Origin of the sequence: Cognatishimia coralii (assembly GCF_037478305.1) — a bacterium.
GTDB classification, from domain to species: Bacteria; Pseudomonadota; Alphaproteobacteria; order Rhodobacterales; family Rhodobacteraceae; genus Cognatishimia; species Cognatishimia coralii.
On the sequence record NZ_JBBGAZ010000001.1, the window covers coordinates 962,576 to 1,074,981 of the forward strand.

Here is a 112,406-nt window from a genome sequence, read left to right on the forward strand (position 1 = left end):
GATCAGGCCCAGAAACGGTAGAATACGGATAGCGTCCACCAACCGATGACGCCGGTACATCTGGCGTTCAAGAAAGACGATCCGCCGCTCAGACATTGGCCGTCAATGAACGCACCGCGTCCAAGACCTCGGAATTGGCGAAAGGCTTGGTCATGAACATGCTGACACCCAACTTTTCCGCCAACTCGCGATCGCGCGTTTGACCACGCGCAGTCAGCATTAGAACAGGCGTTTCAGCATAAGCCGCGTCCGCGCGCAGATCTTCGAGAATCTCGAAACCGCTTCGACCCGGCAGCATCACATCCAGAATGATCATATCGGGCGAACGCTCTCGTACAGCGTCCATCGCGTCATGCCCGTTTGCATGGGTGACGACGTCATATCCTTCGCGAGACAGGATAAAATTGATGGCCTCAATGATGTTGGGCTCATCTTCAATCAGCAATACACGCATGCGTCACTTCCTCCCGTCGTAAGCAACCGCGTTCGGCTATTTGTAGCGACACCTACGCAAAATCCAAGCTAAATGCCATCGACAAGGATCGAGGGTTCTCGGCGGGCGTTGCATTTTTCCACGGAGCAGATACGGCAAGCGGCCCCAACTTGCCCTTCTGGCGGCAGTCTTTCGCGGTTTGGCGTTATCAACATGGTGGCTGTGAACGTCGTGTTCTGACCAAATTGTGGACGGCCCTGCGGCTCTGAAACTGCGAAGCATTTGAACTGCTCCATTTCGCGCGCCGCAAATTCCACGACCTGCATCAAAGGTTGTCCCGGTTGCTGTAATGCGCGGAACAGAGGCCAGCGAGGACAGGCGGAACTATAGCGCGGCAAGCTAAAGCCCTTGATCTCTTTGCGATAGATCATCGTGCCCGCCATGTCGCATTTCACCAGACCATAGTCCTGATCCAAAACGCCTTTGGGCAGAAACGCAATGCGCCGCATGGTAGCCCCGAGCGAGACTTTAAACCGTTCGGCCAAAGCTGCGACGTCGCCGTCACACTCGCGATGTGCAACCTCAAAATCATCGAGAGGCATGGCGCGGGCGTTTGCCGCATAGTCTTCAAGCAATTCCCGCGCGAGGAATTTTGCGCCCTTACTTCGTAGAAGCTCTGACTGATGTATGACCGCCTCTACCTCCGCGCCGTCTTCTATCTCGGGAAAGAAATACGCGGCCTGCCCCAAAAAGCTGTGCAGCTCATCCCTTGGCGAAGCCAGTCGGGTCTCGGCTTCTTTGGCGCCATCCAGATAATTTACAAGAAGCTGCGAACTTTCGGCCAATCGTTGACTGTCCTCAGAGAGGTTGCGGTGAAACCGCGCGCGCCACTCCGGTTCGAGTTCGCGGTTTTCGTGCAGAATGCCAGCGGTTGCATGAACCGCTGTAACCATCGAGAGCACCTCGTGCATCGCTGCCGCAAGTTCGGGGTCATGCGCCAGCCGGTCACTCAGCGTTTCAACCGTGCGTTCCAGCTTGAGACCCAGCTGATGTTGAGACCGGATGATATTCGCCCAACCAGGGAAGCGCGCGGCGAATTCATCAATCCGTTCCAGCTCTGGATCCGCCTCTGTCGTAACGTTTGCGGCCTCTCGAAGGGCTGAAATCAGGGTGGCTTCTGCACCTTCGCTCAGCAACGTTGCCTCGACACCAAGAACATTTGCGATATCGACTACGAGTTTGCCGCCGATTCTGCGCTTGTCATGTTCGATTAAATTCAAATAAGAGGCAGAAATTCCGACGCGGGACGCAAGGTCAGCCTGCCGCATTTTCATAGCCATACGTCGTTCGCGAACACGGCTTCCGATAGAGCGATCTTTCATCTCGGCATATCCTTGCTTTTTCAACGACTTGCTCAGCCGTGAAAATTTTCTTTACAAAACCTGCTAGCACACCGTGATTTTCTTTACAAAATTTTTATTACGACAAAGGCGCTTGTTGCGAAATTTTCAACTTCCCACTGATACTCGAAGGGCACGTAAAGTGTAATGTGTGTGCCGCGGAGGAGGCGGTCATGCACAATAATCTGTTTAAACGGGAGGAATATAATGTCCAAATCGACATTGACTCGTCGCGGCGTCCTGAAATCCGGTGCAGTTGCCGGTGCAGGTCTCGCGCTGCCAACATATCTGGCCGCTGGTAGCCATGCTGGTTACACCAACGCGCCAACTGGCAGCACTGTGACGCTTGGCTTCAACGTACCACAAACTGGTCCTTACGCGGACGAGGGTGCGGACGAACTGCGCGCGTTCCAGCTTGCGGTCGAGCACCTGAATGGCGGCGGCGACGGCGGCATGATCAACACCTTTAGCTCCAAGACGCTGGACGGTACCGGCATCCTGGGCAAAAAGGTTGAGTTCGTCACCGGCGACACCCAAACCAAATCTGACGCGGCACGCGCATCTGCACGTTCCATGATCGAAAAAGACGGCGCAGTTATGATCTCTGGGGGCTCGTCCTCTGGTGTGGCTGTTGCGGTTCAAGCGCTCTGCCAAGAAGCAGGCGTTATCTTCATGGCGGGTCTGACCCACTCCAACGACACCACCGGTAAGGACAAGAAGGCCAACGGTTTCCGTCACTTCTTCAACTCCTACATGTCCGGTGCGGCGCTGGCGCCAATCTTGGCCAACAATTACGGCACCGACCGTAAGGCGTATCACCTAACCGCGGACTACAACTGGGGCTACACCACCGAAGAAGCGGTGCGTACCTCGACTGAAGCAATGGGTTGGGAAACAGTTGCAGCGGTGAAAACACCACTGACACAAACTGACTTCTCTTCCTACATCGCGCCTGTTCTGCAGTCCGGTGCTGACGTTCTGGTTCTGAACCACTACGGCGGCAACATGGTGAACTCGCTGACCAACGCGGTTCAGTTCGGCCTGCGCGACAAGCTGGTGAACAACAAGAACTTTGAAATCGTTGTTCCTCTGTACTCCCGCCTGATGGCGAAGGGTGCGGGTGCCAACGTTAAAGGCATCTACGGTTCCACCAACTGGCACTGGTCCCTGCAGGACGAAGGTTCCAAAGCGTTCGTTCGTTCCTTCGGTGAGAAGTATGGCTTCCCACCATCCCAGGCGGCACACACCTGCTACGTACAGACCCTTCTGTATGCAGACGCGTGTAACCGCGCAGGCACCTTTAACCCATGTGGCGTTGCAGAAGCTCTTGAAGGCTTTGAGTTCGACGGCATGGGCAACGGTAAAACTCTGTACCGTGCCGAAGACCACCAGTGCTTCAAAGACGTTCTGGTTGTGCGTGGTAAAGAGAACCCAACTTCCGAATTCGACCTTCTCGAAATCGTTGAAGTTACTCCTGTCGATCAGGTTACCTACGACGCTTCCATCTTTGGTGGCGAACTGGGTTCCTGTAACCCAGGCGCGTAAGCGAACCTCCCAGAATGGGGCGCTGATCGCCCCATTCCCTTTAAAGTATCACGCAGCCCTCCCGAGGGTTGCGTGACCTAATACGGTGGGACCAATGGAAGCAATTATCCTACAAATTCTCAATGGCTTAGATAAGGGATCCGCCTATGCGTTGATCGCTCTGGGCCTTACGCTGATCTTCGGCACACTTGGGGTTGTGAACTTTGCACACGGCGCGCTCTTTATGATCGGCGCTTTCTGTGCGGTGACCCTCAGCCGGATCTTGACCCTGTCACATACAGTCATCGATGAAACCCGCACGGACTTTCTCGGCAACCCGTTGAAGGTCGATGTGCCCTATGTTCACGACATCTTCGGAGTCGCGACGGGGGATGCTATCATCGATTGGGCGGTCCCTCTGTCCATCCTTTTCGCGATCCCAGTGATGATCGGTATCGGCATCATTATGGAGCGCGGCCTTATCAAGCACTTCTACAAGCGCCCGCATGCGGACCAGATCCTCGTGACCTTTGGTCTTGCGATCGTTTTGCAGGAGATCATCAAATACTACTTTGGTGCGAACCCTATCCCAACCCCTGCGCCTGACGCCTTCAAAGGCTCTTTCGACTTTGGTCAAGCGCTTGGATTTGATCCGAACCTGATCATCTACCCCTACTGGCGGATCGTCTACTTTGCCTTTGCAATCGTGATCATCGGTGCTGTCTTTGCCTTCTTGCAGTTCACCACCTTCGGGATGGTTGTGCGGGCCGGCATGGCAGACCGTGAAACCGTGCAGCTCCTGGGCATCAACATCGACCGTCGCTTCACGCTGATGTTCGGCATGGCCGCCGCCGTCGCGGGGCTCGCGGGTGTCATGTACACACCTATTAACTCGCCAAACTATCACATGGGTATGGACTTCCTTGTTCTCAGCTTTGTTGTGGTTGTTGTGGGCGGCATGGGCTCCTTGCCTGGCGCGGTTCTTGCAGGCTTCCTGCTCGGCGTTCTGGAAAGCTTTGCCTCCATGCGCGAAGTCCTCGCAGTCCTGCCCGGCCTTAACCAAATTATCATCTACCTCGTCGCCATCGTGATCCTTCTGACCCGTCCACGCGGTCTGATGGGACGCAAAGGCGTGATGGAGGAGTAAGACTATGTTCGGACTTGAAAAGAAAGACTGGAACCTCTTGCTGTTCGTAGCAGCACTGGTGGCCCTCGCGCCGTTTATCCTGAACCCCTTCCCGGAAAACTCTGCGATGGCTCAGTTCAACGCAGGCTATCCGGACCTGATGCAGCGCTTTGTGATCTTTGGCATCTTTGCCATTGGCTTTAACATCCTCTTTGGCCTCACAGGCTACCTCTCCTTCGGCCACGCGGCCTTCCTCGGAGTGGGGTCATACGCGGCGATCTGGATGATGAAGCTGCTGACCATGAATGTGATCCCTGCGATCATCCTGTCGGTCATCGTTGCGGGTATCTTCAGTGTGCTGGTGGGCTATGTGACCCTGCGCCGCTCGGGCATCTACTTCTCGATCCTGACGTTGGCTTTCGCGCAGATGTCTTACTCCCTGGCCTACTCGGTTCTGACGCCGATCACCGGTGGTGAAACCGGCCTGCAGCCAAAAGTCAGCGATCCCCGCATTCTGGACGGAGCCATCGCGGATGGGACAATCCCAAAAGCCAACCTCTTTGGTCTGGAGATGGGCGCAAGCTTTGATCTGAGCATCGCGGGCTGGGTCTTTACCTTCAACGCAGGCTACTACATCGCAGCCATCGTCATGTTGGCGAGCTTCTATCTGGCGATCCGTATCTTCCGCAGCCCCTTCGGTCTGATGATGCGCGCCGTGAAGTCCAACCAGCAGCGGATGAACTACACCGGTTTGAACACCAAGCCTTACACCCTCGCAGCCTTTGTGATCTCTGGCATGTATGCGGGTCTGGCCGGTGGTCTGATGGTGGCCATGGACACCCAAGCGGGTCCCGAGCGGATGTTCTGGACAGCCTCTGGTGAGGTGGTTCTCATGACCATCCTTGGTGGCGCGGGCACGCTGATCGGTCCGGTTCTGGGCGCAGGTGTGATCAAATACATGGAAAACATCCTGTCCAAGATCAACTCTGACATCCTGCACGGCTGGTTCGCCTTTATGCCAGACGGCATGGAAGACTTCACAGTCGCGATCCTTTACCCCTTCATCGGTAAAGGCTGGCACCTGACCCTGGGCATTCTGTTCATGCTCGTGGTGATCTTCCTTCCGGGTGGTCTTGTCGAAGGTGGCCAACGTATCCGAGCGATGTTCGGACGCGGCAAAGCCGAAGACAAACCCTCAACCGAACCTGCAGAATAAGGAGACTGACCTATGGGAATTCTCGAAGTCAAAGACGTCGGCAAACGGTTCGGTGGCCTGCAGGCCCTCGGCGATGTGAACCTCAGCGTCAAAGAAAACTCTGTTCACGCCATCATCGGCCCGAACGGAGCTGGCAAATCCACCCTGCTGAACTGCTTTGTGGGAAAACTGATCCCGGACACAGGCTCTGTCACCTTTGACGGCCAGTCCGTGCTGGGACGCACGCCCTATGAAATCAACCAGATGGGCATCAGCCGCGTGTTCCAGACCCCCGAGATCTTTGGCGATCTCTCGGTGATGGAAAACATGATGATCCCGATCTTTGCCAAGCGTGATGGTGCTTTCCGTCTGCAGGCCATCCCACACATGATGGAAGAAAAAGACATCGTGGAAGCCGCAGAAAAGCAGCTGGTTGATATGAATATGGCTGACAAACGTAACATGCACGCCGCAGCCATGTCCCGCGGGGACAAGCGGCGTCTCGAGATCGGCATGTGCCTCGCTCAGGAACCTCGTCTCTTGCTTCTTGACGAACCCACCGCTGGCATGGCGCGTGCCGATACCAACAACACGATCGACCTGCTTAAACAGATCAAGGAAGAGCGTGACATCACCATCGCCATCATCGAACACGACATGCACGTGGTGTTCTCGCTGGCAGAGCGTATCACCGTGCTGGCCCAGGGCACCCCTCTTGTTGAGGACACGCCTGACAATATCAAAGGCCATCCAAAAGTGCGCGAAGCCTACCTCGGCGAAGCGGCGTAAGGAGAAATCACAATGAATGATAAACCCGATTTTTCCAAAGGCGTGAACCGCGCGGAAACAGCCCCTGCCTATCTCTCGGTGTGGAACCTCGAGAGTTACTATGGCGAAAGCTACATCGTGCAAAACATCAGCTTCAACGTGCACGAAGGCGAAATTCTGGCTCTGCTCGGCCGGAACGGCGCTGGCAAAACCTCGACCCTGCGTTCGATCGCGCGGATGGATGAGCCACAGGTGCAAGGGGGCGAGATCTGGCTGGATCACAAACCCCTGCACTCTTGCGCAAGCCATGAGGCCAGCCAGATGGGCATCGGCCTTGTGCCAGAAGACCGCTCGATCATCCCCGGCCTGACTGTGGAAGAGAACCTGAAACTGGCCCAGATTGCGCCGCCGATTGGCTGGTCGCTGGAACGTCTCTACTCGCTTTTCCCGCGTCTGGGCGAGCGTCGCACCCAAGAAGGCGTGACCCTCTCGGGTGGTGAGCAGCAGATGCTGGCGATTGCGCGCGCCTTGGCACGGGACATCAAAGTTCTGCTGCTGGACGAGCCTTACGAGGGTCTGGCCCCTGTGATCGTGGATGAGATCGAAAAGACTCTGCGCATCATCAAGGAACAGGGCATCACCACGATTATCGTGGAACAAAACGCGGTGCGGGCGCTGGAATTGGCGGATCGCGCGGTGATCTTGGATACCGGTGGCATCGTCTTTGACGGCACCGCGCAGGAAGTGCTTGAAAACGAGCAGCTCCGCGCTGAATATCTGGCTATCTAAGTCGCAACTGGCGCGCCCTACCCTTCGGTGGGGCGCTGCTTTGCAAAATAGGATTACAACATGACTTCACCTACATATGCGCCGTCTGCGGAACTGGCGTCCAAAGCACACGTGGACGCAGCCAAATATGAGGAAATGTATGCCGCCTCGATCAAAGACCCTGACGGGTTCTGGCGCGAGCAAGGCGCGCGGATCGATTGGATCAAACCTTTTACCCAAGTCAAAAACGTCAGCTATGATTTCGGCAATGTGAATATCAACTGGTATGCGGATGGCACGCTGAACGTATCCGCCAACTGCATCGACCGTCATCTGGCGACGCGCGGCGATCAAACCGCAATCATCTGGGAACCTGACAGCCCTGATGAGGCCGCGCAGCACATCACCTACCAAGAGCTGCATGACAACACCTGCCGTATGGCGAATGTCCTCAAAGACATGGGCGTCGGCAAAGGCGACCGCGTCGTCCTTTATATCCCGATGATCCCTGAGGCCGCCTATGCGATGCTGGCCTGTACCCGCATCGGCGCGATCCATTCGATTGTTTTCGCTGGGTTCTCGCCTGACGCTTTGGCGGCACGGGTGAATGGCTCTGAGGCGAAAGTCGTGATCACTGCGGACGAAGCGCCGCGTGGCGGCCGCAATACGCCTTTGAAAACCAATGCCGACAAGGCGCTGGAGGCCTGTTCCGATAGCGTGAAGTCCTTGGTTGTTCGTCGCACCGGCAGCGACGTGCCTTGGAATGACGCGCGGGATTACGACTATAACGCTTTGGCGGCTCAGGCCGCGACCACCTGTGCTCCGGAAGAGATGGGCGCGGAAGATCCGCTGTTCATTCTCTATACCTCGGGCTCTACGGGTCAGCCAAAGGGCGTTGTCCACACCACCGGCGGCTATATCGTTTACGCGAGCCTCACCCACCAGATGACCTTTGACTACCACGAGGGCGATATCTTCTGGTGTACGGCGGATGTGGGCTGGGTCACGGGCCACAGCTATATCGTCTATGGTCCGCTCGCGAATGGCGCGACGACCGTCATGTTCGAAGGCACTCCGACCTATCCAGACGCCTCCCGCTTCTGGCAAGTCTGTGAAAAGCACAAGGTCAATCAGTTCTATACCGCACCAACCGCGATCCGCGCGCTGATGGGGCAAGGTGATGAGTTCGTGAAGAAAGCTGACCTGTCCTCGCTGCGCATCCTTGGCACCGTGGGCGAGCCGATCAACCCAGAGGCCTGGAACTGGTACAACGACGTTGTCGGCGGCGGCAATTGCCCCATCGTGGACACTTGGTGGCAGACTGAAACAGGCGGTCACCTGATGACCCCCCTGCCTGGCGCGCATGCGACCAAACCGGGCTCTGCGATGAAACCGTTCTTTGGCATTGAACCTGTGGTTCTGGAACCTGCCTCTGGCGAGATCATCGAAGGCAATGGCGTCGAAGGCGTGCTTTGCATCCGCGACAGCTGGCCCGGCCAAATGCGCACGGTTTGGGGCGACCATGAGCGGTTCGAGAAGACCTACTTCTCTGACTACAAAGGCTATTACTTCACCGGTGACGGCTGTCGCCGCGATGAAGACGGCGATTACTGGATCACAGGCCGCGTTGACGATGTGATCAACGTTTCCGGTCACCGTATGGGGACCGCCGAAGTTGAAAGCGCGCTTGTAGCGCATGAGAAGGTCGCTGAGGCCGCCGTCGTGGGCTATCCGCATGATATCAAAGGTCAGGGCATTTATTGCTATGTCACTCTGATGTCCGGCGAAGAACCAACGGAAGAGCTGCGCAAAGAGCTGCGCACTTGGGTGCGCACAGAAATCGGCCCTATTGCCAGCCCGGATCTGATCCAATGGGCGCCGGGCCTGCCGAAAACCCGCTCTGGTAAGATCATGCGCCGTATCCTGCGCAAGATCGCGGAAAACGACTATGGGTCTCTTGGAGACACCTCCACACTCGCGGAACCTGCAGTCGTTGATGACCTCATCGAAAATCGTATGAATCGATGAGGTCAGACTGAGGGGCTTTGCCTTTTGGTTGAAATGCAAAGGCTGGGAGGGTCCCAACTCCCGGCCTTTGTTCTGTCTGGCGATGATTGATTGACGCGTGGGGCCATCGCGCCTAGCGTCGCCGCATGGCAGGTGATCGTCCGTTCCTTGGTATTCTTTTGATGTTGGGCTTTTGCCTGATCGTCCCTTTGGGCGATTCATTGGCGAAACTGATTGGCCCTGTGTCGACCCTGGCCACGCTCATCGTCGCGCGGTTTGTGTTTCAGCTCGTGATCCTAACGCCAATGGCGCTTGCCATGAAACAGAAGATCTTTCTGTCAGGCCGCCTCTTTTGGCTGGCCTATGCGCGCACGCTTTTGCAGATCGCAGGGCTTGGATGCATGTTCACCGCCCTGCTCTATTTGCCGCTGGCTGATGCGGTGGCGATTGCCTTTGTGATGCCCTTCATCATGCTCCTGCTTGGGTGGTTTTTCTTGAACGAGACGGTTGGCACGCGTCGGATCATTGCCTGCTCTGTTGGCTTTGTTGGGACGTTGATGGTAATCCAACCAAACTTCCTTAGCGTCGGCTGGTCGGTGCTTTACCCTCTCGCTGTCGCCGTGATCTTTGCCTTTTATATGCTGGTCACACGCCAGATCGCCAAAGACACCGAGGCCATCGCCTTACAAGCACAGAACGGAATAACGGGCTGTCTGACCCTTATCCCGATCCTTGTTGTGTCGCATTGGCTGGAGTTCCGCCCATTTACATTTGAATGGCCAAGCTCGGACCTCTACTTCGCATTCATCATCATGGGGGTTGGCGGCACCGTCGCGCATCTTTTGATGACGCTGTCCCTCAGGTTCGCCCCCTCAGCCACGCTTGCGCCGATGCAATACCTCGAGATCCCTGTGGCGACGCTCTATGGCTATCTGATGTTTGACGAACTGCCCAACGGACTCGCCGCGGCTGGGATCGTCGTCACCATCGCTGCTGGGCTCTATATTATCTATCGAGAGCAGGCCAGCGCGAGGAACACGCAAGCAGCGCCTCAGTAGCAGCCTCAAGCTCGGCTTCCGGTAGGACCATCAAAAGCTTGGGCGCAGTTACCGAGATCTCTATGTCGCCTTCTGCCTCATTGGACGTTCCGACCATCCCGTCAGGCGCGAAACTTAGACCGGATATGGGCCACTTCAAACCGTCTGAAGTGCCTTCGACCAAACCCATGGGAAACAATGACACCCGCGTCCCTGCCGCAAGCTCCATTTGGAAGTGTGGTGGAAGCAAAAAGGCAATATCGGTATCACCCAACAGTATGCAGCGCCGATCAGGCCGTCGCACCAATGTGTTCAGACAGGCAAGGTAGTGATCCACCCGCAATCCGGTGAAACCAGCGCCCAAAACCAAAGGCGCGTCGATAGACCGAAGGGCTTTGTCAAAGTCGGTGGACTCTTGTTCTTCGATCCGGTGAACAACCTCAGCAGGCAACGCGGAAATATTTGCAAGACTGTCCAAATCGCCAAACACCGCCTCGGGCATGACACCCGCGTCCAGACAGTGCTGCGCACCGCCATCGGCCGCAATCAACTTAGGTGCGATTTTCAAACAACGCAGGATTGCGTCAGACGTCGCCAATCCAGCGCCCACAAGCGTCACTGTTTCGCTGCTGTGAACAATGGCTGTCATACGCCTATATCACCTATCCTTATTAACCAATTGCCCCATTTTAGCCTCAAAATGATACGCTGAAAGGCACAGAATCGATCACGTTTGGCCACCCTCCATGTGGTAAACAAGTTTCTGAGTAGTGCAAAGGAACCGGGAACATGGTTACCAATAATAAAGTACTGACAGTATCGTATGGGACATTCTCCTGCACGCTTGAGGGTTTCGAAGACAACTTCGAGACCATGAAAGCGATTGCGGAATACTTCCGGGACTTGGCCGCGGACGACCGTTATTTCGGTGCAGAGCCCCCAACCCCAGATGCTGAAATGCTGGCGCGGATCGCAGAACGCGAGATCGAACGCCGTGTGCAAGCCCGTACTGATCAAGGCACTTTGGTTTTGACCGCTGGCGACGCGATTGCGGAGCCTCAGGAAGACATCGAAGAAGGGATCACCGAGGCCCCTGAGGCCGAGCTTGAAGATCACACCCCTGAGGGTGAAGAAACCGTCGCAATCGACGAGGACCAGCTGGCGCAAGAACGTGAAGCCTTCTTCGCGGAAGTTGACACGGTCGCTGAGGAACACGCAGCCGAGGTTGCAGATGATGTCGCGGCCCATGAAGCCGAGGCTGAAGAGGCTGCAGAGATCGAAGAGGCTCCTTTTGAGGAAACTCCAGAAGTCGCTCAAGAGCTTGTCGAAGACGAAATGATCGAAACGGCAGAGGCCGAAGAGAGCGTCGAAGAGATCGATGAGGCTCCTGAAGCTGAAATGCTTACCGACGCTCACGAGGAAGCAGCATTTGATGACGAAGCAGAGGATGTCGACGACGCCGACAACTTCTTTGCTGACAGCAAGGCACAAAAGGACGCGGGCGTCAGCAGCATCGCTGCAAAACTGAGCCGCATTCGTGCCGTAGTTTCCAAAGCGGAACAGGAAGAGGACAGCTCGCCCTACACCGAAGACGAACACGCTGAAAACCCAGCCGCCGATTTCCTGCGTAAATCTGCAAGCGACATCGAAGGGTCTCTAGAAGACGAAGACGATATCGAAGCCGCACCCGCTCCGGCAAAAGGCCGCGTGATCCGCATGCGTCGCTCCGAAAAGCAGGTCGAAGCAGAAGCGGAGCCAGTGGCGGAAACCCCAATTCAAGAGCCAATTCCGGAACCCACACCAGAACCCGAAGTATTCGCCGAGGAAGAGGTCGCCGAGTTTGAAAACGGCTATGCTCACACCGAGCTCGACGAAGAGGAATACGACGAGGAGATCCTTGAAGAGACCCCTCCTGCCCCGCGTCAGCGCGCCAATCTGACCGAAGACGCGCCACAACAGGATTCTGTTGATCGTCTGCTGGACGAGGCAAACACCAAACTGGAGGACCCTGACACCAGCCGCCGCCGCACTACTCTGGCGCATCTGCGTGCTGCCGTCGCTGCGACCCGTGCCGAGAAGAGCGCTGGCACATATGAGGGCAACAAGGATCAATCCGGTGCCTACCGTGAAGATCTGGCGGATGTCATGCGCCCACGTCGCCGCGCAAGCTCTGCCGTTGCCGCCGAGGCTCCGATCGAAGATACCGATAGCGCAGCGCCATTGCGTCTGGTTGCGTCACAGCGCGTCGATGCCGTACCCGCCCGCGAAGAGGCCGTACGCCCGCGTCGCGTGTCTCCGGCGGATATCCAGTCCTTTGAACCAAAAGAAGAAGGCGATTTCGTAGCATATGCAGAAGAAGTTGGTGCAACTGAGCTGCCAGACATTCTAGAGGCCGCCGCATCCTATCTGACCTATGTCGAAGGCCGCCGTCGCTTCTCGCGACCGATGCTGATGCGTCTGGCTTATCAACTTGGCCCAGACCGGTTCCAACGCGAAGCGGGCTTGCGGTCCTTTGGCCAATTGCTGCGTGACAAAAAGATCGAAAAGATCGCAGGTGGCCGGTTCACCGCCGCAGAGACCATCGGGTTCAAACCGGCAACTGCTGTAGGCTAACGTCGACATCAACAACAAAAGAGCCGCCCCACAGGGCGGCTTTTTTGTTTTCAGTCCTCGGGATCTGCATCGGGATCCGCTTGTCCTATCCCAAGAAATATGGATTTGAACGGCAGGATCCAAGCAACCCCTAGCCCGATATAGACCAAGAGTTGTAGAATAAAGGTCAAAGCGCTGTCGCCAAAAAAGCCCACCAGAGTCGTCGCCAGCACGGTGGCTAGGATGATATAGATCGGCAGGCCTACCACCAGAATGAGGATAGACCAGCGCCGACGGGCTTTGTAGCTGAGCGCCATCAGTCCGCGAACGGGTCGGTCACCAGAATGGTGTCGTCCCGCTCCGGGCTGGTGGACAAAAGAGCAACCGGGCAGTCGATCAGCTCTTCGACGCGTTTGACGTATTTGATCGCATTGGCAGGCAGGTCGTTCCAACTGCGCGCGCCTTCTGTGGACTCAGACCAACCGGGCATCTCTTCATAGATCGGGGTGCAACGCGCCTGTTGATCGGCGGCAGTTGGCAGGTAGTCCAGAGTTTCGCCGTCCAGCTCATAGCCGACGCAGATCTTCAGCGTCTCAAACCCGTCCAGAACGTCGAGTTTGGTCAGAGAAATCCCGGTCACGCCCGAGGTCGCACAGGTCTGGCGCACCAGAGCGGCGTCAAACCAGCCACAGCGGCGTTTACGACCTGTCGTGGTGCCAAATTCATGACCGCGCTCGCCGAGGCGTTGGCCGTCAGCGTCTTCCAGCTCGGTTGGGAACGGGCCTTCGCCGACGCGGGTGGTGTAGGCTTTGACGATGCCCAGAACATATTCGATAGAGCCCGGGCCGACACCGACGCCAGTCGCTGCCTGCCCTGCGATGACGTTTGACGATGTCACAAATGGATACGTGCCGAAATCGATGTCCAGCAAAGCGCCTTGCGCCCCTTCAAACAGGATCCGCTTACCGGCTTTGCGCTTTTCGTTCAGCACCTTCCAGACTGGGGCCGCGAAAGGCAGAATTTCAGCGGCGATCTCTTTGAGTTGCGCGATCAATGCGTCGCGGTCCACAGGTTCGATACCCAGACCTTTACGCAGCGGATCGTGGTGTTGCAGCGCACGGTCAACACGCGCTTCCAAGGTGGCTTCGTCCGCCAGGTCGGCAACGCGTACAGAACGGCGGCCAACTTTGTCTTCATAAGCCGGGCCGATGCCGCGACCAGTGGTGCCGATTTTGGTTCCCTTAGAGGCCGCTTCCTCGCGGGCACGATCCAACTCGCCATGGATCGGCAGGATCAGCGGCGTGTTTTCCGCGATCATCAGCGTCTCTGGCGTGATCTCGACGCCTTGCTCACGCACGGTCGCGATCTCTTTGACCAGATGCCACGGGTCCAGCACCACGCCATTGCCGATGACAGACAGCTTGCCACCGCGCACAACACCAGACGGCAGCGCGTGCAGCTTATAGACCTTGCCGTCGATCACGAGGGTATGGCCCGCGTTATGGCCCCCTTGGAATCGCGCGATGACATCAGCGCGCTCGCTGAGCCAATCGACGATCTTGCCTTTTCCCTCATCGCCCCATTGGGCGCCGACGACGACGACGTTTGCCATATCTGGTCCTTTTCAGAGATCAAACCCGCGCCCTTTTAGCGATAGTCTTTGCGCAGTGAAACCGGAAAGTGCGTGAATTTGGGGGATGCGTCGAAAAACCCACTTTTGCTGTTTGCTCGCCTCGCAAACCAAGAATTTAAATTAATTTGGTTAGCGATACTGGACAGCCCGCACCATTTTGAGCATTTTTTACGGCAAACAAGCCCGAATGGGACGAGATATGGGTTTTTTCCTCCGCTGGCTCTTTGCCTTTTTGCTGCTTACGGCAACCTACAACCCCACTGGATTTAACTATCTGGAATGGGCGGCGGTGAACTATGTCGAAGAGCTGCCGATGACGGTCTTTCTGGGACTGCTTTTGGCAATTGGCTATCTGATCTATCTGCGCGCTACGTTGCGCTCGATCGGAGCAGGCGGGATGTTCCTGATCCTGATCGTACTCAGCGCCTTGATGTGGGTACTTTATGATTGGGGCCTGCTCGCGCCGACTGGTGAGGTTGCTTACACGTGGCTTGGGATTTTCGCGCTGTCGATTGTGCTGGGCATTGGCCTCAGTTGGAGCATCGTGCGCCGGAACCTCTCTGGCCAAGTCGATATGGACGACGTCGAAGAGGACTAAGCGGTCGATTTGATCCGAACAGGCTGCCCATGCGGCGTGGCAAGATAGGCCTCGGTCCATGATTGTTTTAGGTCGGCAAGCAAAGAAGCCTCGGAGATCCCCTGCCCGGTTAACAGCGTTTCCAATGCGGTCAGCCAAGCATTGAAATAATCGTCCCCACCATTCAACTCCCGGCTCAACCCGTCGTGCTTAAGCTGTTTGGAAAACACCTCGACCCACTCAGCCCAGGCAAAATGCCCAGCTTCATTCATCGCAACAGTCAAAGCAAAGAGCTCAGCATGCCAAGGGGCCTCAAAGACGGGCTCTGGGCGGTTCATGCTGGCTCCAGATAGCTTTGCCAGAGATCGAGGATCACCTCGTCATTGGGGTTCTCAGGATGCTCCCAAAGCTCTGTGGATTTGACCGCAACTGCGAATAAGGGCTCAGGCGCTTCGCCCAAACCATGCGCGCTGGAGTCTGGCAGGATATGCGTGCCGTGATAGATCACCACCTCTCCGATGGCCCCGGCCGCATAAGCGGGCAATCGTGTGTGGCCACCATTCACCAAAGCATTGCCCGACCGCGCACGCAGCCTGACTTTATCCCCACGTTTGAAAGCGGGCGCGATGTCGCTGGGTCGATCTGCTGGTCCTCCGGCCGCCAAAGCGGCGGCGACTTTTTCGGCCAGCAACTTTCGATCTGCCAAGGGCGAGATCCCGTCGGCCTTGCCCGACTGCAACTCTTCGCGGGTCACAACACCTGCTTCGATCAGCAGTTCGGCCAAGCCTCCCATCCATTTCTCGTAATAGGAAAACCGCGTGTAATCCTTCGGCGATAACCGCTCCCGCGCATGGCGCGAGATATCAATATTCCACTGCCCCAAAGCGCCCGCCGCCAGCGTCAGCGCAAGGGCACGCGCGTGCCAATCCTGCGCAAATGTGGCGTCATCAGACGCATTGACCGCACCGTCTCCAAAGCGCCCGCCCATGTCATGCACGCGGCTCATGAGTTTGGCTCCAAGGCCAGCCCCGTGCCGATCATCGCATCACGTGTGATCAAAGCCGCCAGCTCCTCTTCGCTCATGCCGTCGGTCCCCTCGGGGCGCTCTGGCACCACCAGGTACCTCGTCTCGGCGGTCGAATCCCAAACCCGCACGGCTTTCCCTTCTGGCAAGGTCACGCCAAAATCCGCCAAGACCGCACGAGGCTCTCGCACCACCCGCGCGCGATAGGCATCGGACTTGTACCACCCCGGAGGAATGCCCAGCAAAGGCCAAGGATAACAAGAACATAGGGTGCAAACGACGACGTTATGAACCTCGGGCGTGTTCTCGACAAAAATCATATGCTCGCCCTGCCGCCCATAGAGATCCATCTCGCGCAACAGAGGCATGGGATCACTCAGCATCGCCGCGCGGAATTCAGGATCCACCCACATCTTGGCGACCACCTTTGCGCCATTCTGAGGGCCCACCTTATGGGCATAGGTCTCGATGATTTCATCAAGCGCGGCGGGATCGACAAGGCCTTTGTCGACCAAAAGCGTCTCAAGTGCTTTGACGCGCAGGGCGGGATCGGACGGCAGGTCCGTATGAGGATGGGAATGATCATGTGGCATGGGCCCAAGCCATCACCAAAGTCCCCGCATGTCCAGAGTTTCTTAATTTTTCGCGACGGAAAATCGTGCGCGCACCGTTACACTCTCACCAACCGGAGGACGCAATGCGCAAAACCCTACTCGCCGCCGCCCTAAGCCTGACCCCATTGGCCGCAACAGCCAGCCCCAATGTGCTCTTGGTGATCGCCGATGACATGGGCGTGGACGCAAGCCCCTGCCACGCCCAAGGATCAAGCGTGGTACGCATGCCCACACTTGAAGCGCTCTGTGACACAGGTCGCGTCTATGACAACGCCCATGCCTACCCGACTTGCTCTCCAACCCGCGCCTCAATCCTAACCGGCCTTTACGCCAGCCGCACCGGCGTCGGCAGCGCGGGCGCAGGGCTTGCGACCAACACCCCGAGCCTCTTTGATCGCCTCAACCAGCAAGGCAAATATGCCTCTGCCGTCGTCGGCAAATGGCACCTCTCTGAATCCCGCCGAGACCTCACCCACCCCGCGAAACTCGGCGTGCCAACCTACTACGGCATCCCATCCGGCGGCGTGCAGGATTACGAAGACTGGCGCGTCGTGGAAAATGGCCGCACCTCAACCTCCTCGACCTATGTGACCACAGCCATCACCGACTACGCCATCAACTGGATCGACGACCAAAACAAACCCTGGTTCCTCTGGCTCGCCTACACCGCACCGCATACGCCCTTTCACGCGCCGCCCAGCGATCTACACAGCTTTGGCACCCTCTCTGAAAACGCATCGGCAATCCGCAAAGACCCCCGCAAACACTACTTTGCCGCCCTAGAGGCGCTGGACACAGAACTCGGCCGCCTCCTGGACAGCCTCTCCCCTGCCGAGCGGCGCGACACCGTCGTCATATTCACCGGAGACAATGGCACCACCCGCCAAGTCACCCGCCGCCTGAATACGCAACGCGACGCCAAAGGCACGATCTACAACGGCGGCACCCATGTGCCGATGGTGATCACGGGCCCCGGCGTCTCCAAAGGCCGCACCGAAGACCCAGTCCAAGTCACAGACATCTTTGACACAATCCTCGCGTTGACCGGTGCGCGTGGACAAACGGCCGACAGCCACGACCTAGCGCCGACCTTCACAGGTCAGTCCACAACCCGAGACGCCGCCTACATCGAACATTTCTCTTCCCGGTCAGGCCGCGGCAAACCGGTCTATGGCTGGTCAATCATCAGCGAAGACTACAGCCTCATCGCCCCAGAAGACGCGCCAATGGAGCTCTATGCAAGCTCGGACCAAAAACAGCGCAAGAACCTGATCAGCAAAGCCAAATCAGAGGCCGAGAAACTGGTCGCACTCCGCCAAGACTACCTGAACTGATCCGCCTTCATCTTGCTATAAATACTCCGGGGGTTTGGGGGCTGGCCCCCAATTCCCTCACATTTTCGCGCAAAGGCCTGTGCCTGCCGCCCAAGCCCCTTGCCTCGCACCCAAAAACTGCATAGATAGCCCGCTGTAATCGCACACTACAGCCACGCAAAGGCCACCATGGAAAACGTTGTCCTCATCATCCACCTTCTTCTGGCGCTTGGCCTGATCGGCATCGTTCTGATGCAACGTTCCGAAGGCGGAGGCTTGGGCATCGGTGGCGGTGGCGGCGGTGGCGCCGTTGCGGGCCGCTCAGCAGCGACCGCTCTGGGCAAAATCACCTGGGTCCTGGCGATTGCCTTCATCTGCACATCCATCACGCTGACCATTCTGGCCGCACGCAACGCGGCTGGCACCTCGGTCATCGATCAATTGGGCGTAGACGTTCCTGCAAGCGAAGCCACCGTGCCGACCGCACCAACAGCCGAGGGCAGCCTGCTGCCACCTGCTGAGGGCGACGACGCGCCGCTGGTTCCAATCGCAGAGTAACGACTCGGGTCGATTTCGGCCCCACCACCAGTACTTGAGTATCTAACGGATGCCGCAACTGTATCTTGCGGTCATCTTGCCAAGCTATTGCGAATCCTTTATATGTGAACCCCCGTGATACATCGGCAGAATCGCTGCCGAGGGTGTTCATTTTGAATGCAAGTCGCGCCCGAATTGCGCGCATCAACTCACGGGGGTCGCCAACTCTATGGCACGATTTATCTTCATCACCGGCGGCGTGGTTTCTTCCCTTGGCAAAGGTCTGGCCTCCGCGGCTTTGGGCTCTTTGTTGCAGGCCCGCGGCTATTCGGTGCGCCTGCGGAAGCTCGACCCCTATCTGAACGTCGACCCCGGCACGATGAGCCCTTTTGAGCACGGCGAAGTCTTTGTCACCGACGATGGCGCGGAAACCGACCTCGACCTCGGACACTATGAACGCTTCACAGGCGTGCCTGCGCGGATGACCGATTCCGTCTCCTCTGGCCGGATCTATTCCAACGTTTTGGAAAAAGAACGCCGCGGCGACTATCTCGGCAAAACCATTCAGGTCGTCCCCCATGTGACCAATGCCATCAAAGAGTTCATCTCAATTGGCGAAGACGAAGTGGATTTCATGCTCTGTGAAATCGGCGGCACGGTGGGCGACATCGAAGGCCTGCCGTTTTTCGAAGCCATCCGCCAGTTCAGCCATGACAAGCCCCGGGGCGAATGCATCTTTATGCACCTGACTTTGCTGCCGTATCTGGCGGCCTCGGGTGAGCTGAAGACCAAACCGACACAGCACTCTGTGAAAGAACTGCAATCCATCGGCATCGCGCCCGACGTTCTGGTCTGTCGTTCTGAACAGCCAATCCCAGAAAAAGAACGCGAGAAAATCGCGCTGTTCTGTAACGTGCGCAAAGAGGCGGTGGTTGCGGCCTACGACCTCAAATCCATTTACGAAGCCCCACTGGCCTACCATCGTGAAGGCCTCGACCAAGCGGTGCTGGATGCATTCCAGATCGCCCCTGCGCCGAAACCGAACCTTGACCGCTGGAACGACGTCTACGACCGGATCCACAACACCGACGGCGAAGTCTCTGTGGCTATCGTTGGCAAATACACCCAGCTTGAGGACGCCTATAAGTCCATCAAAGAGGCCCTGATCCACGGCGGCATGCACAACCGCTGCAAGGTCAATGTGAACTGGGTCGATGCCGAGGTTTTTGACAAGGGCGATGCCGCCCCACATCTGGAAGGCTATGATGCGATCCTCGTGCCAGGTGGCTTTGGCGAGCGCGGCACCGAAGGCAAAATCAAAGCAGCCCAATTCGCGCGTGAACACAAAGTCCCCTACCTCGGCATCTGTCTAGGCATGCAAATGGCCGTCATCGAAGCCGCGCGCAACACCGCTGGCGTCGAAGGTGCAGGGTCTGAGGAATTCGACCACGAAGCAGGCAAAAAACGTTTTGAACCCGTGGTTTACCACCTGAAAGAATGGGTCCAAGGCAACGCCAAAGTCACCCGCAAAGCCGATGACGACAAAGGCGGCACCATGCGGCTGGGCGCCTATAACGCGACGCTGGCTGAAGGCTCCAAAGTCGCCGAAGTCTATGGCACCACCGCCATCGACGAACGCCACCGTCACCGCTATGAGGTCGACATCAAATACCGCGAACAACTGGAAAAAGCTGGCCTCAAATTCACCGGCATGAGCCCGGATGGCCGCCTGCCAGAGATCGTCGAATGGCAAGATCACCCTTGGTTTATCGGCGTACAGTTCCACCCGGAACTCAAATCCAAGCCCTTCGATCCGCACCCGCTTTTCCGCGATTTCGTGAAAGCTGCCTTGGAAAATTCGCGCCTAGTCTAACGACCCCGAATTAACCATCTGGCACTTTTTCGCGCAGATCGTTTCGCGAAATCCGAAACCTCGTGTTAGCCTCCTCTTGCGCGGTCCCCGACTGACGCAAGGGAGGCTATATGTCATTGTTAACCATTCGCCGGGCGCGTGCGTCCGACGCCAAGTCGCTTGCAAAGATCGGTCATCAGGCCTGGCAACGCGGCATTGCAGCCCATCTGCCCGCGAACGCCCGTGACAAGATCGGCCCGCAAGTCTTTGAAGATTTTGTAAATTCCTTTCCAGACGAAATCCTGATTGCCGAAGACGAGGACGGCATTCTTGGCTTTGCCGCCACAGAAAACGGCGACAATCACGTGACAGATCTTTGGGTCGCGCCCGCCAATCAAGGCAAAGGCATCGGCTCGCAACTCATGAAACGCATGGAAGATCGCGCCCGCAAACGCGGCTTTGATTCCGTCGAACTTGAGGTGCTTACATCCAACACCCGCGCCCTCAGCCTCTACAAATACCTTGGCTACCGCGTCACCAAACGCGGCATGAAAATGGACCGCGTGCTGGAACTCCCGCTGCATAAAACCAAACTCAAGAAATCCCTCTTCTTCTAAGTTTCATCTTGCCTGAAAAACTCTGGGGTGAGGCCGCAAGGCCGAGGGGCAAAGCCCCTATTGCGCCATGACCTCCTGCGTCCCATAGTGAACAAAAAACAGGGACATTTTCATGTGGGACGACTTTCTAGCGCGCCTGCGCGGCACATCAAAAGCACAAGAGCTTCCTGAGCCTGACGAAAGGCTTGCCCTCGGCGCACTTCTCGTCCGCGTCGCGAAATCGGACAGTTTTTACCACGTCAACGAGATCGTCGAGATTGACTATATCCTCGCGCAAAGTTTCGGCCTGAACGCGGTCGAGGCCGCCAAGCTTCGCGCCACCTCGGAAAAGCTGGAATCCCATGCACCAGACACCACGAACTTCGCGGCACTGATCCGTGAAACGGTGGACTACGCCCATCGCTTGGAAATCACAGAGCAACTCTGGAAAGTCATCCTGGCCGACGGGCGCGACCTGCCCGAAGAACACAGCGCATTGCACGAGATCGAAAGCCACCTTGGGATCAATCCTGCCGACAGCCCGGCGCGATAGCTCTCAAGCCTTGACGCCCGAACAAAAAATACCAATCTAGCGCTCATGTTTGCTGATTTTCTAAAGCGTCTCACCGCCCCCGATCCCGAACCCCTCAATGATGGCGACGCACGCCTTGCCCTGACCGCCCTCCTGGTGCGCATTGCGCGCGCCGATGGCGACTATGCGCAAGCCGAGATTGACCGGATCGACCGGATCACAGCCGCCCGCTATGGGCTTTCTGCGTTCGAGGCCAGTGCCCTGCGCAAAGAGGCCGAGACCTTGGAAACCGAGGCCCCCGACACCGTCCGCTTTACCCGCGCCATCAAAGACGCCGTGCCTTTTGAAGGGCGCATCGCTGTGATTGAAAGCCTGTGGCAAGTGGTTCTGGCCGATGGAGAACGCGATGCCGAAGAAGACTCTCTGGTGCGGCTGGCGGCCAACCTCTTGGGGATCAACGACCGCGATAGCGCCCTGGCGCGTCAAAGGGTCTCTGAATGATCGCGGCTTTAGGCATGTATGACCGGCCGGAAACAGCGGCTGCAAATGATGCTCTCTGGTCCGAAATCCAACAGAATTTGGGATATGGCCCAGATGGCCTGACACGGGATCAGGATTTTTGGGATATCTGGCAGTCTCCGGACCTGCTCCTAGCCCAGACCTGTGGCTTGCCTTATCGCGCGAAGCTGCATGACAAGGTTACCTTGTTCGGAACGCCAATCTACGACATTCCGGACTGTCCAGCCGGCCACTATTATTCGGTTCTGGTCGCGCACCGGACTGGTGCAGACAAGCTCTCAGATTTCGACGGCTGCACCTTTGCCTATAACGAAGCGCTCAGCCAATCCGGTTGGGCCGCGCCGACAAAGGCTTTACTAGAAAGCGGCATAAAACCCGGCAACCTCTTGGAAACAGGCGCCCATCGCGCCTCAGCCATTGCCGTAGCAGAAGGTCGCGCGGATCTTGCGGGCCTGGATGTTGTGACATGGCAGCTCATCCAGCGTCACGACGCGTTTGCGAATGATCTCAAAGTGATTGCAAAGACCGAACCAACCCCGGTCCTGCCGTTGATCACGGCCCAAGACCGCGATCCCGCCCCTCTGTTTGACGCGATTGAAGCCGCGATTGCAGCGCTTCCTGCTGCTGCCCTCGACGCGCTTTTCCTGCGCGGTGTGACCCATGTGCCCAAAGCCGACTACCTGGCCCAGCCCATTCCGATCCCACCGGAAAGCTTTGACCTCCGCCAGCCTGCGCGCTAACCATTTCCGGCCCCTAGCCTAAGGATCTTCACAGATGAAAATCGGCTTTCTTCTTTGCGGAACCATGCCGCAACCCGCCATCGATGCGCATGGCGACTACACCGAGCTCTATGCAGAGCTATTGGGGGGTCAGGGATTCACTTTTGACTCTTGGAATGTGCACGAAGGCGACTTCCCTGAGTCTCCGCAGGATGCGGACGGTTGGCTGATCAGCGGGTCACGACATGGCGCCTATGAGGACCATGATTGGATCCCTCCGCTTGAGGATTTCATCCGCGCAAGCGTCGAAGCAGCGCGTCCCATTGTGGGCATCTGTTTCGGCCATCAGATCATTGCACAAGCCCTTGGTGGCAAAGTAGAAAAATACGAGGGCGGCTGGACATTGGGCCGCCAGACCTATGACTTTGCGGGGCTGGATTTGCCGCTTATGGCCTGGCATCAGGATCAAGTCACAGAGATCTCCGAGGGCGTGCAGATCATCGCCAGCACCGACAGGTGCAAACATGCGGCCCTCTTATACGGAGACCGCGCTTTCACGCTGCAGCCACATCCGGAATTTGACGCCGAAACCGTTGAAATCTTGGCTGAGGTGAACAAAGCAAACGTGCCGGATGACCTCCTGAAAGCCATCCCAAACGGCCTCTACGAACCGATTGCAGACGAGATTCTCGCCGATCAGATTTCGGATTTTTTCAGGCTGTCCCGCAACCCGTGACCCGCTTGCAATAGCGGCTCGAATTCACACTCTCCTCAGAGTTTAGCCTCGTTTTCTCACCGCCACTGTTTTATTATTTCCAAAGCATAACTTAAGAAAAGTGAAAACTATGGCCCTGCCAGACGTCTATTCCTCCGAGCCGATCCCAGAGTCTGTCCGCCCGGAAATCGAACGCCTTCTGCAAACTGCTGACCTCTTCCGCTATACCGCGCCTCAGGATGCGCCGGTGGCACTGTTAGAGCAGGAATTTGCAGAGATGCTGGGCACGAAATACGCGCTTGCGGTCTCCTCTTGTTCGGCCGCTTTGTTTCTTTCACTGAAGGCGCTCGGCTTGCCCAAAAACGCTCGGGTGCTGATCCCAGGCTTTACCTTCGCTGCTGTGCCCTCCTCTGTCGTGCATGCGGATTATCAGCCTGTGCTGTGCGAAGTCGGCGAGAACTATCGCATCGATCTCGCGGATTTTGAGGCCAAGCTGGGCGACGTAGACGCGGTCATTATCAGCCACATGCGGGGTCATACCTCTGATATGGACGCGATTATGGCGCTCTGTGACGCGCGGGACATTCCGGTGATAGAGGACGCCGCCCATTCGCTGGGCACCACCTGGAATGGACAGAACATCGGCACGATTGGCAAGGTCGGCTGTTTCTCGTTCCAATCCTACAAGCTGATCAACGCGGGCGAAGGCGGCATCATGGTCACCGATGACGCGGATCTGGTCGCGCGTGCTGTAATCATGTCAGGCGCTTATGAGCACAATTGGCAGAAACATAAATCCCGCACGGGCGACAACAGCGCCGAGCTCGAAGAAGCCTTTGCGCGCTGGCAGAACAAACTGCCGCTGTACAATCTGCGCCTTGGCAATATGTCGGCCGCTTTGGTGCGTCCCCAACTGGCCGAAGTGCCGCGTCGCGTGCGTGACGGTCGCGCGAACCACGATTATGTGGCTGCGAAATTGAACGAAAACGCCTGGATGCAGGTGCCTGAGAAACTCGCACCAGAGGAACGTGCGCCGGATAGCATTCAGTTTAACCTTGAAGGAATGGACGACGCTCAGATCGCGGCGTTTCAAACTGCGGCGCAATCCCGTGGCATCAAGGTTCAGGTCTTTGGGGCCTCACAGGACAATGCCCGCGCCTTCTGGAACTGGCAGTTTATCGAGGATCTGCCAGAGCTGCCACGAACCCGCGCCATGCTGATGCGGGCCTGTGACGTCCGCCTGCCCGCGCGTCTGAAACAAGACGAACTAGACGTGATCGCAGGTATCTTGATCGCAGCGGTCAATGACGTGATGGAACCAACCCAGCTTGCCACCGCAAGCTAGGGGCAAAGAAAAACGCGGCCTCGGGGGGCCGCGTTTTCGTTTATGACAGCTTGGACAGCTTGGCCTGAAGATCGGCGAGTTGTTTCTTTATGTCAGCGAGATCCTCGCCCTCTTCTTCCTTTGCTGGCTCTGGTTCCGGCGCAGAGGTGCCACCAGTCCAACCGGAGAACCCACCGCTCATCGCCTTCATAAAGGCCTCTTGCTGCGCCATTAGCGCTTGCATAGGGCTATTTTCGGGCATTTGCTCCATCATCTTATTCTGACCTTCCCGCAGCATTTCAAAGCTGGTGGCCAGGAACTGCGGCACCATCGAGGTTGCCTGAGATGTATAGGAGCGCACGAGGTCGTTCAGAACATTCACCGGCAGCATATTTTCGCCGCGGCTTTCGTGTTCTGCGATGATTTGCAAAAGATACTGACGGGTCAGGTCATCGCCAGATTTCAGGTCTACGATCTGAACCTCTCGGCCAGAGCGGATCACAGCAGCAATATCGTCCAGGGTCACATAGTCGCTGGTTTCGGTATTATAGAGCCGGCGGCTCGCGTAACGCTTGATCAGAAGCGGGTTGTCACTCTCTGCCAAAATTGTCTCCCCAGATTTTCAGCACTGCAGCAGACTTTTGCGCGTGCAGCAAAAAAAAGCAAGGGCGCGCCGCATTGGCACGCCCTTAAACCATCCGATGGGGGGAGGTAAATCGGTAGGTAATTACTTAGCAGTCGCTTTTTTAGCTGCTGCAGTTACGTCTGCAGTTGCCTTTTTGACAGCTGCTTGCGCGCCGTCAGTTGCTTCTTTGGAAGCAGACATGAACAGTTCGAAAGAGTCTGCCTGAACTTTTTTCGCAACTTCTGCGAATGCTGCCAGGTTTTCTGCAGCAACTTCAGCTTGAGCAGACGCGAAGTCGGTCATTGCTTTTGCGTAGTCTGCTGGCTCTGCTTTGGCCTTAGACATGTCGGACAGTTTTGCCAGAGTGTCTTTGGTCCATTTGTTGGAGATCTCAGAGGATTTCTCTGCTGCGGTCAGGGCAACGCCTGCCAGCTTTTCGTTCAGGGACGCGGTGTTTTTGAAAGCATCTTCGAACGCTGCGGTGTCTACCGGAAACGCGCCCATCATATCCTTCAGAACGGCGGTCATGTCTTGTGTCTTAGCCATAGTCCTAATTCCTTGTGTGATGTCGCGGGACAACCCCGCTGTTTTCTGCATCTGCATTGTAAGTACATTCTGCATCGCAGCATTGCAAGGGTATTTTGCTGCACTGCAGCAAAAAATTTATAAGACGTTCTATTTATAGGCTTTTTTCTTCACATATTCGCCCGGAGCGGCACAAAGGACGGGGTGATCCGAGTCGCCAGGCGCTCTTGCAGGCACCTTTTTACCCGATTTCGGAGACAACCACGCATCCCAAGTCGGCCACCAGGACCCCTCATTATAGGTCGCACCGTCCATCCATTCCTCGGCGCTGCCCTTCATGTCTGCATTGGTATAGTGACCGTATTTCTTTTTGCTGGGCGGGTTCACGATCCCAGCGATATGGCCCGACTCAGATACCACAAAGTTTTTGGAGCGGCTGCCAGACTGCTGGTAACCACGATAACAGTCTTTCCAAGCCGCAATGTGATCGGTTTCGCAGGTGATCGACATCGTCGGGATCGTCACATCTTTGATCGAGAGTTTCTCTCCAAAAAGGTCAAAGCCCTCGCCAACGAATTCATTGCGCTGACACAGCCCCCGCAAATATTCGACCGCCATCTTGCCCGGCAGACCAGAGCCATCGCCATTCCAGAACAAAAGATCGAAGGTGGCTGGCGCCTCGCCCATCATATAGCTCTTGATGGCGGGGCCGTAGATCAGATCGTTTGAGCGCAAAAAGCTGAACGTCCGCTGCATGATCAAAGACCGCAGCACGCCTTGCTGCTCACATTCGCGTTCGATCCCGTCGATGAAGTCGTTCTGCAGGAAGGGCGTGAATTCGCCTTGATCCGAGAAATCGGTGAGCGTGGTAAAGAAAGTCGCCGACTTCACCGATTTATCGCCGCGCTTCTTCATCAGAGACAGGGTAAGGTTCAACGTGGTGCCCGCGATGCAATAGCCAACCGCATTGACTTGCTTTTGATCCGTGATGGACTTCACTTCTTCGATCGCACGCAAATAGCCATCCTGGATATAATCCTCCATACCGATCTCGGCATGGCTTGGGTCCGGGTTCAGCCAACTGACAATAAAGACGGTATAGCCCTGATCCACGACCCATTTGATCAGGCTGTTCTTCTCTTTCAGATCGAGAATGTAGTATTTGTTGATCCACGGCGGGAAAATCACCAGAGGTATTTCATGCACCTCATCGGTGCTTGGTGAGAACTGGATGAGCTCCATCATCTCATTGCGATAGACAACGGCCCCTTCGGTGGTGGCGACGTTGCCGCCCAGCTCAAACGCTTTTTCATCCGCGAGCTTCACAATCAGCTCGCCATTGTTCTCTTCCAGATCGCGGATGAGATTTTCCAGACCATCGACAAGCGACTGACCTTCGGTCTCCACGGCCTTTTCCAAAGCATCTGGGTTGGTGGAGAGAAAATTCGTCGGGCACATCATTTCGACGATCTGGTCGGCGAAATAGTTGATCCGACGCTTTTGGGTTTCGTCCAGATCTTCCATTGCGGCCACAGAATCGCGCACCGCTTGGGAGTTCAGCATGTACTGCTGTTTTACGAAATTGAAGTACGGGTTGGACTGCCACAACGGATTTGAAAAGCGACGATCCTGCGGCGTGCTGTCCGCCGGAGGCTCGAATTTACCCTGTGCGAACATGTGCTGCGCTTCGATAAAATGCTTCACAGATTTGCCCCAGAAGGCCATCTGCTGTTCAAAAATCGCACCCGGATTTTCCATCGCTTTTGCCCAATATGCCGTTGCAGCATTGGAGAACACATCTTCATTGGGGCCGGTCAAAGATTTGCGCATGGGCTGGTGGTGCGCCATGACTTCTATCAATCTTTGAGACAATTCTTCTACGCGCTTAAGATTGTCGGACATTTTGTCCAATTTCGCGACTGCAGCATCTTCGCTAGTTGTCATATTAAGATCCAACCCCTATGGTCGCTGCTACGCAGCAAAAATACGCGCTCGGTAATACGTTAAACGCCTTTAATTGGTATCATAGCCGTGCAAACAAGGAGAAGCCAATGCGTTATATGGCCACCTATGATTTGATGGAAACGATCCGCAATACCAATGAATGGTACGGTGCGACCGCGCGGGCGATGGCGTCCTACCCGATGTTTGCGCTCTTCCCTTCCCCTGCTCTTAAGTGGATGGAAGCCTGGGGCGAAGTCACCGAACGCACCTTCCAGCGTATGGTCGTGAAGCCTGACTGGGACATCCAATCCTTTACCTGCGAAGATGGTAAGGACCACGTGGTTCAGGTGAAATCCGTGGTCGAAAAGCCTTTCGGCGATCTCATCCATTTCTCCGTCGCAGGGCGCAAACGTCGCAAACGTCAGGTGCTTTTGGTAGCGCCGATGTCTGGCCACTATGCGACACTGCTGCGCTCGACCGTGAAATCTCTGCTGCCTGACTGCGAAGTCTATATCACCGATTGGCACAACGCCCGCGACATACCTGTCAGCGAAGGCAAGTTCGATGTCGAGGATTACACGCTTTATCTGGTCGACTTCATGAAAGAACTCGGCCCGGACACCCATGTCATTGCTGTCTGCCAGCCAGCCCCGCTGACTTTGGCTGCAACCGCCTATCTGGCCGAAGAAGACCCCAAGGCGCAGCCACGCTCGCTCACGCTGATCGGCGGCCCGATCGATCCAAACGCAGCCCCAACGGATGTGACCGACTTTGGCCATTCCGTCACCATGGGCCAGCTAGAGGAAATGATGATCCAGCGTGTTGGCTTTAAATACGACGGCGTGGGCCGCAAAGTTTACCCGGGCCTGCTGCAGCTCGCGTCCTTCATGTCTATGAACGCGGACACGCATGGCAAGGCCTTCATGGATCAGATCACCCGCGTCATGAAGGGCGAGGCCTCGGATCACGACAAGCATAACCGTTTCTATGATGAATATCTCGCGGTAATGGATATGCCTGCCGAATTCTACCTGTCCACCGTCGATCGCATCTTCAAAAAGGGTGAGATCGCGGCGAATGAATTCACCGTTGCGGGTCGCAGAGTCGACATCGGCGCGATTACGACCGTAGCGGTTAAGACCGTTGAAGGCTCCAAGGACGATATCTCAGCGCCGGGCCAATGCGTGGCGGCTCTGGATCTGCTGACCGGCTTGCCAGACGAGAAAAAGGCCCACCACCTTGAAGAAGGCGCGGGCCATTACGGGATCTTTGCTGGCAAAAGCTGGCGGAACAACATTCGCCCGCTGGTTCTGGATTTCATCAACGCCAATAGTGGCGACGCGAAAAAGCCAAAAGCAGCAAACAAAAACGCGGCGGCCTAGTCAGGCCGCACGCGCATCGTGAACCCCTTTGGCACGTGGCCGATAGGCCAGTGCCAAAAGGGCGATCCCTCCCCACATAATGATTGCAGGCAACAGCGTCACGGCCCAGCGCAAGGCTTCTAGCGCGCTGTCGCTTTGGGCCACAACGCCCTCAGAGCTTTCCTGAAAGCCATAAATGCTCAGGACAAGGCCAAGCACCAAGGGCGCAAAGGCATTCGCCACTTTCTGACCAAAGAGCCAAAGCGCCGCGAAAGCGCCCTCTACGGCCTCGCCGCTTTCGTCGCGTGTCACGTCCATCAGGTCGGGGTACATCGCCCAGGGCAGCTGCTGATACGCGCCATTACAAAAACCCGCGAAGATGAACAGGATCGCCATGAGGCTGATGCTGTCCGCAGGAAGCTGCATGTAAATCGCCGCCAGTACCACGGTATAGATCACCATGCCAAATATCAGCGCCGAGAGCTTGCCCATACGCGCCGCCGCAAAAACCCAAAAGGCCTGCGACAGTACCGAGCCGACGATGAACATGGCAAAAAGCGCTGCAAAGACACCCAAAGCGGCCGCCAACCCTGCCAGCGGGCCGCCCGTTGCGACCATCAAATAAAGCGCCGAAATCTGCAGCCCAGCCGCGATCAAAGCAACGCCCAGCGTCAAGACGCCATAAATCACGACCAGCAAAGTGAACCGACGATTAGAGAGCACCAGACGCAACATGTCGCCCAGACCCAACCCTGTCGGCGTCGCAATCCTCGGCGCGCGGCGTGTGGCGGCAATCGACAGCCAGATCGCAAGCACCATGATGGGCGACACATAAAGTACCGCCATCCCGAAACCCGCCTTCGTGTCTCCGGCCAAAGCGGGCACCACCGCCCCTGCCATCAACAGCCCCAAAGAGGCAAACCCCATGCGCCAGGCCATCATCACCGAGCGCTCCTGCGGGTCCTGCGTCATCTCTCCGGCCATCGCGCCATAGGGAATGGTCACCGCCGTAAAACCCAACGTCGCCAAAGCAAAGAAGGCCATGACCCAGGCGGCATTGGCCTGCCAACTCATACCATCGGGCACCATAAAGATCCCAACGATCCCAACGGCCTGCACAACAGCCCCGATAAACATCCACGGATACCGCCGCCCAAAGCGGCTGTGGGTCTTGTCTGACAGATAGCCGATCAAGGGATCCGTGATGACATCAAAGGCCAAAACCGAGAAGGTCAGCACCCCCGCAACAGCAGGTGGCACCCCCAAATAAGTGGTCATAAAGGCAAAGACCAAAAGCTGCTTTACCACCACGAAAACATTGATACCCAGATCGGCCAGTCCCCAGCCCGCCTTCTGCCCTACAGATAACGCCATAAATCCCTCCCTTTCGGTCGGATCAGGCTAAGCGGTTTCGCCGCTGTGACAAAGATTCACCTAACGTCAGCCGAAGGCTTAAAGAACCTCGGTGATCGCCTGCGTAATCAGATCAAGGCTGCGCGGATCAGACAGGCTGTGATCGCCCCCCTTCACCAATGTCAGTCGCATGTTCTCGCAATCGGCATGATCCAACAAGCGCAAAGCCGTTTCCCGTGTCACCGCCGTGTCTTCTGTGCCCTGCAAAAACCGCACCGGAAAAGGCAATGGCAACGCCTCACGCAAAACCAGATGATCCCGCCCATCCTCGATCATGCGCTTGGTGATGATGTAAGGCTCCATATAGTCCGACGGTAATTCAACATGCCCAACGGCCTCTAATGCTTCCTTCTGCGCATTCGTAAAGTTGGCCCAATAACCATCCTCTGTAAAATCCGGAGCCGCCGCAATCGTGACCATGCCCTTAATCCGATCCGCGCGCGCTTTGGCCAGCAGCAACGCCTGCCAGCCACCCATCGAAGAGCCAACGACAACAAGCCCCCCCTCCGTCAACGCATCAACCGCCGCCAGAGTATCTTCGTGCCAATCCCCAATGCAGCCATCTTCAAACCGTTCAGAACTCTGCCCATGGCCAGAATAGTCAAACCGCAAGAAAGCCTGCCCGCGCGCCTGGCACCAATCTTCCAAGTGGATCGCTTTGGTGCCTTCCATGTCAGACTTTAGCCCGCCCAGAAACACCACAGTCGGCCCCGCGCCTTCGGTCTTGTGATAGGCCAGCCGCCGCCCCTGCTCGGTTTCTAGAAAATCCACCATGACATCCTCCGTTTTCCACTGCTTAACGTGGCAGCCCTAAAACCAAAACACATTTCATCTTGCCCCAAATACTCAAATCCCACAGCGCCACAAAAGCTGTGGTTGACAGGGCGCGTGCCTGGCCTCAAAAGGACAACGAACCAAATAACCCGCAACCGGGCGTTCCGTGGGCGCCAAACTGACGAGGAGAGCCAAACTATGGCCCAGATTTCCCTCACTTTTCCCGATGGCAATGCACGTGACTATGACGCAGGCGTCACCCCTGCCGAGGTCGCTGCCTCAATCTCTACTTCTCTCGCAAAAAAAGCGATCTCGGCGACCGTCGACGGCGTGCATTGGGATATGCAGTGGCCGATTGAAGCCGACGCGCATATTGCTATCAACACAATCAAAGACAACGACGCCGAGGCGCTCGAACTGATCCGCCACGACTGCGCCCATATCATGGCGCGCGCGGTCCAAGAGATCTGGCCAGATGTCAAAGTCACCATCGGCCCGGTCATCGAAAACGGCTGGTACTATGACTTTGACCGTGCCGAGCCGTTTACCCCTGATGACCTAGGCGTCATCGAGAAAAAGATGAAAGAGATCATCAACAAGCGCGATGCGGTCCGCACCGAGGTCTGGGAGCGTAATGTTGCGATCCAATACTATAAAGACCGCGGCGAACCCTACAAAGTCGAGCTGATCGAAAGCATCCCGGGTGATGAGCCTCTGCGGATGTATTGGCATGGCGACTGGCAAGACCTGTGTCGCGGTCCACACCTGCAACACACTGGTCAGGTTCCGGCGGACGCCTTCAAACTGATGAAGGTTGCTGGCGCCTATTGGCGGGGCGATTCTGATCGTCCTATGCTGCAACGGATCTACGGCGTGGCGTTTAAGAACAAAGAAGACCTGCGCGCGCATTTGAACTTCCTCGAAGAAGCCGAAAAGCGCGACCACCGCAAGCTGGGCCGCGAAATGAACCTGTTTCATTTCGAAGAGGTCGCACCGGGCTCGATCTTCTGGCACCCATCTGGCTGGCGCCTGTTCCAATCGCTGATCGCTTATATGCGCCGCCGCCAAGAGGCCGTGGGCTATGTCGAGGTGAACTCGCCTGACATTATGGACAAAGCCCTCTGGGAGACCTCGGGCCACTGGCAGAACTATCGCGAAAACATGTTCCTGGCCGAAACCCAGGATGACCGCGAATATGCGCTCAAGCCGATGAACTGCCCTGGTCACATGATGATCTACAACCAAGGCATCAAAAGCTATCGCGACCTGCCCGTGAAAATCGCCGAATTCGGCAAGGTGCATCGTTACGAGCCATCCGGCGCGCTGCACGGCCTCTTGCGGGTCCGCAGCTTTACCCAGGACGACGCGCATATTTACTGCACGCCGGAACAGCTTACCGAGGAATGCCTCAAGGTGAACGAGCTGATCCTGTCGATCTACAAAGACTTTGGCTTTGAGGACGTGCACGTCAAACTCTCGACCCGCCCAGAAAACCGGATCGGCAGCGATGAAAGCTGGGACCTGTCCGAAAACGCCCTGCGCACGGCACTGGATCAGGCAGGGATGGACTATACCATCTTTGAGGGCGAAGGCGCGTTTTACGGTCCGAAACTGGAATATGTTCTGCGCGACGCGATTGGCCGGGATTGGCAATGTGGTACGCTACAGGTGGACTACAACCTGCCAGAACGGTTCAACACGACCTATATTGCCTCTTCGGGTGAAAAGATGGTGCCAGTTATGCTGCACCGTGCGCTCTTTGGGTCGCTGGAACGTTTCACCGGCATTCTGATCGAACAACACGCAGGCAAGTTGCCCTTCTGGCTGGCCCCGCGTCAGGTGGTTGTGGCGGCGATTGTGTCGGATGCGGATGACTATTGCCTTGAGGTGGTCGAAAAATTGCGCGCCGCGGGCATTCAGGCCGAGGCCGATCTGCGCAACGAAAAGATCAACTATAAGGTCCGCGAGCACTCGCTGGCGAAAGTTCCGGTCATTCTGGCCTGTGGCATGAAAGAGGTCGAAGAGAAAACCGTCTCGACCCGCCGCCTAGGTGAGAAGCAGACCAAGGTCCAGAGCCTGGAAGAGATTGTTACAATCCTCGCAGCCGAGGCAACGCCACCGGATCTGGCACGGTAAGCCTGTAACATTTGGCGTAACATTTTACGAAAAGCCGGTCACATTGGGCCGGCTTTTTCTTTTTTTACTGGGAAAATTGCTGCATTCCCTCTCACAGGAGATAACACAGCCGTGACACACGTTTCCGTTATTGGAATTTGGGCGGTGGCCCCGACTAATGTTCACTCAAGCCGTCGAGCGCGGCTGGAATTAACCTTTTATCCATGAGGACTTAACCAAATGTCTACTCCACTGAAATCCCTGGCCGTGGCCGCATCCGTCGCAGCAGCAGTCACCGCAGCAACCGCACCAGCAGCTTCCGCAATGGGCAAAGAAAAATGCTACGGCGTTTCCCTCGCAGGCGAAAACGATTGCGCAGCCGGTGCAGGCACCACATGCAAAGGCACCTCCACCGTTGACTATCAAGGCAACGCATGGACTCTGGTAGACGCAGGCACTTGCGCAGAGATCGAACTGCCAGCAATGGCAGACGGCACCGCACGCATGGGTTCCCTGGAAGAGCTGGACCGCGACCTGCCAGCATAAGCTTTCCCGAGCTGGACCTGACCGTCGGGTCCAGCTCACCCCAACTGCACTTGGTAAAGAGGTTCGCCATGTTTGACAAAAGTTTTGAACACCTCCCACAGGGGTGCGGCGTCGGATACAAACCTCAGCATTTCGCAGACATCATGGAAAACGCCGGCGCAGTCAGCTGGTTTGAGATCCATGCAGAGAATTACATGGGCGACGGCGGCCGCCCCTTGGCGCAACTTCGGCATCTGGCCGAGCGCTATGCCATGTCCGTCCACGGTGTGGGTCTTTCGATCGGTGGCGAAGGCGACCTTGATCAAGACCACCTCAATCGCCTGAAGCATCTTGTGGGCTGGCTAAACCCTGCCAGCTTTTCCGAGCATCTTGCTTGGTCCACCCACGAGACACATTTCCTGAACGACCTGCTGCCCCTGCCCTATAACGCAAAGACCGTTCATCGCGTCAGCAGCCATATCACGCAGGTCCAAGAGACCGTCGGTCGCCAGATGCTGCTTGAAAACCCCTCGAACTATCTGGCCTTTTCCGACAGCGACATGAGCGAGATTGATTTCCTGAAAGAGGTCGCGAAACGCTCCGGCTGTGGGCTGTTGTTGGACGTGAACAACGTCTTTGTCTCGGCAACCAACCAGAAAATGAACGCTGTTGAATATATCGACGCCTTCCCGCTGGAACTGGTCGGAGAAATCCACCTCGGCGGTCACGACGAGGACGTGGACGACCACGGTGACCCTCTGTTGATCGACAGCCATGACCAGCCGGTGGTCAATCAGGTCTGGTCGCTCTTTGCCCATACGATCCTGCGCGGCGGCAAGAAGCCCGTGCTGATCGAACGCGACGGCAATATCCCTCCGTGGGACGAACTTGAAGGCGAAGCCGCCCAAGCCCTTGATATCATGACAAACGTCAAGGCCGCGGCATGACACCGGATCAAACAGATTTCACCGAGGCGCTGCTGCGCCCCGATTTACCGCACCCGGAAAACCTGATCGACCATGCGGGGCGTCCGGCGGGCAAACGCTTTGACGTCTACCGCAACAACGTTGTGCTCAGCCTGAGCGAAGCTTTGGAAACCAGCTTTCCGGTGCTGCAGAAACTGCTCGGCGAGCAATTCTTTGGCGCGATGGCGGGTCTGTTCGTGCGGCAGCATCCGCCAACAACGCCGATGATGATGTATTACGGCGAAGAGATGCCGGCGTTTCTGAGCGGGTTCGAGCCGGTTCAGAAATACCCATATCTCCCCGATATCGCCCGTCTGGAACTGGCCATGCGCCAAAGCTATCACGCCGCAGATGCCACAGCGATTGATCCGCAAATCATCGCCACCCTGCCCGCGGATCAACTGATGGCCGCGCGTCTAGACATTGCGCCCTCGCTGAAACTCTTGCGCTCCCGCTGGCCGATCTTTTCGATCTGGTCTGCCCAAACCCACGGCACCCCAATGCCCGAGGCCCCGAGCGGAGAGGCCCTGATCATCACCCGCGCCGAATTTGACCCCGCGCCCCAGCTTTTGCCCGCAGGCGGCGCGACCTTTGTCATGGCCCTGCAAGCGGGCGAAGCCTTTGGTCAGGCGCTCGACAAAGCCACCACCGCCATTCCCGATTTTGACCTGCAAACAACCTTGGGACTCTTGATTGCCGGGAATGCCATAACCGCCATAAAAACCGGAGATGCGTAATGATTAACCAACTGATGTCACTCTATAAAAGCATCTTCTCGGGCGTCGAACGCCTTGCAGAACCTTGGCTTTTGCCAACCCTCTCACGCTTTGTTTTCGCAGCCGTGCTGTTTTACTATTTCTATCAGTCGGGCGTGTCCAAAGTCGATTTTGGCAACGGAATCTTTGGGTTCCTGAAGCCGACAGACGGCGGCTTTGTCCAGATCTTCCCGAAAGCGGCTGAGGCTGTGTTTTACGACATCACGCAAGCGTCCTTCTTTCAGAAGCTTGTGATCGTGGGCGGCGGCTGGGCCGAAATCCTTTTGCCCATCATGGTCGTCATCGGCCTTCTGACGCGCCTTGCAGGCGTTGGCATGATCGGCTTTGTCGTGGTCCAAAGCCTCACCGACCTTTACGGTCACGGCGGCATCGCCCACAAAGAGACACTCGGCGTCTGGTTCGATCAGTTCTCAAACTCGGCGATCCTGGATCAACGCGCCTTCTGGATGCTGCTTTTCGTGGTGCTGATCGTGCGCGGCGCCGGCCCTATTTCGGTCGACGCCCTGCTCGGCCTGAACAAAAAACCAGTCGCCGCTTAGAAATGCGCCTTTTCCTCGTCGGGCTTGCCGGCTGCAACGGCCAGCACCCCGGCGAGACCCGCAAAGGCGATCGGGAACATCGTAAAGACGTTGAACCCAAAGCCCGCATACATCCAAGCCGCTGAGATCAAAAGCAAAACGCCACCCCACAGCGCCCGTGCGCGCGCCATTGCGCCCCCCGCAATGGCCAAAATAGGTGCCATCAGGGCCGTAGAGCGCACCAAACCGACGTTCTCGACCTGTGTCGCCCAGTCTCCGACTTCACCATAGCGGTCAATGACTTCGGTGTAGCCCCAGCCAAAAAAGCCAACGATCATGCCGAAAAGTCCGGCGATGATCCCTAAAACCAGTGCTGCATTCCGCATCTGTCTCTCCTTAAGCTGCCCACTTTACTTGGGCACGCCCCTTTATAATCCAAGTGCAGCCTGTACTTTAGGGGTCCATCCCAAAAGAAATTCCCCGTCGCGTTCAATCAAGGGCCGTTTCATCACAGTCGGCTCCTGCGCAAGCAGATCAAGCACCGGCATCGCGCGCGTCGCCTCGTCCATGCCACGCCATGTGGTAGAGCGTGTATTAACCAAAGCCTCCCCCAAAACCTCATAGGCCTGCGCCAATACCTCTGGCGAAATCCCATCCGCGCGTACGTCTACGAACTCTGCCTCTGGCAGAGCCTTTATCGCCTTACGACAGGTATCACAGTTCTTTAGGCCATATATTTTCATCGCTTTTCCTGTATTTTTTTCCCGCTGGACGCTTCGTGAAGGAAATACGTCCTGTTTCGCTTGCTTTTTACAATAGGCGTGCAATCATCCCAACCGTAGCATTCGTTTTATGTGACCGGCTCTGTACTTTATGAAAAGGGATCCTAGATCAGATGTTGCACCCTGCGAAAACAGGGTGACTGACTAATGGAAGGAGACACGGTATGCCAAGTGGCACCGTTAAATGGTTCAACACCACAAAAGGCTACGGCTTTATTGCACCTGACGAAGGTGGCAAAGACGTTTTTGTCCATATTTCGGCGGTAGAACGCTCTGGTCTGACAGGTTTGGCGGACAATCAGAAAGTCGAATATGAGCTGTCCGAAGGCCGCGATGGCCGTCAAATGGCAGGCGACTTGAAACTGGTCCAATAATCCTAGGGATACGGGAGCACCCCCAGGACATGATATAAGACAATCACATCACCAACATCAGTTGGTGGTGTAACATCCCTTTACGCCTTCTGGGCAGACCATACGTTTGTGAACCTTCGGCTTCACGCGCGGCTCGTGACAGACTTCGCCCGCGACCGGCACACCACAGCTGACCATTCCACCAACTTGAACAGGCTGCAGACCAGTTGGGCAAATGCCACCGGCATTGGCGTTGGCCGCGGCGGCCATGCGATAGGCGCAGCCCATTGGCACTTGGGGCGGCGTTTTTGGTGTGAAAGTGATTTCGGGATCCGGCTTGATCTTGCACGGAAAGATAATGCAGGTTGCATGCGCAGGCACCGCGATGACGGCAAGACAACTTGCGAACAGGATATTCTTAAACATCTAGGCCCCTTTTCTTTGCTTCTGCTCAATTATCAGGTGGGTCACTGGCCCATAGACTACTATATTTTGTGGGTCAGTCAATTTCTGATAGCGGGGAACCGCTGGAAAAACGGTTAACGGATGCGGCGAATGTATTCATCCACGCGGCAAGCCGGTGTTGCGCCTTCCAAAGGCACTTCTGAGATGCGGTGGAAGTCATCGGTTGAGAAGTCTGGGAAGTAGACATCGGCATCCGGGATCTCTGTGTCGACCTCGGTGATCAGGAGCCGATCCGCAATCGGCAGCATGGCCTTATAGATCCCTGCCCCGCCGATCCCATAGATCCGCATATAGCCCTCGGCGCGCGCCAGAGCTATGGCCTTGTCAATCGAGCTCACCACATGTTCAGCCAGATCTTTTTGCGAGGACACCACGATATTCAAACGGTTCTTCAGCGGTTTGAACGGCAGGCTATCCCAGGTGTTGCGCCCCATAATGATCGCGCCGCCCAGCGTTTCGCGTTTGAACATCGCGAGGTCTTCGGGAACGTGCCAAGGGATATCATTGTCTTTGCCAATCGCGCCATTTCGCGCGCGCGCCACGATCAGGGAAATCATACGGCCACCGGCGCTTTGATATTGGGATCGGCTTCATAGTTCAGGATCTCGAAGTCCTCGAATTTGAAGTCAAAGATGGACTTTACGTCGCGCTTGATCCGGATCTGCGGCAAAGGTTTGGGCGTACGCGCCAGTTGCGTGGCGACCTGCTCCATATGGTTGGAATAGATATGCGCGTCGCCAATCGTATGCACGAAATCGCCCGGCTCATAACCCGTCACATGTGCCAGCATCACCAGCAACAGCGCATAGGAGGCAATATTGAAAGGCACGCCAAGGAACATGTCAGCGGAGCGTTGATAGAGCTGCAGATGCAGTTTCCCGCCAATGATCCGCACCTGCCAAAGCGTATGGCACGGCGGCAGCGCCATGTCGGGCACGTCTGCGGGGTTCCAGGCAGACACAATCATGCGGCGGCTGTCGGGCGAGGTCTTGATCAGCTTGATCAACTCTTCGACCTGATCCACACTTCCGCGACTTAGGATCCCGTCGTCGTTTTGAAGCGCCGGGAAGTTACGCCATTGATATCCATAGACCGGACCCAGATCCCCGTTTTCATCTGCCCATTCGTCCCAGATCGAGACGCCATTGTCCTTGAGATATTTGATATTCGTGTCGCCGCTCAAAAACCAAAGCAGCTCATGGATGATCGAGCGCAGATGTAGTTTTTTCGTCGTCACCAGTGGAAAACCATCGCTCAGAGGATAGCGTGCCTGCATCCCAAAGTAGGACGTCGTGCCAGTTCCCGTGCGATCACTCGAGGGCGTCCCTTGATCCAAAATCAAACGCAGTTGGTCGTGATATTGCTGCATGTCGCCCTCCTTTGTCGCCAATTCACGCCGCGACTCATGAGCAAGCATACCCCCCAGATCTAGACGCCACCACCCAAAACACCGCTAAATGCTGTCAATTTATGCGCTTCCTGACAGAAGCCTCTCGACAGCCGACCTGAAACATCTAGCTTTAGCGCAACCATGATCTTTACCGGAGCTGACACATGAAGATTCGCTACCTGCACACGATGGTTCGTGTGGCCGACCTAGACGCCTCTATCGCCTTTTATGAGCTGCTCGGTCTGGAAGAAACCCGCCGTTATGAGAACGAAGGCGGTCGGTTCACTTTGGTGTTCATGACGCCTCCGGGCCAAGAAGATGCGCACGTCGAGCTGACCTACAATTGGGACGGAGACGACGGACTGCCCAGCGACAGCCGCCACTTTGGCCACCTCGCCTATAGTGTCGAGAACATCTACGACATGTGCCAGCATCTGATGGACAATGGTGTCACCATCAATCGCCCGCCGCGCGATGGGCGCATGGCCTTTGTGCGTAGCCCGGACAATGTATCAATCGAACTATTGCAGGATGGTGATGCACTGCCATCGGCGGAACCCTGGGCCTCGATGGAAAACACCGGTCACTGGTAAATCAATAGATATAGCGGATTTGGTCCGTCCAATACCGCTCCACTCGTTTGAGGGCCTGCGTGATATCCAGCAGGCCTTCAATTCCCAACACGCCTTTGGATTGCAACCCCTCGGCGTGACGTTCAAATAAAGTCGCGACAAGGTCGCGAATATTGCGCCCCTTAGGCGTCAACCGTACCCGAACAGAGCGGCGATCAATCTCGCAACGCTGGTGGTGCATATAGCCCATTTCCACCAGTTTTTTCAGGTTGTAGCTGACATTGCTGCCCTGATAATACCCGCGCGATTTCAACTCACCCGCCGTGACCTCATTGTCGCCAATATTGAACAACAGCAGCGCCTGCACCGCGTTGATTTCCAACACGCCCACGCGCTCAAATTCATCTTTGATCACATCCAACAACAGACGATGCAGCCGTTCCACCAACGCGAGCGCGTCCAAATAGTTCGAGATATAGCCCGCGTCTGTGGGCAGACGCGTGGGTGAATGAATGCTCATCCCTGCCTCCGAGGTTTGTCAGAGGTCAGGTTGATACAAAAGTGCCAAAAATCCGTTAAATCCGACGCAGTCGATTAAAATTCAAATTAATCAGCGCCTTGGACATGAGCTGAAATCTCAGAAATCAATGCCCCAAGCTCTTGTGGAGCCTCGGCCTGTCCGCTCACCCATTGATAAAGGTCCTGATCATTCTCGTTCAACAGGGCTTCATAAAGGTCCAATGCAGGCGCATCCATGCCCGCAAGATGCGCATCGGCATAGCGGCTGAGAATGATGTCCATTTCCTTGATACCACGGCGCATGGATCGCATTTGCAGTCGCTTTAGGCGGTTTTCATGGGTCTCAGACACAGATCAGGCCCCTTTGCGCAGACGCTTTTCAAGCACGGCCAAGCGCTTGGTCGCATTCTGCAACTGCGTGTGAATTTCGCGAATTTCGGACAAGATCGCCTGATCAGCCGAGGCCGTGGACTCTTCGACGTCCACGTCATCGCCTTCACCTGTCAGCAGCCATTTCAGCGAGACGCCCAGCAGCCCAGACACCATCTGCAGCCGGTTGGCGCGCGGCTCGTTCAGATCGTCTTCCCAACTGACCAAGGTGACTTTCTTGACGCCCAGTTTTCGCGCCAAATCCGACTGGGACAGGCCCGCCTGTTCACGTGCCGCCGTCAGACGATCTCCGAAGGTTGCGACCTCGGGCACATACCAGTCTTCGGTATCCATGACCTCTTCGCCGGTCCATTCGTCCTGATCGCTCATCGCCGTCGCCCTTAACTTTGCTTGCCCATCAATGGGGCGCACATTATGACAAGCATGACCGGATTACAAACGAGGCATTATGTCCATTCTTGCAGATTCCCTGAGCCGCGTGAAACCTTCTCCGACTATGGCGATGACCGGCAAAGCCGCAGAGCTGAAGGCGGCCGGACGCGATATCATTGGCCTCTCTGCCGGAGAGCCTGATTTCGACACGCCAGAAAACATTCGCAAGGCGGGCCAAGAGGCCATCGAGACGGGCAAGACCCGCTATACGGCTGTTGACGGCATCCCAGAACTGAAACAAGCGATCTGCGAAAAGCTGAAGCGTGACAATGGGTTGAGCTACACACCTCAACAGATCTCGGTTGGCACTGGCGGCAAGCAGACGCTGTATAATGCGCTGATGGCGACGATCAATCCGGGCGACGAGGTCGTGATCCCTGCGCCCTATTGGGTCAGCTATCCGGATATGGTTTTACTGGCTGGCGGCACCCCGGTGATTGCCGAGGCCACGCTAGAGAATGACTTCAAGCTGACCCCAGAGCAGCTCGAAGCAGCAATCACGCCGAAAACGAAATGGTTCATCTTTAACAGCCCGTCTAATCCAACGGGTGCAGGCTATAACCACGATGAGCTCAAGGCGCTGACAGATGTTTTGCTGCGCCACCCGCATGTCTGGGTGATGTCTGATGATATGTATGAACATCTGGCCTACGGCGATTTCAAATTCTGCACGCCTGCAGAGGTCGAACCGGCGCTCTATGACCGCACGCTCACCTGCAACGGCGTTTCCAAAGCCTATGCCATGACAGGATGGCGCCTTGGCTATGCCGCGGGTCCAGTCGAATTGATCGGCGGGATGCGCAAGATCCAGAGCCAATCGACGTCAAACCCCTGCTCCATCAGCCAATATGCGGCGATTGAGGCTTTGAATGGCCCACAGGACTATCTTGCCAAGCACAACGAGATGTTCGTGCGCCGCCGCGATTTGGTTGTCTCGATGCTTAACGAGATTGACGGCGTGGTGTGCCCGACGCCTGAAGGTGCCTTTTATGTTTATCCGTCCATCGCGGGGCTGATTGGCAAGACCACGCCCAATGGGACCGTCATCGAAAATGACGAGGCCTTTGCCACCGCTTTGCTAGAGGAAAAAGATGTGGCCATCGTTTTTGGCGCAGCCTTTGGCCTCTCGCCGAATTTCCGCGTAAGCTATGCGACCTCAGATGAGGCTTTGAAAGAGGCCTGTACGCGTATTCAGGATTTCTGTGCCGCCCTGACTTAAGGAGCCCCCATGATCAGCGCCCTGCCCGAGCTTTACTTTCGCCTGCGCGACAATGGCGCGACCGTTTTTCGTATGGCGGATGATGCGCGCAATGGGCGGCTGGACATGACGCAAATCGCGACGGTGAACCTGCGCAGTGGCGAGTACAAAACGACTGGCGACAAGGCCTTGTCCGAGGCGGATCAGGACGCGATTAAGGCTTGGATCGCCGACCGTCAGGAAAGCCTGCCGTGGCGGCGCCTCGATCGCGCCATGCAAGTGATTGAGGACATCAACCAAACGGCGCATTGGGTGCAAACTGAAGCCAGCGACAAGGACCTCGAGGGCGTCACGGATGCCTTGTTTCTGGCCATGCACGATCTGCGTCAGGTTCTAGTTCGCAAAACGGCAGATCGGGTGCGCAAAGAGGCCAAAGCCGCCAAAGACTAGTTTTGGCCAGAGGCCCTTAGATCCACCATAATCTGTCGCCAAAACCGCCACATCAGCAACACCGCTGCGCAAGCCAGCCCCGCAACCAACCCAAACCAGACGCCAACGCCTTCAAGGCCAAGCGGGAAGCCCAACGCATAGCCAATGTTGACGCCCACCAGCCAATAGCTGACCGCGGCGAGGATCATTGGCCATTTCGTGTCCAGCACCCCGCGCAAAAGCCCCAAAGCCATGGCCTGCGCACCGTCCACAAATTGGAATAGAGCAGCTAGCAACATGAGCTTGGCGCCCAAAACTACAACGGCTTCATAGTTTGGATCATCCGAAGTCAGGAACAACCCAATGAGGGTCTGTGGAATGGTCACCATGACCGTCACCGCAACGACCGAAAACCCAAGGCTCATCCAAATCGCCATCCGAGCGCCCCGCGCAAGGTGGTCATAGTCTTTGCGTCCCAGGGCATTACCCGCCCGCACCGTTGCCGCGCTCGACAGGCCAAGGTGCATCATAAAGGCAAGCCCTGCGATATTAATCGCAATGCCATGGGCCACCAATGGGACAGTCCCCAGCCAGCCCATCATTGTCGTGCTGAAGGCAAAGAGCGTCACTTCGGACAAAGCCGTCAACCCAATCGGAAGCCCGACACGGAACACCTTGGCCAGGACTTCGCCATCAGCTTTCCAGATCCGCTGGAACATTGCATGTTCTGGCAGCACTCTAAGCGCATAGATCACAACGCCCGCAATCGACACCACCTGCACCACTAAAGACGCAATTGCCGCGCCGACGATCCCAAGCTCTGGCGCTCCCAATTTGCCGAAGATCAGCACGTAGTTTACGGCCGCATTCACCAAGGCGGCCAGAACGGTGATCCAAAACACCACACGCGTGCGTTCCAGGGCGGCGAGGTAGCTTTTCAGAACATTGGTCAAAAGCGCGGGCAGCAAACCAAAGACGACGATCCGCAAATAAAGCTGCGCCTGATCCGCGAGATCCGGTTGTTGGCCTATGGCTTTAAGCACCGGAGCGGACCACCAGAACAGAGGAAAAATCAGCAACGCATAGCCAACAGACAGCCACATCCCCATCCGAGTGATCCGCCGGATCTGAACCTCGTCGCCCGTCGCATCGGCCTCGGCCACCATCGGCATCACGGCAATCGCAAAGCCTGACCCCAAAATGAATGTCACGAAAAACAATGTGCTTCCTAGAACAGCCGCCGCCAAAGCCTCTGCCGAATAGCGGCCCAACATCGCCGTATCAGTCATGCCAATCGCAAACTGCGCCAGATGACCACCGATCAACGGCAGCCCCAGCACCAAAAGGGCCCGAAAATGGCCCCTGTAACTCATAACCTTGTGTTCCATGCCACAACCCTTAGGAGTCACGCGCAATCTTGGCAAGTACAGGAACGACGAAGACACTGTCGTGTTTTGACAGCAGATCGCGGGCGGCGAAACTTATCCACAGACGGCCGCCCTGCCCTTGCTCAAAGCGGGCTTGGGTGAAATAGTGGAGCCAATCAAAGACAGATCAGAGCAGCAGATCCATATGGCCAACGACCTTCTTGCGGAAACCGAAACTGAGTCCACCTATGACGCGTCCTCCATTGACGTGCTCGACGGCCTTGAAGCGGTCCGCAAACGCCCCGGCATGTATATCGGCGGCACCGACGAGCGCGCGTTGCACCATATGGCGGCTGAAATCATCGACAACTCGATGGACGAAGCGGTCGCGGGGTTTGCGACACGGATCGAGGTTACTCTGCTGGCGGATCACTCCCTTAAGGTCGTAGACAACGGGCGCGGCATTCCAATTGATCCGCATCCCAAGTTCCCCGACAAATCAGCACTTGAGGTGATCTTCACCGAGCTCCACGCGGGGGGCAAATTCTCGGGCAAAGCCTATGAGACCTCGGGCGGCTTGCATGGGGTTGGCTCTACGGTGGTGAATGCTCTGTCCGACAGCCTCATTGTCGAGGTCGCCAAGAACAAAGAGGTCTATCAGCAAAGCTTTGTGCGGGGCGTGCCGCAAGGCAAGCTGGAAAAGATCGGCGCGGCCCCCAATCGGCGCGGCACCACAGTGACCTTTCACGCTGACGATCAGATCTTTGGCAGCCACCGGTTCAAGCCCAAGCGGCTGTTCACCTTGGTGCGCTCTAAGGCCTACCTCTTCTCCGGCGTCGAGATCCGCTGGAAGAGCGAAATCGACGATGGGGAAACGCCTGTTGAGGCCACCTTCCACTTCCCCGGAGGCCTGTCGGACTATCTGACCGAGACACTTGGGACCGCGACCTCTTATGCGGATGCGCCTTTTGCCGGCAAAGTGCAGTTCAAAGAGAAGTTCAACGAAGCAGGCTACGTGGAATGGGCGATCAACTGGACGCCTTCACGAGACGGCTTCATCCAGTCCTATTGTAACACCGTCCCCACACCCGAAGGCGGCACCCATGTGACCGGATTCTGGGCCGCGATCCTTAAGGGCATCAAAGCCTATGGCGAGCTCGTTGGCAACAAAAAGGCCGCGCAGATCACGCGGGACGACTTGCTGACAGGCGGCTGTGCTTTGGTCAGCTGTTTCATCGCCGACCCGGCCTTTGTGGGGCAAACCAAAGACCGGCTCAGCACTGAGGCCGCCAATAAGATGGTGGAAAACTCGGTCCGCGACCATTTTGACAACTGGCTGGCGGCGGATACGAAATCGGCGGGCGCGATCCTTGATTTCCTCGTTCTGCGCGCCGAAGAACGCCTGCGCCGCCGCCAGGAAAAAGAGACCCAACGCAAAAGCGCCACCAAGAAACTGCGCCTGCCCGGCAAGCTGGTGGATTGTTCCGCCAGCAACCGCGAGGGCACCGAGCTGTTTATCGTCGAGGGTGACTCCGCGGGCGGCTCGGCCAAAATGGCCAGGAACCGCAAGACGCAGGCGCTTTTGCCACTGCGCGGTAAGATCCTGAACGTGCTGGGCGCGGCGAGCTCAAAGCTCGGGTCCAATGCCGAAATCAACGACCTGAGCCAAGCGCTTGGGGTCGGGCTGGGCAGCCGCTTTAACGTCGATGACCTGCGCTATGACAAGATCATCATTATGACCGATGCGGATGTGGACGGCGCCCACATCGCCTCGCTTCTGATGACGTTTTTCTTCACCCAAATGCGCCCGATGATTGATCAGGGGCATCTGTATCTGGCCTGCCCGCCCCTCTTCCGCCTGACCCAAGGCGCGCGGCGCGTCTATTGCATTGATGAGGCCGAACGCGACGCCTATCTCGAGAAAGGCCTTGGCGGCAAAGGCAAAATCGACGTCTCGCGCTTTAAAGGTCTGGGCGAGATGGACGCGAAGGATTTGAAAGAGACCACCATGGACCCGGCGTCACGCAAATTGATCCGCGTGACGATTGACGAGGACAACCCGGGCGAAACCGGAGACCTTGTCGAGCGTTTGATGGGTAAGAAACCGGAGAAGCGGTTTGAGTATATCCAAGAGAACGCGCGGTTTGTGGAGGAGTTGGATGTTTGAATGAAGCATCAACTCGAGTCTTAAACACGCTAGTTCACGATCTTTTTTGGAAGTCAGCAGTCGATGACTATATGACTGCTCGCTGGGCGTGGTTTTCGGAACAACCCGGTATTTTTCTCTGGTCTGCACTGCAGACTTTGGAAAAACTCATGAAGTGTTCTCTTCTTTTGAATGGCCAAAACGTTAAAAAAGATGGCCATAAATTGACGACTCTTTGGGCTAAACTGAATTCAATCTGTGAAGGTATACTTGGACTAGTTTTTTGTCCCCCGAATGAGATTACCACACCACGCAGCGGTTTTTTTGGCAGGTTCGAAGCATACGAGAGTTTTGTTGAGCGCATTGAGCAAAACGGAAAACCTGCAAACAGATACAACACATACTCTACACTTATTGATGATTGGGATTTGCACAAACTAGATGAGTTGACGTTTCAGCTTTGCAGGGTTTGCGTACCTTTAGGTGCGGAGGTCTATCGAGAGTTGGGAAGCTACAGGGAGTACCTGAAAGTAGACCCAAACTTTCAGCCCAACCGAATATCGCCAAGAAGAGCTTCGCCACAAAACCCGACAATTGAACAGAACAACAATCTTCTGAAAATGCACAATTTTTCATTTTTTCGTAGCGAAGCACAACAACAAGGCCGCTTGACCTTTAGATCTAGCGCACGAAATTCACCATTGTGGATGGCAAGAAAATCTGAAGGGTTTTCCGAGGCAGTGACTTGGTTGAAAGAAAACGCTTCGTTCGACAAATCTGATCAACGATTTTTGAATGAATTGCTGGCCGATAACACCCTCTAGAAAAATGAGTGTCCATTCATCCGATGCACTAAACGCCAGCAGTTACTACAGGTATTAAGAATGAAACTAACTTCTGTCCCAGCTTTAACCAAAGCAATAGCGCTCAAATGCGTTGTCTCTTCGATCCATCCAAATTCATGAAGGGACACGGCGAGGATCGAACCGGCCTAAACTCTGGGCAACAACAAACCCCACCCCAAACTTGAGCTTCCCCTCCATTCACACTAAGTCTATGTTGCTCCTACGAAATCAACTGGACGGACCCATGACGCGCATTCTTATCATCACCGCTCTCTTTGCTCTGACAGCCTGCGAGACCATCGAAGGTGCTGGCCGCGACATCTCTGCTGCGGGCAATGCGATTTCCAACGCGGCAAAGTAGGGTGGGTTTTTAACCCACCACTCGAGCGTTTGCGTCTATCAACATCGTTGCATTGGTGGGGTGGAACCCCACCCTACGAGCCGGCGTTAAACCAAGCCACAACCTTCGCGCGCTCGGCCTCTTCCATCCAGCTTACATTCGCAGGCGGCATGGCGTGGGTCACGCCTGACTGCACATAAATCGCCTGCGCGTGGGCGGCGATCTCTCCGGGGGTTTCCAAAATAACCCCCTTGGGCGCGCGGTGGATGCCGTCGTAGAACGGCTCGCGCGCGTGGCACATCGAGCAGCGGCCCAGCACGATATCGGTGACCTCATCAAACCCCTCGGCCTGCGCGAACCGCTGGCCCTCCGGTGGGATCACGGCCTCGGCCTCTTCCAACGTGCGTCCCGACATCCCCGCCGTGCTCAGCCACATGATCAGAATGAACAGGATCGCGGTCACACACCACGTCCACCATTTCATCCCGCCCCGCGCGTGCATGGTGTTAAAGAAATGCCGGATCGTGACGCCCATCAGGAAGACCAAAGCCGCAATCACCCAGTTGTATTCCGTCGCAAAGGCCAGCGGGTAGTGGTTTGACAACATGAGGAAAATCACCGGCAGCGTCAGGTAATTGTTATGCGTGCTGCGCAGTTTCGCGATCTTGCCGTATTTGGGATCAGGCGCGCGTCCTGCCTTCAAATCCGCCACCACGATCCGCTGGTTCGGCATGATGATAAAGAACACATTGGCCGTCATAATCGTCGCCGTAAACGCCCCCAGATGCAGCATCATGGCGCGGCCGGTAAAGACTTGGTTAAGGCCCCAGCCCATGACCACCAAGAGACAGAACAAGAGGAACATCAGAAGCGTCGGGTATCCCTTCATGCCTGAGCGGCAGAGGAAGTTATAGATCAGCCAGCCGATCGACAGAGACCCCGCCGAGATCAGGATGCCTTGGAACAGGGTGATGTCGCTTTTGTGGCTGTCGACTAGATAGAGCTCGCCGCCGACCCAATAGATGACCATGAGCAGGGCAAAGCCTGAGAGCCAGGTCGAATAGCTCTCCCATTTGAACCAGGTGAGGTGGTCGGGCATCTCATCGGGCGCGACGAGGTATTTGCGGACGTGGTAAAAGCCGCCGCCATGCACCTGCCATTCTTCGCCATCCGCGCCACCGAGGTCTCCGCCCCTGCGCAGACCTAGGTCTAGGGCGATGAAATAGAAAGAAGATCCGATCCAGGCGATGGCGGTGATCACATGCACCCAGCGCACGGCAAAGCCGATCCATTCCCAGATGATTGGCAGTTCAAACATGGCGCGACTCCTTCATGTGCAACCTACCGAGCTTGCGGATTATCTTCCATTGCCATAGAAAGGCGAGAAGTTTCAAAAATAGCAAGTAAATCATGTCCTATATCGACAATATCCGCACCTTTGTCCGTGTCTATGAGCTTGGCAATATGTCCGCAGCCGCGCGGGATCAGAGGATCTCGGCGGCGGTGGCATCCTCGCGGATTTCGCAGTTGGAGGACTACCTGAACGTGCGCCTATTTCAACGCACCACGCGGCAGTTGAATGCGACCGAACAGGGGCATATTTTTTATAGCGGGGCCGTGAAGGTTTTAGAGGCGATTGACGAGGCCGAGGCTGCGGTCAATTCCGTCACGGATAACCCGCGTGGGTCTTTGTTTGTGGCGGCGCCTTTGGGGATTGGACGACGGTTGATTGCGCCGCAAATCCCTGCGTTTAAAGAAGAATATCCGCTGATCAATGTGCGCCTGCGCCTGTCAGACCGCAAGCTTGATCTGACCGCAGAAGGCCTCGACATCGCCTTTTACCTCGGCCTGCCCGAGGACAGCGCCCTGCGTGTGCGCAAGATCGCGGACTGCCCGCGTTTGCTTTGTGCCGCGCCTGACTATCTGAAACGCAAAGGACAGCCGAAATCGCCGGACGAGCTGACTGACGGCACCCATGACTGCTTGAATTTGCGCTACCCAGGGGCACCGGAATTTCAGTGGCCGCTGCAGGTTGATGGTGAAACGCAGCGGTTCGCGGTTGCGGGCCCGTTTGAGACGGATGACGGCGATGTGCTGACGCAATGGGCGCTTGAGGGCCATGGGATTATCATGAAGCCCACCTTTGAGATCGCCGATCATTTGGCGTCGGGTGCTTTGGTGCCGGTGCTTACGGAAACCCCACCCGTGCCGATTCAGCTGGGGTGTCTTTATACCCATCGCCGCCACCAAGATCCCAAGACGCGGCTTTTCATCGACCACATGGCGCAGCATGTGGCGCAAAGCTTGCCGAAAGCAGGTTAACTGCCGCGATAGGTGGAATAGCCGTAGGGCGACAGCAAAAGCGGCACGTGGTAATGCGCGGCGTCGCTCATGCCAAAGCGGATGGGCACGGCGTCCAGAAACAAGGGATCCTCGAGACCGGTTTGCGTGGCGCGCAGGTAATCTCCGCAAAAGAAGATCAACTCATACGTCCCGGTTTTGAATTTTTCGGCAGGAAGGATCGGTGCGTCGGTGCGACCGTCTTCATTCGTTACGGTTTCCGCGATCTTAAGGTGAGAATTGCCTGAAACGCTGTAAAGAGCGATTTTGATGCCTTCCGCCGGGCAGCCCTTGGCCGTGTCCAAGACATGTGTCGTAAGATATCCGCTCATATTTTCATCCTTTTCACCCACCTCGGGTCTATCCTGATCCGATCCGACAAACCTACTGTACAGACGCGAATGTCTCTTTCAAAATACTCCTGAAAATAAATCCTTTCGACCTGCGCTAGAAGGGAAGAAACAAGAGGGACATTGGGCGTGACACGATATCCACGAGATATGCGCGGCTATGGGGCGACGCCTCCGGACGCGGCTTGGCCGAATGGCGCGCGCGTGGCGGTTCAGTTTGTGCTGAACTACGAGGAAGGCGGCGAGAACTGTGTTCTGCATGGGGATGCGGCCTCTGAAGCGTTTTTGTCCGATATTCCTGGGGCGGCTCAGTGGCCCGGGCAACGCCATTGGAACATGGAGTCGATCTATGAGTATGGCGCACGGGCGGGGTTTTGGCGTCTGCATAAGCTCTTCTCCAGCGTAAAAATCCCTGTCACGATTTACGGCGTCGCGACGGCCTTGGCGCGTGCACCAGAACAGGTCCGCGCCATGCAAGAGGCTGGTTGGGAAATCGCCTCGCATGGTTTGAAATGGGTTGAGCACAAGGATATGCCTGAGGCCGAAGAGCGTGCGGCGATAGCCGAAGCAATGAGGCTCCACGAAGAGGTCACAGGTGAGGTACCGCGCGGTTGGTACACGGGACGTTGCTCGGAAAACACCGTACGACTGGTCGCGGAAACAGGCGGTTTTGATTATATTTCAGACACCTATGACGACGACCTCCCCTACTGGCGCGAATATGGCGACCGCGATCAGTTGATCATCCCCTACACGCTTGAAGCCAACGACATGCGTTTCGCGACGGCACCGGGTTGGGTGACGGGGCAGGATTTCTTTACATATCTGAAAGACGCCTTTGACGTGCTCTATGAAGAAGGCCGCGCTGGCGCGCCCAAGATGATGAGCATCGGACTGCATTGCCGCCTCATCGGACGGCCCGGCAAGATCAAAGGCCTCATGCAGTTCATCGACTATATCCAAGGCTTTGAAGGCGTCTGGACCCCGCGTAGGATCGACATCGCGAAACATTGGGCCGAACACCACGCACATCAACGCTACGCGCGCCCGTCTCAGATGGATCGCGAGACGTTTGTGGCCACCTATGGCGGTATTTTTGAACATGCCGCATGGATCGCGGAACGCGCCTTTGATCGCGAACTTGGCCCTGCCCATGACACGGCCATCGGCCTGCACTCCGCCCTCGCCCGCGTGTTTCGGATCGCATCAGAGGACGAACGTCGTGGCGTTCTGCTTGCCCACCCGGATCTGGCGGGCAAGCTTGCCGCCGCGGGCCGTTTGACCGATGAGTCGACCTCTGAACAGGCTTCGGCGGGTCTCGATATGCTGACCGAAGCAGAACGCGCGCGCTTTACCCAGCTCAACACCGACTATGTCGCCAAACACGGCTTCCCCTTCATCATCGCCGTGCGGGATCACAACAAACAAGGCATCCTGAACGCCTTTGAGCGTCGTATCAACAATGACAGCGCCACCGAATTCGCCGAGGCCTGCAAACAGGTCGAACGCATCGCCGAGCTGCGCCTTGCAGATCTTTTGCCATGATCGAGATCATCGCCCACCCCCTGACCAAAGAGGCCCTCGCCCCTTTCGGAGACGTCCTGGATCTGCGCGACACACCTGACAAGATGATCAATCAGGATATGTGCGGTCGTCACCACGACCTCGCAGACCTCGATTTCACAGACGGGCGCGCGGGAATCAGCCTGTTTGACGCGATCCCCCGCGAGCTGCCCTATCACTTCAATCTGGTAGAGCGGCACCCCTTAGGGTCACAAGCCTTTATACCAATGAGCATGTCGCCGTTTTTGGTCATCGTTGCCGAAGATCTGGATGGCACGCCCGGCACGCCGCGCGCCTTTATTACGCGCGCGGGCCAAGGCATTAATTTTCATCGAAATACTTGGCACGGCGTTCTGACACCGCTGCATGCCCCCGGACTATTCGCCGTCATCGACCGCATTGGCGATGGCGCAAACCTACAAGAATTCACCTATGAAACCGGTTTCATGGTAACCAATCAACAAGAATAGGCGCTGAGACAACAGTGCCACTCATTGCCAACAGAAAGAGGGACATTTCATGGCAGACGCACAGACTTACTCAGATCCAAATGCAACACCGCCGTTAAACCAAGCGATCCCGCTTGGGTTTCAGCACGTGCTGGCGATGTTTGCATCCAACGTAACGCCGTCCATCATCGTGGCTGGCGCTGCCGGGCTGGCCTTTGGGGGACCAGAGCAGATCTATCTGATCCAGATGGCGATGCTTTTCGCCGGGGTCGCGACGCTGTTTCAAACCGTGGGTATCGGCCCTGTCGGTGCGCGGCTTCCGATTATGCAGGGCACAAGCTTTGCCTTTGTGGGCGTGCTTGCCGGGATTGCGGCTACTCAGGGCCTCGGTGTGGCGCTGACTGCCTGTATCATTGGCGGTATCGTGCACTTCCTATTGGGCTCGGTGATCGGCAACCTGCGCTGGCTTTTCCCGCCGCTTGTGACCGGGCTCGTGATCTTGGCGATTGGTCTTTACCTGATCCCTGTCGCCATTAAATACGCCGCTGGTGGGGCAGCTCAGTTCCAAATGGAAGCGGAGAGCTTCGGCTCGCTGATGCATTGGTCTGTTGCCTTGACAGTGGTGATCGTTGCCTTGGTGCTCAAGTTCTTCACCAAAGGCATCCTCTCCAGCGCAGCCATCCTTGTGGGCCTGCTTGCAGGCTACGCTCTGGCCTTTGCTCTGGGCATGGTAAACTTTGGCGCGGTTGCCAAAGCCTCCTGGATCACCGGCATTCAGCCACTGCCTTACGGGTTTGAATTCAGCCTCGGTGCCGTGATTGCCGTGACATTGGTGTCGATCGTTTCGGCGATTGAGACCGTGGGCGATGCCTCAGCCACCGCCAAAGCAGGCGCAGGGCGCGACGCAACAGATGCCGAGATCCAGGGCGCGACCTATGCGGACGGTCTGGGCACCGCAGTCGCGGGCGTCTTTGGCGGCCTGCCAAACACATCCTTCAGCCAAAACGTCGGCATCGTCGGCATGACCGGCATCATGAGCCGCCATGTTGTGACCATTGCTGGTACCATCATGGTGATCTGTGGCCTGCTGCCAAAGATCGGCGCGGTCATCGCCTCTATGCCTCTGCCAGTGCTTGGCGGCGGTGTGATCGTGATGTTCGGCATGGTGGCTGCGGCTGGCCTGAACGTGCTGTCTGAGGTCAAGATGAACCGCCGCAATATGGTGATCATCGCGATTTCGCTGGCAGTTGGCCTTGGCCTCAACCTTGTGCCAACAGCCGTGCAGTACCTGCCAGGCGTGGTGAAAACGTTGATGACATCGGCGGTCGCACCGACAGCGCTCTGCGCGATTGTGCTGAACCTGGTTTTGCCACAAGAAGACTAAGACTTCACGGCGGGCCTCGCTCGCCGCCATTATAGTTCAACACTAGACGCACTCTTTGAGAGTGCGTCTTTTTTAACGCCAAAAAGAATTAAACTATATTAATTACAAATACTTAATCCAAACCACCCACAAGAAACAACGCCTCCACATTCGCTTATACTTATGGAAGTCGGCTTTGAATTGAGTTGCCCGACTTATGCATGGCTGCTATGCGCGTAGCCAGCTACCAAAGTAGTTCAGCATTAAACTATAATGCTGCTATAGCATTTTGGAGGAGGTCTCTACATGGCGACACCATTGGACGATATTGATCCGGTCGAATCCCGAGAATGGCAAGATGCCGTTGAGGATGTGATCGCGCGCGATGGCGCGGACCGGGCGCATTACCTATTAGACAAAGCGGTGCAACAAGCGCGCGCCGCCGGGGCAAACCTGCCGTTTTCGGCGACAACCCCATATCAGAACACGATCCCAGTGGATCAGCAGGAAGCCTTCCCCGGCGATCTGGATATGGAATGGCGCATCCGCACGATCAACCGCTGGAACGCGATGGCGACGGTTGTCCGCCGCAACAAAGTCAGCAGCGAATACGGCGGCCACATCGCTTCCTTCGCCTCCTCGGCTGTCATGTATGACATCGGCTTGAACCACTTCTGGCGCTCTAAGTCTGCGATCCATGGTGGCGATCTGGTATTCTTCCAGGGACACGTGATCCCAGGCATCTATGCACGCTCCTTTATGGAAGGCCGCCTGACGGAAGAGCAGATGGAAAACTTCCGCTCTGAAGTAGATGGCAATGGGTTGTCTTCCTACCCGCACCCATGGCTGATGCCGGACTACTGGCAGTTCCCAACCGTTTCCATGGGGCTTGGCCCGCTGATGGCGATCTACCAAGCGCGGTTCATGAAATACATGCACAACCGTGGCCACATCGATATGGCGGACCGTAAGGTCTGGTGTTTCCTTGGCGACGGCGAGATGGACGAGCCGGAAAGCCGTGGCGCGATCGACTTGGCTGCACGCGAAGGCCTCGACAACCTGATCTTTGTTGTGAACTGCAACCTGCAGCGTCTGGATGGCCCTGTGCGCGGCAACCACAAGATCGTTCAGGAACTTGAGGGCGACTTCCGTGGCGCAGGCTGGAATGTCATCAAACTGCTTTGGGGAAAGGGCTGGGACGAGCTCTTGGAAAAAGACACCTCGGGCAAGCTGCGCCAGTTGATGGATGAAACCGTCGACGGTGACTACCAAACGTTTAAGTCCAAAGACGGTGCCTATATCCGCGAGCATTTCTTTGGCAAATACCCAGAGACCGCGAAACTGGTCGAAGACTGGAGCGACGAGCAGATATTTGCCCTGCGTCGTGGCGGCCATGATCCGCAAAAAGTCTACACTGCCTTTAAACGCGCGACAGACACCAAAGGCACCCCAACCTGCCTCTTGATCAAAACGGTTAAGGGTTACGGCATGGGTTCTGCGGGTGAAGGTCAGAACACGACTCACCAGCAAAAGAAAATGGCCGAGGATCAACTGCGCGCGTTCCGGGATCGCTTTGAGATCCCAGTGAGCGACGAAGACCTGCCAAAGGCACCATTTGTTAAGCTGAACAACGCGCAGAAAGCCTATCTGGCAGATCGTCGTAAAGCTTTGGGTGGCGAATTCCCGAAACGGGAAACCAAATCCGACAAACTGGAAATCCCGCCGCTGTCGAAGTTTGACGCACAGCTCAAAGGTACGGGCGAGCGTGAGATTTCCACCACCATGGCCTTTGTCCGTATCCTGACCACGCTGTTGCGTGACAAGCAGATCGGCAAAAACGTGGTACCGATTGTGCCGGATGAAAGCCGCACCTTTGGTATGGAAGGCCTGTTCCGCTCTGTAGGGATCTACAACCCGCTGGGCCAGAATTATACGCCCGAAGATGCAGACCAGATGATGTACTACAAAGAGTCCATCAACGGTCAGGTTCTGCAAGAAGGCATCAACGAAGCCGGTGCAATGGCCGACTGGATTGCGGCGGCGACGTCCTATTCCAACCACGGCGTGCCGATGATCCCTTTCTTCATCTACTATTCCATGTTTGGCTTCCAGCGGATTGGCGATCTGGCCTGGGCCGCAGGCGACAGCCGGGCCCGTGGCTTTATGCTGGGCGGCACCGCGGGTCGGACCACGCTGAACGGTGAAGGTCTGCAACACGAAGACGGCCACAGCCATATCCTCGCAGGTACCATCCCGAACTGCATCAGCTATGACCCAACCTTCCAGTTTGAGGTTGCCACTATCGTGCAACATGGCCTCAAGCGGATGTATGAGGACCAAGAAGACGTGTTCTTCTATCTCACGCTGATGAACGAGAACTACAGCCACCCGGATATGCCAGCCGGTGTTGAGGGCGACATCATCAAAGGCCTCTATCGTTTCAAAGAGGTGAAACGTCCGGGCAAAAAGCACGTCACGCTGATGGGCTCTGGCACCATTCTGGTGCAGGCGATGAAGGCGGCTGAGATGCTAGAAGAAGACTTTGGTGTCTCTTCCGAGATCTGGTCTGCTCCAAGCTTTAACGAGCTGGCCCGCGATGTTCAGGATGTGGATCGTCACAACCGCCTGAACCCGCTTGCGGATCCGAAAGTGCCATTTGTCACCGAGCAACTGAGCAAAGCCAAAGGCCCGATCATCGTCGCGACCGACTATATGAAGAACTACGCCGAGCAGATCCGCTCTGCGGTTCCCGGTCGCTACACGGTTCTGGGCACGGATGGGTTTGGGCGCTCTGACAGCCGCGTGAACCTGCGTCGCTTCTTTGAAGTGGATGCAAACCACATCGCCGCGGCGGCCATGGTTGACCTCTATCGTGAGGGCAATGTGACCAAGGCGCAGCTCGAAAAAGCACTTAAGAAATATGACATCGACGGCAACAAGCCGAACCCCCGTCTGGTGTGATCGGGAGAGGAGACAAGATTATGACAATAGACGTTAAAGTACCCGATATCGGCGATTTTTCCGACGTACCGGTTGTGACCATTCTGGTCAGCGTGGGGGATGTGGTCAGCGAAGAAGACCCGCTGATCGAAGTGGAAAGCGACAAGGCGACCATGGAAGTGCCCTCTCCTGCGGCAGGCACGGTCAAAGAGATCAAAGTGTCCGAGGGCGATCCCGTCTCTGAAGGCACCCTGATCGTAATTTTGGACGGCGAGGCAGCCGCCTCAACCGAGGTCCCTGCAGCAGCGCCAGCTCCTACGGCTGCACCAGCGGCAGCGCCCGCGGAGGCCCCTGCACCGGCAGCACCGGCAGCGGCCTCTGTCACCGACAGTGGCTTCTCTAAGGCGCACGCGAGCCCATCGGTGCGTGCCTTTGCCCGCCAGCTGGACATCGACATTTCCAAAGTGAACGGCTCTGGCCGCAAAGGTCGGATCCTGCGCGAAGACGTGACTGCCTTCTTGAAATCCACCACGGCTCCTGCGGCCTCTGGTGGCGCACCGGCGCAAGGCGGCATGGGGATCCCTCCGATCCCAGCGGTCGACTTCAGCAAATTCGGCAAGGTCGAAGACGTGGAAATGCCACGGATCAAAAAGATCTCTGGCCCTGCGCTGCATCGCTCTTGGCTGAACATCCCGCATGTCACCCATAATGATGAGGCTGACATCACGGATCTGGACAAATACCGCAAGGAAATGGACACGATGGCCAAAGAGAACGGCTATCGCGTGACCCTCCTGAGCTTTGTCATCAAAGCATCGGTTTCCGCGCTGAAAGAGCATTGGGAAGTCAACAGCTCGATCCATCCGGATGGCGACAAGCTGATCAAGAAGGACTACTACAACATCGGCTTTGCGGCGGATACGCCAAATGGTCTGGTGGTTCCTGTGATCAAAGACGCGGACCGCAAGGGCATCGTCGAGATCTCCAAAGATCTGATGGAACTCTCCGGCAAGGCCCGCGCGGGCGAGCTGAAGGGGCCGGACATGTCTGGCGCGACCTTCACCATCTCGTCTCTCGGCGGCATCGGCGGCACATCTTTCACCCCAATCGTGAACGCACCAGAAGTTGCGATCCTTGGTCTGACACGGTCCAAAATGGCGCCTGTCTGGAACGGCGAAGAATTCGTGCCGCGCCTGATGCAGCCTCTGTCGCTGTCCTATGACCACCGCGCCATCGACGGAGCCTTGGCCGCACGGTTCACCGTGACGCTCAAGACCCTCTTGGGCGATATGCGCAAGTTGATGTGGTAAGGGGGATAATCTGATGGAAGTTAAAGTACCTGATATTGGTGATTTCTCCGAAGTTCCTGTGATCTCGATTCTGGTTGCCGTGGGTGACACGGTTGCGGAAGAAGACCCGCTGATCGAGTTGGAATCTGACAAAGCCACGATGGAAGTGCCCTCCCCTGCGGCGGGCACTGTGAAAGAGATCAAAGTGTCTGAGGGCGACAACGTCTCTGAGGGCTCTGTGATCTTGGTTCTCGAAGGCGCTGCGGCGGCGGACGCCCCAGCAGCAGCCCCAGCGGCAGAGGCCCCGGCGGCCCCGACCGCTGTGGCTCCGACTGGAACCGCAAGTGGTGCAGGTGATGTGCATGCTGAGGTCGTGGTTCTGGGCTCTGGCCCTGGCGGCTACACAGCAGCGTTCCGCGCGGCGGACCTTGGCAAAAAGGTCGTGCTGATCGAGAAAGACAACAACCTTGGGGGTGTCTGCCTGAACGTCGGCTGTATCCCATCAAAGGCGCTGTTGCATGCGGCCAAAGTGATCACCGAGTCCGAGGAAATGGGCGATCACGGCATCACGTTTGACACGCCAAATGTCGATCTGGACAAGCTGCGCGGCTGGAAGGACTCTGTGGTCAAACAGCTGACAGGCGGTCTGGGTGGTCTTGCGAAGGGCCGTAAGGTTCAGGTCGTTACCGGCTTTGGTACCTTTACCGGACCGAACATGATCGAAGTGAACGACAACGGCAAACGCTCTACCGTTAGCTTTGATCAATGTATCATCGCAGCAGGGTCCGAGCCGGTCACCCTGCCCTTCATCCCACATGATGATGAGCGTGTGATTGACTCCACCGGTGCTTTGGAGCTGAAGGACATCCCGAAACGGATGTTGGTTCTGGGCGGTGGTATCATCGGTCTGGAGATGGCGACGGTCTATGACGCGCTTGGCACGGATGTGACCATCGTGGAACTGATGGATCAGATCATTCCGGGTGCTGACAAAGACATCGTGAAGCCTCTGCATAATCGCATCAAGTCGCGCTATGAGGACATCAAACTCAAGACCAAAGTCACCGCTGTCGAAGCGCGTGAGGACGGTCTGAAAGTGACCTTTGAGGATGACAAGGGCGAGGTCACAACCGACGTCTTTGACAAGCTTTTGGTCTCTGTTGGGCGTCGCCCGAACGGTGCAAAGATCAACGCAGGTGCTGCAGGTGTTGCGGTGGACGAGCGTGGCTTTATCGCAGTCGACGGCCAGCAACGCACGGGTCAGGCGCATATCTTTGCGATTGGCGATGTGGTTGGTCAGCCGATGCTCGCGCACAAAGCCGTCCACGAAGGCAAGGTCGCAGCAGAAGTCGCCGCCGGTCACAAGCGCCACTTTGATGCGCGCGTGATCCCGTCGGTGGCTTATACCGATCCGGAAGTGGCTTGGGTTGGCGTGACCGAGAACCAAGCGAAAGCGGAAGGTATCAAGGTCGGCAAGGGCTCGTTCCCTTGGGCGGCATCCGGTCGGTCCCTGTCGTTGGGGCGCTCTGAAGGCATCACGAAGCTGATCTTTGATCACGAGACCGATCGCGTGATTGGTGCTGGTATCGTGGGGCCGAATGCGGGCGATCTGATCGCCGAAGTCGCGCTGGCCATTGAGATGGGCTCGGATGCGACCGATCTGGGGCACACCATCCACCCGCACCCGACCCTGTCGGAAACGGTAAACTTTGCAGCCGAAATGTTTGAAGGCACGATCACCGATCTGATGCCTCCGAAAAAGCGCAAGTAAGCGCTGCAAGACGCAAGAGACGAGAAAGCCCCGCCGTTTGGTGGGGCTTTTCTTTTGGGGCTCTGCCCTCTTGGCCTAGGGCCAATTCACCCGGGATATTTTGGGCAAGAGAAAGGCTTAGCGGGCCATCAGGCGGACCATGTCCAAGAGGCGGCAGGAGAAGCCGAATTCGTTGTCATACCAGCCAAAGACGCGCAGCAAGCCGCCGACACTGACCGAAGTTTCGCGTTCGCAGATCACGAGACTTTCAGGGCGCATGCGCAAGTCGGTAGAGACAAGTGGTTTTTGCGTCCACCCCAGAATGCCTTCGGCGGTCTTGGACTTGAGCAAGGCGTTCACCGCTTCGGCTGAGACGGGCGACTCTGTCTGGATCGTCAGGTCGATGGCGCTGACGCTGGCTGTGGGCACGCGGATGGCGCGGGCTTCGACGCGGCCTTCCAGGTGGGGCAGCACACGCGCGATTAGCTTTTGGGCGCTGGTGGTCGTGGGCACCATCGAAAGCGCCGCCGCGCGGCTGCGTTCGAGATTGGCGCGGGGTTTGTCGACAGTGGGCTGCGAGCCGGTGTAGCAGTGCACGGTCGTCATGTGGCCACTGATCAACCCATATTCAGCATCCAGAACATTCATCAACGGCGCGAGCGCGTTGGTCGTGCACGACGCGTTGGACACGACGCGATGGGCACCGATTTGATCCTCGTTCGCGCCCAACACGATGGTGATATCGGCCTCATCAGAGGGGCCAGAAATCAGAACACGTTTCGCGCCCGCCTCAAGACCGTGTTCCGCAAAGGCGCGTTTGCCGGCCATGCCGGTGCATTCCAGAACCACGTCGACGGTACTGAGATCCAGTGTGGAGATGTCTTTCGCGCTGTGAAACGGGATCACTTGACCATCTACGGTCAGGGATTGATCGCCTGCTGCAACCTCGCCCGGATACGGACCAAAGATCGAGTCATATTCGAACAAATAGGCGCAGGTTTCCAAGGGCTCGATGTCATTGAGGCCAACGATCTCGATATCCCCATAGGCCGCGTTCTGTTTCAGAATACGCAGCACCGCTCGACCGATCCGGCCAAAGCCATTTATAAAGATGCGCTTTGTTTGATCAGACATGGCACCGCCCTCATTTCGAGTCGCTTACGCGCGCAGTTTCACTCTCTTTGCCGCGCAATGGCCAGAGCGAAATTGTACCAATCTAGAGCGGCATATGCCGGTTCACGTCCTTATAGAGCAAATAGCGGAAGCGACCTGGGCCTGAGGCATAACAGGCCTGCGGGCAGAAAGCGCGCAGCCACATGAAGTCGCCGGCCTCCACCTCGATCCATTGTTGATTGAGCAGATAGACCGCCTTGCCTTCTAGAACGAAAAGCCCATGCTCCATGACGTGGGTTTCTGGGAATGGAATGACCCCACCCGGCTCAAAGGTCACAATATTGACGTGCATGTCGTGGCGCATATCGTCGGGATCCACAAAGCGCGTCGTGGCCCAGCGCCCCTCGGTATCCGGCATAGCAATGGGCGCATGGTCTGCATCCGACGTCACAAAAGCCTCTGGCGCATCAATGCCGTCAACCGCCTCATAGGCTTTGCGGACCCAGTGAAATTGGGCGGGTTGATCGCTGGTGTTCAGTAGAGTCCATTCGCTGCCCGCAGGGATATAGGCATAGCCTCCCGCGGCCAATTCGTGTGTTGCACCGCCAAGCGTCAATTGAACCTCACCGCCGACGACGAACAAAACGCCCTGCGCTTCTGGATCAAGCTCTGGCCTTTGGCTGCCACCACCCGCAGCGACCTCCATGAGGTAATGCGAAAATGTCTCGGCAAATCCGCTTAGGGGACGCGCCAGAACCCAGGCGCGTGTCTTTTCCCAGAATGGCAAGTTCGAGGTCACGATATCGGTCATCACGCCCTTCGGGATCACCGCGAAAGCCTCGGTGAAAATCGCGCGGGTCGTGGTGATCTGGGTTTGCGGAGGCAGGCCGCCTTCGGGGATATGATAAGACGTGGTCATCGCGGTCTTTCGCTGTTCTCTTGCATTACAGAACCTGATTTTGACCCATTCGCCAAGGCGTTACGGTGCCAAAACACTCGTAGCCTGAGTTTGATAATCACGCATGAAATGGCTCGATCAGCTCTGGCCCCTGCGCGCGATTGGAGTTCACTTTGGGATCGACTTGGTAGAAGGACAAGAGGTCCTCATCCGCCGCTTTCATCAGAGGCGCGGCGCCAAATCCCTCTTCGCCCAGCCACAGGCCCCAATCCTCTTGGTCAATCACGACAGGCATTCGGTGGTGCACCTGAGACATGGTCTCATTGGCTTTGATCGTCACAACCGCACAGGTGCGTTGGCGGGCGTCGTCGGGCCCCCAGTCTTGCCAGACACCTGCAAGGGCCAAAGTCTGTGGCCCCTGAATATACCAAGGCCAGCGTTTGCCGGCCTCGTCCTTGGTCCATTCATAAAAGCCGCTGATCGGGATCAGGCAACGCCGCGCGCGACAGGCCTCACGGAAGGCGGGTTTCTCGGCAATGGTCTCCGCCCGCGCGTTGATCAATAGAGGCCCTTCCGTTGGGCTCTTGTACCAATGCGGCAGAAATCCCCAGCGCATGGTGACGAGCTTTCGGGTGTCGTCGGACATGACCACATGCACGCCGGTTGTCGGGCAGACGTTGTAGTTGGGCACATCGGGCATGTCGTTCGCTGGCGCCGCATCAAACAATTGCGCCATAGCATCTGTCGGCAGAGTTATCGCGAAACGCCCGCACATCGCTGACTATCGCGCCTGTTTGCGGGCGAGCTCTATTTTGGCCTCCATCATCGACATCTCTTTCATGATGTCCTGACGTCTGCTGCGATCACCGGTCTCGCGTAGCTCTTCACGCAGTTTGGCCAGCTCCCGCGACAGCGACACGAATTCGGGCACCCCGCCGCTTTCCTTGATCAGGCGATTGATCAGAGCGTTCTCGGGATCGTCCTCACGCGGCAAGGGCTTGCCTGCGCCTTCTAGATTGTCAAAGGCGCCGTCCGCCTCTGCGGCCGCGATCTTTTGGTTGATAAGGTCGATGAGCGGGTGATCCATATCCTCTTTCTAAGCCCCTCGGCCCTGCCTGTCAGCCCATTTGCGCAGCACGCGGACCTTCTGTGCTAAAATGCGCAAGTCTCCTGCACAGGCGTGGAATAGGCAGACTGCCAAAAGACGCTACATTTGCCAAAGCCAATCATTCGGAGGCCGCAATGACGATAACGATCACACGCGAAGACACAGGATCTAAAGCCAGCTATCTGGCAAAGGTAGACGGGTTTGAAGGCGAAGGCATCTTAACAATCTCGGTCGCCTCAGGTGCCTTGGTGATTGCCGACCATACCTCGGTTTCTGACGATTTGCGGGGGCAAGGGATCGCAAAAGCACTGGCAGAACGACTTGTCGCAGATGCCCGAGCCGCAGGGCAAAAGATCTTGCCGCTCTGCCCGTATATGAAGGGCTATATGGACCGCCACCCCGATGAAACGCGCGATGTACGCGCCTCTTAAGCGAAAGGACAGATCATGAGCTGGAACCCAAGCCAACACCCCAAAGCCACGCTTGAGAATATCGAGACGATGATCGTGCCGCGTGCACGCGACCTTGGTGGTTTCGAAGTGCGCCGAGCTTTGCCGTCCGTGGAACGCAAGATGGTCGGGCCGTTTGTGTTTTTTGACCAGATGGGCCCTGCCGAGTTCATCACCGAGGGCGGCATCGACGTGCGTCCGCATCCTCATATTGGCTTGGGCACGGTCACCTATCTGTATCAGGGCGAATTTGAGCATCGCGACTCTTTGGGCACGCATCAGATGATCTATCCTGGCGAGGTGAACTGGATGCTCGCAGGCCGAGGCGTGACCCATTCCGAGCGCACCTCGGACGAGACACGCGCGACGCGGCATTCGCTGTTTGGGATCCAAACCTGGGTTGCCCTGCCTGAGGACAAAGAGGATATGGCACCTGACTTTGAGCATCACAAAGAAGCCGCGCTGCCCTATCTGCAGGACAGAGGCGCGTCTGTGCGTTTGATCCTTGGGGACGCTTGGGGGGCTGCGTCGCCTGTCACCATGCAATCCGAGATCTTCTATGCCGATGTCGTGCTAGAGGCCCACGCGCAGTTCCCCCTGCCCGATAATCACGAAGACCGCGGGATCTATGTCACGCAGGGGTCGATTGAGGTCAGCGGGCAGGTGTTTGAGGTCGGCCAGATGATGGTGTTCCGTCCGGGGGACAAGATCTCGATCCGCGCGGGCGCGAAGGGTGCGCGACTGATGGCTCTGGGCGGGGCGACACTGAATGGGCCGCGTTATATCTGGTGGAACTTTGTGAGTTCCGACAAGGCCAAGATCGAGGCCGCGAAGGAAGCTTGGAAAACTGAGGATTGGGCAAACGGGCCGTTTCATCTGCCACCCGGTGATACGGAAGAGTTTATTCCGATTTCGGACAAGCAGGATCGTATCAAGATCTAGCTCAAAGCCGCTCTTGCGCCGATCCGAGGGGTGGCATCGAGCCAGTCCTATGTGCCAATTTATGTTTCAGCCCACGTCCTAGTTCGGTGTTGGAGCGAAACCTCACAAATGCGCCGCCCCTGCGGGTCGGGTCGGCGAAAGAGCGGCGGCCTTAGGCCTTGATTCCGCTCTTAATTAAAAAAGCCCGACCGTTGCCGGCCGGGCTTCTCAATTTTTGTGTTAAATCAGCTTACTTTTGGGCAATCCGCCCGTCAGTGTAAGGTGTATAAGGACCGACTTTCGCCAGATACTCCGCGGTCACATCCGCGAGGTCCGGGCCGTAGTCATAAGCATTGTCCGCATCGCGGAACATCTTATAGCCGTCACCACCACCACGGACATAGTTGTTGGACACCAGACCATAGGTCTTGGCTGGATCAATCGCGACGAACTCGCCGCCTTCCATGACCATCACCTCTTGGATCCGGCCTTCGCCAGCCGCCACAGAGGCATCCCAGGTGAACTTCAGACCCGCAACCTGTGGGAAGCGGCCTTTCACTTCTTCGACCTGACTTACGCCGTTTTCAAGCGCGTCGATCACGGTTTGACCGGATACGAAGAAGGTCGAAAGCGTGTTCTGGAATGGCAGAACGGTCAGGACTTCGCCCATGGTGACTTCGCCCGCGTCAATAGATGCGCGCAGACCGCCCCCGTTTTGGATCGCAATCGAAATGCCTTGATCCTTCACACGGTCCAACATCGCGTCAGCAACAAGGTTGCCCATCGCGCATTCACCGGTCCGGCAGAACTCACGCGCGCCTTCGACCGCCTCGGCGGTTTCTGCAACAACGCGCTGCTTCATCTCTTCAATCGGCGCGCCCATTTCGGCGATCCGAGCCGCCATTGCTGCATCCGGGGTCACAGAAGCATCCAGCAAGATCGGCTCACCCATTGCAGAGGTCACGTTGCCCGCGTCATCAAAGGTAACAGTCAGCTCACCCAGATATTTGGAATAAGCATAGGCCTGCACCACTGGAACTGCGCCAACCATGGTCGGGTAAGCGCCCGCCGCGCGGTCAGAGGTGTTGGACAACAGTGTGTGAGAGTGCCCCCCCACAACGACGTCAATACCAGGCACCGCTGCTGCGATCTCGAGGTCTTTGGCCAGACCAACGTGGTTCAGCGCGATGATCTTGTTGACGCCTTCCGCTTCCAGCGCAGCGACGTCGGCCTTCAGGCTCTCGATCTCGTCTTGGAAGACCACGTTTTCACCCGGCGAGGATGTTTCCACCGTATCAACCGCCAATGCAGAGATGATGCCAATCTTTTGGCCGCCTACGTTCAGAACAACATGATTGGACACCTTGCCGTTCAGCGCTGGTTCCGAGGTCAGATCAAGGTTGCCAGAGATCACTGGGAAGGACACGGTGTCCACGAATGCCTCAAGACCCTCTGGGCCGTCATCAAATTCGTGGTTGCCGACAGCCATGACATCATAGCCAATCGCTTCCATGAACTCGGCCTCAGCCGCGCCCTTGTAGGTGGTGTAGAACAAAGAGCCCTGGAACGGGTCGCCTGCGTCCAGAACAACATAGTTGCTGCCTGCAAGTTCCGCACGTTTCGCATCAACGGCCGTCTTGATCCGCGCCATACCGCCAAAGCATTTGCCCTCTGCTTCGCCGTCCGCATTACAGGTAGAGTCAAACCGGTTGATCGACTCAACCCGGCTGTGAATGTCGTTGGTATGCAAAATGGTCAGCGTATAATCCGCCGACGCCATACCCGCAGTGAGCGCCAAACCCGCTGCCGTAAAGAGTAGTTTAGACATCTTTTTTTCTCCCATGTTATCGTTAACGTCTAATAAAGAGCCACGCTTTCAAAGCTCTTTGAAAAAGACAAACACCCAAGCCGAAATAGACTTTCAACTTTAACAGTATAATGACATCTCGCGCGACTTGACCATTCTTGACGTTACAGGCATGTCAGCGCCATGCAGATTTATAAAATCCTCCGCTCTGATGAATGGAGCGACCTGAAAACAAACGGAGAATCCCAAGGGGCTCCGATTGATGTCGCCGATGGCTTTGTGCATTTCTCCACTGCTGCCCAAGCCGAAGAGACCGCTAAGCGGCATTTTGCCGGTGTGGACGGGCTGTTTTTACTGGCGCTGGATGGTGAAAAATTAGGCGAAGCCCTGAAATGGGAGCCATCGCGCGGCGGCGATTTGTTTCCGCACCTTTATGGACCGCTGCGACTCGCCGATGTGCTTTGGGCACAGCCTTTGCCCTTGGTTGACAGCGTCCATCAGTTTCCGGCCGGAGGCATGGAATGAACCTCCTCGAACGTCTGGGCATGCCCCTGCTCTATCGCTTTGATCCCGAGACCGCGCACGGGCTGGCGATCAAGTCGTTGCAGTTGGGTGTGGCGGCCTCTCCGGGCCTTGTGACGTCGCCACGGCTGCGCACGAATGTGGCAGGTCTGGATCTGGCGAACCCGCTGGGGTTGGCGGCTGGATTTGACAAGAACGCTGAGGCCCTGCTGGGCTTGTCGCGGGCTGGGTTCGGGTTCTTTGAGGTCGGCGCTGCAACCCCACGCGCGCAGCCGGGCAATCCGAAACCTCGGCTCTTTCGCCTGACTGAGGATCAAGCCGCCATCAACCGCTTTGGCTTTAACAATCAGGGTATGGAAGCGATTGCCGCGCGGCTGGCAAAACGCCCACGCGATGCGGTGCTAGGGCTGAACCTGGGTGCCAACAAAGACAGCGACGACCGCGCAGCGGATTTCGCCAAAGTCCTCGCCCATTGCGGCAATCACCTCTACTTCGCGACGGTGAATGTCAGCTCTCCGAACACCGAGAAACTGCGTGACCTGCAGGGCAAAGAGGCCCTCTCCGCGCTCCTTTCCGGAGTGCTCGAGGTGCGCGACACCCTCAACCGCAAGATCCCGATTTTCCTGAAGATCGCGCCTGATCTGACCGAGGCAGAGATCGAAGAGATCGCAGAGGTTGCGCTGGAGCAAAAGATCGACGCCGTGATCGCAACCAATACCACTTTGGATCGCGCAGGCCTGCAGTCGCAACATCGCGACGAAATGGGTGGGCTGTCCGGCGCGCCGCTGTTTGAAAAATCCACGCGCGTGTTGGCGCGCCTGTCCTATGTGACCGCAGGCAAACTGCCTTTGATCGGCGTCGGCGGGGTTTCGAACGCGGACCAAGCCTACGCCAAGATCTGCGCGGGGGCGTCAGCGGTGCAGCTTTACACAGCCTTGGTCTACGGCGGCCTTTCGATGGTTCAAGACATCCTCATTGGCCTGGACCGCCTTATTGAACAGGATGGCTTTGCCAATGTGGCCGAGGCCGTTGGCACCAAACGGAGTGATTGGCTATGACCGTAATCTGGCACAACCCGCGCTGTTCAAAATCCCGCGCGACTTTGGCGATTTTCGAGGAACACGGGCCGGTAGAGATCCGCAAGTACCTTGAGGACGCGCCAAGCGAAGCGGAAATCCGGGACGTGTTGGCTCAGCTCGGCATTCCAGCGATTCAACTGATGCGCACAGGCGAAGCCGAGTTTAAAGAGCTCGGCCTCTCCAAGACGGACAGCGACGAGGTGCTGATTGCAGCCATGGCCAAGGCTCCGAAATTAATCGAACGCCCTGTGGTCATCACCGGCAAAGGCGTGCGCCTCGGAAGACCTCCTGAAAGCGTGAAAGAGATCCTCTAAGCGACGGATCTCTCAAGGCCCGGGTACTTCAGCCCCAATGTGATCCCCCGCGCGACAAAGGAAATGATCAGGGCGGCCCAAAGCCCGTCGTTGCCAAAGGCTGGGACCAAAGCCAAGACGGCTACGATATAGATCACAAAGGACACGGCCATCATATTGCGCATGTCCCGCCCGCGCGTTGCGCCTATGAAGATGCCGTCAAACATCCACGCCACAAAACCCGCGACCGGAGCCAAGACCATCCACCACAGATACTGTCGCGCCACGTCTTGCACGTCGGCCGACTTGGCCATGACATCGATCAAGTATCCGCCGCCCAGCGCGAAGCCAAGCGCCAGAAAGACACAAGTCACCCCGCCCCAGAACATGCAATAACGCGCCGCTTTGCGCACGCGAGCGCGGTTGGATTGACCGATTGCCCGCGCAATCAGAGCCTCGGCGGCAAAGGCAAAGCCATCCATTGCATAGGCGGTGATGTGCAGGAACTGGGTTAGGACTTCGTTGGCCGCCAAGGTCACATCGCCAAACCGCGCGCCAATGAAGACAAAGCTCGTAAAGATCGCCATCAACATGGCCGAACGGATCAGGATATCAAGGTTCAGCACCATCATCCGCGTGACCTTCTCGCGGTCAAACACCCTCAGCCAATTGCGCCACTCCACGTTGTCAAAAGCATCGCGACAGTACCACAGCGCGAAAACCGCTCCGGTGAATTCCGCGATCACGGTCGCAAAGGCTACGCCCTGCACGCCCCAGCCCAGCCCAAGCACAAACCAAAGATCCAAAACGATATTGATTCCGTTCATCACGAGTTGGATCCAAAAGACCCCCGAGGTGCGCTCCATCGCGACAAGCCAGCCGGTCAGCGCATAAACCGCAATCGCGAAAGGCGCCGTCCAAATGCGGATTCGCAGATAGGACGCGGCCAGCGTCTCCACCTCCTCAGAGGCAGGCGACAGGGCAAATGCGCCGCGAAAGAGCAAGGCCTGCAACACAATCAACCCGACGCCCGCGGCGCCTGCGATCATCAGAGAGCGGGTTAGAATGGCCGAGACTTCAGCACTATCCCCTTTCCCATTGGCCTGACCGACCAAACCGGCCGTGCCCATGCGCAAAAAGCCAAAGAACCAGTAGAGCGTCGTCAGAATAATCGCGCCCATGCCGACAGCCCCAATCGGAGCCGCTTCGCCCATCTGGCCCACAACGCCAACATCAACGGCCCCAAGGATGGGCACGGTGGCATTGGACAGCACAATGGGAACGGCAATTTTCAGCACGCGGCGGTGGGTGATCTCCGCTTGCTGGGTCATGGCTTAAATGGTGTCCTGCCGCTGAGGCATCAGGAAATGACCTGTGGCTTGCACATAGGGCCTGCTGCGTTGATCCTGCCAGGCTTCGACAAACACGGACGCATAACGGCGGCCTGAACGGTTCAACGTCGCCCGCGCATAAGAATCCCGAGGTAGGCCCGTGCGCAGATAATCCACCGAGAAATCAATCGTCTTCGGCAGACGCGGCAACTTGCCCTCCTCCAGTTCTTCCAATGACAAGGCGCCTGACTCCATATCTTCCCACAGGGTGCTCCAGCTTAGAACGATCAAAGCCGTGGCTTCCAGAAAGGCCGCAGAGGCCCCGCCATGCAAGGCCGGCAGCATCGGATTTCCAATCAAGCTGTCATTATATGGCATGATGGCCGTGACCTCATCGCCGCGGCGGTCAAACTGAAACCCCATGAAACTGTAGTACGGAATATTGGACACCAGCGCTTTCAGCACGGCATCGCGACGTTGCTTGACGACTTGGACTGGTTCTGGGCGAGGTCTGCTCATCACTTGTGCTCCATCGTAAAGGCACCAGTGGCGGTGGCCACGGGGTTTTCCATATCGTCATCAAAGGCACGTGCGCGCACGAAAGCTACCGAACGGGTCATGTGATAGACCTCCGCATAGGCGGATATCCTTTGCCCCGGCTCTGCCCCACGCATGTAGTCAATCCGCAAATCCATCGTTGCCGTACGCGCTGGTGCTTTCGGGTGAGTCAGCACCGCAGCGCCACAACAGGTGTCCAAAAGGGCTGACACAGCGCCACCGGAAATCACTTTGGATTCAGGGTCTCCGATAAAGCGTTCGTCGTAGTCCATCGCAATTCCCGCGGTTCCATCCTCAAGCGAAATGAACTCCATCCCCAAGGCGGCCGAATGCGGCAGAGCTTTGATAAATTGTTGTGCGATCTTAGTTTTATCGACCATAGCTACTTTCCCAACGTCACAACTGTTGCCCTTAGTGAACACTGGGCCTAAATTCCCCGCAAGGGAGAATACTCATGACCGAACGTCTAACTTTCAAAGAGATGTGTGCGAAATTCGACGTAACGCCTCGGACTTTGCGGTACTACGAGTATATCGAACTCCTGCAGCCAGAGCGCGAAGGGCGCAGCCGGTTCTACGGCCCTAAGGAAAGCGCGCGCATGACATTGATTCTGCGCGGGCGTAAGTTTGGCATCAAACTTGAAGAGATGCGTCAGTGGCTGCTGATCTATGAAAAAGAAGGCACCCAAGCGCAGATGCGCGCCTTTCTGGATATGGCCGACAACCAGCTTGCGAATCTGCATGAGCAACGTGCTCAACTGGATGAAGCCATCGAAGAGCTTTCCGCTCTGCGCGCCGAAACAGCGTCAAACCTCGACTAAATCCCTCCCCTGCGATTGCCTTAACGGGTGAACTGCGTCCAACCTTCAAGTTGACGTAAGTCGACGCTACGTCAACTTCATTTGTGACGCAGCGTATCGCTTACGTAAACGTAAACTAGCTCCTAGATAGTGTTCAGACCCACGTAACCGACCGTTTTGTTAGCGCGAGGAAATGACATGACCGAAGACACTTTGACCATCCGTCAGATGTGCGATGCATTCGACGTGACCCCGCGGACGCTGCGTTTTTACGAAGCGAAGGAGCTGTTGTTCCCGATCCGCGACGGCCAGAAACGCCTGTTCACGCGCCGCGATCGCGCGCGGCTTAAGCTGATCCTGCGCGGCAAGCGTTTTGGCTTTTCGCTCGAGGAAATCCGCCAGTTGCTAAACCTCTATGACGTAGGTGACCAGCAACAGACCCAATACGAACGCACCTATGAGATCGCCAAAGGCCATCTTGAGGGCATGGAACGTCAGCGCGAAGAGCTGGACGAAGCCATCGCCGATCTCAAGGCCCAGCTCAAATGGGGAGAACGCATGTTGTCCTCGTTTAACAACCAGAAAAAAGCAGCAGAGTAAAAAGCTCCGGAGGAGAAGAGATGCCAAGCTATGTAGCCCCAGTAAAGGACGCACAGTACATTTTGCACGATGTCCTGAAGGTTTCTGAAAGCAAAACCCCTGGGTATGACGAGTTAGACGCAGATTTCACAAATGCCATCCTCGAAGAGGCCGGCAAACTGACCAGCGAAGTCCTCGCGCCCCTGAACGTTGTAGGCGACAAAGAGGGCTGCCGTCTGGAAAACGGTGTGGTCTATACGCCCAAAGGCTTCAAAGACGCCTTTGAAATGGTGAAAGAAGGCGGCTGGACCGGTCTGGACATGCCCGAGGAATTCGGCGGGCAGAATATGCCAGCGGTCATCGGCAGCGCGGTTGGCGAATTCTTCTCCGGTGCCAACCAAGCCTTCACCATGTATCAGGGCCTGACCCACGGCGCGGCCTCTGCGATCCTTGCGCATGGCACCGAGGAACAGAAGGCCACCTACCTGCCAAACATGGTCAGCTGCGAGTGGACCGGCACCATGAACCTGACCGAGCCGCATTGTGGCACCGATCTGGGTCTGATGCGCACCAAAGCAGAGCCTCAGGACGATGGGTCCTACAAGGTATCCGGCCAGAAGATCTTTATCTCGGCGGGCGAGCACGACATGGCGGATAACATCATCCACCTCGTACTTGCGAAAATCCCGGGTGGCCCTGAAGGCATCAAAGGCGTCTCTCTCTTCATCGTGCCGAAGTTCATGGTCAACGAAGATGGCTCTCTGGGCGCGCGCAACGGCGTGTCTGTCGGCAATATCGAAGAGAAGATGGGCATCCATGGCAACTCGACCTGTGTGATGAACTATGATGAGGCGACCGGCTATCTGCTGGGGGACATGCACAAAGGCATGCGCGCGATGTTCACCATGATGAACGAAGCCCGTCTGGGTGTTGCGATGCAGGGTCTGGCTCAGTCCGAGGTCGCCTATCAGAACGCTCTAATCTACGCGAAAGACCGCCTGCAGGGCCGCGATGTGACCGGCGTGAAAAACCCTGATGGTCCAGCAGATCCGCTGATCGTTCATCCAGATATCCGCCGTTCCTTGATGGACCAAAAATCCTTCAATGAAGGCGCCCGCGCCTTCACGCTCTGGGGCGCAACACTGCTGGACGACGCGCATCGCAATGGCGACAAAGACGCAGATGGTCTGATCTCTCTGCTGACGCCTGTTCTGAAAGGTTTTCTGACTGACGAAGGCTACGACATGACTGTGCTGGCACAGCAGGTCTACGGTGGTCACGGCTATATCGAAGAATGGGGCATGAGCCAGTTCACGCGCGACGCCCGCATTGCAATGATCTACGAAGGAGCAAACGGCGTTCAGGCGCTGGACCTTGTGGGCCGGAAACTGGCAACCGATGGCGGCAAACACGTCATGGCTTTCTTCGAGCTGGTCAAAAGCTTCTGCAAAGAACAAGGCGCGGATGAGGCCATGGCTGATTTCATCGAGCCGTTGAAGACCGCGTCCAAGCACCTTCAGTCTGCGGGCATGTTCTTCATGCAGAACGGTATGAAAAACCCGAATGCGGCGCTCTCTGGATCCTATGACTTCATGCACCTCTTTGGGCATGTGTGCCTGGGTCTGATGTGGGGCAAAATGGCGCGTGCGTCGCTGGATGCTTTGGCCAACGGCACGTCTGATACCGCGTTCCACGAAACCAAACTGGCCACCGCGCGCTACTATATGGCCCGCCGCCTGCCCGCCACAGCGATGCACCTTGCGCGCATCGAAAGCGGTGCGGATCCGGTGATGGCTCTGGACGCGGAGGCATTCTAAGCCACGATGCCCAAACGTTTTCGCCTGACCCGCCGAGTACCGATTGCCATGACTGAGGACGCCTATCGTCGTCTGAAGTCCTTTGCAGCCGAGGCGGGTCTGGATGAAGGGGAAGCCATTTCCTTTGTCTTTGAAAACTTTGACGGCATCACAGATGAAGAAGGTCTTTTGCATCGGCTGCGCCGGTTCAATCTGGAATTGGACGGGCGCAAGAAATGAACGTCTGCGAGACAGGAGATCTGGGGATTTGAGTATTTGGAGCAAGATGAAATCCCGGATCCCCCCACTTCGCACCGCGCCGAGAGAAGGGTGCGAAATGGGGTTTCACCTTGCACGGCCATCGGCTCTCCAGCCTGTACCGCGACGTCAGGGAAACCGATCTTGGTTAAGCAACTCTAAAGACCCACATTCATCTTGCGAAAAATACTCCGCGGGGGCGGGTTAAAATCGCAGATTTTGACCTCGGGGGTGCGAAACCCCCTCCGCGACATTTAAGACTGGGAGGCACATATGACGATTAAACTCTACTGCTTTGGCGAAAGCGGCAACGCCTATAAGGCGGCGCTGGCTTTGGAGCTGTCTGGGCTCGAGTGGGAGCCGGTCTATGTGGATTTCTTCGGCGGCGAAGCACGCTCTGAGGCCTATCTGACCAACGTCAATGAAATGGGCGAAGTGCCGGTGCTTGTTGACGGCGACGTCAAGCTCACACAGTCCGGTGTCATTCAGCAGTATATTTCGGACAAAACCGGTAAGTTTGGCGGCAACACGGATGCCGAGCGTTACGAGATCCTGCGCTGGGTGCTGTTTGATAACCACAAACTTTCCAGCCAGAACGGCGTCACGCGGTTCCTTTTGAACTTCCTGCCGGAAGACAAACGTCCGGCGCAGGCGATTGGGTTTCTGCAGGGACGTCTGCAAGCCGCCTATAAGGTTCTGAACACCCATCTTGAAGGCCGCGACTGGATTGTAGGCGATGGTCTGACCAACGCCGATATCTCTTGCTGCGGCTATCTCTTCTACCCAGAGCCCTACGGATTTGTGCGCGCCGATTGGCCGAATATCGACTGCTGGCTCAGCAACATCGAAAACACACCGGGGTGGAAGCACCCCTACGATCTTATGCCCGGTCACCCAAGTGACCGTGGCCTGTAACTTTGAAAATTAGGAGGCAAGTATGACCGAAGCCTATATCTATGACGCCGCGCGCACCCCGCGGGGCAAGGGGCGCAAGGATGGATCCTTGCACGAGGTGACCTCGCTCGCCCTGTCTGCCCAGATGCTGAACGCGGTGAAGTCCCGCAATGATCTGCCGGGCGATGCGATCGAAGACGTGATCTGGGGCAATGTCACCCAAGTCATGGAAAACGGCGGCTGTCTGGCGCGGGCCTCGGTTCTGCTCTCTGACTTTGATCAGTCGGTGCCGGGTCTTGCGATCAACCGCTTCTGCGCCTCCGGTATGGAAGCTGTGAACCTCGCGGCCAACCAAGTCAAAGGCGGCGCGGGCGACGCCTATATCGCCGGTGGCTGTGAGGTCATGAGCCGCGTGGCAATGGGCTCTGATGGCGCGGCGATGGCCGTGGATCCACGTATCGCGATGGGCGAGAACTTTATGCCTCAGGGTGTATCGGCCGACCTGATCGCGACCGAATATGGGTTCACCCGCGAAGACTGCGACGCATTTGCTGCGCAATCTCAGGCGCGCGCAGCCGCCGCTTGGGAAGACCGTCGGTTTGACAAATCCATCGTGCCCGTGACCGACATCAACGGCCTGACCATTCTGGATCACGACGAATACATGCGTCCGGGGACCACTGCCGAAGACCTTGGAAAACTCAAGGCCTCTTTCCAGGAAATGGGCGAGGTCATGCCCGGCTTCGACAAGGTCGCTCTGATGAAATACCCGCATCTGGAGCGCGTGAACCACGTTCACCACGCGGGCAACAGCTCTGGCATCGTGGATGGCGCGACGGCGATCCTAATCGGCAACAAAGAGTTCGGTGAAAAGCACGGCCTCAAGCCACGCGCGCGCATCAAAGCGAACGCCAAGATCGGCTCGGAACCAACCATCAACCTCACTGGCCCTGTTCCCGTCACCGAGAAAATCCTTGCCGAGAACGGCATGTCCATCAATGACATCGACCTCTTTGAAGTAAACGAAGCCTTCGCGGCCGTAGTTCTGCGTTTCTTGCAGGCCTTCCAAGTGGACGACGCCAAAGTCAACGTGAACGGCGGCGCCATCGCGATGGGCCACCCGCTGGGCGCGACCGGCGCGATGATCATCGGCACGCTCTTGGACGAGCTTGAGCGTCAGGACAAAGAAGTCGGACTGGCAACCCTTTGTGTGGCGGCGGGCATGGGCTCTGCCACCATCATCGAACGCGTCTAAGGAGAGAGATCATGAGCGATTTTAGCTACGCATTGGACGCAGACGGCGTTGGCGTCATCACTTGGGACACCGTTGGTAAATCCATGAACGTCATGAACCAGCAAGGGTTCATGGATCTGGACGCGCTGATCGATGCGGCCCTCGCGGATGAGGCCTGTAAGGGCATCATCATCACCTCGGGCAAGCCCGGCTCTTTTGCCGGCGGCATGGACCTGAATATCATCGCCAAGATGAAGGAAATGGCCGGCGGCTCGCCAGAGCAAGGCCTCATGGATGGTCTGATGCAGACCCACGGCATCCTGCGCAAAATCGAGCGCGCGGGCATGGATCCAAAGACCAACAAAGGCGGCAAGCCGATTGCTTGCGTGCTGCCGGGCACTGCTCTGGGTATCGGGTTTGAGATCCCTTTGGCCTGCCACCGCATCTTTGCGGCTGACAATCCAAAAGCCAAGATCGGCCTGCCGGAAATCATGGTTGGCATCTTCCCGGGCATGGGCGGCACCACTCGTCTGACCCGCAAGCTGGGCGCGATGGCGGCGTCGCCGTTCCTGCTGCAGGGTAAGCTCTCTGATCCGAAGAAAGCCAAATCCGCAGGATTGATTGATGAGGTCTCCGAGGATCCGATGGCCGATGCAAAGGCTTGGGTTCTGTCCGAGCCCAAAATCGTCAAACCTTGGGATGAAAAAGGCTATAAAATGCCAGGCGGCGCGCCGTATCACCCAGCGGGCTTCATGACCTTTGTCGGTGCCAACGCCATGGTCAACGGGAACACGCAAGGTGTTTACCCGGCGGCCAAAGCGATGTTGTCTGCGGTCTACGAAGGCGCTTTGGTGCCTTTTGACACTGCAATCAAGATCGAGGCACGCTGGTTCACCCATGTTCTGATGAACCCAAGCAGCTCTGCCATGATCCGCAGCCTCTTCATCAACAAAGAGGCGCTGGAAAAAGGCGCGAACCGCCCAGCGGTTGCCGATCAGACCGTCAAGAAAGTCGGCGTTCTGGGGGCTGGCATGATGGGCGCAGGCATTGCGCTGGTCTCTGCCAAAGCCGGTATCGAGGTTGTTCTGATCGACCGCGACCAAGAGGCCGCTGACAAAGGCCGCGCCTATATCGAAGCCTTTGCCGACAAGGGCATCGCACGAAAGAAGTCCACGCCTGAGCAAAAAGAAAAAATGCTGGGTCTGGTCAATGCGACCGCGGATCTTGAGGCGCTTAAGGGTTGTGATCTGATCGTTGAAGCCGTCTTTGAGGACGTCGGCGTCAAAGCCGAGATGACCAAGAAGGTTGAGGCCATCGTGGGCGAGGACTGCGTTTTTGCCACCAACACCTCGACCCTGCCGATCACCGAGCTGGCGAAAGCCTCTGTGCGGGCCGACAAGTTCATCGGCATTCACTTCTTCTCGCCAGTCGAGAAGATGATGTTGGTTGAGATCATCAAAGGCAAAGAGACCGGCGATGTGGCCGTGGCCAAGGCGCTCGACTATGTGCGTCAGATCAAGAAAACGCCGATCGTCGTCAATGACGCGCGCTTCTTCTACGCCAACCGCTGCATCATCCCTTACATCAACGAAGGCATCCGCATGGTCACCGAAGGCGTCGCGCCTGCGCTTATCGAGAATGCGGCCAAGATGCTCGGCATGCCTCTGGGTCCGCTGCAACTGACAGATGAAACCTCGATTGATCTGGGCGTCAAAATCGCTAAGGCCACGAAAGAGGCCATGGGTGCGGACTATGATGATGCCTGCGACGAGATCCTGTTCTGGATGTTTGACGAAGGCCGTCTGGGTCGCAAAGCCAACGCGGGCTTTTATGCCTATAGCGAAAAAGGCAAACGCGAAAGTCTCTGGACCGGACTGGGCGAGAAATACGCACTCGCGTCCGAGCAGCCTTCGCTGATCGAAGTCCAGAACCGCTTGATGTTCGCGCAAGTCCTGGAAGCGGTCCGCGCGCTGGAAGAAGGCGTGCTGGAAGACATCCGCGAAGGCGATGTGGGCGCGATCCTGGGCTGGGGCTTTGCGCCTTGGTCGGGCGGTCCGTTCTCTTGGCTGGACATCGTAGGCGCGGAATGGGCAGCAGAGACCTGTGATGCCCTCACCGAGGCGCATGGCGCGCGTTTTGCCACCCCTGCCCTGTTGCGGGATATGGCGGCGAAGGGTCAGGACTTCTATGGCCGCTTTGGGCCACAGGCTGCGGCGGCGTAGTCGCTGTCACAACTTGGAAAAGCCCCGGTCCCTCGGCCGGGGCTTTTTCGTTTCAGAAGCTGTACTGGAATCGCGCGATATCTTGGGCGCACGCCTCGGCAACCGCTGCGCTGGTTTTCTCGTCATAATAGGCGCGATAGTCGGCCTTGCGGTCTGAGGCATTGACCCGCGTCAGCGACAGAGAAAACCCGAGGTGGTCAAACAGCGGCTGTGCGTCCTCTTCGAAATTTTCAATCCGAATGAAACAGGACGCCCGTTCCTGACTGCGAAACGTCAGATAGCTCGCGTAGGGGTTTGACCTAAAGCTATTCACCGTCTGCGGATGCTGCGCAAAGCCCTGAAACTCCAGCTCTTGCGCCAATTTCACGGCCGGATGCGCGAAGCTTTGATCCTTCAGCCAATGATAGTAACTCACCATGCGATCCCAGGGGTTACGCACTAAGGTGAAGGTAAAAAACGAGCCAATCTCTTCGGCGGTCACCAACCCCTCGATGTCGCTTAAAGTCGAATGCTTCCACAACCGCCCCGCTGCCTGAACGTCCTTCAACCGCCGCCGCCGTTTTAGCGCTTTGGGCGTGTCCCCTAGCATCAGATCATCCTTCATCGCCCGCCCCTCAAGCGCCAGCGCCATCGCTGTGCCCGCCGTCTTGGGGATATGCACAAAGATAAATCTGCGTCCGTACGAAATGATCATGGACGGCACGTTACATCTGCGCCTACACCGATGAAAGAGCGAAGCGCTTGACAGAGGCCAGCGCCCTCGCTCATGTAAACCACCGCAGTTCTACGGACCGGATTTCTACCAGCTATCACCAGCGGGTAAGGCCCTGATAGAACGCAGGCAAATGGACATGAGGGAGACGTTCCATGGGCTGGATGAAAGATGAAACCGGGCTTGGCAAAACCGAGGCCAATTTTGTACCGCTGACCCCGCTCAGCCATTTGCGCCGCGCGGTTCAGGTCTTTCCGGACCGTCTGGCCAACGTCTATGGCAATCACCGCAAGACCTATGTGGAATACTACGAGCGCTGTACGCGCTTTGCCTCGGCTCTGGTGAAAATGGGCGTTCAGCCCGGCGACGTGGTGGCGACGCTTTTGCCCAACATCCCCGCGCAATGTGAGGCGAGCTTTGGCGTGCCTGCCTCAGGTGCGGTGCTGAACACGATCAACACGCGTCTGGATGCCTCGACCGTTGGCTATATCTTTGACCACGGAGAAGCCAAAGTCGTGCTGGCAGACACCAGCCTTTTGCCCCTCGTTCAGGCCTCGATCGAGAAAATGGAAGGCCCTGCGCCCACGATCATCGAAGTCGCAGACCCCCAAGCAGGCTTTCCGCCCAGCGGTGATTACATCGAATACGAAGACTTCATCGCAGGTGGTGATGCGGATTTCGACTGGATCATGCCAGAGGATGAATGGGAAAGCCTCGCGCTGAACTATACCTCAGGCACAACGGGCCGTCCCAAGGGCGTGGTCTATCACCACCGCGGTGCTTATCTGATGACCATGGGCACAGTCGTATCCTGGCGTCTGACCCTGCATCCGGTTTATCTGACGATCGTACCGCTGTTTCACTGCAACGGCTGGAACCACACCTGGATGATGCCGGTTCTGGGGGGCACTGTCGTCTGCTGCCGAGATATCACGGCCAAGAACGTCTTTGACGCCATCGCCGATGAGGGCGTGACCCACATGGGCGGGGCGCCTATTGTTCTGAACGCTTTGGTCAATTCGCCCGCCGAGGACCGTCGCGAGTTTGATCATGTCGTCGAGACCTACACCGCCGGTGCACCCCCTGCCCCCGCGACGCTCGCCAAAATCGAAGAGCTCGGGTTCAATATCACCCATGTCTACGGTCTGACCGAAACCTACGGCCACGTGACCGAATGCTATTGGAAAGGCGGCGATTGGGACAACATGAGCACCGCCGAAGTCGCGGCGCGCAAAAGCCAGCAAGGCGTGGCCTTCCCGATGATGGAACCTGTGATTGTGCGCGACAGCGAGCATAATCCGGTGCCTATGGACGGTACAACGCAGGGCGAAATCACCATTCGCGGCAACTCGGTCATGAAGGGGTATTTGAAGAACCCAGAAGCCACCGAAGAAGCCTTCAAAGGCGGCTACTTCAACTCTGGCGACATCGCGGTGCAGCATCCGGACAGCTATATCCAGATCGCCGACCGCGCCAAGGACATCATCATCTCGGGCGGCGAGAACATCAGCTCCGTCGAAGTCGAGGGCGTCCTGATGGCGCATCCCGACGTGCTGCTGGCGGCTGTGGTTGCCAAGAACGACGAAAAATGGGGCGAAGTGCCCTGCGCCTTTGTCGAACTCAAACCCGGCGCGACCGCCACGGACAAAGATCTGATTGCCTTCAGCCGCGAGACACTCGCAGGCTTCAAAGCCCCCAAACACGTTCTGTTTCAGGAGCTGCCCAAGACCTCGACCGGCAAAATCCAAAAGTTCGAACTGCGCAAAATCGCAAACGGCTACTAAAACGACTGCGTGGGCGTGATTGCCCACGCTATCCTTTCGCGCTAAACTGACATCAACAATGATGGCAGAGCAGCCACGCGTATGAGCACCGCATTTGAAAAATATCAGAGGCTAGAGGCCTCAGCCCTTTGGCGCGAGTCGCCCAAGGCGCAGCGTCGTGAGGTCATTATCTCGATCGGGGACGCGAGCCTTTTGATCTCTGACATGCAGGATCGCCCGCTGTCCCATTGGTCTCTGACCGCTGTGGAACGCGCCAATCCGGGCAAGACGCCCGCGATTTTCATTCCCGGCGGCGACGATTCAGAGAGCCTGGAGCTTGCAGAAAACGAGGTAGAGATGGTCGAGGCCATCGACACCCTGCGCAAAGCCCTGCATCGTGGAAAACCGCGTCCCGGACGTCTTAGGTGGGCGATCCTTTTGGGCAGCGTCGCGGCTTTGGCCGCAGGCCTGACCCTTTGGCTGCCAAACGCCTTGCGCAGCCATGTTGTTGGGCTTGTGCCGGAACTGAACCGCGTGGTGATCGGCCATGATGTGATTGGGCATCTGCAACGCACGACGGGCGCGGTCTGTCACTCGGACCTTGGCGATCAAGCGCTGAAGAAACTAGCGCAAGCCATTGACGTGTCTGAAATTCTCGTCGTTCCGGGGGGCGTGAAATCCACAGCCTCTTTACCGGGTACAGCCCTGGTCGTTGGGCGCAGTATCGTCGAAGACTTTGACGACCCGGCCGCCGCTATAGGGTTCATGCTGGCCGAGGCCAAATTCGCCGAAGAAAACGATCCTTTGGAACGCATCCTAGAATTTGGCGGGGTGACCGAGAGCTTCCGTCTTCTCACCTCGGGCCAATTAGCCCCCGAGACCCTGTCAGCCTACGCCGAACATCTGGCGATCACGCCTGCCGGCAAAGCCTCAGATACGGCGCTGATCGAAGGATTTTCAGAGCTTGGCCTCTCGGCCAGCCCCTACGCCTATGCACTTGATATATCTGGGGAAACCACGCTCAATCTGATCGAAGCCGATGCGGTCATCACCCAAAGCGCGCCAATCCTAACGGATGGCGAATGGGTCGCCTTGCAGGATATCTGCGCGACTTAGTTTTATTTAATGTAAGCGTTGTGAAACCCTGCAGAGCGGGCTTTGCTCAATGCCGACTGCGCAGCGGCATGCGAATGAAACGGCCCAGCCAGAACCATCCGCACCTCTTGATAGCCTTGGCGCTGTTTCCCGATCCGCACTGGCAGCCCCATGCTGCGCACGCGTTTGGCCACACGCTGGGCATCTTCAGAGGACCCATAGGCCGCAACCTGCACATAGGTGTTTGGCGTGATCACCATCGTGTTGCCACCGCCATAGCTGCGCGTGCTCATCGTGGTTGTCGTCGAGACCGCACCCGGTTTATGCAGTTCCATCGGGATTTTGCTAGTGTCCCACACCCCGGCCATCGCCTGCTGGCCGTTGATGGTCTGAACACCGCGGTTCGGGTTCAAGCGATCATCCTTCCAAACCGTGCGGTATCCGGCAGGAGGCTCTACGACCTGCTTGGCTTCTTGATGAGACTGATACAGATGCTGGGGGATCACATGCGTATTGCCCGCGACGTGACCCGATTTGACGGTTTGGCCGGGATAGACACCAGCCGTCACAACCATCTGACCGTTGTGATCCTGATAGCTCGGCATCTTGTAGCCACTGCTTGGGGCGGTGAGGCCTCCATTCAGGGCCTGGGTCTGTGATCCACAGCGCACATTGGCGGTTGGGTGGCTCAGGTATTGGCGGCTTTGGGCCGAGAGATGCGCGCAGCCGTCTCCGGTATGGGCAACTTGAGGCGCTGGCGCGATAGCGGCTGGCTGATGCACGCCCACAGGACGTGCAGGCGCAACACGCGGCGAGGGTTTGCGCACTACTGGCTTTGGTTTTGGCGCAGCAGCAACGGTCACAGGTTTCGGTGCAGGCGCCGTCGGGGTGATTTCGATAATCTCAGGTTCGTCCACCACGGCAACAGTCGTCGTTCCACCAACGCCGGTTGGCTGCATGCCACAGACAAGCTTGCGGTCGCGCGTCACCCGCGGCACCCAGCTGGTCGACCCATCCACGCCCGCGCGGATGAACACACAGCCACGGCTGTCTACATATTGATTGCCTTTGAACGACGCCGGAGGCACTTCGGCGGGCACGCCGTCATCGCGCAATGAGCGCGCCTCAACAGCTGTGGCCAAGGTCATCGCGGCCAAAAGCGTGTAGGAGAGTGTTTTTTTGAACTGCATCGTGCCCCCACAAGATATGGGGACACTTTAGACGCAAAACCCTAAATGAGTAAAGCTCTACTAGAGGGCTTCACGAAAAACTTAGGTCGCCTATTTGGTGCCAAACATGCGGTCTCCCGCATCGCCAAGACCGGGCACGATATAGCCTTTTTCATTGAGGCAATCGTCCAAAGACGCCGTGACAATCGGCACGTCCGGATGCGCCTCTTTCATGCGCGCGACGCCTTCGGGCGCGGCCAAAAGGCAGAGGAAGCGGATATTGGTCGCGCCGGCCTTCTTGAGCATATCAATCGCAGCGACCGAAGAATTGCCGGTCGCGAGCATTGGATCCACGGCGATTACCAAGCGTTTGTCCATCTCGGACGGGACTTTGAAATAGTACTCAACCGGCTCCAAGGTCTCTTCGTCGCGATAAAGACCCACAAAGCCAACCCGCGCTGAGGGAATCAGATCTAGCATGCCATCCAGCAAGCCATTGCCCGCTCGCAAAATCGACACAAGCGCCAGTTTGCGGCCCGCCAAGACAGGCGCATCCATCTCTTGCATAGGGGTTTCGATCTTGCGCATCTCGATTGGCAAGGGGCGCGTGACCTCATAGGCCAACAGTTGGCTGATCTCGCGCAAAAGCTGGCGGAACTCAGAGGTCGAGGTCTCTTTCCTGCGCATCAGAGTGAGTTTGTGCTGAACCAGCGGGTGATCGACGACGGTCAGATGATCGTTCATGCGGCCTCCAGGCGTTTGAGGATTGTGGCGCGGGTGTCTTCGTCACAGAAGGCCGCGCGCGCGGCTGTTTGGTTGATTTCGGCGAACACCTCAGCGTCCCAGCCATGGGCGGCAGCGAGCATGTCGTATTCGCGGCGCATGGTGGTGCCAAAGAACGGCGGGTCGTCGGTCGAGACGGTCACTTTGACACCGGCGGCGCGTAGTTTCTGGATCGGGTGGGCTGCGAAATCCTTGTAGAGACCGAGGACGACGTTGGAGCCAGGGCAGACCTCGAGCGTGATGTCACGCGCCACGATTTCTTGCACCAGTTTGGGGTCTTCGATGGCGCGCACACCGTGGCCGATGCGCTCGACATTCAGGTCGCGAATGGCTTCCCAGACGCTTTCCGGTCCGCCGAATTCCCCGGCGTGGGTGGTCAGTTTGAGGCCAGCTTCGCGTGCCATATCAAAGGAATAGGCGAAATCGCCCTGATGGCCTTTGCCTTCGTCCCCGCCCATGCCAAAGCCAACGACCCAGTCGCCTGCGGTTTCGGCAGCACAAAGGGCTGTGCGTTTGGCAATCTCTGGGCCTTCGTGGCGGATACAGGTGACAACACCGCGCAGGGTGATGCCATGGGTGGTTTCGGCGCGGTCGGCTGCCTCTTGGATGGCGTGTAGATACTCGCGCCACGCCGCCAGATCGCCACAGCCGCAGAACTCGGGAGAGAGGAAACTTTCCACGTAAACCACGCCGTTTGCCGCGCATTCTTCAAGCACGGCGGAGGTCAAGCGCCCAAAATCCTCGGGTGTTTGCAAGACCGCAGTCGCCGCCTCATATGTGCGCAGGAAATTCACGAAATCGGTGAATTTATAATTGCCCTGATCGTCAAAGACGCCGGTCAAATCGACCTTCTTTTCATGCGCCAACTGACGCACAAAGGCAGGCGGAGCAGCCCCCTCGTGATGCAAATGCAATTCGACTTTTGGCAGGTCAGCGACGCTCATAGAAAACTCCGTCCGGGCCCTTGGGAAGGGATATTAAGGTGATGCGCGACAGTGGCGGCCACATCAGCAAAGGCAATATGCCCCGCCGAGCCCTGCCCCACACCATAACACAGAACAGGCACGCATTCACGGGTATGGTCGGTGCCGCTCCAGCTGGGGTCATTGCCGTGGTCCGCGGTTAGGATCAAGAGATCCCCCTCTCGCATTTTGGGAAGCAGTTTGGCGATTTCGCCGTCAAACCACTCCAGCGCGCGGGCATAGCCTGAGATATCGCGACGGTGGCCATAGAGGCTGTCGAATTCGACAAAATTCGCGAAGGTTAGGCTGCCGTCCACAGCTTCTTCAGCAAGGCGATTCAAATGGGTCATGAGCGCTTTGTCATCGCCCTTGTGGACCTCATCTATGCCCTGCATCGAAAAGATATCTCCTATCTTTCCAATGGCATAGACGTGGCGACCTGCATCCTGAACCCAATTGGTCAGGATCGGCTCGGGCGGCGTGATCGCATAATCCTTGCGGTTGGTGGTGCGGGTGAAACCGACCTTGGCGTCTCCCTTGAAGGGACGCGCGATGACCCGGCCAACCTTCATTTCGTGCAGCATCGGAGCGATGGTCTCGCAGAAGGCGTAAAGGCGGCTTAGGCCAAAGGTATCCTCGTGGGCGGCGACCTGAAACACACTGTCCGCCGAAGTGTAACAGATCGGAAAACCCGTTTGCATATGCAAGGCGCCAAGCTCTTGAATGATCTGTGTGCCTGGGGCGTGGCAATTGCCAAGGATACCGTCCACACCGCCGATCTCGGTGATCTGATCCACCAATGGCTTGTCAAATGCGGGCCGCGCATCAGGGAAGTAGTGCCAATCCCATGGCACTGGCAGACCTGCCAGTTCCCAATGCCCCGACGGTGTATCCTTACCCATTGAGGCCTCATGGGCGACAGCCCAGAACCCAGTCACGTGCGCGTCAAATCCAGGGAGCACGTCCTCTGAGGACGCGCGCACCGCCGCCCCTATGCCCAAGCTCTCTAGCGTGGGCAGCCGCACCGGTCCGTCCCGTCCCTCATTGGCGCGCCCTTCCGCACAGGCCTGCACGATATGGGCGACGGTATTGGCACCCGTGTCGGGCCGGTCCTGGTTGAAAAAGCGATCTGCGTCCCTCGCACCACCAATCCCAACGCTGTCCATCACCACCAAAAACACTCGGCTCATGCGCCGATCCTTTCATGGATGAGCGGTGGAATGTCAGGAGCCGTTTCGCTGATCGTGATGGCCGCGAGCACCTGCCGTACCGCGCGATCAGCCGCATCCTCGCGCGCCGCGTGGATGCGCAGCAGCGGCTGGCCCTTGCTCACTTTTGCGCCCAATTCGACCACGTCAGACAGGCCAACGGCAGGGTTCACCACATCGCTTTCCACCTGACGCCCACCCCCAAGGCCGATCACCGCGAGGCCCAGCGCTTCGCCGTCAAAGCTTGCGATAAATCCTGCTTTGGGTGCCGGAACTTCGCGGATTACAGAGGCCTCGGGTAGGAACCGCCGCCAGTTTTCGGTGAAGGCCACAGGGCCGCCCTGCGCATAGATCATCTTGCCAAACGCCTCGGCCGCGCGCCCGCTTGAGACAGCCTCAACGATCATCGCAACGCCAGTTTCCACGTCTTTGGCCAAGCCAGCATTGTCCAGCAGAACGCCACCAAGCGCTGCAGACAACTCGAGCAATCGCCCGCCCTGCCCGTCGCACAGAACCCGCATCACCTCGGCGATTTCCAAGGCATTCCCCAGAGACGGCGCAAGCGGCGCGCTCATGTCGGAAATCACGGCTGTCGCCGGGCATCCCGCCAAATCCGCTGTCTGGACAAGCGAACTTGCAAGGGCGCGGGCCTCATCAGGGGATTTCATCAAGGCGCCCGATCCAAGCTTTACATCAAGCACGAGATGCTCAAGCCCCGCCGCAAGTTTCTTGGACAGGATCGAGGCGGTGATCAGATCGAGGCTCTCTACCGTCGCCGTCACATCCCGCACCGCATAAAGGCGTTTATCCGCGGGCGCGATATTTGCAGAGGCGCTTACAATGGCTGCGCCAGCCTCTTTCACGACCCGCCGAAATGCATCCTCGTCTAGGTCGACCCGCAAGCCCGGGATGGCCTCCAACTTGTCGAGCGTTCCGCCGGTATGCCCCAGGCCGCGACCCGAGATCATAGGAATATAAGCCCCGCAAGCCGCCAAAGCAGGTGCAAGGACCAAGGACACACAATCTCCGATCCCGCCCGTAGAGTGTTTGTCCACCACAGGCCCAGGCAAATCCCAGCTTAGACAATCGCCACTGTCGCGCATCGCTACGGTCAAATCGGACCGTGCCTGAGCCCCAAGCCCATTGAGGCAGACCGCCATTGCAAAAGCACCCGCCTGCGCATCACTCACAGACTGGTCAGACAGCCCGACCGCGAACCATGCAAGTTCCTCGGCCGTTGGCACCTCGCCCATGCGTAGTTTCGCGATGATCGCGCGGGCGTCCATTAGGGTTTCTCGAGGTATTCGTCGGAAAACACGCCGGGTATTAGTTCCGCGATGGTGGTTTTCTGCTCTATCCCGCCAAGCGTCGCCATCGTAACCACCACATCACCTGCGCCAAATTCAGACAGTTTCTGGCGGCAGCCGCCGCAAGGTGACACCGGCAAAGGCGCATCCGCGACCACATAGACTTCGGTCAGCTTGGTTTGCCCCGCGGCCACCATCGCCGCGATTGCTCCGGCTTCGGCGCAGGTGCCTTCTGGATAAGCCGCATTTTCTACGTTGCAGCCGACATAGACTTCTCCGTCAGCGCCCCGAATGGCGGCCCCGACTTTGAAGTTCGAATAAGGCGCATAGGCCATTTCACGCACAACCAATGCCTGATCTTTCATGCTCATTCCCTGTCTCCTGTGAAGCCCGCCCAAATTTGACGATTCGACGCAATTCTTAGGTTATTGATCTGCCACTTTGCCAAAAGCCGCGAGCTAGGCCAAGCTCTGGCAAGACTACACGCTGAAAATTTTGACCGACAGATAAAATTTATGTTTGATTTGTTTGGAAATACAGAAGCACCTCAACCCGTGACTTGGCTGATGAATGGCTAAGCTCGCGAAAAAATCGCACGCGACCATGAGCCGCTATTCACATGTTAAAAATTATAGTTTAACGCTAAACAAAATTCTCAAGGGGCCCAGATGTCAGACAACTCTTCAGATTCCCAACGCCAAGCCGCGCTCGACTATCACGAGTTTCCAAAGCCCGGAAAACTGGAGATCCGCGCGACAAAGCCCTTATCCACCGGACGCGACTTGTCTCGTGCCTATTCTCCGGGCGTGGCCGAGGCCTGCATTGAAATCAAAGACGACCCCGCCAACGCCGCCCGTTATACGGCGCGCAGTAACCTTGTGGCTGTGGTGTCTAATGGCTCTGCGGTTCTAGGGCTGGGCAATATCGGCGCGCTGGCCAGCAAGCCCGTGATGGAGGGCAAAGCGGTCCTTTTTAAGAAATTTGCGGATATCGACTGTTTTGACATTGAAGTCGATGAAACCGACCCTGAGAAACTGGCCGACATCGTCTGTGCGCTCGAACCCAGCTTTGGCGCGGTGAACCTTGAAGACATCAAGGCACCTGATTGCTTTATCGTGGAAAAAATCTGCCGCGAGCGGATGAACATTCCTGTTTTCCACGACGATCAGCACGGGACCGCCATCGTTGTTGGGGCGGCTGCCACAAATGCATTGCGGGTCGCGGATAAGGCCTTCGCAGACATCAAGATCGTCTCTACAGGCGGTGGCGCGGCGGGGATTGCCTGCCTGAACATGCTGGTAAAGCTGGGCGTCAAACGCGAGAACATCTGGCTCTGCGACATCCACGGGCTGGTTTATGAAGGCCGCACCGAGGACATGAACCCTCAAAAGGCGGCCTTCGCACAAAAGAGCGATCTGCGCACGCTGGATGACGTGATAGAAGAGGCGGATCTGTTCCTTGGCTTGTCCGGTCCGAACGTCCTGAAACCTGCGATGGTTGAGAAAATGGCCGAACGCCCGATCATTTTCGCCTTGGCCAACCCGACACCGGAAATCATGCCGGACGCGGCACGAAAGGTAGCACCCGACGCGATCATCGCGACGGGACGCAGCGATTTTCCTAATCAGGTCAATAACGTCCTCTGCTTCCCCTTCATCTTCCGTGGAGCGCTCGACGTCGGCGCCACCGAGATCAACGACGCCATGAAAATCGCGTGCGTCGAGGGCATCGCCGAACTGGCGCGGGAGACCACCTCGGCCGAGGCCGCGGCTGCGTATAAAGGGGAACAGCTGACATTTGGGGCGGATTATTTGATCCCCAAACCGTTTGATCCCCGTTTGGTTGCAATTGTCTCGGGTGCCGTGGCGCAGGCTGCGATGGAAAGCGGAGTCGCAACGCGGCCTCTGCGCGACCTTGAGGCCTATAAGCAAAAGCTTAATCAATCCGTGTTTAAGTCTGCCCTCTTGATGCGACCGGTCTATGAGGCGGCACGTGTGGCGTCTCGTCGGATCGTTTTTGCCGAGGGTGAAGACGAACGCGTCTTACGCGCGGCGCAGGCCATGCTCGAGGAAACCACGGAACAACCAATCCTGATCGGCCGTCCTGATGTGGTGACCGCGCGGGCCGAACGCGCCGGATTGAAAATTCGCCCCGGTGTGGATTTTGACCTGGTGAACCCGGAAAATGACCCTCGGTATCGTGATTACTGGCAATCCTATCATAAGCTGATGGAGCGTCGCGGCATCACGCCGGATCTGGCGCGAGCAATTATGCGCACCAACACCACCGCCATCGGCGCGATCATGGTGCATCGTGGCGAGGCCGACAGCCTGATCTGCGGCACCTTTGGCGAATACCGCTGGCATTTGAACTATGTCGAGCAGGTCCTCGGCGGTGGCACCTATCGGTCCGATGGCGCGCTCTCGTTGATGATCCTCGAAGACGGCCCTCTGTTTATCGCAGACACACACATCCGCTATGCGCCGACACCCGAAGAAATCGCGCGCTCCGTCGTTGGCGCGGCACGCCACGTCCGTCGCTTTGGGCTGGACCCACAAATCGCGTTGTGTGGTCAAAGCCAGTTCGGCAATTCCGATTGCGACAGCGGCATCCGCTTGCGCGCAGCAATGGAGATCCTCGGCCGTGAGTACCGCGATTTCACCTATGACGGCGAAATGAACATCGAGACCGCGCTGGACCCAGAATTGCGTCAGCGGGTGTTCCCAAGCTCTAAACTGAACGGCCCTGCCAATGCATTGATCTTTGCCAATGCGGATGCGGCCAGCGGCGTGCGCAATATCCTGAAAATGCGCGCAAGTGGCCTTGAAGTCGGACCAATCCTGATGGGCATGGGCAACCGCGCCCATATCGTCAGCCCGTCCATCACAGCCCGAGGTCTTTTGAATATGGCCGCCATCGCCGGCACCCCTGTCGCGCACTATAGCTAGGCCTGTAAATTTGCCCAGACTTTGCAAACTCGCCTCAAAACCCTGAATCAGAGGCGAGTTTGCAGGGGTTTGCTTGCAAACCCTATTCAAAATTGCAAATTTCTTAACTCAATTTACCCAAGCTGACGTCGCGAGACTTTACGGCTTTTGATCCCCCTGTCTATGGTGCGCGCAAGGAGGATTTGTCATGAGTTATGCAGAGGTTTACGCGCAGTGGGAGAAAGACCCGGAAGGCTTTTGGCTGAAAGCAGCTGAAGCAATCGATTGGGTCGAGGCGCCAAAGACCGGTGTCACCGACAAAGGCAATGGCTTTTACGAGTGGTTCGCTGACGCCAAGGTCAACACCTGCTGGAACGCGCTGGACCGCCATGTCGAGGCTGGACGCGGCGATCAGGCAGCGATCATCTATGACTCTCCGATGACCGGGACCAAGCGGTCGATCTCTTATTCTGATTTGCGCGATGAGGTGGCCGTTTTCGCGGGCGCTTTGGCCGCACAGGGCATCGAAAAAGGCGACCGTGTCATCATCTATATGCCAATGGTGCCCGAGGCCCTAACGGCCATGCTCGCCTGCGCCCGTATCGGCGCGATTCATTCTGTGGTCTTTGGCGGATTTGCCTCCAACGAGCTGGCCGTGCGGATCGATGACGCGACGCCCAAAGCCATTATCGCAGCCTCCTGTGGGCTCGAGCCGGGCCGCGTTGTCGCCTATAAACCCTTGCTGGACGGCGCAATCGACATGGCGGCACACAAGCCCGAAGTCTGCGTGATTTTGCAACGTGATCAAGAGCTTGCGCCCATGGGCGACCGCGATGTCGACTGGCGCGAGATCGCATCTGCTGCGGACCCGATCGACTGCGTGCCGGTCGAAGGCACCCACCCTGCCTATATCCTCTATACCTCTGGCACCACCGGTCAGCCTAAGGGTGTCATGCGCCCGACAGCGGGCCATCTGGTGGCGCTCAACTGGACCATGAAGAACATCTATGACGTGGACCCTGGCGAAGTCTTTTGGGCGGCGTCAGATGTTGGCTGGGTCGTAGGTCACAGCTACATCTGCTATGCGCCTCTGATCCATGGCAATACGACGATAGTCTTTGAAGGCAAGCCAGTCGGCACACCCGACGCGGGCACGTTCTGGCGCGTGATCTCAGAGCATAAAGTCGCCAGCTTCTTCACCGCCCCGACCGCCTTCCGCGCTGTGAAACGCGAAGACCCCACGGGCGCGATGATCAAAGACTACGATCTCAGTAGCTTGCGCAGCGTCTTCCTCGCAGGCGAACGCGCAGACCCTGACACGATCACATGGGCTGAAAGCAATCTGAACGTGCCAGTAATTGACCACTGGTGGCAGACGGAAACCGGCTATGCGATTGCCGCGAACCCCTTGGGGATCGAGCAACTGCCTGTGAAACTCGGCTCTCCGGCGGTGCCAATGCCGGGCTATCAGGTGGATATTCTGGATGACGGCGGCCATCCGGTCGCGGCGGGCGAACTTGGCGCGATTGCGGTGAAACTGCCCCTGCCCCCAGGCACTCTGCCGACGCTCTGGAATGCGGATGCGCGCTATCAGTCGAGCTATCTGAATACCTTCCCCGGCTATTATGAGACCGGCGACGCGGGCATGAAAGACGAGGACGGCTACCTCTATATCATGGCGCGCACCGATGACGTGATCAACGTCGCGGGGCACCGTCTTTCGACCGGTGGTATGGAAGAAGTCCTTGCCGAGCACCCAGACGTGGCCGAATGCGCTGTGATCGGCGTCGCGGACCAGTTGAAAGGGCAGATGCCGCTGGGCTTCCTATGCCTGAACGCGGGCACGGATCGGCCGCATGAGGAGATTGTCTCTGAGGTCGTCAAACTGGTGCGCGAAAAGATCGGCCCGGTGGCTGCGTTCAAGATGGCAACCGTTGTGGATCGCTTGCCAAAAACCCGCTCGGGCAAGATCCTGCGTGGCACGATGGTGTCGATTGCGGATGGCAAAGACTGGAAAATGCCGGCGACCATTGATGATCCGGTTATTCTCGATGAGATCACCGAAGCTCTGCAATCCCTCGGCTACGCCAAATAGACACGGAACCGCGCGCGGCGGGACTTTGCCAACGGCAAACCGCGGCGCGCGCTTTTAGACGAATTGTTCTCGGATCAGACGCTCTTCCAGTCCATGGCCCGGATCAAACAGGATGCGGTGTCCCACCGCTGGCTCTGACTTGATCTCGACCGTGGCCACGTTGCGCACAGAGCGGCTGTCTGCATCGGCCATCACGGGCCGTTTTTCGGGATTGGTGACTTCAAAGGTCACGGTCGAGGACTTACGCACCAAGGCCCCCCGCCACCGACGCGGACGAAACGGCGCGATGGCCGTCAGGGCCAGGACATCCGAGCCAATCGGCAAAATCGGGCCGTGTGCTGAATAGTTATAGGCCGTCGATCCCGCCGGTGTCGCCAACAAAGCGCCGTCGCAGACCAGCTCTTCCATCCGCATGCGCCCATCAATCCAGATCCGCAGCTTCGCCGCCTGCGGGCCTTGGCGCAGCAATGACACCTCGTTGATCGCAAGTGCAGAATGCACCGTACCGTCAACTTGCGTCGCGGTCATGGTCAGCGGGTTGATGATCTCTTCCTCGGCGTCTGCAAGCCGGGCCATCAGGTCCTCGGAGGCGTATTCATTCATCAGAAACCCGACGGTGCCCCGGTTCATCCCATAGACGGGAACGTCTAGCTCCTGCGTGCCGTGCAAGGTCTGCAGCATGAATCCATCACCCCCAAGCGCCACAATCAGATCGGCCTCTTCAGGCGCGCAAGTGCCGTGCATAGCGACCAACTCCGCCTGACCCGTCTGCGCGGACTCAGCCTCTGAGGCCAGAAATGCGATTCTTTTGCGGTCCGCCACGGCGTGATTCCTGTTTCCAAAGCCCGAAATCTGGTTCCGAAAGAAACATAAGTTCACAGCAAGCGCCAGCCATGGCGCGATGAAATCGCACAGGGTCGCTTTTTGGTCTTTTAGCCCAGGGGTGTTTCCGATAGGAAACCTGCAAATTTAAACCTCATTTCGGAGCCTCATAAATGACCGCATCCACCGACACTGGTTTCTTCACGGAAAGCCTCGCCACACGTGACCCAGAGCTGTTTGGCTCTATCACCGACGAGCTGGGCCGTCAGCGCGATGAAATCGAGCTGATCGCGTCCGAGAACATCGTTTCCGCCGCTGTGATGGAAGCGCAGGGCTCTGTCATGACCAACAAGTATGCCGAGGGCTATCCGGGCCGTCGCTACTATGGCGGTTGCCAATATGTGGACGTGGCCGAAAACCTCGCGATTGACCGTGCGAAACAGCTTTTCGGCTGTGAGTTTGCCAATGTGCAGCCGAATTCTGGGTCTCAGGCCAACCAAGGCGTATTTCAGGCGCTGATCAAACCAGGCGATACCATTCTGGGCATGAACCTCGCCTCTGGCGGCCACCTGACCCACGGTGCGGCGCCAAACCAGTCCGGCAAATGGTTTAAGGCGGTTCAATATGGTGTGCGTCAGCAGGACAACCTGATCGACTATGATGAGGTCGAGGCGCTGGCACTTGAGCACAAGCCTCAGCTGATCATCGCGGGCGGCTCGGCGATCCCACGCGTCATCGATTTCGCCAAGTTCCGCGAAATCGCCGACAAGGTTGGCGCCTATCTGCACGTTGATATGGCGCACTTCGCGGGTCTCGTGGCCGCAGGCGAGCACCCATCGCCTTTCCCCTACGCAGATGTCGCGACCACCACGACCCACAAGACCCTGCGCGGTCCACGTGGCGGTATGATCCTGACCAACGACGAAGCCATCGCCAAGAAGGTGAACTCTGCGATCTTCCCAGGCATTCAGGGCGGCCCGCTGATGCATGTCATCGCGGCCAAAGCCGTCGCGTTTGGCGAGGCCCTGCGTCCTGAATTTAAGACCTATCAGCAGAACGTCCGCGCCAATGCGGTGGCTCTGGCCGATCAGCTGATGAAGGGTGGTCTGGACATCGTCACCGGTGGCACTGACACCCACGTCATGCTCGTCGACCTGCGCCCCAAAGGCGTGAAGGGCAACGCCACTGAGAAGGCTCTGGGCCGCGCGCATATCACCTGCAACAAGAACGGCATCCCGTTTGACCCTGAGAAGCCGATGGTGACCTCGGGCATCCGTCTGGGCACCCCTGCGGGCACGACCCGCGGCTTTGGCGAGGCCGAGTTCCGCAAGATCGCGGATCTGATCATCGAAGTCGTTGATGGGCTGGCAGCCAACGGCGAGGACGGCAACCAAGCGGTTGAGGAGAAAGTCAAAGGCGAAGTGGCAGAACTCTGCGCACGTTTCCCGCTGTATGAAGGTCGCTGATTGCGAAGACGCAATTGCTTGTGACACAAAGGGCGCGCAGATTACTGCGCGCCCTTTCTTTTGCTTAACCTGATGACTTCAAAGCTCAGCCGCACCCAACAGATTGAACGACAGCTCGGCGACTGGACCCGCGCGCGATTGCCGTATGGGGTCGCGGAACTGGTTATGTTCACACTGAAACAAGGCTGGGCTGCACTCTTTGGGGCATTGATGCTTCTGGGGATCATCCTGTCGTCTCTGGTTTGGCAGGAGCAGTGGTCAATCGCCCGCTATGACGCTTTGCTGATCTATGCGATATCCCTTCAGATCTTGTTTCTGATGACGGGTCTCGAGACCTGGGATGAGGCCCGCGTCATTCTGCTGTTTCACCTGACCGGGACCGCGATGGAGATCTTTAAGGTCAATGCGGGCAGCTGGGCTTACCCAGAAGCGAGCCTTATGAAGCTTTGGGGCGTCCCGATGTTCTCGGGGTTTATGTATGCGTCGGTTGGCTCATATATGGCGCGGGTGATCCGGCTTTTTGATATGCGGTTTTCACCCTACCCGCCGCTATGGATGAGTTTTGCCCTCGCGGGTGCAATTTACATCAACTTCTTTGCTCATCACTTTGTAACCGACATTAGGCTGGTTCTATTCGTGGCCACCGTCGTAATTTTCGCCCGAACCCGCGTTTGGTTTCGAATTGCCGAGCGCCACTACTGGATGCCCCTGCCTCTTGCTGCTTTCTTTTCCAGTTTCGCGCTTTGGATTGCGGAGAACGTCGGAACGCGCACCAAAACCTGGCTCTACAACGGGCAAACCGCCCAAGAGCTCGTAAGCTTTTCAAAACTCGGTTCTTGGTACCTGTTGCTGTATGTCAGCTTTGTTACTGTCACCCTCGTGGCACGGGAAGCCATTCGAAGCAGTAAGCCACAACCTTAGGGAGATTTTCATTCGATTTTTTGAAGCTATCACCAGGCCGTAGCTAGCGCTCTGCGACGTACTGAAAACTGCACGGGATTGCATGTCACCTCGGCTTTCGGCGACGGGAATAGTTTTTTGGCTCGCAAGATTCTTGCGTTTCCGCTTCCGTAACAATCTGAATTTCAATTATATTTCTGTTCTTGAATGTGAAACGGCACCTCGAATCAACTCGAGGTGGTCACCGTTCCAATTTTCAGGATTTTGGGGTGGTCGCGCCGCTTAGACGAAGCCTTGCCATTGCAGGAAAAACACCAGCAACGCGCTCGCAATACCAAGATGCACCATAGCTTCCCAACGGCCACCAGTCATCTTGCGAAGGCGTACTTCCTCTGGATCGTAATAGACAAGATCGTCCACAAGACCGCTCATCAAACCCTCAAATTCTTCAATTTCTTCAGGGTTTGTTGTGCCTTCAGGACCTATGCGCTGATGCAAATTGACCAGGCGATCCGCCGTCTTATGCGTCCGTTTCGGCAGCTTGCGCTTCATTTGGCGCATAGCCTGATCCAGACTTTCCCCTTCCACACCAAACTTTCTCCGGATAATCAGCCGAAGAATAAAGATGTTGTGTTCCACATCCTCTAGTTCAATCATATCGTCCCCACGACTTTGCGATCCCCACCGCATCGTTAACCTTTCGGTAACACTTCAATGCTGCAGAAAATCGACTATCCAAATCAATCCTCACGTAACCCTTTGCTGGTGGTGCACGGGCTTTATGGCTCTGCGCGCAACTGGGGGGTGGTGTGTCGAAAGCTCTCTGCGGAGCGCCCCGTTCACGCGGTTGACAACCGCAACCATGGGGAGAGTAGCTGGCGTGACACACACAGCTATCTGGACCTGGCGCAAGACCTTGCTGAGGTGATTGAGGCCGAGTTCGGCAAGGTCGACCTTCTGGGCCACTCTATGGGCGGCAAAGCGGCCATGACGTTGGCTCTGACCCGCCCTGACCTTGTGAACCGCCTGATCGTGGCTGACATCGCCCCTGTGACCTATACCCACAGCCAGCTGCAGTTCATCCACGCCATGCGCAAAGTGGACATTACGACGGTCGAGAAGCGCTCTGACGCGCTGGCACAGCTTGAGGCGGCTGGGGTAGAGGATCCGACGCTCAGGTCCTTCTTCACGCAATCACTGGACCTCAAGGCCAAAATATGGCGGTTGAACCTCGACACGCTTGAAGCCGAGATGCCAAAGATCATGAGTTTCCCAGACATTTCCGGCGAGTTCACGGGCAAGACGCTCTTCCTGTCGGGCTCAAACTCGGACTACGTGCTGCCCGAACACCGCCCTCTGATCAAAAGCCTCTTTCCAAAGGCCGCCTTCGTGAAAATCTCGGGCGCAGGGCACTGGCTGCACGCCGAAAAACCCGCCGAATTCATCGCCACAGTGGACGCCTGGTTAAAGCGTGGTGAATAAACCACACCATCCAGTGTAAAAACACCACGCTCACCACAAGATGCTGTTGATTTCACGGGGATCGACGGCTAACAGAGAGCCATTAGGTACATAGACGCGGTATGTAGTTCTGACGCAAGGGGTCGCTGCCAATGGCAACGACCCCTTCTGCGTTTCAGCATGGAAGAAGACGTCAGGTACTCAGACGCGGTCCTCGTAGTATGCTCCGTGAGGTTGCCCTCCTGGGCGCACAATCCTGACGCCTTCCATGAATGTCCTGACTTCGCCCTCAACCCACGAGGATCTCTGAACAAAGCCCGTTCATCCGTTTCGCCCTAACCTTTGCAGGTCAGCGCTGCGGGAAAACCCAGCGATACCGATCTTACGATCCGCACGCGATACACACCTTGCGGCACATACCAAGGGCTCATCCCCCCAGCCGATCTTTGGCCGAAGCCTCCAATCAGCCCGCGACTGCCATTCCACCGCCTTCCCATCCTTGGCATCCTAAGACCCCATCTCTGTTTCGGCCAGCGTCCTAAGTCATCCGTGGTTTAAGGTCGTTGCCTCCCTCGCCCCGCGTCCCCCTTAAGAGACTTTCGCGTCCCGCTCCGGATCTTGCGATCCCTTGCGTTGGATTAACGTTGGCATTTGGATCGGCGATCCGGCAAGGGAAATATTTTGTTTTATGCTAATTTCTTGGGGGTAAGTCTTTGAGTTCGCTTGTGGATTTCCTGTGGATAACTCGGATTTCCTGAGCGTCTCGGCTGGCTTGGGCGATTGAAGGCGAAAATCGCGCGACGGGGTGGTTTCGCGGGTGATTTTCGTAAGGTCCGGCGTGGTTTTGGTGGGTCACGCGGGGTTTGCCGGAGAATCACGGGGAATCAGAGCGGCGGAATTGGGGGTGTTTGAACATGGTTTGGGGAATAGGGAAAGGCAGTTTTTGCGTCTGCAGCATAGTTTTCATTGCCTGTGGCACTGCTGCGTTTTCAATCTATCCCAGCGCCCGGCCCAAGGGGTGGGTGCAAAGCGCCCGCCCGTTTTGCCGGAGGCAAACCTTTGGTTTGACGGGGGGCGGGTCGGGCGCTGCCCATGCAGAGCACGGGCTCTAGCTGTCCATCTTCAACGCAGAAATAAACGCTTCCTGCGGGATATCCACTTTCCCGAACTGGCGCATCTTCTTCTTACCCGCCTTCTGCTTCTCCAGCAGTTTCTTCTTCCGGGTCGCGTCACCACCATAACACTTCGCGGTAACGTCTTTGCGCAGCGCAGACAGTGTCTCACGCGCGATGACCTTGCCGCCGATGGCCGCCTGGATCGGGATCTTGAACATATGGCGCGGGATCAGGTCCTTGAGCTTTTCACACATCGCCCGCCCCCGCGTCTCGGCACGGTCGCGGTGGACCATGGTCGAGAGCGCATCCACAGGCTCGTCGTTCACCAGAACCGACATCTTCACGAGGTTATCTTCGCGGTAGCCAGTCATTTGATAGTCAAACGACGCATAGCCCTTGGTCACCGATTTCAGACGGTCATAGAAGTCAAAGACCACCTCATTCAATGGCAGATCATAGACCACCATGGCGCGGGAGCCCGCGTAGGTGAGGTCTTCTTGGATACCACGTCGGTCCTGACAGAGTTTCAGAACGTCACCGAGGTATTCATCGGGCACAAGGATCGTCGCCTTGATGCGCGGTTCTTCGAGGTGGTCGACCTTGGACATGTCGGGCATGTCGGCGGGGTTGTGCATCTCGATCATCTCGCCATCTTTCATATAGACGTGATAGATCACCGAAGGCGCGGTTGTGATGAGTTCGATGTTATATTCCCGCTCGATCCGGTCGCGGATCACTTCGAGGTGCAACAGGCCAAGGAAGCCGCAGCGGAAGCCAAAGCCCAGCGCCGCAGAGGTTTCCATTTCATAAGAGAAAGACGCATCGTTCAGCGCGAGCTTGTCGATCGCGTCGCGCAGGTCTTCGAATTCGGCGGAATCCACGGGGAAGAGACCACAGAAGACCACGGGCTGGGCGGGTTTAAAGCCGTCCAGCGGGACCTCGACACCGTTCCGGTCATTGGTGATCGTGTCACCCACACGCGTGTCGCGGACCTGTTTGATCGACGCGGTCAGGAAGCCGAGCTCACCCGGGCCAAGTTGGTCCACTTGCTCCATCTCGGGGCGGAAGACGCCGACGCGGTCCACGTGGTGCAGCGTGTTGTTAGACATGAATTTGACGCGCTGACCCTTTTTCAGAGTGCCGTCGATGATGCGCACAAGGACGATCACGCCGAGGTAGGCGTCATACCAGCTGTCCACCAGCATGGCTTTCAGAGGCGCATTCTCGTCGCCTTTCAGAGGCGCAGGCAGGCGGGTGACGATGGCTTCGAGCACGTCCTCGATGCCCAGACCGGTTTTCGCGGAAATCAGGCAAGCGTCGGTGGCATCAATTCCAATGACGTCTTCGATCTGTTCGGCCACACGCTCAGGCTCCGCGGCTGGCAGGTCGACCTTGTTCAGAACCGGCACGATCTCGTGATCGGCCTCAATCGCGGTATAGACGTTAGCGAGCGTCTGAGCCTCAACCCCTTGGGAGGCGTCCACAACCAGCAAAGAGCCCTCAACGGCGCGCATGGAACGGCTGACCTCATAAGCGAAATCGACGTGGCCGGGCGTGTCGATCAGGTTGAGGATATAATCCTCTCCGTCGTTGGCCTTATAGTCGATCCGCACCGTGTTGGCTTTAATCGTAATGCCGCGTTCGCGCTCGATATCCATCGAGTCCAACAACTGTTCCTTCATATCCCGATCCGCCACCGTATTGGTGGATTGGATCAGCCGGTCAGCGAGCGTGGATTTCCCGTGGTCGATATGGGCAACGATCGAGAAATTGCGGATTTTCGAGAGCTTTGTCATGGCAAGCCATATGGATCGGAATTGCGGCTTGGTCAATGGGCGAAGAGATACGCCAGAGGCGTCGTAGATTTCTTTACCGTTAGATCGCTGACCAAATGGTTAAAATCAATTTAAAGTTGAAAAAATGATATTGACGCACGCAAAAAGGGCGGATTGAATACTTCGTACGATATAGCAATCGATTTTATTGAGGTCATTGTGCATGGAAAAGCAAAGCATCAGACGCATTGTGTTTTTTTCAACAGCCGCAAACGACTTGGAGCGCGAAGATCTGCTCGAATTGTTTGATATGGCATCCCGAAATTCGACGGCCAATTCGCTGACCGGACTATCAATGTACCACAGACGCAGCTTCTGCCACATTCGAGAGGGTGATCCCAATGAGATCACGAAATCCCTCGTGCGAATGGAGCAGTCGCACTGGCACTATAACCTTTCGATCGTCTCAGACACGATCGTCGAAAGGCGCAGGTTCCGGAGATGGTTTTTTGCCTTTGAGGGTGGTGGGAAATTTGAGGATCGCGGGCCGAACCAGATCCTGGAGATTCACAAGATCTTTGAAACTCCAGAACTCGATTACGCCTTTGAGGATTTGGCGTGTCGCAGTTTCGCACAAGCTTTCACGGACGATATTAAAGCGCCGACTTAACCAGATCGTTTGAGCCGCATGGCCGCCAGTGTGGACGCCAATGCCATAAGTGCCGCTGTGAATAGGCATAGTGGCAGGCCACCGATTTGGTAGCTAACCCCTGATAGAAGTGTCCCGATCAAGCGACCTGCGGCGTTCGACATGTAGTAAAACCCAACGTCCATGGTTACGCGCTCTTCGCTGGTGAAGGCGAGGATCAGATAGCTGTGGACCGAACTATTGACCGCAAAGACAAAGCCAAACAGCAAAAGGCCTGCGACCACAAAATAGACCAATCCCGGGAAGTCCACCCAAACCGCTACAGATATTGCCAGAGGGATCAGCGTCAGCAAGCCAACCCAATTGATCGCCGAGATAACGATTTCTGGCGTTGCTTTGTCCTTGGCCCTTAAAATCGCCGGCGCCAAACCTTGCACCAAACCATAGAGGATGATCCAGACTGCCATAAAGGTGCCGATGGTAAAGAAGGCCGTGCGATTTCCAGCGACGGTTCCGTCCGACAGCACAGAATAGAAGTAAATCGGAATGCCCACCACGAACCACACGTCGCGCGCTCCAAACAGAAACATGCGCGCCAGGCTTAGGCGGTTGATATTGGGATCGCTTGAAAAGACCTGACTGAACTTTGCCGATTTTTTGCCCTGCGGCAGCCCTGTTGGCATAAACAGAAATGTCCCAACGAGGATAACGGCCAAGACAGCAGCCATGGCCCAGACAGCCGTCTGAAACCCCGCAACGGCCAAAAGACCCGCGCCTAAAAGGAACCCAAAGCCTTTCACTGCATTCTTGGAACCCGTCAACACAGCGACCCATCGAAACAGGCCTCCGCCTTCTTTGGGGGCAAGGACTTTGACCGCTGATTTCGCGGACATTTTGGACAGGTCTTTCGCCACGCCCGACAGCCCTTGAACACACATTACATAAACAACCGAGAGCGCGATGCTCCAGGCGGGATCAAGTTGCGACAGCGCCACAAGCGCCATGACTTGAATACCAAGCCCCAGGTAGAGCGTCAGCGTTAGCCCAAATCTGGCGGCAATCCATCCGGCGGATAGATTGGTGACCATGCCCATGAATTCATAGAGCAAAAACAGATAGGCCAATTGCACCGGAGAGAACCCCAGCGTGTGGAAGTGCAAGAGCACCAACATGCGCAAAGCACCGTCCGTGAGCATGAAGGCCCAATAGGCGGCGGTCACGGTGATATAGGCGGCAAGACCTGTGTTCTGACTCATTTTACCCTCTCGCAACACGCATTCTTTCAAAGAATGCGACGTTGGAAATTTTCAAATTTCCGGGCCCTAGAGGCTATTGGCGACCATTTTGGTGATATCGGCCAGACGACAGACGTAGCCCCATTCATTGTCATACCAGGCATAGATCTTCACCTGGCGCTTGTTCACCACCATGGTCGACGGCCCATCCACAATGGTCGAGCGATCATCATCGGTGAAATCGCAGCTCACCAGCGGGCGGTGCTCAAACCCTAGAATACCTTGCAGAGCGCCTTTGCTCGCGGTCTCCATGGCCTCGTTAATCTCTTGGGCAGTGACATCTCGGGACACATCAAACACGATATCTGTCAGCGATGCGTTCAGCAGAGGCACCCGGACCGCGTGGCCGTTGATACGCCCGTCCAGCTCTGGATAGATCTGAATAATGGCTTTAGCTGACCCTGTGGTCGTCGGGATCAGCGAGTTCAACGCAGACCGCGCGCGACGTGGGTCTTTGTGGGGTTTGTCGACAATCGTCTGGGTATTTGTGACATCGTGGATCGTGGTAAACGATGCCTGCTCGATGCCGAAGTTTTCCAGCATCACCTTCACCACCGGCGCGATGCAATTGGTTGTACAGCTGGCTGCGGTGACGATGCGCTGGTCGCTATAGATCTCGTGATTGACTCCATAGACGATGTTCGCCGCCTCTTCGATTTTCACCGGTGCCGAGATGACTGTTTTCTTCACGCCTGCATCAAAATAGGGCTGCAGGGCCTCCAAGGTTTTGAACTTCCCGGAACATTCAACGACCAGATCAACGCCTGCCAAAGGCAGATCCGCCGGGGACATCTCACGGCAAAACGGGATCTTATGGCCACGGATCGTGATGCAGCTTTCGTCAAACGTAACATCACCATTCCAGCGCCCATGCACAGTGTCGAATTCAATCAGCAACGCATGGGTCGAGATGTCGCCAAAGGGATCATTGATAAAGGCGATCTGCGCGCCGAGGCCCATGTCAAACAACCGACGCAGCACCAGCTTGCCCATACGCCCCAGACCATTGATTGCGATTTTCGTCATGACTTCAGACCTTTAGAAAAGATTAATTCGGAAACCAACCGCGTGTGCGATTGGCAAAAGCAACAAGCGACAGCATAACCGGCACTTCGACCAGCACGCCCACAACCGTGGCCAAGGCCGCGCCAGAGCCAAGGCCGAAGAGGCTGATCGCGACGGCCACAGCGAGCTCAAAGAAGTTCGACGTGCCGATCAAAGCGCAGGGCGCGGCCACGTTGAACGGCACTTTCCATAGGCGCGCCGCGCCATAGGCCACGAAAAAGATCCCATAACTCTGGATCAACAAAGGCACCGCGATCAGGACGATCACCAGAGGGCGATCCAAAATAACCTGCCCTTGAAAACCAAAGAGCAAAACAACCGTCATCAAAAGCCCAATGATCGACAGAGGCCGGCATTTGTCCTTGAAGGCCGTAACAGCGCCCTCTCCGCTCTGCCCCATCAAGCGGTTGCGTGTGATCAACCCCACGACCAAAGGCAATGCCACATAGAGCACAACCGAGAGAATAAGCGTCTCCCAAGGCACCGTAATGTCACTTACCCCCAACAGGAACGCGACAATCGGTGCGAAAGCAAAGACCATGACAACGTCATTCACGCTGACTTGCACCAGAGTGTAAGTCTCGTCCCCGCGGGTGAGATTTGACCAAACAAATACCATCGCCGTGCAGGGCGCTGCACCCAGAATAATAACGCCCGCGATATATTGCTGGGCATCCTGCGGATCGATGAGCCCTGCGAAAACCACTTCAAAGAACAACACGCCCAAAGCCGCCATGGTGAACGGCTTGATGAGCCAGTTGACCACCAGAGTGATGACCAATCCTTTCGGGCGCTCTCCGATCTGGCGCAGTGCTCCGAAATCGACCCCTACCATCATTGGATAGACCATCGCCCAGATCAAAATCGCGACAGGCAGGTTCACCGAGGCCACTTCAAGACCGGCCAAGACTTCGAACAAACCCGGAAAGAGGCTGCCCAATGCCAATCCCGCCACAATGGCCAAAGCGACCCAAAGGGACAAAAGCCGTTCAAAGGTCCCAAGACCCGCAGCTGCTTGATCTGAAACAGTCGTATTAGTCATCTAGATCCGCCGTTATTCCACCAATTGCATCCATCTGCCGTTTCAGAGCCAATTGATCCAAAGAGTCAATCGGCAGATTGGCAAAGCCCGAAATACGGCTGCGCAATTGCGCATAGGTTTTATTGAAGATCACCGCCGTATGAGCCTCGTTGCCTTCAAAGGCTGCCGGATCGTGAACACCCCAATGGGCGGTCACTGGCTGGCCGGGCCAGGTCGGACAGGGCTCGCCCGCTGCTTTGTCACAGACGGTGATGACAAAATCCATCTTGGGCGCGTCCTTACTGGAAAAAACATCCCAGCTTTTGGGCTTAAAGGCGCCCACGTCAAAATTGTTTCTCGCAAGCAGCGCCAATGTATTGGGATTAGCATGAGGCGCCGGAGAAGAGCCCGCTGAAAAGGCCCGAAACCGCCCCTTCCCTTCACGCTGCAGGATCGCCTCGGCCATCAATGAGCGGGCGGAATTGGCGTGGCACAGAAACAGGACATTATAGGTCTTTTGAGTGTTCACACTTTGCGCATCGCACCCATTCGTCAGGCTGTCTATTAACGGCGCGCATTGCTCGACTTGCCCGCCGCAGCAATCCTGCAGCAGAAAACCCAAGAGACCCTTTAAACCTTCCATATCAGCGACATAGCGCACCGTTCGGCCTTGACGGTGATTGGCAATCAAGCCCGCGCGCAAGAGAACAGACAGGTTCGTAGACATCGTGTTTTGACGCACATCTACCGCCCTTGCGATATCCCCAGCCAACATGCCCTCGTCTCCCGCCTGCACAAGCAGGCGAAACGCATCCAGACGGGCGGACTGGCTTAGGGCCGCGAATGCAGCGATCGCTTCGGTCTTATCCATACATCAGGAATTATTGATATGACCCGAGTCGATCCGCACAGTTCGATGAAAGTTTTGTAAAAGTTTTACGTCACCCAAAGACGTTCAGAGGCCGATCCTCGAGCATCGCCTCCATGGAAAACAGCCCTGTGACCGTGTCTAACTCGATCCCCGTGGTGATCCGCCGATAGACCGCATCATAGCCCGACATGCCGCGCGTCACGACCTTGAGCATATAATCCCAGTCTCCACCGATGCGATGCAATTCCTGAACCTCGGGGATCCGCGCCACATGTTTGCGGAAGCCCTCTGCCCACTCGACCGAATGGTTTCTCGTACGGACCATGACAAAGACCGTCAGATCCAGCCCCAACTGCGCTGCGTTCAAGCGCGTCCGGGCGCCCTGTATGAAACCTGCCTCATCAAGACGTTTTAACCGTCGCCATAGCGCATTCTGAGACAACCCAACCCGGTCGGCGATATCGCGCTGCGACAAAGCAGCGTCCACCTGGATCACATTCAGTATGCGGCGATCAATTTCGTCTGTTTTTTCCATTTTCCCTATCAAGTGACACAAGATTTTCATCCTGTCTAGTTATTTTGATAACTTTTATTGATCTTTTCTCAATTAACTTTTGCTCAACAACCAAAACCTTCGATCACATGAGCGACAAAATGAAAATTCTTGAGAGATTTGAACACGAGCTCCGGTCCGCGCAGGACCCCATCAAAGCCATCGCAGCAGGCGAGATCGGCAAAGGCATCGAAATTGACACACCAATGGGGCGCAAACCGCTGATCTATGCGGATTACGTCGCCTCAGGTCGCGCCCTGCGGCAGGTCGAAGAGTTTGTGATGGCCGAGGTCCTGCCTTTCTACGCCAACTCCCACACAGAACAGAGCCACTGCGGCGCGACCATGACCCGCATGCGCGAAGAGGCCCGCGCGGTGATCGCCGCGAAGTGCCGCGCCAACACGACCGACCATGCCGTGATCTTTGGTGGATCCGGCGCGACAACCGCCCTGAACCAACTCGTGCATCTGTTTGACGTAAAAAACACACCGTCCGTCATCTTGGTCGGCCCCTACGAGCACCACTCTAACCTCCTGCCATGGCGCGAGAGCGGTGCGCCTGTCATCGAAATCAAAGAAGCCCCCGGAGGCGGCGTAGATCTCTCCCATCTAAAGGCCACGCTGCGGAGCATTCCCAAGGAGACGCAGATCATCGGGGCCTTTTCCGCCGCCTCCAATGTCACCGGCGTTTGCACTGATCCAGCGCCCGTCAGCCGCGCCATCAAAGAATTTGGCGGCAAAGTGGTCTGGGACTATGCCGGCGGAGGCCCCTATCTGCCGATATCGATGTCGCCAGATGGCGTTGACGTCGACGCGATTGTTTGCAGCCCCCACAAATTCATCGGTGGGCCGGGCGCTTCCGGCGTTTTGATTATTCGGCGCGACGCTGTGATGACCCAAGCGCCCTCTCGTCCGGGCGGCGGCATCGTGGTGTTCGTGAACGAAACCACACATGACTATGTCGCGCGCCTTGAGCAACGTGAGGAAGGTGGCACACCGAATGTCATCGGCGACATTCGCGCGGCCCTCGCGATGATTGTGAAGGATGTGATCGGAGAGGACTCCATCGCCAAGCGCAACCAGGAATTGAGCGCGCGGGCATTTGACGCATGGTCCAACCACCCAAACCTGCGCCTTTTGGCGCCGGATCACACGTCACGACTGCCGATCTTTTCCTTCGTTCCACTGGACAACGATGGGCAGCGGATCGACTACAAAGACTTCACCCGCGCGCTGTCCGATCACTACGGGATTCAGGCGCGAGGCGGGTGTTCTTGCGCAGGACCCTACGTCCATCAGTTACTCGATATCGACGAAGAAACCTCTGCCAGCTTGCGCGCGGACCTTCTGGCCGGAGACGACACCGGCAAACCTGGCTTTGTGCGGTTGAACCTAAGCTATCTGATGGATGAGGCGACAGTGCTCTACATTTTGGCGGCAATTCCCGCGCTGATTTCGGCCTACAGCGCTAAAACGCCTGTTGCGGCTGCGTAAAACTCTGTTAGTAACGTGGGATAAAGCGGACTCATATGGTTTCGCTTTGCCCTCTATCAATTTGAAATATAGGCAAGAATAGAGTTATCCACCTGTGGATTAATTATTGACTATCCTTGTGAAACTATACGACCGCTTAATTTCCGCATCATCGCTGACAGACGCACCGGACTCCGCGCTTCACCCTGTATAAGTCTGTGGAGAAATTCAAAACCTCCGACAACATAAACCTCGAATGTCACACATAACACCTTGTTATTTCAACAAAAAATTAAAGTTAATGGAGCCAAATACCCTGTGAACAAACTCCATTCCACCGCGCTAAACCTACACTCCAAATTTGTTTAGATATTTCACCCCGAACCTCAAAATGTTCGATATTTGATATTTTTAAAGGATAAAACTCGAAGAGACCTCCAAAATATTTGCGCTTTTCTAAATTTACACACCGTAAAGGCAGCGCGGAAACCCGCTCTGAGACGTTCAAAAACCAGCCTGCGCGCCTAAGGTTGCACCGATAAAACCCGCCAAACTCTCTGTGCAAATGCCATGAATCCACGGCACGCCAACCATAGCCCTCGCAGGTTTTGCACAAGTCTCGTTCACCCAAGCACATATCCCCCCATTGGCAGCCTCTACGCCCCGCCCTACCTTCTGCCGGGAAAGGAGAGTGCTCATGTCACTTAGACCTACGTTAGAAACCCGTCAGGCCGTCCCCACAATGGAAGGCGCTGGCGTGCATTTGCATCGCGCATTCGGCTTTCAGGATCCATCCGAACTGGACCCTTTCCTGCTATTTGACGATTTCCGCAACGAACGTCCCGAAGATTTCATGCGCGGCTTCCCCTGGCACCCGCATAGGGGGATTGAGACAATCACCTACGTGCTCTCTGGCACCGTCGATCACGCGGACAGTTTGGGCAATACGGGCAGCCTCGGCGCGGGCGACATCCAATGGATGACCGCGGGCTCTGGCATCCTCCATCAGGAAATGCCGCAGGGCAACGCGCAGGGTCAGATGCATGGCTTTCAGCTTTGGGCCAACCTGCCCTCTGATCTGAAAATGACCGCGCCGCGCTATCAGGACGTCGAAGCCAAAGAGATCCCCGAGATCTTTGAGGACGATGGTACACGGGTGAAAGTTGTTGTCGGCTCGTTCTGGGGCAAAACCGGTCCCGTTGATGGCATTGCCGCGGATCCGCAGTATTTGGACATTTACGTCCCACCCGGCGTGAAGAAAACCTTCCCCGTCGACACCTATCGCCGTGCCTTTGCCTATGTCTTTGAGGGCGCTGGCGTGTTTTCCGATGCAAGTGCGCCCACGGGCGTGCTGCTTGAAAAGGAAGTCGCAGGCGAGGAGGTCAATATTCGCGACATGTCAGGCAACCGCACATTGATCCGTTTTGGTACAGGCGATGAAGTCACGGTTCAGGCCGGCGAAGAAGGCATCCGTTTTCTGCTGATTTCCGGCGCGCCCATTCAAGAACCAGTCGCATGGCACGGCCCCATCGTGATGAACACGCAGGAAGAACTGCAAAAGGCCTTTTCAGAACTGCGCAATGGGACGTTCATCAAACCTGCGCACTAGACAAAGCGGCTCGGGGATCTTCCTCGGGCCGCCCTACCGCGCCAAGCCGACTGAGTTGCGTACCATACCCCAATACAGGTCCTGAACCTCGGCGAAACTCAGGCGTCCGTCTTCGCGGAACCACGTATTAAGGCCCGTCAGCATCGCGATGATGCCCATGGTCGCGACTTTTGTGTCAGCGATGGCAAAATCGCCCTCGGCCACGCCCGCCTGCAGGATCTCTTGCAAAGCACCTTCATACCGTCGACGCAAAACCTCGACCGTCTCGAAATTCTCAGGCGTCAGGTTGCGCAGTTCCATATAGGCGATAAAGACCGCATCGGGCCGCTCTTTGTGAAACCGGATGTGAAAGCGGGTGAACTGCTCAAGCCGCGCGGCAGCCGTACCGCGTGCGTCGTCCTCTTGCTCCCAAGCGGCCAGCAACTCCTCAAGGTGCGACGTCATCAGCCCCACAAGCAGGGTCTGCTTATCCGGCGTGTAGTTGTAGAGCGCGCCCACCTGCACCCCGACCTCCGTCGCGATCTGGCGCATGGACACCGCCGCATAGCCGTGACGCGCAAACTGCTTCTGCGCGGCCTCTTGGATTTTAGGCCCGGTGATTTTGGCATGAGAGCCGGAAGTGCGCGCCAAACGAGGCTCCTATCAGGAATTGAACAATTGTTCTTATTTCTACCGAGCCACAGCCGGCCTGTCAAAAGCCTCTAGCTGATTGCAGCGGCCAAAGGAACAGGGTACAGGGGGCACGAATTAAACGTCGACAGGAGCCAATCATGACCACCCCTTTGCGCCTTGGTATTGCAGGGCTTGGCACGGTTGGCGTCGGTGTCGTCAAGATCATCCGTCAAAAGGCGAACTTGTTGGCGCAGCGCACGGGGCGTCCGGTGGTGATCACGGCGGTCTCTGCGCGGTCAAAAGACAAGGATCGCGGCGTGAATCTAGAGCAATATGCTTGGGAAACAGATCCTGTAGCGTTGGCACAGCGGGATGACGTGGATGTTTTTGTCGAGCTGATGGGCGGCGACAATGGCCCGGCGAAAGCCTCGATCGAGGCTGCGATTGCGGCAGGCAAAGACGTGGTGACGGCCAACAAAGCGCTGCTCGCTCATCACGGTCAGGCCATTGCGGCGGCGGCTGAGGAAAAAAGCTGTGTCGTCCGTTACGAAGCGGCGGTCGCAGGCGGCATTCCTGTGATCAAAGCCCTCACCGAGGGACTGGCAGGCAATGACATCACCCGTGTCATGGGCGTGATGAACGGCACCTGCAACTACATCCTGACCCGCATGCAGGACGCAGGTCTGCCCTATGACGCGGTCTTCGCCGAGGCCGATGCGCTTGGGTATCTGGAAGCAGATCCAAATCTTGACGTGGGTGGCATTGATGCGGGCCACAAGCTGGCTTTGCTAGCGTCTATCGCTTTTGGCACGCAGGTCAGTTTTGACAAGATGGAGCTTGAGGGCATCCAGCGCATTTCCATCGAAGACATCAAGCTCGCGGCCGATATGGGCTTTAAAATCAAACTCCTAGGCGTTGCACAACTCACAGGCCGTGGCCTCGAGCAACGCATGACCCCCTGCCTTGTCCCCGAAGAAAGCCCCTTGGGGCAGCTCAAAGGTGGCACCAATATGGTGGTCATCGAAGGCGATGCGGTTGAGCAAGTCGTGCTCCGCGGTCCCGGCGCAGGCGAAGGCCCGACGGCCAGCGCCGTTGTCGGCGATATCTGCGATGTGGCTCGCGGGTTCCGCTATCCGACCTTCGGCATCCCAGCAAATGAACTGGCCGTGCCAACCCCCGCGACCTCCAATTCCCCGGCGCCCTACTATCTGCGCATGGACATCCTGGATCGCCCTGGCGCTCTGGCCAAGATCGCAAGCGCTCTGGGCGAATGCGGCGTTTCCATCGATCGCGTGCGTCAGCGCCAGCACGAAGGCAGCGATCGCGCACCGGTTTTGATCGTGACCCACAAGACCCAAGGTTCTGCAGTCCACGATGCCATTGCCCTCATGCGGCAAACCAATGTGCTCGAAAGCGAGCCGGTCGCCCTGCGCATTGAGACCGTTTGATTTAAACCCTTCCTTGTCTCGCGATTGATACACCCTTAAACCAGAGCTAAGACCCTAAACGAGGACGCCTTATGAGCACCCAGCCTGAATTCCACGATCGTATGCTTTCCCTGGGCCTGGCCCGTGTCGCAGAACAAGCCGCTCTGGCCTCAGCATCCTTGATCGGACGCGGCGACGAGAAAGCCGCCGACCAAGCCGCTGTGAACGCGATGCGCGAACAGCTGAACCTTCTGGACATCGCGGGCGTCGTTGTGATCGGCGAAGGCGAGCGTGACGAAGCGCCCATGCTTTACATCGGCGAAGAAGTAGGCACCGGCAACGGTCCAGGCGTTGACATCGCGCTGGATCCGCTTGAGGGCACCACGCTGACCGCGAAAGACATGCCAAACGCGCTGACCGTGATCGCCATGGGTCCGCGCGGCTCAATGTTGCACGCGCCTGACGTTTACATGGATAAGCTGGCCATCGGCCCGGGCTATCCTGAAGGCATCGTCACGCTGGACATGTCTCCGGCGACTCGTGTGTCTGCGCTGGCCACTGCAAAAGGCTGCCTGCCCAAAGATATCACTGTCTGTATCCTCGAGCGCCCACGCCATGAGGCCATGATCGAAGAAGTCCGCGCAACCGGCGCGTCGATCCGCTTGATCACTGACGGTGACGTGGCGGGTGTCATGCACTGCGCCGAATCTGAAACCACCGGTATCGACATGTATATGGGCGAAGGCGGCGCGCCCGAGGGCGTTCTGGCCGCGGCGGCTCTGAAATGCATGGGCGGTCAGATCTATGGTCGCCTCTTGTTCCGCAACGACGACGAACGTGGCCGCGCGCATAAAGCGGGCATCACGGATCTGGACCGCGTCTATGCACGCGACGATATGGTGACGGCTGACGTGATCTTTGCCGCAACCGGCGTGACCGGAGGTTCCCTGCTGCCTGCGATCAAACGCACACCCGGCTGGCTGGAGACCACAACGCTTCTGATGCGTTCCAAATCTGGTTCTGTGCGTCGCATGACCTACCGCTCTCCGACCGAGTAAACATGACGACGGCGCTGGTTCTGATCGACATTCAGATGGTGTTCAAATCCCCCATCTGGGGCGCGCGCAACAATCCTGAGGCCGAAGAAAATGCCGCCAAGCTGCTTGAAGCTTGGCGCGCGAAGGATATGGCCATCTGTCATGTGCGTCATGTGAGTGTCGAGCCCGGCAGCCCTCTTGGTCCAGAAACGGGCGGAACCGAGTTTATGCCACAGGTGACGCCCAAAGACGGCGAGCCGATCTTTGAGAAATCCGTGAACTCGGCCTTCATTGGCACCGATCTTGAGGCGCATCTGCGCGCATATGGCGTGACGGATCTGGTGATCTGTGGCCTCACAACACCGCACTGTGTTTCGACAACTTCACGTATGGCCGCGAACCTTGGTTTCAACGTCACCCTCGCCCATGACGCCTGCGCCGCCTTTGAAGCCAACGCAAACGCGAACTGGTCTGGTGAAGCGCCTAAGCTGACTCCCCAACAGATCCACGACTCCGCCGTGTCCCACCTGCACGGCGAATTCGTCACCGCGAAAGCCACATCAGACATTCTGGCGGATCTCACATGACTGCTTTCCTTGGCGTCGAAAGCTCGCTAACAGGCCGCCGGTGGGTCGGCCCCAGCATCGACATCGACCGCGCCGCCGAAGCCTTGGAACAAGCCACCACCCTCCCACGCGCTGTCTGCCAGTTGCTCGCGCGCCGGGGAATCGGGGCCCAAGAGGCCGAGAGCTTCCTCGCCCCGGCGCTCAGAGACCTGCTCCCAGACCCACGCGGCCTTAAGGACATGGAAAAAGCCGCGACGCGGTTCTTGAAGGCGGCCAAATCCGGCGAAAATATCGCTGTCTTTGCCGATTATGACGTGGACGGCGGCAGCTCAGCAGCCCTTTTGCTCACATGGCTGCGCGCCATGAACCGTGACGCGACGCTTTATGTGCCGGACCGTATCGACGAAGGCTACGGCCCCAATGAAGAGGCTATGGCGCAACTCGCCAGCCAACACGATCTGATCGTTTGTGTGGACTGCGGCACGCTCAGCCACGACCCAATCGCCGCTGCCAAAGCCGCCGATGTAGTCGTCTTGGATCACCACCTTGGCGGAGAAACCCTCCCCGACTGCCACGCCGTCGTGAACCCCAACCGCCAAGACGAAACCGGAGACCTCGCCCACCTTTGCGCCGCCGCGGTCGTGTTCTTGATGCTAGTCGAAGTGAACCGCCAGTTGCGCGAAGACGGCAGCCAAGGCCCTGATCTTATGGCGATGCTCGACCTTGTGGCTTTGGCCACCGTCGCCGATGTCGCGCCTCTGATTGGCGTGAACCGTGCGCTTGTACGCCAAGGCCTCAAAGTCATGGCCCGCCGAGACCGTCCCGGCATTGTCGCGCTCTCAGACATCAGTCGCATGGACACGGCCCCAAACAGCTACCACCTCGGATTCCTACTTGGCCCGCGCGTAAATGCTGGTGGGCGTATCGGGAAGGCCGACCTTGGCGCACGGCTGCTATCAACGCCCGACATCCACGAAGCCAAAGCCATGGCCGAACGGCTTGATCAACTGAATACCGAACGCCGTGACATCGAAGCCTCGGTCCGTGCCGCGGCTTTGGCACAGGCCGAAGAACGTGGCCTTGACGCCCCGCTTGTCTGGGCAGCAGGTGAAAATTGGCACCCCGGCGTCGTCGGCATCGTCGCCAGCCGCCTGAAAGAGGCCACCAACCGCCCCGCCATCGTAATCGGC

113 protein-coding genes (2 of these 113 running past the window's edge) are annotated in these 112,406 nt (G+C 57.0%); 64 read left to right on the forward strand and 49 right to left on the reverse strand.

Features of this window, described 5'->3' with window-relative positions; translation table 11 throughout:
- From WG622_RS04810 to WG622_RS04820, 3 genes are all read right to left on the reverse strand, one after another.
- Positions 1-96 carry the beginning of a hypothetical protein gene (locus WG622_RS04810; RefSeq protein WP_209356744.1) on the reverse strand. Its footprint begins 186 nt before the window's first position, so 96 of the gene's 282 nt are visible here — the first part of the coding sequence; it begins with the start codon at positions 94-96; its stop codon lies beyond the left edge, outside the window.
- Complete coding sequence (locus WG622_RS04815; RefSeq protein WP_209356745.1) at positions 89-454, reverse strand: response regulator transcription factor; 366 nt, start codon at positions 452-454, stop codon at positions 89-91. The genes WG622_RS04810 and WG622_RS04815 overlap by 8 nt, the downstream gene beginning before the upstream one ends.
- Before the next feature lie 68 nt (positions 455-522).
- Positions 523-1,815 (reverse strand): short-chain fatty acyl-CoA regulator family protein, encoded by a 1,293-nt coding sequence (locus tag WG622_RS04820; protein WP_339402535.1) that lies wholly within the window; start codon positions 1,813-1,815, stop codon positions 523-525.
- A 225-nt stretch (positions 1,816-2,040) separates the two neighbouring features.
- Here WG622_RS04820 and WG622_RS04825 point away from each other — a divergent pair, with 225 nt between their 5' ends.
- From WG622_RS04825 to WG622_RS04855, 7 genes are all read left to right on the forward strand, one after another.
- Positions 2,041-3,378, forward strand: a complete 1,338-nt coding sequence (locus WG622_RS04825; RefSeq protein ID WP_209356747.1) for a substrate-binding protein — start codon at positions 2,041-2,043, stop codon at positions 3,376-3,378.
- A 94-nt stretch (positions 3,379-3,472) separates the two neighbouring features.
- Positions 3,473-4,504: a branched-chain amino acid ABC transporter permease gene (locus WG622_RS04830; protein WP_339402536.1), complete on the forward strand. Its 1,032-nt coding sequence runs from the start codon at positions 3,473-3,475 to the stop codon at positions 4,502-4,504.
- Between the two features lie 4 nt (positions 4,505-4,508).
- The gene (locus WG622_RS04835) at positions 4,509-5,699 is read left to right on the forward strand and encodes a branched-chain amino acid ABC transporter permease (protein WP_339402537.1); all 1,191 of its coding nucleotides are present in this window, start codon (positions 4,509-4,511) and stop codon (positions 5,697-5,699) included.
- 12 nt (positions 5,700-5,711) lie between these two features.
- Positions 5,712-6,467 (forward strand): ABC transporter ATP-binding protein, encoded by a 756-nt coding sequence (locus tag WG622_RS04840; RefSeq protein WP_209356750.1) that lies wholly within the window; start codon positions 5,712-5,714, stop codon positions 6,465-6,467.
- 12 nt (positions 6,468-6,479) lie between these two features.
- Complete coding sequence (locus WG622_RS04845) at positions 6,480-7,235, forward strand: ABC transporter ATP-binding protein (protein ID WP_209356751.1); 756 nt, start codon at positions 6,480-6,482, stop codon at positions 7,233-7,235.
- A 60-nt stretch (positions 7,236-7,295) separates the two neighbouring features.
- Complete coding sequence (acs, locus tag WG622_RS04850; protein ID WP_339402538.1) at positions 7,296-9,242, forward strand: acetate--CoA ligase; 1,947 nt, start codon at positions 7,296-7,298, stop codon at positions 9,240-9,242.
- A 125-nt stretch (positions 9,243-9,367) separates the two neighbouring features.
- The gene (locus WG622_RS04855) at positions 9,368-10,279 is read left to right on the forward strand and encodes a DMT family transporter (RefSeq protein WP_339402539.1); all 912 of its coding nucleotides are present in this window, start codon (positions 9,368-9,370) and stop codon (positions 10,277-10,279) included.
- On the opposite strand, the gene WG622_RS04860 is transcribed toward WG622_RS04855, so the two are convergent.
- A complete protein-coding gene (locus WG622_RS04860) occupies positions 10,227-10,907 on the reverse strand; it encodes a thiamine diphosphokinase (protein WP_339402540.1) in 681 nt (226 codons plus the stop codon). The genes WG622_RS04855 and WG622_RS04860 overlap by 53 nt on opposite strands.
- Positions 10,908-11,047: 140 nt before the next feature.
- Between WG622_RS04860 and WG622_RS04865 the strand changes: the two genes are divergently transcribed.
- On the forward strand, positions 11,048-12,871 hold the full coding sequence (locus WG622_RS04865; RefSeq protein ID WP_339402541.1) for a hypothetical protein: 1,824 nt from the start codon (positions 11,048-11,050) through the stop codon (positions 12,869-12,871).
- 50 nt (positions 12,872-12,921) lie between these two features.
- Here WG622_RS04865 and WG622_RS04870 read toward each other — a convergent pair whose 3' ends face one another.
- Both WG622_RS04870 and WG622_RS04875 read right to left on the reverse strand, forming a co-directional pair.
- Positions 12,922-13,167: a DUF2842 domain-containing protein gene (locus WG622_RS04870; protein WP_339402542.1), complete on the reverse strand. Its 246-nt coding sequence runs from the start codon at positions 13,165-13,167 to the stop codon at positions 12,922-12,924.
- Complete coding sequence (locus tag WG622_RS04875; RefSeq protein ID WP_339402543.1) at positions 13,167-14,462, reverse strand: adenylosuccinate synthase; 1,296 nt, start codon at positions 14,460-14,462, stop codon at positions 13,167-13,169. Before WG622_RS04875 ends, WG622_RS04870 begins: the two co-directional genes overlap by 1 nt.
- 220 nt (positions 14,463-14,682) lie before the next feature.
- On the opposite strand from WG622_RS04875, the gene WG622_RS04880 reads away from it, so the two are divergent.
- Positions 14,683-15,081, forward strand: coding sequence for a DUF6524 family protein (locus tag WG622_RS04880; RefSeq protein ID WP_209356758.1), 399 nt, complete (start codon positions 14,683-14,685; stop codon positions 15,079-15,081).
- Here the strand turns inward: WG622_RS04880 and WG622_RS04885 are convergent.
- The 3 genes from WG622_RS04885 to nthA are packed head-to-tail and all read right to left on the reverse strand — an operon-like array spanning position 15,078 to position 16,677.
- The gene (locus WG622_RS04885; RefSeq protein WP_339402544.1) at positions 15,078-15,398 is read right to left on the reverse strand and encodes a nitrile hydratase accessory protein; all 321 of its coding nucleotides are present in this window, start codon (positions 15,396-15,398) and stop codon (positions 15,078-15,080) included. The two genes, WG622_RS04880 and WG622_RS04885, sit on opposite strands and share 4 nt — an antisense overlap.
- The gene (gene nthB / locus WG622_RS04890; RefSeq protein ID WP_339402545.1) at positions 15,395-16,066 is read right to left on the reverse strand and encodes a nitrile hydratase subunit beta; all 672 of its coding nucleotides are present in this window, start codon (positions 16,064-16,066) and stop codon (positions 15,395-15,397) included. The genes WG622_RS04885 and nthB overlap by 4 nt, the downstream gene beginning before the upstream one ends.
- Entirely contained in the window at positions 16,063-16,677 is a 615-nt protein-coding gene (nthA, locus tag WG622_RS04895; protein WP_339402546.1) for a nitrile hydratase subunit alpha, read from the reverse strand. The genes nthB and nthA overlap by 4 nt, the downstream gene beginning before the upstream one ends.
- Before the next feature lie 104 nt (positions 16,678-16,781).
- Between nthA and WG622_RS04900 the strand changes: the two genes are divergently transcribed.
- The 9 genes from WG622_RS04900 (at position 16,782) to WG622_RS04940 (ending at position 24,826) form a co-directional block, all read left to right on the forward strand.
- Complete coding sequence (locus WG622_RS04900; protein ID WP_339402547.1) at positions 16,782-18,032, forward strand: sulfatase-like hydrolase/transferase; 1,251 nt, start codon at positions 16,782-16,784, stop codon at positions 18,030-18,032.
- Positions 18,033-18,200: 168 nt separating this feature from the next.
- Positions 18,201-18,569 (forward strand): preprotein translocase subunit SecG, encoded by a 369-nt coding sequence (gene secG, locus WG622_RS04905; protein ID WP_339402548.1) that lies wholly within the window; start codon positions 18,201-18,203, stop codon positions 18,567-18,569.
- A 208-nt stretch (positions 18,570-18,777) separates the two neighbouring features.
- Positions 18,778-20,421: a CTP synthase gene (pyrG, locus tag WG622_RS04910; RefSeq protein WP_339402549.1), complete on the forward strand. Its 1,644-nt coding sequence runs from the start codon at positions 18,778-18,780 to the stop codon at positions 20,419-20,421.
- 110 nt (positions 20,422-20,531) lie between these two features.
- Entirely contained in the window at positions 20,532-21,017 is a 486-nt protein-coding gene (locus WG622_RS04915; RefSeq protein ID WP_339402550.1) for a GNAT family N-acetyltransferase, read from the forward strand.
- 112 nt (positions 21,018-21,129) lie between these two features.
- Positions 21,130-21,549 carry a tellurite resistance TerB family protein gene (locus WG622_RS04920; protein ID WP_339402551.1) on the forward strand — a complete coding sequence of 140 codons (420 nt, stop codon included), beginning with the start codon at positions 21,130-21,132 and terminating at the stop codon, positions 21,547-21,549.
- A 45-nt stretch (positions 21,550-21,594) separates the two neighbouring features.
- Positions 21,595-22,029 carry a tellurite resistance TerB family protein gene (locus WG622_RS04925; RefSeq protein ID WP_339402552.1) on the forward strand — a complete coding sequence of 145 codons (435 nt, stop codon included), beginning with the start codon at positions 21,595-21,597 and terminating at the stop codon, positions 22,027-22,029.
- Positions 22,026-22,787 carry a phosphate/phosphite/phosphonate ABC transporter substrate-binding protein gene (locus WG622_RS04930; protein ID WP_339402553.1) on the forward strand — a complete coding sequence of 254 codons (762 nt, stop codon included), beginning with the start codon at positions 22,026-22,028 and terminating at the stop codon, positions 22,785-22,787. Before WG622_RS04925 ends, WG622_RS04930 begins: the two co-directional genes overlap by 4 nt.
- A gap of 34 nt (positions 22,788-22,821) precedes the next feature.
- Positions 22,822-23,502 carry a type 1 glutamine amidotransferase gene (locus tag WG622_RS04935; protein WP_339402554.1) on the forward strand — a complete coding sequence of 227 codons (681 nt, stop codon included), beginning with the start codon at positions 22,822-22,824 and terminating at the stop codon, positions 23,500-23,502.
- Positions 23,503-23,611: 109 nt separating this feature from the next.
- Positions 23,612-24,826, forward strand: coding sequence for a DegT/DnrJ/EryC1/StrS family aminotransferase (locus tag WG622_RS04940; RefSeq protein WP_339402555.1), 1,215 nt, complete (start codon positions 23,612-23,614; stop codon positions 24,824-24,826).
- 40 nt (positions 24,827-24,866) lie between these two features.
- On the opposite strand, the gene phaR is transcribed toward WG622_RS04940, so the two are convergent.
- The 3 genes from phaR to phaC form a co-directional block, all read right to left on the reverse strand.
- The gene (gene phaR, locus WG622_RS04945; protein WP_209356771.1) at positions 24,867-25,409 is read right to left on the reverse strand and encodes a polyhydroxyalkanoate synthesis repressor PhaR; all 543 of its coding nucleotides are present in this window, start codon (positions 25,407-25,409) and stop codon (positions 24,867-24,869) included.
- 123 nt (positions 25,410-25,532) lie between these two features.
- Positions 25,533-25,976, reverse strand: a complete 444-nt coding sequence (locus tag WG622_RS04950; protein ID WP_209356772.1) for a phasin family protein — start codon at positions 25,974-25,976, stop codon at positions 25,533-25,535.
- A gap of 129 nt (positions 25,977-26,105) precedes the next feature.
- Entirely contained in the window at positions 26,106-27,899 is a 1,794-nt protein-coding gene (gene phaC, locus WG622_RS04955; RefSeq protein ID WP_339402556.1) for a class I poly(R)-hydroxyalkanoic acid synthase, read from the reverse strand.
- A gap of 107 nt (positions 27,900-28,006) precedes the next feature.
- On the opposite strand from phaC, the gene phaZ reads away from it, so the two are divergent.
- The gene (gene phaZ, locus WG622_RS04960) at positions 28,007-29,281 is read left to right on the forward strand and encodes a polyhydroxyalkanoate depolymerase (protein ID WP_339402557.1); all 1,275 of its coding nucleotides are present in this window, start codon (positions 28,007-28,009) and stop codon (positions 29,279-29,281) included.
- Here the strand turns inward: phaZ and WG622_RS04965 are convergent, their stop codons facing one another.
- Positions 29,282-30,634, reverse strand: a complete 1,353-nt coding sequence (locus tag WG622_RS04965; RefSeq protein WP_339402558.1) for an MFS transporter — start codon at positions 30,632-30,634, stop codon at positions 29,282-29,284.
- A gap of 78 nt (positions 30,635-30,712) precedes the next feature.
- Entirely contained in the window at positions 30,713-31,447 is a 735-nt protein-coding gene (locus tag WG622_RS04970) for an alpha/beta hydrolase (RefSeq protein WP_339402559.1), read from the reverse strand.
- Positions 31,448-31,645: 198 nt separating this feature from the next.
- Between WG622_RS04970 and thrS the strand changes: the two genes are divergently transcribed.
- From thrS to WG622_RS04995, 5 genes are all read left to right on the forward strand, one after another.
- Positions 31,646-33,583, forward strand: a complete 1,938-nt coding sequence (gene thrS / locus WG622_RS04975; RefSeq protein ID WP_339402560.1) for a threonine--tRNA ligase — start codon at positions 31,646-31,648, stop codon at positions 33,581-33,583.
- 219 nt (positions 33,584-33,802) lie between these two features.
- A complete protein-coding gene (locus WG622_RS04980) occupies positions 33,803-34,108 on the forward strand; it encodes a BufA1 family periplasmic bufferin-type metallophore (RefSeq protein WP_209356778.1) in 306 nt (101 codons plus the stop codon).
- Between the two features lie 68 nt (positions 34,109-34,176).
- Entirely contained in the window at positions 34,177-35,034 is an 858-nt protein-coding gene (bufB, locus tag WG622_RS04985; RefSeq protein ID WP_339402561.1) for an MNIO family bufferin maturase, read from the forward strand.
- Positions 35,031-35,789 carry an HvfC/BufC N-terminal domain-containing protein gene (locus WG622_RS04990; protein ID WP_339402562.1) on the forward strand — a complete coding sequence of 253 codons (759 nt, stop codon included), beginning with the start codon at positions 35,031-35,033 and terminating at the stop codon, positions 35,787-35,789. The genes bufB and WG622_RS04990 overlap by 4 nt, the downstream gene beginning before the upstream one ends.
- Positions 35,789-36,367 (forward strand): DoxX family protein, encoded by a 579-nt coding sequence (locus WG622_RS04995; RefSeq protein WP_339402563.1) that lies wholly within the window; start codon positions 35,789-35,791, stop codon positions 36,365-36,367. Before WG622_RS04990 ends, WG622_RS04995 begins: the two co-directional genes overlap by 1 nt.
- Here WG622_RS04995 and WG622_RS05000 read toward each other — a convergent pair.
- Positions 36,364-36,732 carry a hypothetical protein gene (locus tag WG622_RS05000; RefSeq protein ID WP_339402564.1) on the reverse strand — a complete coding sequence of 123 codons (369 nt, stop codon included), beginning with the start codon at positions 36,730-36,732 and terminating at the stop codon, positions 36,364-36,366. The two genes, WG622_RS04995 and WG622_RS05000, sit on opposite strands and share 4 nt — an antisense overlap.
- A gap of 42 nt (positions 36,733-36,774) precedes the next feature.
- Positions 36,775-37,089, reverse strand: coding sequence for an arsenate reductase family protein (locus WG622_RS05005; protein WP_339402565.1), 315 nt, complete (start codon positions 37,087-37,089; stop codon positions 36,775-36,777).
- A 203-nt stretch (positions 37,090-37,292) separates the two neighbouring features.
- On the opposite strand from WG622_RS05005, the gene WG622_RS05010 reads away from it, so the two are divergent.
- A complete protein-coding gene (locus WG622_RS05010; RefSeq protein WP_209356783.1) occupies positions 37,293-37,502 on the forward strand; it encodes a cold-shock protein in 210 nt (69 codons plus the stop codon).
- Between the two features lie 57 nt (positions 37,503-37,559).
- On the opposite strand, the gene WG622_RS05015 is transcribed toward WG622_RS05010, so the two are convergent.
- From WG622_RS05015 to WG622_RS05025, 3 genes are all read right to left on the reverse strand, one after another.
- The gene (locus WG622_RS05015; protein WP_339402566.1) at positions 37,560-37,907 is read right to left on the reverse strand and encodes a hypothetical protein; all 348 of its coding nucleotides are present in this window, start codon (positions 37,905-37,907) and stop codon (positions 37,560-37,562) included.
- A gap of 113 nt (positions 37,908-38,020) precedes the next feature.
- Entirely contained in the window at positions 38,021-38,503 is a 483-nt protein-coding gene (locus tag WG622_RS05020; protein ID WP_339402567.1) for a dihydrofolate reductase, read from the reverse strand.
- Positions 38,500-39,315, reverse strand: coding sequence for a thymidylate synthase (locus WG622_RS05025; protein ID WP_339402568.1), 816 nt, complete (start codon positions 39,313-39,315; stop codon positions 38,500-38,502). Before WG622_RS05025 ends, WG622_RS05020 begins: the two co-directional genes overlap by 4 nt.
- Positions 39,316-39,500: 185 nt before the next feature.
- On the opposite strand from WG622_RS05025, the gene WG622_RS05030 reads away from it, so the two are divergent.
- A complete protein-coding gene (locus WG622_RS05030; protein WP_209356786.1) occupies positions 39,501-39,929 on the forward strand; it encodes a VOC family protein in 429 nt (142 codons plus the stop codon).
- Position 39,930: 1 nt separating this feature from the next.
- On the opposite strand, the gene WG622_RS05035 is transcribed toward WG622_RS05030, so the two are convergent.
- The 3 genes from WG622_RS05035 to WG622_RS05045 all read right to left on the reverse strand — a co-directional run bounded on the left by WG622_RS05035 (position 39,931) and on the right by WG622_RS05045 (position 41,186).
- A complete protein-coding gene (locus WG622_RS05035) occupies positions 39,931-40,428 on the reverse strand; it encodes a MarR family winged helix-turn-helix transcriptional regulator (RefSeq protein ID WP_339402569.1) in 498 nt (165 codons plus the stop codon).
- Between the two features lie 86 nt (positions 40,429-40,514).
- Positions 40,515-40,778, reverse strand: coding sequence for a succinate dehydrogenase assembly factor 2 (locus tag WG622_RS05040; protein ID WP_339402570.1), 264 nt, complete (start codon positions 40,776-40,778; stop codon positions 40,515-40,517).
- Between the two features lie 3 nt (positions 40,779-40,781).
- Positions 40,782-41,186, reverse strand: a complete 405-nt coding sequence (locus WG622_RS05045; RefSeq protein WP_339402571.1) for a helix-turn-helix domain-containing protein — start codon at positions 41,184-41,186, stop codon at positions 40,782-40,784.
- Between the two features lie 79 nt (positions 41,187-41,265).
- Between WG622_RS05045 and WG622_RS05050 the strand changes: the two genes are divergently transcribed.
- On the forward strand, positions 41,266-42,468 hold the full coding sequence (locus WG622_RS05050; RefSeq protein ID WP_339402572.1) for a pyridoxal phosphate-dependent aminotransferase: 1,203 nt from the start codon (positions 41,266-41,268) through the stop codon (positions 42,466-42,468).
- 9 nt (positions 42,469-42,477) lie between these two features.
- Complete coding sequence (locus tag WG622_RS05055; RefSeq protein WP_339402573.1) at positions 42,478-42,897, forward strand: hypothetical protein; 420 nt, start codon at positions 42,478-42,480, stop codon at positions 42,895-42,897.
- On the opposite strand, the gene WG622_RS05060 is transcribed toward WG622_RS05055, so the two are convergent.
- Complete coding sequence (locus tag WG622_RS05060) at positions 42,894-44,264, reverse strand: MATE family efflux transporter (RefSeq protein WP_339402574.1); 1,371 nt, start codon at positions 44,262-44,264, stop codon at positions 42,894-42,896. The two genes, WG622_RS05055 and WG622_RS05060, sit on opposite strands and share 4 nt — an antisense overlap.
- A 184-nt stretch (positions 44,265-44,448) precedes the next feature.
- On the opposite strand from WG622_RS05060, the gene parE reads away from it, so the two are divergent.
- The 3 genes from parE (at position 44,449) to WG622_RS05075 (ending at position 47,595) form a co-directional block, all read left to right on the forward strand.
- Complete coding sequence (parE, locus tag WG622_RS05065; RefSeq protein ID WP_339402575.1) at positions 44,449-46,410, forward strand: DNA topoisomerase IV subunit B; 1,962 nt, start codon at positions 44,449-44,451, stop codon at positions 46,408-46,410.
- Positions 46,407-47,213: a hypothetical protein gene (locus WG622_RS05070; RefSeq protein WP_339402576.1), complete on the forward strand. Its 807-nt coding sequence runs from the start codon at positions 46,407-46,409 to the stop codon at positions 47,211-47,213. The genes parE and WG622_RS05070 overlap by 4 nt, the downstream gene beginning before the upstream one ends.
- 265 nt (positions 47,214-47,478) lie before the next feature.
- The gene (locus WG622_RS05075; protein WP_209356793.1) at positions 47,479-47,595 is read left to right on the forward strand and encodes an entericidin A/B family lipoprotein; all 117 of its coding nucleotides are present in this window, start codon (positions 47,479-47,481) and stop codon (positions 47,593-47,595) included.
- A gap of 73 nt (positions 47,596-47,668) precedes the next feature.
- On the opposite strand, the gene WG622_RS05080 is transcribed toward WG622_RS05075, so the two are convergent.
- Positions 47,669-48,892, reverse strand: coding sequence for a urate hydroxylase PuuD (locus WG622_RS05080; RefSeq protein ID WP_339402577.1), 1,224 nt, complete (start codon positions 48,890-48,892; stop codon positions 47,669-47,671).
- A gap of 92 nt (positions 48,893-48,984) precedes the next feature.
- Between WG622_RS05080 and WG622_RS05085 the strand changes: the two genes are divergently transcribed.
- Positions 48,985-49,896 (forward strand): LysR family transcriptional regulator, encoded by a 912-nt coding sequence (locus WG622_RS05085; protein WP_339402578.1) that lies wholly within the window; start codon positions 48,985-48,987, stop codon positions 49,894-49,896.
- Here WG622_RS05085 and uraH read toward each other — a convergent pair.
- Entirely contained in the window at positions 49,893-50,246 is a 354-nt protein-coding gene (gene uraH, locus WG622_RS05090; protein WP_339402579.1) for a hydroxyisourate hydrolase, read from the reverse strand. The genes WG622_RS05085 and uraH overlap by 4 nt on opposite strands.
- Before the next feature lie 147 nt (positions 50,247-50,393).
- Between uraH and puuE the strand changes: the two genes are divergently transcribed.
- The 6 genes from puuE to lpdA all read left to right on the forward strand — a co-directional run bounded on the left by puuE (position 50,394) and on the right by lpdA (position 59,639).
- The gene (gene puuE, locus WG622_RS05095; protein ID WP_339402580.1) at positions 50,394-51,809 is read left to right on the forward strand and encodes an allantoinase PuuE; all 1,416 of its coding nucleotides are present in this window, start codon (positions 50,394-50,396) and stop codon (positions 51,807-51,809) included.
- Entirely contained in the window at positions 51,806-52,297 is a 492-nt protein-coding gene (locus tag WG622_RS05100) for an ureidoglycolate lyase (RefSeq protein ID WP_339402581.1), read from the forward strand. The genes puuE and WG622_RS05100 overlap by 4 nt, the downstream gene beginning before the upstream one ends.
- A 49-nt stretch (positions 52,298-52,346) precedes the next feature.
- Positions 52,347-53,660 carry a uracil-xanthine permease family protein gene (locus WG622_RS05105; RefSeq protein ID WP_339402582.1) on the forward strand — a complete coding sequence of 438 codons (1,314 nt, stop codon included), beginning with the start codon at positions 52,347-52,349 and terminating at the stop codon, positions 53,658-53,660.
- A gap of 285 nt (positions 53,661-53,945) precedes the next feature.
- Complete coding sequence (gene aceE / locus WG622_RS05110; protein ID WP_339402583.1) at positions 53,946-56,600, forward strand: pyruvate dehydrogenase (acetyl-transferring), homodimeric type; 2,655 nt, start codon at positions 53,946-53,948, stop codon at positions 56,598-56,600.
- A 20-nt stretch (positions 56,601-56,620) separates the two neighbouring features.
- A complete protein-coding gene (gene aceF, locus WG622_RS05115) occupies positions 56,621-57,889 on the forward strand; it encodes a dihydrolipoyllysine-residue acetyltransferase (protein ID WP_339402584.1) in 1,269 nt (422 codons plus the stop codon).
- Positions 57,890-57,902: 13 nt separating this feature from the next.
- Entirely contained in the window at positions 57,903-59,639 is a 1,737-nt protein-coding gene (gene lpdA / locus WG622_RS05120) for a dihydrolipoyl dehydrogenase (protein WP_339402585.1), read from the forward strand.
- 117 nt (positions 59,640-59,756) lie between these two features.
- Here the strand turns inward: lpdA and WG622_RS05125 are convergent, their stop codons facing one another.
- From WG622_RS05125 to WG622_RS05140, 4 genes are all read right to left on the reverse strand, one after another.
- On the reverse strand, positions 59,757-60,752 hold the full coding sequence (locus WG622_RS05125) for a type I glyceraldehyde-3-phosphate dehydrogenase (RefSeq protein WP_339402586.1): 996 nt from the start codon (positions 60,750-60,752) through the stop codon (positions 59,757-59,759).
- An 82-nt stretch (positions 60,753-60,834) separates the two neighbouring features.
- Positions 60,835-61,650 carry a bifunctional allantoicase/(S)-ureidoglycine aminohydrolase gene (locus WG622_RS05130; protein WP_339402587.1) on the reverse strand — a complete coding sequence of 272 codons (816 nt, stop codon included), beginning with the start codon at positions 61,648-61,650 and terminating at the stop codon, positions 60,835-60,837.
- 97 nt (positions 61,651-61,747) lie between these two features.
- On the reverse strand, positions 61,748-62,404 hold the full coding sequence (locus WG622_RS05135; RefSeq protein WP_339402588.1) for an SOS response-associated peptidase: 657 nt from the start codon (positions 62,402-62,404) through the stop codon (positions 61,748-61,750).
- Positions 62,405-62,410: 6 nt separating this feature from the next.
- Positions 62,411-62,716: a DnaJ family domain-containing protein gene (locus tag WG622_RS05140; protein WP_339402589.1), complete on the reverse strand. Its 306-nt coding sequence runs from the start codon at positions 62,714-62,716 to the stop codon at positions 62,411-62,413.
- 155 nt (positions 62,717-62,871) lie between these two features.
- Between WG622_RS05140 and WG622_RS05145 the strand changes: the two genes are divergently transcribed.
- Positions 62,872-63,168 carry a GNAT family N-acetyltransferase gene (locus WG622_RS05145; RefSeq protein WP_209356807.1) on the forward strand — a complete coding sequence of 99 codons (297 nt, stop codon included), beginning with the start codon at positions 62,872-62,874 and terminating at the stop codon, positions 63,166-63,168.
- Between the two features lie 15 nt (positions 63,169-63,183).
- Complete coding sequence (locus WG622_RS05150) at positions 63,184-64,128, forward strand: pirin family protein (protein WP_339402590.1); 945 nt, start codon at positions 63,184-63,186, stop codon at positions 64,126-64,128.
- A gap of 229 nt (positions 64,129-64,357) precedes the next feature.
- Here WG622_RS05150 and WG622_RS05155 read toward each other — a convergent pair whose 3' ends face one another.
- Positions 64,358-65,935, reverse strand: a complete 1,578-nt coding sequence (locus tag WG622_RS05155; RefSeq protein WP_339402591.1) for a bifunctional metallophosphatase/5'-nucleotidase — start codon at positions 65,933-65,935, stop codon at positions 64,358-64,360.
- Positions 65,936-66,097: 162 nt separating this feature from the next.
- On the opposite strand from WG622_RS05155, the gene WG622_RS05160 reads away from it, so the two are divergent.
- Genes WG622_RS05160 through arsC form a run of 3 tightly spaced genes read left to right on the forward strand, consistent with a single transcriptional unit; the run spans position 66,098 to position 67,829 of the window.
- On the forward strand, positions 66,098-66,439 hold the full coding sequence (locus tag WG622_RS05160) for a DUF952 domain-containing protein (RefSeq protein WP_339402592.1): 342 nt from the start codon (positions 66,098-66,100) through the stop codon (positions 66,437-66,439).
- Positions 66,436-67,494 (forward strand): quinone-dependent dihydroorotate dehydrogenase, encoded by a 1,059-nt coding sequence (locus tag WG622_RS05165; RefSeq protein WP_339402593.1) that lies wholly within the window; start codon positions 66,436-66,438, stop codon positions 67,492-67,494. The genes WG622_RS05160 and WG622_RS05165 overlap by 4 nt, the downstream gene beginning before the upstream one ends.
- On the forward strand, positions 67,491-67,829 hold the full coding sequence (gene arsC, locus WG622_RS05170; protein WP_339402594.1) for an arsenate reductase (glutaredoxin): 339 nt from the start codon (positions 67,491-67,493) through the stop codon (positions 67,827-67,829). Before WG622_RS05165 ends, arsC begins: the two co-directional genes overlap by 4 nt.
- Here the strand turns inward: arsC and WG622_RS05175 are convergent.
- Genes WG622_RS05175 through WG622_RS05185 form a run of 3 tightly spaced genes read right to left on the reverse strand, consistent with a single transcriptional unit; the run spans position 67,826 to position 70,077 of the window.
- On the reverse strand, positions 67,826-69,139 hold the full coding sequence (locus WG622_RS05175; protein ID WP_339402595.1) for an MATE family efflux transporter: 1,314 nt from the start codon (positions 69,137-69,139) through the stop codon (positions 67,826-67,828). The genes arsC and WG622_RS05175 overlap by 4 nt on opposite strands.
- 3 nt (positions 69,140-69,142) lie before the next feature.
- A complete protein-coding gene (locus WG622_RS05180) occupies positions 69,143-69,658 on the reverse strand; it encodes a PaaI family thioesterase (RefSeq protein WP_339402596.1) in 516 nt (171 codons plus the stop codon).
- Entirely contained in the window at positions 69,658-70,077 is a 420-nt protein-coding gene (locus WG622_RS05185) for a PaaI family thioesterase (RefSeq protein ID WP_339402597.1), read from the reverse strand. The genes WG622_RS05180 and WG622_RS05185 overlap by 1 nt, the downstream gene beginning before the upstream one ends.
- A 74-nt stretch (positions 70,078-70,151) precedes the next feature.
- Here WG622_RS05185 and WG622_RS05190 point away from each other — a divergent pair, with 74 nt between their 5' ends.
- The 7 genes from WG622_RS05190 (at position 70,152) to WG622_RS05220 (ending at position 77,479) form a co-directional block, all read left to right on the forward strand.
- On the forward strand, positions 70,152-70,517 hold the full coding sequence (locus WG622_RS05190) for a MerR family transcriptional regulator (protein ID WP_209356816.1): 366 nt from the start codon (positions 70,152-70,154) through the stop codon (positions 70,515-70,517).
- A gap of 177 nt (positions 70,518-70,694) precedes the next feature.
- The gene (locus tag WG622_RS05195; protein ID WP_209356817.1) at positions 70,695-71,096 is read left to right on the forward strand and encodes a MerR family transcriptional regulator; all 402 of its coding nucleotides are present in this window, start codon (positions 70,695-70,697) and stop codon (positions 71,094-71,096) included.
- A gap of 20 nt (positions 71,097-71,116) precedes the next feature.
- Positions 71,117-72,892 carry an acyl-CoA dehydrogenase C-terminal domain-containing protein gene (locus WG622_RS05200; protein WP_339402598.1) on the forward strand — a complete coding sequence of 592 codons (1,776 nt, stop codon included), beginning with the start codon at positions 71,117-71,119 and terminating at the stop codon, positions 72,890-72,892.
- Between the two features lie 6 nt (positions 72,893-72,898).
- Positions 72,899-73,111 (forward strand): hypothetical protein, encoded by a 213-nt coding sequence (locus WG622_RS05205; protein WP_209356819.1) that lies wholly within the window; start codon positions 72,899-72,901, stop codon positions 73,109-73,111.
- A gap of 291 nt (positions 73,112-73,402) precedes the next feature.
- Entirely contained in the window at positions 73,403-74,044 is a 642-nt protein-coding gene (locus WG622_RS05210) for a glutathione S-transferase family protein (RefSeq protein ID WP_339402599.1), read from the forward strand.
- Between the two features lie 22 nt (positions 74,045-74,066).
- On the forward strand, positions 74,067-75,278 hold the full coding sequence (locus tag WG622_RS05215) for an acetyl-CoA C-acetyltransferase (RefSeq protein ID WP_339402600.1): 1,212 nt from the start codon (positions 74,067-74,069) through the stop codon (positions 75,276-75,278).
- Between the two features lie 11 nt (positions 75,279-75,289).
- Positions 75,290-77,479, forward strand: a complete 2,190-nt coding sequence (locus WG622_RS05220) for a 3-hydroxyacyl-CoA dehydrogenase NAD-binding domain-containing protein (protein WP_339402601.1) — start codon at positions 75,290-75,292, stop codon at positions 77,477-77,479.
- A gap of 52 nt (positions 77,480-77,531) precedes the next feature.
- Here WG622_RS05220 and WG622_RS05225 read toward each other — a convergent pair whose 3' ends face one another.
- On the reverse strand, positions 77,532-78,173 hold the full coding sequence (locus WG622_RS05225) for a sulfotransferase family 2 domain-containing protein (protein WP_339402602.1): 642 nt from the start codon (positions 78,171-78,173) through the stop codon (positions 77,532-77,534).
- 173 nt (positions 78,174-78,346) lie between these two features.
- Here WG622_RS05225 and WG622_RS05230 point away from each other — a divergent pair, with 173 nt between their 5' ends.
- Together WG622_RS05230 and WG622_RS05235 are read left to right on the forward strand one after the other, a co-directional pair.
- A complete protein-coding gene (locus WG622_RS05230) occupies positions 78,347-79,975 on the forward strand; it encodes an AMP-binding protein (protein ID WP_339402603.1) in 1,629 nt (542 codons plus the stop codon).
- An 81-nt stretch (positions 79,976-80,056) separates the two neighbouring features.
- Entirely contained in the window at positions 80,057-81,070 is a 1,014-nt protein-coding gene (locus tag WG622_RS05235; RefSeq protein ID WP_339402604.1) for a hypothetical protein, read from the forward strand.
- A gap of 2 nt (positions 81,071-81,072) precedes the next feature.
- Here WG622_RS05235 and WG622_RS05240 read toward each other — a convergent pair whose 3' ends face one another.
- From WG622_RS05240 to WG622_RS05265, 6 genes are all read right to left on the reverse strand, one after another.
- On the reverse strand, positions 81,073-82,239 hold the full coding sequence (locus WG622_RS05240) for an SPOR domain-containing protein (protein ID WP_339402605.1): 1,167 nt from the start codon (positions 82,237-82,239) through the stop codon (positions 81,073-81,075).
- 90 nt (positions 82,240-82,329) lie between these two features.
- The gene (gene upp, locus WG622_RS05245; RefSeq protein WP_339402606.1) at positions 82,330-82,962 is read right to left on the reverse strand and encodes a uracil phosphoribosyltransferase; all 633 of its coding nucleotides are present in this window, start codon (positions 82,960-82,962) and stop codon (positions 82,330-82,332) included.
- The gene (locus tag WG622_RS05250) at positions 82,959-83,945 is read right to left on the reverse strand and encodes an adenosine deaminase (protein ID WP_339402607.1); all 987 of its coding nucleotides are present in this window, start codon (positions 83,943-83,945) and stop codon (positions 82,959-82,961) included. The genes upp and WG622_RS05250 overlap by 4 nt, the downstream gene beginning before the upstream one ends.
- Entirely contained in the window at positions 83,942-85,153 is a 1,212-nt protein-coding gene (locus WG622_RS05255; RefSeq protein ID WP_339402608.1) for a phosphopentomutase, read from the reverse strand. The genes WG622_RS05250 and WG622_RS05255 overlap by 4 nt, the downstream gene beginning before the upstream one ends.
- Positions 85,150-86,457 carry a thymidine phosphorylase gene (locus WG622_RS05260; RefSeq protein WP_339402609.1) on the reverse strand — a complete coding sequence of 436 codons (1,308 nt, stop codon included), beginning with the start codon at positions 86,455-86,457 and terminating at the stop codon, positions 85,150-85,152. The genes WG622_RS05255 and WG622_RS05260 overlap by 4 nt, the downstream gene beginning before the upstream one ends.
- Positions 86,457-86,849 carry a cytidine deaminase gene (locus tag WG622_RS05265; protein ID WP_339402610.1) on the reverse strand — a complete coding sequence of 131 codons (393 nt, stop codon included), beginning with the start codon at positions 86,847-86,849 and terminating at the stop codon, positions 86,457-86,459. The genes WG622_RS05260 and WG622_RS05265 overlap by 1 nt, the downstream gene beginning before the upstream one ends.
- A gap of 297 nt (positions 86,850-87,146) precedes the next feature.
- On the opposite strand from WG622_RS05265, the gene WG622_RS05270 reads away from it, so the two are divergent.
- Positions 87,147-89,426, forward strand: coding sequence for an NADP-dependent malic enzyme (locus tag WG622_RS05270; protein WP_339402611.1), 2,280 nt, complete (start codon positions 87,147-87,149; stop codon positions 89,424-89,426).
- 187 nt (positions 89,427-89,613) lie between these two features.
- Complete coding sequence (locus tag WG622_RS05275; RefSeq protein WP_339402612.1) at positions 89,614-91,500, forward strand: propionyl-CoA synthetase; 1,887 nt, start codon at positions 89,614-89,616, stop codon at positions 91,498-91,500.
- 54 nt (positions 91,501-91,554) lie between these two features.
- On the opposite strand, the gene WG622_RS05280 is transcribed toward WG622_RS05275, so the two are convergent.
- A complete protein-coding gene (locus WG622_RS05280) occupies positions 91,555-92,322 on the reverse strand; it encodes an NAD kinase (RefSeq protein ID WP_339402613.1) in 768 nt (255 codons plus the stop codon).
- A gap of 173 nt (positions 92,323-92,495) precedes the next feature.
- On the opposite strand from WG622_RS05280, the gene glyA reads away from it, so the two are divergent.
- Positions 92,496-93,788, forward strand: coding sequence for a serine hydroxymethyltransferase (gene glyA / locus WG622_RS05285; RefSeq protein WP_339402614.1), 1,293 nt, complete (start codon positions 92,496-92,498; stop codon positions 93,786-93,788).
- Positions 93,789-93,860: 72 nt separating this feature from the next.
- The gene (locus WG622_RS05290) at positions 93,861-94,709 is read left to right on the forward strand and encodes a DUF817 domain-containing protein (RefSeq protein WP_339402615.1); all 849 of its coding nucleotides are present in this window, start codon (positions 93,861-93,863) and stop codon (positions 94,707-94,709) included.
- A gap of 261 nt (positions 94,710-94,970) precedes the next feature.
- Here the strand turns inward: WG622_RS05290 and WG622_RS05295 are convergent, their stop codons facing one another.
- Positions 94,971-95,345, reverse strand: a complete 375-nt coding sequence (locus WG622_RS05295; protein ID WP_209356837.1) for a hypothetical protein — start codon at positions 95,343-95,345, stop codon at positions 94,971-94,973.
- Between the two features lie 57 nt (positions 95,346-95,402).
- Between WG622_RS05295 and WG622_RS05300 the strand changes: the two genes are divergently transcribed.
- A complete protein-coding gene (locus WG622_RS05300; RefSeq protein ID WP_339402616.1) occupies positions 95,403-96,170 on the forward strand; it encodes an alpha/beta fold hydrolase in 768 nt (255 codons plus the stop codon).
- 1,087 nt (positions 96,171-97,257) lie between these two features.
- On the opposite strand, the gene lepA is transcribed toward WG622_RS05300, so the two are convergent.
- Entirely contained in the window at positions 97,258-99,060 is a 1,803-nt protein-coding gene (gene lepA / locus WG622_RS05305) for a translation elongation factor 4 (RefSeq protein WP_339402617.1), read from the reverse strand.
- Between the two features lie 202 nt (positions 99,061-99,262).
- Here lepA and WG622_RS05310 point away from each other — a divergent pair, with 202 nt between their 5' ends.
- Positions 99,263-99,709: a BLUF domain-containing protein gene (locus tag WG622_RS05310; RefSeq protein WP_339402618.1), complete on the forward strand. Its 447-nt coding sequence runs from the start codon at positions 99,263-99,265 to the stop codon at positions 99,707-99,709.
- Here WG622_RS05310 and arsJ read toward each other — a convergent pair.
- From arsJ to WG622_RS05335, 5 genes are all read right to left on the reverse strand, one after another.
- Positions 99,706-100,944, reverse strand: coding sequence for an organoarsenical effux MFS transporter ArsJ (arsJ, locus tag WG622_RS05315; protein ID WP_339402619.1), 1,239 nt, complete (start codon positions 100,942-100,944; stop codon positions 99,706-99,708). The two genes, WG622_RS05310 and arsJ, sit on opposite strands and share 4 nt — an antisense overlap.
- Positions 100,945-101,010: 66 nt before the next feature.
- Entirely contained in the window at positions 101,011-102,009 is a 999-nt protein-coding gene (locus tag WG622_RS05320) for an ArsJ-associated glyceraldehyde-3-phosphate dehydrogenase (protein WP_339402620.1), read from the reverse strand.
- Between the two features lie 22 nt (positions 102,010-102,031).
- Entirely contained in the window at positions 102,032-103,090 is a 1,059-nt protein-coding gene (arsB, locus tag WG622_RS05325; RefSeq protein ID WP_339402621.1) for an ACR3 family arsenite efflux transporter, read from the reverse strand.
- The gene (locus WG622_RS05330) at positions 103,083-103,940 is read right to left on the reverse strand and encodes an arsenate reductase/protein-tyrosine-phosphatase family protein (RefSeq protein WP_339402622.1); all 858 of its coding nucleotides are present in this window, start codon (positions 103,938-103,940) and stop codon (positions 103,083-103,085) included. Before WG622_RS05330 ends, arsB begins: the two co-directional genes overlap by 8 nt.
- A 70-nt stretch (positions 103,941-104,010) precedes the next feature.
- Positions 104,011-104,475: an Lrp/AsnC family transcriptional regulator gene (locus WG622_RS05335; protein WP_339402623.1), complete on the reverse strand. Its 465-nt coding sequence runs from the start codon at positions 104,473-104,475 to the stop codon at positions 104,011-104,013.
- A 119-nt stretch (positions 104,476-104,594) separates the two neighbouring features.
- Here WG622_RS05335 and WG622_RS05340 point away from each other — a divergent pair, with 119 nt between their 5' ends.
- Together WG622_RS05340 and WG622_RS05345 are read left to right on the forward strand one after the other, a co-directional pair.
- Positions 104,595-105,986, forward strand: coding sequence for an aminotransferase class V-fold PLP-dependent enzyme (locus WG622_RS05340; RefSeq protein ID WP_339402624.1), 1,392 nt, complete (start codon positions 104,595-104,597; stop codon positions 105,984-105,986).
- A gap of 676 nt (positions 105,987-106,662) precedes the next feature.
- Positions 106,663-107,574, forward strand: a complete 912-nt coding sequence (locus WG622_RS05345) for a pirin family protein (RefSeq protein ID WP_339402625.1) — start codon at positions 106,663-106,665, stop codon at positions 107,572-107,574.
- Positions 107,575-107,607: 33 nt separating this feature from the next.
- Here WG622_RS05345 and WG622_RS05350 read toward each other — a convergent pair whose 3' ends face one another.
- A complete protein-coding gene (locus WG622_RS05350) occupies positions 107,608-108,204 on the reverse strand; it encodes a TetR/AcrR family transcriptional regulator (protein ID WP_339402626.1) in 597 nt (198 codons plus the stop codon).
- Positions 108,205-108,344: 140 nt separating this feature from the next.
- On the opposite strand from WG622_RS05350, the gene WG622_RS05355 reads away from it, so the two are divergent.
- The 4 genes from WG622_RS05355 to recJ all read left to right on the forward strand — a co-directional run.
- Positions 108,345-109,634 (forward strand): homoserine dehydrogenase, encoded by a 1,290-nt coding sequence (locus WG622_RS05355; RefSeq protein ID WP_339402627.1) that lies wholly within the window; start codon positions 108,345-108,347, stop codon positions 109,632-109,634.
- A gap of 71 nt (positions 109,635-109,705) precedes the next feature.
- Positions 109,706-110,671, forward strand: a complete 966-nt coding sequence (gene glpX / locus WG622_RS05360) for a class II fructose-bisphosphatase (RefSeq protein WP_339402628.1) — start codon at positions 109,706-109,708, stop codon at positions 110,669-110,671.
- Positions 110,672-110,673: 2 nt separating this feature from the next.
- Positions 110,674-111,237, forward strand: a complete 564-nt coding sequence (locus WG622_RS05365) for a cysteine hydrolase family protein (protein WP_339402629.1) — start codon at positions 110,674-110,676, stop codon at positions 111,235-111,237.
- A protein-coding gene (gene recJ, locus WG622_RS05370; protein WP_339402630.1) for a single-stranded-DNA-specific exonuclease RecJ crosses the window boundary here: on the forward strand, positions 111,234-112,406 show its 5' portion. Its footprint extends 576 nt past the window's final position; the window shows 1,173 of its 1,749 coding nt (coding positions 1-1,173); its start codon is at positions 111,234-111,236; its stop codon lies off the right edge, out of view. The genes WG622_RS05365 and recJ overlap by 4 nt, the downstream gene beginning before the upstream one ends.

What these genes read in the sequence shown, in the direction of transcription:
- thrS (WP_339402560.1), top strand. Translation starts at nt 31,646, where the DNA reads ATGGCCCAGATTTCCCTCACTTTTCCCGATGGCAATGCACGTGACTAT.
- WG622_RS04915 (WP_339402550.1), top strand. Translation starts at nt 20,532, where the DNA reads ATGTCATTGTTAACCATTCGCCGGGCGCGTGCGTCCGACGCCAAGTCG.
- phaZ (WP_339402557.1), top strand. Translation starts at nt 28,007, where the DNA reads ATGCGTTATATGGCCACCTATGATTTGATGGAAACGATCCGCAATACC.
- WG622_RS05105 (WP_339402582.1), top strand. Translation starts at nt 52,347, where the DNA reads ATGGCAGACGCACAGACTTACTCAGATCCAAATGCAACACCGCCGTTA.
- WG622_RS04935 (WP_339402554.1), top strand. Translation starts at nt 22,822, where the DNA reads ATGAAAATCGGCTTTCTTCTTTGCGGAACCATGCCGCAACCCGCCATC.
- WG622_RS05270 (WP_339402611.1), top strand. Translation starts at nt 87,147, where the DNA reads ATGTCAGACAACTCTTCAGATTCCCAACGCCAAGCCGCGCTCGACTAT.
- WG622_RS04965 (WP_339402558.1), bottom strand. Translation starts at nt 30,634, where the DNA reads ATGGCGTTATCTGTAGGGCAGAAGGCGGGCTGGGGACTGGCCGATCTG.
- WG622_RS05180 (WP_339402596.1), bottom strand. Translation starts at nt 69,658, where the DNA reads ATGAGCAGACCTCGCCCAGAACCAGTCCAAGTCGTCAAGCAACGTCGC.
- WG622_RS05050 (WP_339402572.1), top strand. Translation starts at nt 41,266, where the DNA reads ATGTCCATTCTTGCAGATTCCCTGAGCCGCGTGAAACCTTCTCCGACT.
- WG622_RS05295 (WP_209356837.1), bottom strand. Translation starts at nt 95,345, where the DNA reads ATGATTGAACTAGAGGATGTGGAACACAACATCTTTATTCTTCGGCTG.
- aceF (WP_339402584.1), top strand. Translation starts at nt 56,621, where the DNA reads ATGACAATAGACGTTAAAGTACCCGATATCGGCGATTTTTCCGACGTA.
- WG622_RS05035 (WP_339402569.1), bottom strand. Translation starts at nt 40,428, where the DNA reads ATGAGCATTCATTCACCCACGCGTCTGCCCACAGACGCGGGCTATATC.
- WG622_RS05140 (WP_339402589.1), bottom strand. Translation starts at nt 62,716, where the DNA reads ATGGATCACCCGCTCATCGACCTTATCAACCAAAAGATCGCGGCCGCA.
- WG622_RS05355 (WP_339402627.1), top strand. Translation starts at nt 108,345, where the DNA reads ATGACCACCCCTTTGCGCCTTGGTATTGCAGGGCTTGGCACGGTTGGC.
- WG622_RS05215 (WP_339402600.1), top strand. Translation starts at nt 74,067, where the DNA reads ATGACCGAAGCCTATATCTATGACGCCGCGCGCACCCCGCGGGGCAAG.
- WG622_RS04825 (WP_209356747.1), top strand. Translation starts at nt 2,041, where the DNA reads ATGTCCAAATCGACATTGACTCGTCGCGGCGTCCTGAAATCCGGTGCA.
- WG622_RS05205 (WP_209356819.1), top strand. Translation starts at nt 72,899, where the DNA reads ATGCCCAAACGTTTTCGCCTGACCCGCCGAGTACCGATTGCCATGACT.
- lpdA (WP_339402585.1), top strand. Translation starts at nt 57,903, where the DNA reads ATGGAAGTTAAAGTACCTGATATTGGTGATTTCTCCGAAGTTCCTGTG.
- WG622_RS05010 (WP_209356783.1), top strand. Translation starts at nt 37,293, where the DNA reads ATGCCAAGTGGCACCGTTAAATGGTTCAACACCACAAAAGGCTACGGC.
- WG622_RS05255 (WP_339402608.1), bottom strand. Translation starts at nt 85,153, where the DNA reads ATGAGCCGAGTGTTTTTGGTGGTGATGGACAGCGTTGGGATTGGTGGT.
- WG622_RS05100 (WP_339402581.1), top strand. Translation starts at nt 51,806, where the DNA reads ATGATCGAGATCATCGCCCACCCCCTGACCAAAGAGGCCCTCGCCCCT.
- WG622_RS05085 (WP_339402578.1), top strand. Translation starts at nt 48,985, where the DNA reads ATGTCCTATATCGACAATATCCGCACCTTTGTCCGTGTCTATGAGCTT.
- WG622_RS05235 (WP_339402604.1), top strand. Translation starts at nt 80,057, where the DNA reads ATGAGCACCGCATTTGAAAAATATCAGAGGCTAGAGGCCTCAGCCCTT.
- WG622_RS05340 (WP_339402624.1), top strand. Translation starts at nt 104,595, where the DNA reads ATGAAAATTCTTGAGAGATTTGAACACGAGCTCCGGTCCGCGCAGGAC.
- WG622_RS05160 (WP_339402592.1), top strand. Translation starts at nt 66,098, where the DNA reads ATGCAGATTTATAAAATCCTCCGCTCTGATGAATGGAGCGACCTGAAA.
- WG622_RS04830 (WP_339402536.1), top strand. Translation starts at nt 3,473, where the DNA reads ATGGAAGCAATTATCCTACAAATTCTCAATGGCTTAGATAAGGGATCC.
- WG622_RS04860 (WP_339402540.1), bottom strand. Translation starts at nt 10,907, where the DNA reads ATGACAGCCATTGTTCACAGCAGCGAAACAGTGACGCTTGTGGGCGCT.
- uraH (WP_339402579.1), bottom strand. Translation starts at nt 50,246, where the DNA reads ATGAGCGGATATCTTACGACACATGTCTTGGACACGGCCAAGGGCTGC.
- glpX (WP_339402628.1), top strand. Translation starts at nt 109,706, where the DNA reads ATGAGCACCCAGCCTGAATTCCACGATCGTATGCTTTCCCTGGGCCTG.
- WG622_RS05250 (WP_339402607.1), bottom strand. Translation starts at nt 83,945, where the DNA reads ATGAGCGTCGCTGACCTGCCAAAAGTCGAATTGCATTTGCATCACGAG.
- arsB (WP_339402621.1), bottom strand. Translation starts at nt 103,090, where the DNA reads ATGACTAATACGACTGTTTCAGATCAAGCAGCTGCGGGTCTTGGGACC.
- WG622_RS04900 (WP_339402547.1), top strand. Translation starts at nt 16,782, where the DNA reads ATGCGCAAAACCCTACTCGCCGCCGCCCTAAGCCTGACCCCATTGGCC.
- WG622_RS05165 (WP_339402593.1), top strand. Translation starts at nt 66,436, where the DNA reads ATGAACCTCCTCGAACGTCTGGGCATGCCCCTGCTCTATCGCTTTGAT.
- WG622_RS04950 (WP_209356772.1), bottom strand. Translation starts at nt 25,976, where the DNA reads ATGGCTAAGACACAAGACATGACCGCCGTTCTGAAGGATATGATGGGC.
- WG622_RS04845 (WP_209356751.1), top strand. Translation starts at nt 6,480, where the DNA reads ATGAATGATAAACCCGATTTTTCCAAAGGCGTGAACCGCGCGGAAACA.
- WG622_RS04940 (WP_339402555.1), top strand. Translation starts at nt 23,612, where the DNA reads ATGGCCCTGCCAGACGTCTATTCCTCCGAGCCGATCCCAGAGTCTGTC.
- WG622_RS05060 (WP_339402574.1), bottom strand. Translation starts at nt 44,264, where the DNA reads ATGGAACACAAGGTTATGAGTTACAGGGGCCATTTTCGGGCCCTTTTG.
- WG622_RS04930 (WP_339402553.1), top strand. Translation starts at nt 22,026, where the DNA reads ATGATCGCGGCTTTAGGCATGTATGACCGGCCGGAAACAGCGGCTGCA.
- WG622_RS04855 (WP_339402539.1), top strand. Translation starts at nt 9,368, where the DNA reads ATGGCAGGTGATCGTCCGTTCCTTGGTATTCTTTTGATGTTGGGCTTT.
- WG622_RS04875 (WP_339402543.1), bottom strand. Translation starts at nt 14,462, where the DNA reads ATGGCAAACGTCGTCGTCGTCGGCGCCCAATGGGGCGATGAGGGAAAA.
- WG622_RS05225 (WP_339402602.1), bottom strand. Translation starts at nt 78,173, where the DNA reads ATGATCATTTCGTACGGACGCAGATTTATCTTTGTGCATATCCCCAAG.
- WG622_RS05260 (WP_339402609.1), bottom strand. Translation starts at nt 86,457, where the DNA reads ATGGACGCCCGCGCGATCATCGCGAAACTACGCATGGGCGAGGTGCCA.
- WG622_RS04840 (WP_209356750.1), top strand. Translation starts at nt 5,712, where the DNA reads ATGGGAATTCTCGAAGTCAAAGACGTCGGCAAACGGTTCGGTGGCCTG.
- upp (WP_339402606.1), bottom strand. Translation starts at nt 82,962, where the DNA reads ATGAACGATCATCTGACCGTCGTCGATCACCCGCTGGTTCAGCACAAA.
- WG622_RS04870 (WP_339402542.1), bottom strand. Translation starts at nt 13,167, where the DNA reads ATGGCGCTCAGCTACAAAGCCCGTCGGCGCTGGTCTATCCTCATTCTG.
- WG622_RS05365 (WP_339402629.1), top strand. Translation starts at nt 110,674, where the DNA reads ATGACGACGGCGCTGGTTCTGATCGACATTCAGATGGTGTTCAAATCC.
- WG622_RS05030 (WP_209356786.1), top strand. Translation starts at nt 39,501, where the DNA reads ATGAAGATTCGCTACCTGCACACGATGGTTCGTGTGGCCGACCTAGAC.
- WG622_RS05155 (WP_339402591.1), bottom strand. Translation starts at nt 65,935, where the DNA reads ATGTCTAAACTACTCTTTACGGCAGCGGGTTTGGCGCTCACTGCGGGT.
- WG622_RS05220 (WP_339402601.1), top strand. Translation starts at nt 75,290, where the DNA reads ATGAGCGATTTTAGCTACGCATTGGACGCAGACGGCGTTGGCGTCATC.
- WG622_RS05200 (WP_339402598.1), top strand. Translation starts at nt 71,117, where the DNA reads ATGCCAAGCTATGTAGCCCCAGTAAAGGACGCACAGTACATTTTGCAC.
- WG622_RS05240 (WP_339402605.1), bottom strand. Translation starts at nt 82,239, where the DNA reads ATGCAGTTCAAAAAAACACTCTCCTACACGCTTTTGGCCGCGATGACC.
- parE (WP_339402575.1), top strand. Translation starts at nt 44,449, where the DNA reads ATGGCCAACGACCTTCTTGCGGAAACCGAAACTGAGTCCACCTATGAC.
- aceE (WP_339402583.1), top strand. Translation starts at nt 53,946, where the DNA reads ATGGCGACACCATTGGACGATATTGATCCGGTCGAATCCCGAGAATGG.
- arsJ (WP_339402619.1), bottom strand. Translation starts at nt 100,944, where the DNA reads ATGAGTCAGAACACAGGTCTTGCCGCCTATATCACCGTGACCGCCGCC.
- WG622_RS04990 (WP_339402562.1), top strand. Translation starts at nt 35,031, where the DNA reads ATGACACCGGATCAAACAGATTTCACCGAGGCGCTGCTGCGCCCCGAT.
- arsC (WP_339402594.1), top strand. Translation starts at nt 67,491, where the DNA reads ATGACCGTAATCTGGCACAACCCGCGCTGTTCAAAATCCCGCGCGACT.
- acs (WP_339402538.1), top strand. Translation starts at nt 7,296, where the DNA reads ATGACTTCACCTACATATGCGCCGTCTGCGGAACTGGCGTCCAAAGCA.
- WG622_RS05310 (WP_339402618.1), top strand. Translation starts at nt 99,263, where the DNA reads ATGGAAAAGCAAAGCATCAGACGCATTGTGTTTTTTTCAACAGCCGCA.
- WG622_RS05290 (WP_339402615.1), top strand. Translation starts at nt 93,861, where the DNA reads ATGACTTCAAAGCTCAGCCGCACCCAACAGATTGAACGACAGCTCGGC.
- nthB (WP_339402545.1), bottom strand. Translation starts at nt 16,066, where the DNA reads ATGAGCCGCGTGCATGACATGGGCGGGCGCTTTGGAGACGGTGCGGTC.
- lepA (WP_339402617.1), bottom strand. Translation starts at nt 99,060, where the DNA reads ATGACAAAGCTCTCGAAAATCCGCAATTTCTCGATCGTTGCCCATATC.
- WG622_RS05195 (WP_209356817.1), top strand. Translation starts at nt 70,695, where the DNA reads ATGACCGAAGACACTTTGACCATCCGTCAGATGTGCGATGCATTCGAC.
- WG622_RS04925 (WP_339402552.1), top strand. Translation starts at nt 21,595, where the DNA reads ATGTTTGCTGATTTTCTAAAGCGTCTCACCGCCCCCGATCCCGAACCC.
- WG622_RS05020 (WP_339402567.1), bottom strand. Translation starts at nt 38,503, where the DNA reads ATGATTTCCCTGATCGTGGCGCGCGCGCGAAATGGCGCGATTGGCAAA.
- WG622_RS05130 (WP_339402587.1), bottom strand. Translation starts at nt 61,650, where the DNA reads ATGACCACGTCTTATCATATCCCCGAAGGCGGCCTGCCTCCGCAAACC.
- WG622_RS05025 (WP_339402568.1), bottom strand. Translation starts at nt 39,315, where the DNA reads ATGCAGCAATATCACGACCAACTGCGTTTGATTTTGGATCAAGGGACG.
- WG622_RS04885 (WP_339402544.1), bottom strand. Translation starts at nt 15,398, where the DNA reads ATGAACCGCCCAGAGCCCGTCTTTGAGGCCCCTTGGCATGCTGAGCTC.
- WG622_RS05190 (WP_209356816.1), top strand. Translation starts at nt 70,152, where the DNA reads ATGACCGAACGTCTAACTTTCAAAGAGATGTGTGCGAAATTCGACGTA.
- WG622_RS05005 (WP_339402565.1), bottom strand. Translation starts at nt 37,089, where the DNA reads ATGAAAATATATGGCCTAAAGAACTGTGATACCTGTCGTAAGGCGATA.
- glyA (WP_339402614.1), top strand. Translation starts at nt 92,496, where the DNA reads ATGACCGCATCCACCGACACTGGTTTCTTCACGGAAAGCCTCGCCACA.
- WG622_RS05300 (WP_339402616.1), top strand. Translation starts at nt 95,403, where the DNA reads ATGCTGCAGAAAATCGACTATCCAAATCAATCCTCACGTAACCCTTTG.
- WG622_RS05075 (WP_209356793.1), top strand. Translation starts at nt 47,479, where the DNA reads ATGACGCGCATTCTTATCATCACCGCTCTCTTTGCTCTGACAGCCTGC.
- WG622_RS05330 (WP_339402622.1), bottom strand. Translation starts at nt 103,940, where the DNA reads ATGGATAAGACCGAAGCGATCGCTGCATTCGCGGCCCTAAGCCAGTCC.
- bufB (WP_339402561.1), top strand. Translation starts at nt 34,177, where the DNA reads ATGTTTGACAAAAGTTTTGAACACCTCCCACAGGGGTGCGGCGTCGGA.
- WG622_RS05055 (WP_339402573.1), top strand. Translation starts at nt 42,478, where the DNA reads ATGATCAGCGCCCTGCCCGAGCTTTACTTTCGCCTGCGCGACAATGGC.
- WG622_RS05045 (WP_339402571.1), bottom strand. Translation starts at nt 41,186, where the DNA reads ATGAGCGATCAGGACGAATGGACCGGCGAAGAGGTCATGGATACCGAA.
- phaC (WP_339402556.1), bottom strand. Translation starts at nt 27,899, where the DNA reads ATGACAACTAGCGAAGATGCTGCAGTCGCGAAATTGGACAAAATGTCC.
- WG622_RS05265 (WP_339402610.1), bottom strand. Translation starts at nt 86,849, where the DNA reads ATGAGCATGAAAGATCAGGCATTGGTTGTGCGTGAAATGGCCTATGCG.
- WG622_RS05185 (WP_339402597.1), bottom strand. Translation starts at nt 70,077, where the DNA reads ATGGTCGATAAAACTAAGATCGCACAACAATTTATCAAAGCTCTGCCG.
- WG622_RS05275 (WP_339402612.1), top strand. Translation starts at nt 89,614, where the DNA reads ATGAGTTATGCAGAGGTTTACGCGCAGTGGGAGAAAGACCCGGAAGGC.
- WG622_RS04820 (WP_339402535.1), bottom strand. Translation starts at nt 1,815, where the DNA reads ATGAAAGATCGCTCTATCGGAAGCCGTGTTCGCGAACGACGTATGGCT.
- WG622_RS04865 (WP_339402541.1), top strand. Translation starts at nt 11,048, where the DNA reads ATGGTTACCAATAATAAAGTACTGACAGTATCGTATGGGACATTCTCC.
- WG622_RS04815 (WP_209356745.1), bottom strand. Translation starts at nt 454, where the DNA reads ATGCGTGTATTGCTGATTGAAGATGAGCCCAACATCATTGAGGCCATC.
- WG622_RS04995 (WP_339402563.1), top strand. Translation starts at nt 35,789, where the DNA reads ATGATTAACCAACTGATGTCACTCTATAAAAGCATCTTCTCGGGCGTC.
- WG622_RS04980 (WP_209356778.1), top strand. Translation starts at nt 33,803, where the DNA reads ATGTCTACTCCACTGAAATCCCTGGCCGTGGCCGCATCCGTCGCAGCA.
- pyrG (WP_339402549.1), top strand. Translation starts at nt 18,778, where the DNA reads ATGGCACGATTTATCTTCATCACCGGCGGCGTGGTTTCTTCCCTTGGC.
- WG622_RS05125 (WP_339402586.1), bottom strand. Translation starts at nt 60,752, where the DNA reads ATGTCTGATCAAACAAAGCGCATCTTTATAAATGGCTTTGGCCGGATC.
- WG622_RS05335 (WP_339402623.1), bottom strand. Translation starts at nt 104,475, where the DNA reads ATGGAAAAAACAGACGAAATTGATCGCCGCATACTGAATGTGATCCAG.
- WG622_RS04880 (WP_209356758.1), top strand. Translation starts at nt 14,683, where the DNA reads ATGGGTTTTTTCCTCCGCTGGCTCTTTGCCTTTTTGCTGCTTACGGCA.
- WG622_RS05135 (WP_339402588.1), bottom strand. Translation starts at nt 62,404, where the DNA reads ATGTGCGGGCGTTTCGCGATAACTCTGCCGACAGATGCTATGGCGCAA.
- WG622_RS04835 (WP_339402537.1), top strand. Translation starts at nt 4,509, where the DNA reads ATGTTCGGACTTGAAAAGAAAGACTGGAACCTCTTGCTGTTCGTAGCA.
- nthA (WP_339402546.1), bottom strand. Translation starts at nt 16,677, where the DNA reads ATGCCACATGATCATTCCCATCCTCATACGGACCTGCCGTCCGATCCC.
- WG622_RS05345 (WP_339402625.1), top strand. Translation starts at nt 106,663, where the DNA reads ATGTCACTTAGACCTACGTTAGAAACCCGTCAGGCCGTCCCCACAATG.
- WG622_RS05150 (WP_339402590.1), top strand. Translation starts at nt 63,184, where the DNA reads ATGAGCTGGAACCCAAGCCAACACCCCAAAGCCACGCTTGAGAATATC.
- WG622_RS05210 (WP_339402599.1), top strand. Translation starts at nt 73,403, where the DNA reads ATGACGATTAAACTCTACTGCTTTGGCGAAAGCGGCAACGCCTATAAG.
- WG622_RS04970 (WP_339402559.1), bottom strand. Translation starts at nt 31,447, where the DNA reads ATGGTGGATTTTCTAGAAACCGAGCAGGGGCGGCGGCTGGCCTATCAC.
- secG (WP_339402548.1), top strand. Translation starts at nt 18,201, where the DNA reads ATGGAAAACGTTGTCCTCATCATCCACCTTCTTCTGGCGCTTGGCCTG.
- WG622_RS04920 (WP_339402551.1), top strand. Translation starts at nt 21,130, where the DNA reads ATGTGGGACGACTTTCTAGCGCGCCTGCGCGGCACATCAAAAGCACAA.
- WG622_RS05015 (WP_339402566.1), bottom strand. Translation starts at nt 37,907, where the DNA reads ATGTTTAAGAATATCCTGTTCGCAAGTTGTCTTGCCGTCATCGCGGTG.
- WG622_RS05320 (WP_339402620.1), bottom strand. Translation starts at nt 102,009, where the DNA reads ATGACGAAAATCGCAATCAATGGTCTGGGGCGTATGGGCAAGCTGGTG.
- WG622_RS05000 (WP_339402564.1), bottom strand. Translation starts at nt 36,732, where the DNA reads ATGCGGAATGCAGCACTGGTTTTAGGGATCATCGCCGGACTTTTCGGC.
- WG622_RS05175 (WP_339402595.1), bottom strand. Translation starts at nt 69,139, where the DNA reads ATGACCCAGCAAGCGGAGATCACCCACCGCCGCGTGCTGAAAATTGCC.
- WG622_RS05145 (WP_209356807.1), top strand. Translation starts at nt 62,872, where the DNA reads ATGACGATAACGATCACACGCGAAGACACAGGATCTAAAGCCAGCTAT.
- WG622_RS05230 (WP_339402603.1), top strand. Translation starts at nt 78,347, where the DNA reads ATGGGCTGGATGAAAGATGAAACCGGGCTTGGCAAAACCGAGGCCAAT.
- WG622_RS05080 (WP_339402577.1), bottom strand. Translation starts at nt 48,892, where the DNA reads ATGTTTGAACTGCCAATCATCTGGGAATGGATCGGCTTTGCCGTGCGC.